General features: G+C 70.2%; 103 protein-coding genes, 1 tRNA gene, 1 other RNA gene and 1 pseudogene (1 of these 106 cut by a window edge). 41 read left to right on the top strand and 65 right to left on the bottom strand.

All coding sequences use genetic code 11. The features are described 5' to 3' along the window. Nucleotides 1–1,042 carry the 3' portion of a glycosyltransferase family 4 protein gene (locus AC4BGB_RS19075; protein WP_490548569.1) on the top strand. The gene continues 131 nt to the left of window position 1, outside the view, so the window shows 1,042 of its 1,173 coding nt (coding positions 132–1,173); the start codon falls outside the window, past its left edge; its stop codon occupies nt 1,040–1,042. Nucleotides 1,043–1,152: 110 nt separating this feature from the next. Here AC4BGB_RS19075 and AC4BGB_RS19070 read toward each other — a convergent pair whose 3' ends face one another. Both AC4BGB_RS19070 and AC4BGB_RS19065 read right to left on the bottom strand, forming a co-directional pair. After that, nucleotides 1,153–1,317 carry a hypothetical protein gene (locus tag AC4BGB_RS19070; RefSeq protein ID WP_490548568.1) on the bottom strand — a complete coding sequence of 55 codons (165 nt, stop codon included), beginning with the start codon at nt 1,315–1,317 and terminating at the stop codon, nt 1,153–1,155. 48 nt (nt 1,318–1,365) lie between these two features. Beyond that, nucleotides 1,366–3,072, bottom strand: coding sequence for an MmpA family trehalose lipid delivery protein (locus AC4BGB_RS19065; RefSeq protein WP_490548567.1), 1,707 nt, complete (start codon nt 3,070–3,072; stop codon nt 1,366–1,368). Between the two features lie 147 nt (nt 3,073–3,219). Here AC4BGB_RS19065 and AC4BGB_RS19060 point away from each other — a divergent pair, with 147 nt between their 5' ends. Then, entirely contained in the window at nt 3,220–4,533 is a 1,314-nt protein-coding gene (locus AC4BGB_RS19060; RefSeq protein WP_490548566.1) for a lipopolysaccharide biosynthesis protein, read from the top strand. Here AC4BGB_RS19060 and polA read toward each other — a convergent pair. Beyond that, nucleotides 4,459–7,152 (bottom strand): DNA polymerase I, encoded by a 2,694-nt coding sequence (gene polA / locus AC4BGB_RS19055; RefSeq protein WP_490548565.1) that lies wholly within the window; start codon nt 7,150–7,152, stop codon nt 4,459–4,461. The two genes, AC4BGB_RS19060 and polA, sit on opposite strands and share 75 nt — an antisense overlap. Before the next feature lie 60 nt (nt 7,153–7,212). Continuing rightward, a complete protein-coding gene (locus AC4BGB_RS19050) occupies nt 7,213–7,773 on the bottom strand; it encodes a GNAT family N-acetyltransferase (RefSeq protein ID WP_490548564.1) in 561 nt (186 codons plus the stop codon). Nucleotides 7,774–7,891: 118 nt separating this feature from the next. Between AC4BGB_RS19050 and AC4BGB_RS19045 the strand changes: the two genes are divergently transcribed. Then, nucleotides 7,892–8,626: a DUF554 domain-containing protein gene (locus AC4BGB_RS19045; RefSeq protein WP_490548563.1), complete on the top strand. Its 735-nt coding sequence runs from the start codon at nt 7,892–7,894 to the stop codon at nt 8,624–8,626. Nucleotides 8,627–8,645: 19 nt separating this feature from the next. Here AC4BGB_RS19045 and AC4BGB_RS19040 read toward each other — a convergent pair whose 3' ends face one another. Further along, nucleotides 8,646–9,356, bottom strand: a complete 711-nt coding sequence (locus AC4BGB_RS19040) for an ANTAR domain-containing response regulator (protein WP_490548562.1) — start codon at nt 9,354–9,356, stop codon at nt 8,646–8,648. Nucleotides 9,357–9,406: 50 nt separating this feature from the next. On the opposite strand from AC4BGB_RS19040, the gene AC4BGB_RS19035 reads away from it, so the two are divergent. The 8 genes from AC4BGB_RS19035 (at nt 9,407) to AC4BGB_RS19000 (ending at nt 17,473) form a co-directional block, all read left to right on the top strand. After that, nucleotides 9,407–9,493 (top strand) — tRNA-Leu (locus AC4BGB_RS19035). Between the two features lie 347 nt (nt 9,494–9,840). Next, nucleotides 9,841–10,935 carry a branched-chain amino acid ABC transporter substrate-binding protein gene (locus tag AC4BGB_RS19030; protein ID WP_490548561.1) on the top strand — a complete coding sequence of 365 codons (1,095 nt, stop codon included), beginning with the start codon at nt 9,841–9,843 and terminating at the stop codon, nt 10,933–10,935. A 99-nt stretch (nt 10,936–11,034) separates the two neighbouring features. Beyond that, nucleotides 11,035–12,009 carry a branched-chain amino acid ABC transporter permease gene (locus tag AC4BGB_RS19025; RefSeq protein WP_490548560.1) on the top strand — a complete coding sequence of 325 codons (975 nt, stop codon included), beginning with the start codon at nt 11,035–11,037 and terminating at the stop codon, nt 12,007–12,009. Next, nucleotides 12,006–14,240: a branched-chain amino acid ABC transporter permease gene (locus AC4BGB_RS19020; RefSeq protein WP_490548559.1), complete on the top strand. Its 2,235-nt coding sequence runs from the start codon at nt 12,006–12,008 to the stop codon at nt 14,238–14,240. Before AC4BGB_RS19025 ends, AC4BGB_RS19020 begins: the two co-directional genes overlap by 4 nt. Nucleotide 14,241: 1 nt before the next feature. Then, nucleotides 14,242–15,183 carry an ABC transporter ATP-binding protein gene (locus AC4BGB_RS19015; RefSeq protein ID WP_490548558.1) on the top strand — a complete coding sequence of 314 codons (942 nt, stop codon included), beginning with the start codon at nt 14,242–14,244 and terminating at the stop codon, nt 15,181–15,183. Next, on the top strand, nt 15,180–15,896 hold the full coding sequence (locus AC4BGB_RS19010; RefSeq protein ID WP_490548557.1) for an ABC transporter ATP-binding protein: 717 nt from the start codon (nt 15,180–15,182) through the stop codon (nt 15,894–15,896). The genes AC4BGB_RS19015 and AC4BGB_RS19010 overlap by 4 nt, the downstream gene beginning before the upstream one ends. A gap of 312 nt (nt 15,897–16,208) precedes the next feature. After that, nucleotides 16,209–16,439 (top strand): hypothetical protein, encoded by a 231-nt coding sequence (locus tag AC4BGB_RS19005; protein WP_139071059.1) that lies wholly within the window; start codon nt 16,209–16,211, stop codon nt 16,437–16,439. A gap of 2 nt (nt 16,440–16,441) precedes the next feature. Further along, the gene (locus AC4BGB_RS19000) at nt 16,442–17,473 is read left to right on the top strand and encodes a serine hydrolase domain-containing protein (RefSeq protein ID WP_171896708.1); all 1,032 of its coding nucleotides are present in this window, start codon (nt 16,442–16,444) and stop codon (nt 17,471–17,473) included. Nucleotides 17,474–17,709: 236 nt separating this feature from the next. On the opposite strand, the gene pyk is transcribed toward AC4BGB_RS19000, so the two are convergent. The 9 genes from pyk to trpC form a co-directional block, all read right to left on the bottom strand. Further along, nucleotides 17,710–19,158, bottom strand: a complete 1,449-nt coding sequence (gene pyk, locus AC4BGB_RS18995) for a pyruvate kinase (RefSeq protein ID WP_490548556.1) — start codon at nt 19,156–19,158, stop codon at nt 17,710–17,712. Between the two features lie 104 nt (nt 19,159–19,262). Continuing rightward, the gene (locus AC4BGB_RS18990; protein WP_490548555.1) at nt 19,263–20,729 is read right to left on the bottom strand and encodes a glutamate synthase subunit beta; all 1,467 of its coding nucleotides are present in this window, start codon (nt 20,727–20,729) and stop codon (nt 19,263–19,265) included. A 47-nt stretch (nt 20,730–20,776) separates the two neighbouring features. Further along, nucleotides 20,777–25,309 (bottom strand): glutamate synthase large subunit, encoded by a 4,533-nt coding sequence (gene gltB, locus AC4BGB_RS18985; protein WP_490548554.1) that lies wholly within the window; start codon nt 25,307–25,309, stop codon nt 20,777–20,779. A 176-nt stretch (nt 25,310–25,485) separates the two neighbouring features. Beyond that, nucleotides 25,486–25,863, bottom strand: a complete 378-nt coding sequence (locus AC4BGB_RS18980) for a hypothetical protein (RefSeq protein WP_490548553.1) — start codon at nt 25,861–25,863, stop codon at nt 25,486–25,488. After that, nucleotides 25,860–26,810, bottom strand: coding sequence for a prolipoprotein diacylglyceryl transferase (gene lgt / locus AC4BGB_RS18975; RefSeq protein WP_490548552.1), 951 nt, complete (start codon nt 26,808–26,810; stop codon nt 25,860–25,862). The genes AC4BGB_RS18980 and lgt overlap by 4 nt, the downstream gene beginning before the upstream one ends. Beyond that, nucleotides 26,807–27,439, bottom strand: coding sequence for an SCO family protein (locus AC4BGB_RS18970; protein WP_490548551.1), 633 nt, complete (start codon nt 27,437–27,439; stop codon nt 26,807–26,809). The genes lgt and AC4BGB_RS18970 overlap by 4 nt, the downstream gene beginning before the upstream one ends. Beyond that, nucleotides 27,432–28,265, bottom strand: coding sequence for a tryptophan synthase subunit alpha (gene trpA, locus AC4BGB_RS18965; RefSeq protein ID WP_490548550.1), 834 nt, complete (start codon nt 28,263–28,265; stop codon nt 27,432–27,434). Before trpA ends, AC4BGB_RS18970 begins: the two co-directional genes overlap by 8 nt. Further along, entirely contained in the window at nt 28,262–29,524 is a 1,263-nt protein-coding gene (gene trpB, locus AC4BGB_RS18960) for a tryptophan synthase subunit beta (protein ID WP_490548549.1), read from the bottom strand. Before trpB ends, trpA begins: the two co-directional genes overlap by 4 nt. Next, entirely contained in the window at nt 29,521–30,324 is an 804-nt protein-coding gene (gene trpC / locus AC4BGB_RS18955; protein WP_490548548.1) for an indole-3-glycerol phosphate synthase TrpC, read from the bottom strand. Before trpC ends, trpB begins: the two co-directional genes overlap by 4 nt. Nucleotides 30,325–30,473: 149 nt before the next feature. On the opposite strand from trpC, the gene AC4BGB_RS18950 reads away from it, so the two are divergent. Further along, on the top strand, nt 30,474–31,058 hold the full coding sequence (locus AC4BGB_RS18950) for a DUF4190 domain-containing protein (protein ID WP_490548547.1): 585 nt from the start codon (nt 30,474–30,476) through the stop codon (nt 31,056–31,058). Nucleotides 31,059–31,074: 16 nt separating this feature from the next. Here the strand turns inward: AC4BGB_RS18950 and AC4BGB_RS18945 are convergent, their stop codons facing one another. The 7 genes from AC4BGB_RS18945 to AC4BGB_RS18915 form a co-directional block, all read right to left on the bottom strand. Further along, the gene (locus AC4BGB_RS18945) at nt 31,075–31,548 is read right to left on the bottom strand and encodes a DUF2752 domain-containing protein (protein WP_490548546.1); all 474 of its coding nucleotides are present in this window, start codon (nt 31,546–31,548) and stop codon (nt 31,075–31,077) included. Nucleotides 31,549–31,565: 17 nt separating this feature from the next. Next, complete coding sequence (locus tag AC4BGB_RS18940) at nt 31,566–31,760, bottom strand: HGxxPAAW family protein (protein WP_490548545.1); 195 nt, start codon at nt 31,758–31,760, stop codon at nt 31,566–31,568. 85 nt (nt 31,761–31,845) lie between these two features. Continuing rightward, complete coding sequence (locus AC4BGB_RS18935) at nt 31,846–32,445, bottom strand: Trp biosynthesis-associated membrane protein (protein WP_490548544.1); 600 nt, start codon at nt 32,443–32,445, stop codon at nt 31,846–31,848. Beyond that, nucleotides 32,438–32,839, bottom strand: a complete 402-nt coding sequence (hisI, locus tag AC4BGB_RS18930) for a phosphoribosyl-AMP cyclohydrolase (protein WP_490548543.1) — start codon at nt 32,837–32,839, stop codon at nt 32,438–32,440. Before hisI ends, AC4BGB_RS18935 begins: the two co-directional genes overlap by 8 nt. A gap of 170 nt (nt 32,840–33,009) precedes the next feature. Beyond that, complete coding sequence (locus tag AC4BGB_RS18925; RefSeq protein WP_490548542.1) at nt 33,010–33,675, bottom strand: fasciclin domain-containing protein; 666 nt, start codon at nt 33,673–33,675, stop codon at nt 33,010–33,012. 128 nt (nt 33,676–33,803) lie between these two features. Further along, a complete protein-coding gene (locus AC4BGB_RS18920; protein ID WP_490548541.1) occupies nt 33,804–35,663 on the bottom strand; it encodes an ABC transporter ATP-binding protein in 1,860 nt (619 codons plus the stop codon). After that, entirely contained in the window at nt 35,660–37,435 is a 1,776-nt protein-coding gene (locus AC4BGB_RS18915) for an ABC transporter ATP-binding protein (RefSeq protein ID WP_490548540.1), read from the bottom strand. The genes AC4BGB_RS18920 and AC4BGB_RS18915 overlap by 4 nt, the downstream gene beginning before the upstream one ends. Nucleotides 37,436–37,569: 134 nt before the next feature. On the opposite strand from AC4BGB_RS18915, the gene AC4BGB_RS18910 reads away from it, so the two are divergent. Further along, nucleotides 37,570–38,223 carry a TIGR03085 family metal-binding protein gene (locus tag AC4BGB_RS18910; RefSeq protein ID WP_490548539.1) on the top strand — a complete coding sequence of 218 codons (654 nt, stop codon included), beginning with the start codon at nt 37,570–37,572 and terminating at the stop codon, nt 38,221–38,223. Here the strand turns inward: AC4BGB_RS18910 and AC4BGB_RS18905 are convergent. The 7 genes from AC4BGB_RS18905 to AC4BGB_RS18875 form a co-directional block, all read right to left on the bottom strand. Continuing rightward, nucleotides 38,168–38,614, bottom strand: coding sequence for a PadR family transcriptional regulator (locus tag AC4BGB_RS18905; RefSeq protein WP_490548538.1), 447 nt, complete (start codon nt 38,612–38,614; stop codon nt 38,168–38,170). The genes AC4BGB_RS18910 and AC4BGB_RS18905 overlap by 56 nt on opposite strands. 2 nt (nt 38,615–38,616) lie before the next feature. Further along, nucleotides 38,617–39,063, bottom strand: coding sequence for a hypothetical protein (locus AC4BGB_RS18900; protein WP_490548537.1), 447 nt, complete (start codon nt 39,061–39,063; stop codon nt 38,617–38,619). A 53-nt stretch (nt 39,064–39,116) separates the two neighbouring features. Further along, complete coding sequence (locus tag AC4BGB_RS18895) at nt 39,117–40,010, bottom strand: VldE C-terminal domain-containing protein (RefSeq protein ID WP_490548536.1); 894 nt, start codon at nt 40,008–40,010, stop codon at nt 39,117–39,119. Between the two features lie 143 nt (nt 40,011–40,153). Then, nucleotides 40,154–41,266 (bottom strand): tRNA dihydrouridine synthase DusB, encoded by a 1,113-nt coding sequence (gene dusB / locus AC4BGB_RS18890; protein ID WP_490548535.1) that lies wholly within the window; start codon nt 41,264–41,266, stop codon nt 40,154–40,156. A gap of 59 nt (nt 41,267–41,325) precedes the next feature. Continuing rightward, on the bottom strand, nt 41,326–42,051 hold the full coding sequence (locus tag AC4BGB_RS18885) for a hypothetical protein (protein ID WP_490548534.1): 726 nt from the start codon (nt 42,049–42,051) through the stop codon (nt 41,326–41,328). 71 nt (nt 42,052–42,122) lie between these two features. After that, on the bottom strand, nt 42,123–43,520 hold the full coding sequence (locus AC4BGB_RS18880; protein WP_490548533.1) for a glycine--tRNA ligase: 1,398 nt from the start codon (nt 43,518–43,520) through the stop codon (nt 42,123–42,125). 61 nt (nt 43,521–43,581) lie between these two features. After that, a complete protein-coding gene (locus tag AC4BGB_RS18875; protein WP_490548532.1) occupies nt 43,582–43,896 on the bottom strand; it encodes an antibiotic biosynthesis monooxygenase family protein in 315 nt (104 codons plus the stop codon). A gap of 110 nt (nt 43,897–44,006) precedes the next feature. Here AC4BGB_RS18875 and AC4BGB_RS18870 point away from each other — a divergent pair, with 110 nt between their 5' ends. The 4 genes from AC4BGB_RS18870 to AC4BGB_RS18855 are packed head-to-tail and all read left to right on the top strand — an operon-like array spanning nt 44,007 to nt 47,142. Then, nucleotides 44,007–44,939 (top strand): metal ABC transporter substrate-binding protein, encoded by a 933-nt coding sequence (locus AC4BGB_RS18870; RefSeq protein WP_490548531.1) that lies wholly within the window; start codon nt 44,007–44,009, stop codon nt 44,937–44,939. Beyond that, nucleotides 44,936–45,742: a metal ABC transporter ATP-binding protein gene (locus AC4BGB_RS18865; protein WP_490548530.1), complete on the top strand. Its 807-nt coding sequence runs from the start codon at nt 44,936–44,938 to the stop codon at nt 45,740–45,742. Before AC4BGB_RS18870 ends, AC4BGB_RS18865 begins: the two co-directional genes overlap by 4 nt. Before the next feature lies 1 nt (nt 45,743). Then, on the top strand, nt 45,744–46,742 hold the full coding sequence (locus tag AC4BGB_RS18860; protein ID WP_490548529.1) for a metal ABC transporter permease: 999 nt from the start codon (nt 45,744–45,746) through the stop codon (nt 46,740–46,742). After that, complete coding sequence (locus AC4BGB_RS18855) at nt 46,729–47,142, top strand: Fur family transcriptional regulator (RefSeq protein WP_490548528.1); 414 nt, start codon at nt 46,729–46,731, stop codon at nt 47,140–47,142. Before AC4BGB_RS18860 ends, AC4BGB_RS18855 begins: the two co-directional genes overlap by 14 nt. A gap of 150 nt (nt 47,143–47,292) precedes the next feature. Here AC4BGB_RS18855 and AC4BGB_RS18850 read toward each other — a convergent pair whose 3' ends face one another. Further along, on the bottom strand, nt 47,293–48,069 hold the full coding sequence (locus AC4BGB_RS18850; protein ID WP_490548527.1) for a crotonase/enoyl-CoA hydratase family protein: 777 nt from the start codon (nt 48,067–48,069) through the stop codon (nt 47,293–47,295). Nucleotides 48,070–48,094: 25 nt separating this feature from the next. After that, nucleotides 48,095–49,951, bottom strand: a complete 1,857-nt coding sequence (locus AC4BGB_RS18845; RefSeq protein WP_490548526.1) for an AMP-binding protein — start codon at nt 49,949–49,951, stop codon at nt 48,095–48,097. Nucleotides 49,952–50,050: 99 nt separating this feature from the next. On the opposite strand from AC4BGB_RS18845, the gene AC4BGB_RS18840 reads away from it, so the two are divergent. The 4 genes and pseudogenes from AC4BGB_RS18840 (at nt 50,051) to AC4BGB_RS18825 (ending at nt 54,700) form a co-directional block, all read left to right on the top strand. Beyond that, nucleotides 50,051–51,226, top strand: coding sequence for a thiolase domain-containing protein (locus tag AC4BGB_RS18840; protein ID WP_490548525.1), 1,176 nt, complete (start codon nt 50,051–50,053; stop codon nt 51,224–51,226). Then, nucleotides 51,192–51,386 (top strand): annotated as a pseudogene (locus tag AC4BGB_RS18835) (zinc ribbon domain-containing protein); the annotation flags it as partial. The gene AC4BGB_RS18840 and the pseudogene AC4BGB_RS18835, both read left to right, overlap by 35 nt. 15 nt (nt 51,387–51,401) lie before the next feature. Beyond that, nucleotides 51,402–52,916, top strand: a complete 1,515-nt coding sequence (locus AC4BGB_RS18830; RefSeq protein WP_490548895.1) for a 3-hydroxyacyl-CoA dehydrogenase NAD-binding domain-containing protein — start codon at nt 51,402–51,404, stop codon at nt 52,914–52,916. Continuing rightward, entirely contained in the window at nt 52,913–54,700 is a 1,788-nt protein-coding gene (locus AC4BGB_RS18825) for an acyl-CoA dehydrogenase family protein (protein WP_490548524.1), read from the top strand. The genes AC4BGB_RS18830 and AC4BGB_RS18825 overlap by 4 nt, the downstream gene beginning before the upstream one ends. 36 nt (nt 54,701–54,736) lie before the next feature. Here AC4BGB_RS18825 and AC4BGB_RS18820 read toward each other — a convergent pair whose 3' ends face one another. Together AC4BGB_RS18820 and AC4BGB_RS18815 are read right to left on the bottom strand one after the other, a co-directional pair. Further along, entirely contained in the window at nt 54,737–55,888 is a 1,152-nt protein-coding gene (locus AC4BGB_RS18820) for an acyl-CoA dehydrogenase family protein (RefSeq protein ID WP_490548523.1), read from the bottom strand. A gap of 50 nt (nt 55,889–55,938) precedes the next feature. Then, complete coding sequence (locus AC4BGB_RS18815; RefSeq protein WP_490548522.1) at nt 55,939–58,899, bottom strand: crotonase/enoyl-CoA hydratase family protein; 2,961 nt, start codon at nt 58,897–58,899, stop codon at nt 55,939–55,941. A 103-nt stretch (nt 58,900–59,002) separates the two neighbouring features. Between AC4BGB_RS18815 and AC4BGB_RS18810 the strand changes: the two genes are divergently transcribed. After that, complete coding sequence (locus AC4BGB_RS18810; protein WP_490548521.1) at nt 59,003–59,623, top strand: TetR/AcrR family transcriptional regulator; 621 nt, start codon at nt 59,003–59,005, stop codon at nt 59,621–59,623. 10 nt (nt 59,624–59,633) lie between these two features. Here AC4BGB_RS18810 and AC4BGB_RS18805 read toward each other — a convergent pair whose 3' ends face one another. From AC4BGB_RS18805 to AC4BGB_RS18775, 7 genes are read right to left on the bottom strand one after another with little or no spacing between them, the layout of a single operon-like run. Then, the gene (locus AC4BGB_RS18805; RefSeq protein ID WP_490548520.1) at nt 59,634–60,920 is read right to left on the bottom strand and encodes a glutaminase; all 1,287 of its coding nucleotides are present in this window, start codon (nt 60,918–60,920) and stop codon (nt 59,634–59,636) included. Next, a complete protein-coding gene (locus tag AC4BGB_RS18800; RefSeq protein ID WP_490548519.1) occupies nt 60,901–61,314 on the bottom strand; it encodes a GNAT family N-acetyltransferase in 414 nt (137 codons plus the stop codon). Before AC4BGB_RS18800 ends, AC4BGB_RS18805 begins: the two co-directional genes overlap by 20 nt. 34 nt (nt 61,315–61,348) lie before the next feature. Beyond that, nucleotides 61,349–62,404 carry an extracellular catalytic domain type 1 short-chain-length polyhydroxyalkanoate depolymerase gene (locus tag AC4BGB_RS18795; RefSeq protein WP_490548518.1) on the bottom strand — a complete coding sequence of 352 codons (1,056 nt, stop codon included), beginning with the start codon at nt 62,402–62,404 and terminating at the stop codon, nt 61,349–61,351. 25 nt (nt 62,405–62,429) lie between these two features. Beyond that, nucleotides 62,430–63,269 (bottom strand): alpha/beta fold hydrolase, encoded by an 840-nt coding sequence (locus tag AC4BGB_RS18790; protein WP_490548517.1) that lies wholly within the window; start codon nt 63,267–63,269, stop codon nt 62,430–62,432. Between the two features lie 38 nt (nt 63,270–63,307). Beyond that, complete coding sequence (locus AC4BGB_RS18785) at nt 63,308–64,249, bottom strand: protein kinase domain-containing protein (RefSeq protein WP_490548516.1); 942 nt, start codon at nt 64,247–64,249, stop codon at nt 63,308–63,310. Next, nucleotides 64,246–64,965: an ABC transporter permease gene (locus AC4BGB_RS18780; protein WP_490548515.1), complete on the bottom strand. Its 720-nt coding sequence runs from the start codon at nt 64,963–64,965 to the stop codon at nt 64,246–64,248. Before AC4BGB_RS18780 ends, AC4BGB_RS18785 begins: the two co-directional genes overlap by 4 nt. 47 nt (nt 64,966–65,012) lie before the next feature. Continuing rightward, on the bottom strand, nt 65,013–65,891 hold the full coding sequence (locus AC4BGB_RS18775) for an ABC transporter ATP-binding protein (protein WP_490548514.1): 879 nt from the start codon (nt 65,889–65,891) through the stop codon (nt 65,013–65,015). 188 nt (nt 65,892–66,079) lie between these two features. Here AC4BGB_RS18775 and AC4BGB_RS18770 point away from each other — a divergent pair, with 188 nt between their 5' ends. The 3 genes from AC4BGB_RS18770 (at nt 66,080) to AC4BGB_RS18760 (ending at nt 69,526) form a co-directional block, all read left to right on the top strand. Next, complete coding sequence (locus AC4BGB_RS18770; RefSeq protein WP_490548513.1) at nt 66,080–68,818, top strand: ATP-binding protein; 2,739 nt, start codon at nt 66,080–66,082, stop codon at nt 68,816–68,818. Between the two features lie 160 nt (nt 68,819–68,978). Then, nucleotides 68,979–69,293, top strand: a complete 315-nt coding sequence (locus AC4BGB_RS18765; protein ID WP_490548512.1) for a GNAT family N-acetyltransferase — start codon at nt 68,979–68,981, stop codon at nt 69,291–69,293. A gap of 2 nt (nt 69,294–69,295) precedes the next feature. Then, nucleotides 69,296–69,526: a (4Fe-4S)-binding protein gene (locus AC4BGB_RS18760; RefSeq protein WP_490548511.1), complete on the top strand. Its 231-nt coding sequence runs from the start codon at nt 69,296–69,298 to the stop codon at nt 69,524–69,526. 40 nt (nt 69,527–69,566) lie between these two features. Here AC4BGB_RS18760 and AC4BGB_RS18755 read toward each other — a convergent pair whose 3' ends face one another. Together AC4BGB_RS18755 and AC4BGB_RS18750 are read right to left on the bottom strand one after the other, a co-directional pair. Continuing rightward, entirely contained in the window at nt 69,567–70,673 is a 1,107-nt protein-coding gene (locus AC4BGB_RS18755) for an ABC transporter permease (protein ID WP_490548510.1), read from the bottom strand. A 487-nt stretch (nt 70,674–71,160) separates the two neighbouring features. Further along, nucleotides 71,161–71,823 carry a DUF6629 family protein gene (locus tag AC4BGB_RS18750; RefSeq protein ID WP_490548509.1) on the bottom strand — a complete coding sequence of 221 codons (663 nt, stop codon included), beginning with the start codon at nt 71,821–71,823 and terminating at the stop codon, nt 71,161–71,163. 204 nt (nt 71,824–72,027) lie between these two features. Here AC4BGB_RS18750 and AC4BGB_RS18745 point away from each other — a divergent pair, with 204 nt between their 5' ends. From AC4BGB_RS18745 to AC4BGB_RS18730, 4 genes are read left to right on the top strand one after another with little or no spacing between them, the layout of a single operon-like run. After that, entirely contained in the window at nt 72,028–72,732 is a 705-nt protein-coding gene (locus AC4BGB_RS18745) for a TMEM175 family protein (protein WP_490548508.1), read from the top strand. Next, nucleotides 72,729–73,577 carry a sugar phosphate isomerase/epimerase family protein gene (locus AC4BGB_RS18740; protein WP_490548507.1) on the top strand — a complete coding sequence of 283 codons (849 nt, stop codon included), beginning with the start codon at nt 72,729–72,731 and terminating at the stop codon, nt 73,575–73,577. The genes AC4BGB_RS18745 and AC4BGB_RS18740 overlap by 4 nt, the downstream gene beginning before the upstream one ends. A gap of 30 nt (nt 73,578–73,607) precedes the next feature. Next, complete coding sequence (gene iolE, locus AC4BGB_RS18735; protein ID WP_490548506.1) at nt 73,608–74,513, top strand: myo-inosose-2 dehydratase; 906 nt, start codon at nt 73,608–73,610, stop codon at nt 74,511–74,513. A gap of 2 nt (nt 74,514–74,515) precedes the next feature. Further along, a complete protein-coding gene (locus tag AC4BGB_RS18730) occupies nt 74,516–77,203 on the top strand; it encodes an MGH1-like glycoside hydrolase domain-containing protein (RefSeq protein ID WP_490548505.1) in 2,688 nt (895 codons plus the stop codon). 32 nt (nt 77,204–77,235) lie between these two features. Here the strand turns inward: AC4BGB_RS18730 and AC4BGB_RS18725 are convergent, their stop codons facing one another. Continuing rightward, nucleotides 77,236–78,726 (bottom strand): alpha-amylase family glycosyl hydrolase, encoded by a 1,491-nt coding sequence (locus AC4BGB_RS18725; protein WP_490548504.1) that lies wholly within the window; start codon nt 78,724–78,726, stop codon nt 77,236–77,238. A 125-nt stretch (nt 78,727–78,851) separates the two neighbouring features. Between AC4BGB_RS18725 and AC4BGB_RS18720 the strand changes: the two genes are divergently transcribed. The 3 genes from AC4BGB_RS18720 to AC4BGB_RS18710 are packed head-to-tail and all read left to right on the top strand — an operon-like array spanning nt 78,852 to nt 82,255. Further along, nucleotides 78,852–80,708 (top strand): GMC family oxidoreductase, encoded by a 1,857-nt coding sequence (locus AC4BGB_RS18720; RefSeq protein ID WP_490548503.1) that lies wholly within the window; start codon nt 78,852–78,854, stop codon nt 80,706–80,708. Between the two features lie 4 nt (nt 80,709–80,712). Further along, complete coding sequence (locus tag AC4BGB_RS18715; RefSeq protein WP_490548502.1) at nt 80,713–81,777, top strand: ferritin-like domain-containing protein; 1,065 nt, start codon at nt 80,713–80,715, stop codon at nt 81,775–81,777. Nucleotide 81,778: 1 nt separating this feature from the next. Continuing rightward, nucleotides 81,779–82,255 carry a hypothetical protein gene (locus AC4BGB_RS18710; protein ID WP_490548501.1) on the top strand — a complete coding sequence of 159 codons (477 nt, stop codon included), beginning with the start codon at nt 81,779–81,781 and terminating at the stop codon, nt 82,253–82,255. Nucleotides 82,256–82,352: 97 nt separating this feature from the next. Here AC4BGB_RS18710 and AC4BGB_RS18705 read toward each other — a convergent pair whose 3' ends face one another. From AC4BGB_RS18705 to AC4BGB_RS18685, 5 genes are all read right to left on the bottom strand, one after another. After that, entirely contained in the window at nt 82,353–83,204 is an 852-nt protein-coding gene (locus AC4BGB_RS18705; protein WP_490548500.1) for an MIP/aquaporin family protein, read from the bottom strand. After that, nucleotides 83,201–83,707, bottom strand: a complete 507-nt coding sequence (locus AC4BGB_RS18700; RefSeq protein ID WP_490548499.1) for a quercetin 2,3-dioxygenase — start codon at nt 83,705–83,707, stop codon at nt 83,201–83,203. Before AC4BGB_RS18700 ends, AC4BGB_RS18705 begins: the two co-directional genes overlap by 4 nt. A gap of 63 nt (nt 83,708–83,770) precedes the next feature. Beyond that, on the bottom strand, nt 83,771–84,181 hold the full coding sequence (locus AC4BGB_RS18695) for a PPC domain-containing DNA-binding protein (protein WP_490548498.1): 411 nt from the start codon (nt 84,179–84,181) through the stop codon (nt 83,771–83,773). A gap of 535 nt (nt 84,182–84,716) precedes the next feature. Then, nucleotides 84,717–86,030, bottom strand: coding sequence for a PP2C family protein-serine/threonine phosphatase (locus tag AC4BGB_RS18690; RefSeq protein ID WP_490548497.1), 1,314 nt, complete (start codon nt 86,028–86,030; stop codon nt 84,717–84,719). 850 nt (nt 86,031–86,880) lie between these two features. Next, nucleotides 86,881–87,096, bottom strand: coding sequence for a hypothetical protein (locus AC4BGB_RS18685; protein WP_490548496.1), 216 nt, complete (start codon nt 87,094–87,096; stop codon nt 86,881–86,883). Nucleotides 87,097–87,580: 484 nt separating this feature from the next. Between AC4BGB_RS18685 and AC4BGB_RS18680 the strand changes: the two genes are divergently transcribed. The 4 genes from AC4BGB_RS18680 to AC4BGB_RS18665 all read left to right on the top strand — a co-directional run bounded on the left by AC4BGB_RS18680 (nt 87,581) and on the right by AC4BGB_RS18665 (nt 90,333). Continuing rightward, entirely contained in the window at nt 87,581–88,183 is a 603-nt protein-coding gene (locus AC4BGB_RS18680; protein ID WP_490548495.1) for a hypothetical protein, read from the top strand. 107 nt (nt 88,184–88,290) lie between these two features. After that, a complete protein-coding gene (locus AC4BGB_RS18675) occupies nt 88,291–88,839 on the top strand; it encodes a hypothetical protein (protein WP_490548494.1) in 549 nt (182 codons plus the stop codon). Between the two features lie 179 nt (nt 88,840–89,018). Further along, nucleotides 89,019–89,558, top strand: coding sequence for a hypothetical protein (locus tag AC4BGB_RS18670; RefSeq protein WP_490548493.1), 540 nt, complete (start codon nt 89,019–89,021; stop codon nt 89,556–89,558). Between the two features lies 1 nt (nt 89,559). Beyond that, nucleotides 89,560–90,333, top strand: a complete 774-nt coding sequence (locus AC4BGB_RS18665) for a hypothetical protein (RefSeq protein WP_490548492.1) — start codon at nt 89,560–89,562, stop codon at nt 90,331–90,333. Between the two features lie 191 nt (nt 90,334–90,524). Here the strand turns inward: AC4BGB_RS18665 and AC4BGB_RS18660 are convergent, their stop codons facing one another. From AC4BGB_RS18660 to ssrA, 3 genes are all read right to left on the bottom strand, one after another. Next, nucleotides 90,525–91,280 (bottom strand): type I restriction-modification system subunit M N-terminal domain-containing protein, encoded by a 756-nt coding sequence (locus tag AC4BGB_RS18660; RefSeq protein WP_490548491.1) that lies wholly within the window; start codon nt 91,278–91,280, stop codon nt 90,525–90,527. A gap of 22 nt (nt 91,281–91,302) precedes the next feature. Next, nucleotides 91,303–91,995 carry a hypothetical protein gene (locus AC4BGB_RS18655; protein WP_490548490.1) on the bottom strand — a complete coding sequence of 231 codons (693 nt, stop codon included), beginning with the start codon at nt 91,993–91,995 and terminating at the stop codon, nt 91,303–91,305. A gap of 204 nt (nt 91,996–92,199) precedes the next feature. Further along, nucleotides 92,200–92,569: a transfer-messenger RNA gene (ssrA, locus tag AC4BGB_RS18650) on the bottom strand. A gap of 70 nt (nt 92,570–92,639) precedes the next feature. Here ssrA and AC4BGB_RS18645 point away from each other — a divergent pair. Both AC4BGB_RS18645 and AC4BGB_RS18640 read left to right on the top strand, forming a co-directional pair. Continuing rightward, complete coding sequence (locus AC4BGB_RS18645) at nt 92,640–93,401, top strand: endo alpha-1,4 polygalactosaminidase (protein ID WP_490548489.1); 762 nt, start codon at nt 92,640–92,642, stop codon at nt 93,399–93,401. Next, nucleotides 93,395–94,279 (top strand): hypothetical protein, encoded by an 885-nt coding sequence (locus AC4BGB_RS18640; protein ID WP_490548488.1) that lies wholly within the window; start codon nt 93,395–93,397, stop codon nt 94,277–94,279. Before AC4BGB_RS18645 ends, AC4BGB_RS18640 begins: the two co-directional genes overlap by 7 nt. Here AC4BGB_RS18640 and AC4BGB_RS18635 read toward each other — a convergent pair whose 3' ends face one another. The 6 genes from AC4BGB_RS18635 to ftsE form a co-directional block, all read right to left on the bottom strand. Next, a complete protein-coding gene (locus tag AC4BGB_RS18635; protein ID WP_490548487.1) occupies nt 94,280–97,144 on the bottom strand; it encodes an Ig-like domain-containing protein in 2,865 nt (954 codons plus the stop codon). A gap of 137 nt (nt 97,145–97,281) precedes the next feature. After that, nucleotides 97,282–98,214, bottom strand: coding sequence for an amidohydrolase family protein (locus AC4BGB_RS18630; RefSeq protein ID WP_490548486.1), 933 nt, complete (start codon nt 98,212–98,214; stop codon nt 97,282–97,284). After that, complete coding sequence (gene smpB, locus AC4BGB_RS18625; RefSeq protein WP_490548485.1) at nt 98,211–98,687, bottom strand: SsrA-binding protein SmpB; 477 nt, start codon at nt 98,685–98,687, stop codon at nt 98,211–98,213. Before smpB ends, AC4BGB_RS18630 begins: the two co-directional genes overlap by 4 nt. 34 nt (nt 98,688–98,721) lie before the next feature. Then, nucleotides 98,722–99,969 carry a M23 family metallopeptidase gene (locus tag AC4BGB_RS18620; protein WP_490548484.1) on the bottom strand — a complete coding sequence of 416 codons (1,248 nt, stop codon included), beginning with the start codon at nt 99,967–99,969 and terminating at the stop codon, nt 98,722–98,724. A gap of 56 nt (nt 99,970–100,025) precedes the next feature. Then, complete coding sequence (gene ftsX, locus AC4BGB_RS18615) at nt 100,026–100,943, bottom strand: permease-like cell division protein FtsX (protein ID WP_490548483.1); 918 nt, start codon at nt 100,941–100,943, stop codon at nt 100,026–100,028. Nucleotides 100,944–100,958: 15 nt separating this feature from the next. Beyond that, nucleotides 100,959–101,648 (bottom strand): cell division ATP-binding protein FtsE, encoded by a 690-nt coding sequence (ftsE, locus tag AC4BGB_RS18610; RefSeq protein WP_490548482.1) that lies wholly within the window; start codon nt 101,646–101,648, stop codon nt 100,959–100,961. A gap of 247 nt (nt 101,649–101,895) precedes the next feature. Here ftsE and AC4BGB_RS18605 point away from each other — a divergent pair, with 247 nt between their 5' ends. Beyond that, a complete protein-coding gene (locus tag AC4BGB_RS18605; RefSeq protein WP_490548481.1) occupies nt 101,896–104,715 on the top strand; it encodes a S8 family serine peptidase in 2,820 nt (939 codons plus the stop codon). Nucleotides 104,716–104,777: 62 nt separating this feature from the next. Further along, on the top strand, nt 104,778–105,803 hold the full coding sequence (locus AC4BGB_RS18600) for an NADP-dependent oxidoreductase (protein ID WP_490548480.1): 1,026 nt from the start codon (nt 104,778–104,780) through the stop codon (nt 105,801–105,803). On the opposite strand, the gene AC4BGB_RS18595 is transcribed toward AC4BGB_RS18600, so the two are convergent. The 5 genes from AC4BGB_RS18595 to AC4BGB_RS18575 form a co-directional block, all read right to left on the bottom strand. After that, a complete protein-coding gene (locus AC4BGB_RS18595) occupies nt 105,789–107,015 on the bottom strand; it encodes a sensor histidine kinase (protein WP_490548479.1) in 1,227 nt (408 codons plus the stop codon). The genes AC4BGB_RS18600 and AC4BGB_RS18595 overlap by 15 nt on opposite strands. After that, a complete protein-coding gene (locus AC4BGB_RS18590; protein ID WP_490548478.1) occupies nt 107,008–107,724 on the bottom strand; it encodes a response regulator transcription factor in 717 nt (238 codons plus the stop codon). The genes AC4BGB_RS18595 and AC4BGB_RS18590 overlap by 8 nt, the downstream gene beginning before the upstream one ends. Nucleotides 107,725–107,748: 24 nt before the next feature. Beyond that, a complete protein-coding gene (locus AC4BGB_RS18585) occupies nt 107,749–109,548 on the bottom strand; it encodes an Ig-like domain-containing protein (RefSeq protein WP_490548477.1) in 1,800 nt (599 codons plus the stop codon). A 5-nt stretch (nt 109,549–109,553) separates the two neighbouring features. Continuing rightward, nucleotides 109,554–110,228 carry a signal peptidase I gene (locus AC4BGB_RS18580; protein ID WP_490548476.1) on the bottom strand — a complete coding sequence of 225 codons (675 nt, stop codon included), beginning with the start codon at nt 110,226–110,228 and terminating at the stop codon, nt 109,554–109,556. Nucleotides 110,229–110,372: 144 nt separating this feature from the next. Next, on the bottom strand, nt 110,373–110,930 hold the full coding sequence (locus AC4BGB_RS18575; RefSeq protein ID WP_490548475.1) for a TasA family protein: 558 nt from the start codon (nt 110,928–110,930) through the stop codon (nt 110,373–110,375). 208 nt (nt 110,931–111,138) lie between these two features. Here AC4BGB_RS18575 and AC4BGB_RS18570 point away from each other — a divergent pair, with 208 nt between their 5' ends. Then, nucleotides 111,139–111,462, top strand: coding sequence for a plasmid stabilization protein (locus tag AC4BGB_RS18570; RefSeq protein ID WP_490548474.1), 324 nt, complete (start codon nt 111,139–111,141; stop codon nt 111,460–111,462). 25 nt (nt 111,463–111,487) lie between these two features. Here AC4BGB_RS18570 and prfB read toward each other — a convergent pair whose 3' ends face one another. From prfB to AC4BGB_RS18550, 4 genes are read right to left on the bottom strand one after another with little or no spacing between them, the layout of a single operon-like run. Beyond that, a complete protein-coding gene (gene prfB, locus AC4BGB_RS18565; protein ID WP_490548473.1) occupies nt 111,488–112,600 on the bottom strand; it encodes a peptide chain release factor 2 in 1,113 nt (370 codons plus the stop codon). A gap of 52 nt (nt 112,601–112,652) precedes the next feature. Continuing rightward, entirely contained in the window at nt 112,653–112,901 is a 249-nt protein-coding gene (locus AC4BGB_RS18560; protein ID WP_490548472.1) for a hypothetical protein, read from the bottom strand. Between the two features lie 9 nt (nt 112,902–112,910). Next, nucleotides 112,911–113,915 (bottom strand): HAD-IIA family hydrolase, encoded by a 1,005-nt coding sequence (locus AC4BGB_RS18555; protein ID WP_490548471.1) that lies wholly within the window; start codon nt 113,913–113,915, stop codon nt 112,911–112,913. Beyond that, a complete protein-coding gene (locus tag AC4BGB_RS18550) occupies nt 113,912–114,805 on the bottom strand; it encodes a tetratricopeptide repeat protein (protein ID WP_490548470.1) in 894 nt (297 codons plus the stop codon). Before AC4BGB_RS18550 ends, AC4BGB_RS18555 begins: the two co-directional genes overlap by 4 nt. Nucleotides 114,806–114,928 lie beyond the last annotated feature (123 nt).

Here is a 114,928-nt window from a genome sequence, read left to right as displayed (position 1 = left end):
GGGCGCACGCGTCACGATCTTCTGTGCAGCCCACGACCAGGCTCCCGCGGACGAGGTCGTCGACGGAGTCCGCTACGTACGTCGCGGCAACCACCTCGACGTCTACGTCAAGGGCGTCTGGAACCTGCTCCTGCGCCGCTTCGGGAAGGTCGACGTCATCGTGGACGTCCAGAACGGCCTTCCCTTCTTCACCCGCATCGCGACGCGCAAGCCGGTGGTCGTCCTGGTCCACCACGTGCACCGGGAGCAGTGGCCGGTCGTCTTCCCCGGCCTCATGGGCAAGATCGGCTGGTGGATCGAGCGCACGCTGGCGCCCAGGCTCTACCGAAGGTCCCAGTACATCGCGGTGTCCCGCGCCACCAGGTCCGAGCTCGTGACCCTTGGAGTGGACAAGAAGCGGATCGCGATCGTGCACAACGGGACGGCCGCGGCGCCACCCGTCGACGAGGTGCGCAGCCCCACCCCTGCCCTCGTCGTCGTCGGCAGGCTGGTGCCGCACAAGCAGGTGGAGCACGCGATCGACGCCGTCGTAGCACTGCGGGCGAACCACCCCGACGTCCGGCTCTCCGTCGTGGGGAGCGGGTGGTGGGAGGACGACCTGCGCAAGTACGCCGCGGAGGTGGGGGCCGGGGACCTCGTCACCTTCGAGGGCCAGGTCTCCGAGAGGCGCAAGCACGAGATCCTCGCGAGGTCGTGGCTGATGCTGCTGCCGTCCATCAAGGAGGGCTGGGGCCTGGTCATCGGGGAGGCCGGCTCCCACCGCGTGCCGACCGTTGCCTATGCGTCAGCGGGCGGAACCACCGAGTCGGTGGCGCACGGCCACTCGGGACTCCTCGTCGCCGACCAGGCCGAGCTCACCCGCGCGGCCAGTGAGCTGGTCGAGGACGCGGACCGCCGGGAACGGCTCGGCGACGGGGCCTACGAGATGTCGCGATCGTTCGCCTGGGAGCACTCGCAGGCCTCGTTCGCGCAGGTCCTCGCCGAGGTCCTGGCCGGACGTCGCGTCTGTGTGGAGGACCCCGAGGTCCCGGCTGCCACCTGAGCCGATGACCGGCCCAGGAGAACATCCCGGACATGCGAATGACCCGGCCCAGGGGGCCGGGTCATCGGTGAGAAGTCTGGTCGTCCCCGCACGCCGGGACCGCCGTCAGCTCAGTTGGTGTTCCCGTAGTCGATGTTCACCGGCTGCGTCACGTCGGTCGGCGACTGGTCACCGGGACTGGTCTGCGCGGTGATCAGGCTCACGATGGTCACGGCTGCGACGGCGCCACCCGCGCACAGGCTGCCGATGGTGGCGATGATTGATGTTGTTCCCACGATTCAAGACCCTCCCTGGACTCGGGCTGAACTGTAACAGCGGGATTGTCATTTGTACCTAGCCACGCGAGACCGATTCCACACGCGTCGAATCGCCATGGCCAGCCCCGCGAGCAGCGGGACGCAGAACGCCAGCCACGCCGCACCCATCAGCCACGGCCAGGTCCGTGGCGTCGCCACCTCGGGAGCGCCGCGAAGCTCCTGGACCTCCAGCTCCGCGCCGCTGAACAGGCTGCGGCCGGCGACCTCCGGCGAGGCGCCCGCGGACCTGTCGGTGACCACGAACCCGATCCCCAGCGTGCGTAGTCGCGCGGCGCGCTGCTCCGGGGTCGGTCGGGCCAGTGCTCGGGCGGCCGCGCGAGCCCGGGGGTCCTCCCCCGCGATCCTGCGGCCCGAGACGTAGAGGTCGTCACCGGCGAGGAAGTCGGGTGTGAGGTAGCGGCCCAGCGGGTCGAGCACCTTGTGGCCGTCGTTCCAGGCCGGCTGCCGATAGCTGCTCAGCGGCAGCAGCAGCACGTCACCGCTCTCTCCCTTGGCCCGGGCCTCCTCGGCCGCCGAGGCGATCGTCGCCCGGGCACGGGCGTGGTCCTGCGGGTAGTCCACCGCGGAGAGCCGGCCGGAGAGACCGAAGGCGGCGTCGGGCATGGTCGCCAGCGGCACCAGCACCAGCGCCAGCACGATGGAAGGGCGGGCCGCCGGCACCAGCCGCGAGCACAGTCGGGCGGCGCCGTACCCCGCGGCGACCGCGAGCAGCGGTGCGCACAGGGCGAGGAGCCGGCCGCCGTCGCGCACCAGTCCCGCTCCGGGCACGTTGGCGACCAGCCAGGCGGTCTGGTCCGGGAGCGCCCAGGTGAGTACGCCGATCCCCCACCCGATCCCCCAGCAGCACGCAAACGCGACGACGTCGCGACGGCCCGTACGACGCGCCCATTCGCCGATGCCGAGGGCGACGAGCGCGACCACGAACACCAGCGCCACCCAGGCGAGCGTGCCCGTGCGGGAGTCCGGGACCACGTCCGCGTTCCAGATGCCCCCGAGCCCCAACGCGGCCAGCGGGGCGGGCAGCGATCCCTCACCGCGCAGCGCGAAGAACCGGGCGCCGTCGGGGTCCGTGAGCGCGCTGGAGGCGTGCAGCAGGCCCGAGACGATCCAGGGCGCGTTGGCAGCGGCCAGCAGGGCGACGATCGCACCGACCCGCCGGCCCGCACGCGTCAGCGCGAACGCCACCAGCGCCACCGCCGCCACCAGGCCGGCGCTCGCACTCAGGCTCGCCAGTGGGAGCAGGAACCACAGCCTCGTCGGCAGCCTGCCTGACTCGCGCCAGGTCCGTGCCCCCTCGATCAGCCAGGGCAGCGCCGCGTAGGTGATCAGCACCGGCCAGTGCCCGATCAGCAGCCGCTCGGCCACGAACGGGTTCCACTGGTAGATCGTGATTGCCACCAACTGGGCGGGCAGCGACCGGGGTGCGGTGATCCGGGCCGCGCCGATCCCGCCGAGCACGAGCACCCCCAGCAGCATCAGCTTCTGCAGCAGCATGCCGGGGACCACCTCGTCGAGGACCGCGACGACCGCGTCGGAGGGCACCGCACGCGGCAGTCCCGACCCCACCCCCAGGAAGTCGGGGCGCAGCGCCAGGTCCGGCACCCAGACCATGTCGTAGCTGAGCACGTAGCCCGGCGCGAGGGCCGGGCCGAGCATCAGCAGGGCCAGGACGAGTGCCCAGGACCAGAGCAGCAGGCGGCGCCAGTGGGCCACACCTGCCTCCTCGTCCTGCACTACCGGGTCGTCTCCGCGGCCGTCTCGAGGCGCGCTCTACCGGGGTACCTCGCTCGCGGTCGACACGATCCAACCACTCTCCCGCCGTCGGCCTGCGGCACCGGGGTCCCCGTAGGATTCATCGCTGTGAAGAAGCAGCCCACGATCCTGCGCGGCGGCATGGTCATCGCGGTCGCGATGGGCGTGATGAACGTGGCGACGTACGGCTTCACGATCATCGCCGCACGCCTGCTCGGCCCACGCGACTACGGCGCCCTCGCCGCGGTGATGGGGCTGCTCCTGGTCGTCAACGTCGTAGCGCTCGCCCTCCAGGCCACCGCCGCGCGGCGGATCGCCTCCACGCCGGGCAACGTCCAGCAGATCGAGAGCGTCATCCTGCGGGTCGGGACCCGGGCTGCGGCCGGTGTGCTCGTGGCCTGCCTGGTGATGTCGCCGGCGATCAACGCGCTCGTGCACCTGGACAGCCTCGGGACCGCTGCACTCCTCGCGTTCGCCGCCGCTCCGCTCACCCTGATGGGCGCCCAGGCGGGCATCCTCCAGGGCGAGCGCCGGTGGGCGGCGCTCGCGCTCATCTATATCGGTGCCGGTGTTCCCCGGCTCCTGATCGGCACGGCGCTGATCCTGTGGCGGCCCACCGAGCTCGTGGCGCTCGCCGGGGTGGCCCTGGCCGCCTACGTGCCCGTGCTCGTGGGCTGGTTCGCCCTGCGCCACCCGCGCGAGACCGGTGACCTCTCACCGGACCACTCCGCGGGCGCCATGTGGCGCGAGACGTTCCACAACTCGATCGCGCTGCTTGCCTTCTTCGCGCTCTCCAACGTCGACATCCTGGTGGCACGCAACGTGCTCGACGCCCACGACGCCGGTCTGTACGCCGGCGGGCTGATCCTGGTCAAGGCGGTGCTCTTCCTCCCCCAGTTCGTGGTGGTGCTGGCGTTCCCCTCCATGGCCGACGCCTCCGCTGCCAAGGCCACGCTGTTCAAGAGCCTTGCCGTCGTCGTGCTGCTCGGCGCTGCGGCCTCGCTGGGCGTTCTGGTGCTCTCCGGGCTGGCGGTGGCCTTCATCGGTGGTGAGCAGTACTCAGCGATCCGCGACCAGCTGTGGGTGTTCGCCCTGCTCGGCACCGTGCTCTCGATGCTGCAGCTGCTGATCTACAGCGTGCTGGCCCGCCAGGCCCGGCGCGCGGTGCTCCTGGTCTGGGTCGCCCTGCTGTCCGTCGTCGCCCTGGGGCAGCTGGCCCACTCGGTCGCTGAGCTGGTCGTGCTGGTGCTCGCCGTCGACGTAGCGCTCCTGCTCACCCTGCTCGCGGTGGCCGCGCTGCGGGCGCTGCCCCCGGCCGGTGTGGATGTGGACGGCTCGGGGCCCGCCTCAGTGGGCGGCGGCGTGCCAGCTGGGACCGGTGCCGACAGAGACGTCGAGGGGCACGGTCAGGTCGGCAGCTGAGGCCATCTGCTCGCGCACCAGCGCCTCGAGGGCCGCGCGCTCCCCCTCGGCGACCTCGAAGACGAGCTCGTCGTGCACCTGCAGCAGCATCCGCGACCCCAGCTGCTGCTCGCGCAGCGCACCGTCGACGTTGAGCATGGCGACCTTGATCAGGTCGGCCGCGGAACCCTGGATCGGGGCGTTCAGCGCCATCCGCTCGGCCATCTCCCGGCGCTGGCGGTTGTCGCTGGTCAGGTCCGGCAGGTAGCGCCGGCGCCCGAGGATCGTCTCGGTGAAGCCGGTACGCCGCGCCTCGTCCACGATGCTCGCGAGGTAGTCGCGCACGCCGCCGAAGGTCTCGAAGTACTCCTCCATCAGACCGCGCGCCTCGCTGGTGTCGATGCGCAGCTGCTGGGAGAGACCGAACGCGGACAGCCCGTAGGCGAGGCCGTAGTTCATCGCCTTGATCTTGGCGCGCATCTCACCGGTGACCTCGCCAGGATCGACGCCGAAGACCCGGGCAGCGGTCACGGAGTGGAAGTCGTGACCGGAGCGGAACGCCTCGATCAGGGCGGCGTCCCCGGACAGGTGCGCCATGATCCGCATCTCGATCTGCGAGTAGTCGGCCGTGAGCAGCTCGGAGAAGCCGGGACCCACGACGAACCCCTCGCGGATGCGCCGTCCGGCCTCGGTGCGCACCGGGATGTTCTGCAGGTTGGGGTCGGTGCTCGAGAGCCGTCCGGTGGCCGCGATCAGCTGGTTGAACGTGGTGTGGATCCGGCCGTCCTCCGCAACAGTCTTGAGCAGGCCCTGGACGGTCTGGCGCAGCCGGATCGCGTCGCGGTGCTCGAGCAGGTGCTCGAGGAACGCGTGCCCGGTCTTCTCGTAGAGGCTCTGCAGCGCGTCGGCGTCGGTGGTGTAGCCGGTCTTCGTGCGCTTGGTCTTGGGCATCTCGAGCTCGTCGAAGAGGATCACCTGGAGCTGCTTGGGCGAGCCGAGGTTGACCTCCTTGCCGATCACGGCGTACGCCGCATCAGCGGCCTCGCGCACGCGCACCGCGAAGCCCTCCTCGAGCTCGCTGAGGAGATCATGGTCGACGGCGATGCCGGTCTGCTCCATCCGGGCGAGCACGTCGATCAGGGGCAGCTCGACCTTGGTCAGCAGCCCGGTGCCGCCGCGCTCGTCCAGCTCGAGGTCGAGGGCGGTGGCCAGGTCGAGCACCGCGCTCGCGTGCAGCATCGCGGTGTCGGCGGTGGTGTCCTCCTCGATCCCGTCCAGGCTGAGCTGCCCGTCGTCGGTGGTCCCCTGCCGCAGCTCGCGCTTGAGGTAGCGCACGGTGAGGTCGGCGAGGTCGTAGGAACGCTGGTCGGGACGGGCGAGGTAGGCCGAGAGCGCCGTGTCGCGCTCGAGCCCCAGCAGCGGCCACCCGCGGGCGGCCAGGGCCAGCATCGGGCCCTTCGCGTCGTGGAGCACCTTCGGCTGCCCGGGGTCGCCGAGCCAGGAGACCAGCGCGGCGTCGTCCTCGGGGGTGATGCCCTCGGTCGCGACGTGGGCGGCGGCGCCCTCGGTGGTGGCGAGGGCGAGTCCCAGCACGTCGCCGGTGCCCGAGCCCCACGTGCCCTCGAGGTGGACGCCGACCCGCTCGCCGGTGCGGGCGTGCTCAGCAAGCCAGTCGGCCACCTGGCCGGGCGCAAGGCGGGTCATGTCCAGGGCGAAGCCGGAGTCGTCGATCTCCTCCTCGGACTGCAGCGTCTCGAAGAGCCGGTCGCGCAGCACCCGGAACTCGAGGCCGTCGAAGAGGGTGTGCACCTCCTGGCGGTCCCACGGCTGGATCGCCAGGTCACCGGGGGCGAGCGGGAGGTCGAGGTCGCACACCAGCGCGTTGAGCTGGCGGTTCCTGATCACGTCGTCAAGGTGCTCGCGCAGGCTCTCGCCGGCCTTCCCCTTGATCTCCTCCGCGCGGTTCACGACGTTCTCCAGGCCGTCGTAGAGCGTGATCCACTTCGCGGCGGTCTTGGGACCGACCCCGGGCACGCCGGGCAGGTTGTCGGAGGTCTCGCCGACCAGGGCGGCCAGCTCGGGGTAGCGGGCGGGCGGCAGGCCGTAGCGCTCCTCCACGGCGGCAGGCGTCATCCGCTTCATCTCCGAGACGCCGCGCATCGGGTAGATGACCGTGGTGGTGTCGTTGACCAGCTGGAAGGAGTCGCGGTCTCCGGAGCAGATCAGGACCTCGAAGCCCTCGGCAGTCGCCTGCGTCGCGAGCGTGCCGATGATGTCGTCGGCCTCGAAGCCGACCTTCTCGATGAAGGGGACGCGCAGGGCGTTGAGCACCTCCTTGATCAGCGACACCTGGCCCTGGAACTCGTCGGGGGACTTCGCCCGGTTGGCCTTGTAGTCGGCGTACGCGTCGGCGCGGAAGGTCGCCCGCGAGACGTCGAAGGCGACCGCGAGGTGGGTCGGCTGCTCGTCGCGGAGCACGTTGATCAGCATCGCGGTGAAGCCGTAGACCGCGTTCGTGTGCTGCCCGGTCGTGGTGGAGAAGTTCTCCACCGGCAGCGCGTAGAAGGCTCGGTAGGCCAGCGAGTGACCGTCGAGCAGGAGGAGGCGGGGACGGACGGGGGTGGAAGGCGACGCTGGCACGGATTCGACCCTAACGGTTGACGCCGACAGGTGGCTCGGCGGAGGGCAGTCCGGCCAGGCTCAGGCGGTGTCCTGGCGACGACGCATGGAGCGACGCTGGGCCAGCACCTCGACGAGGTGCCGGTTGCCGCGCTGCCCGCGCTCGGGGGTGAGCTTCTTGCGCAGCCCGGCGACGCTTGAGTGGCGCACCGTCCCGAGCGTGACCAGCCCGAGCCGGGCGAAGAAGCGGTTGGTCTCCCGGTTGCCGTCGGTGATCGCGGTGATCTCGTGGATGTCCTTCTCCTCGGCCCAGGTCACGGCGGCCTCCAGCAGGGCGTGGGCGTAGCCGTGCCGCCGGAAGGGCTGCGAGACGACGAGGTAGGAGGTGTGCACGGCCGACTCCATCGACAACGGGGAGACCGGGCCACGGGAGAGCTTGACCGCCGCCACGATGCGGCCCTCGTGCTCTGCGACGAGCAGACGCTGGTCCGGGTCGGCAGCCACGGTGGCCAGGGCGCGCTCGGCGTCCTCCAGCGTCCTTCCGGGGTGCCCTCCCGGACGCGGCGTCACGCACCAGATCTTGATGAGGGCGTCGGCGTCGTCAGGGCACGCGTCACGGATCTGCGGGGGTTGGCGCGCCATGGATGCCCCTTCCCTGCTGTCGCTGTGACCGGACATGATCTGCGGCGACGGTGAGAGACTGACGCCGCTTTGGATGAACACTAAAGGAGATTGGGTGCTCCCCGGAATCGGTACGGCCGTGAACGTTGTCACGGTGCTCATCGGCAGCACGGTCGGCGTACTCGTGGGACACCGTCTGCCCGAGCGCACGCGCAAGGTGGTCACCGACGGTCTGGGCCTGGTCACCCTGCTCATCGCCGGCACCTCGGCCATGGCCGTGGGCGACGAGGTGCTCAGCGACGCGGTCGGCTCCTCGGCACCCATGCTGATCGTCCTCGGGGCCGTGCTCATCGGGGGGATCACCGGGTCGCTGCTCCGGATCGAGGACCGGCTGGAGGGTTTCGGCGGGCTGCTGCAGCGTGCCGCCGTACGCCGCTTCGGGGCCGGCGGCGGGAGCGAGGCGCGGGAGCGGTTCATCCAGGGTTTCGTGATCAGCTCGCTGGTCTTCTGCGTCGGTCCGCTGACGATCTTGGGCTCGATCAACGAGGGGCTCGGCAACGGTGCGGACCAGCTGCTGCTCAAGTCGGCCCTCGACGGCTTCGCCTCGATCGCGTTCGCGGCCTCCTTCGGCTGGGGCGTCGCGGCCAGCGTCCTGGCGCTGATCGCGATCCAGGGCAGCCTCACCGCCCTGGGAGCCGGGCTCGGCAGCTTCGTGCCCGACGCCCACCTCAGCGCGCTCACGGCCACCGGCGGCCTGCTCCTCGTCGGGGTCGCCCTGCGCCTGCTCGACCTCAAGCAGGTCAAGGTCGCCGACCTGCTCCCGGCACTACTGGTCGCCCCGCTGCTCACCGAGCTGGTGATCGCGCTCCGCTGAGGGGCGGCCAGCTCCGGCATCACTCGCCAGGAGCGGAGGCGTTCCCCATGTCCGGGCCGTGGGAGACGACGCCGTCGGCGACCTGGCGCATCGAGAGCCGCAGGTCCATCGCGGTCTTCTGGATCCAGCGGAACGCCTCCGGCTCGCTGAGCCCGAGGCTCTGCTGGAGCACGCCCTTCGCGCGGTCGACGGCCTTGCGCGTCTCGAGGCGCTCGGTCAGGTCGGCGACCTCGGACTCGACCTGGCGCAGCTCCTGGAACCGGCTGACCGCCATCTCGATGGCCGGCACCAGGTCGGTGTGGTCGAAGGGCTTGACCAGGTAGGCCATCGCCCCGGCGTCGCGCGCCCGGTCCACCAGGTCGCGCTGGCTGAACGCAGTCAGGATCACCACCGGGGCGATCCTCTTCGCCGCGATCAGCTCCGCGGCTGCGATCCCGTCGAGCCGGGGCATCTTCACGTCGAGGATCACCAGGTCGGGCAGGTGCTGCTCGACGAGCTCGACCGCCTTCTCCCCGTCCTCGGCCTGGCCGACGACGTCGTACCCCTCCTCGGCCAGCATCTCGGCGAGGTCGAGCCGGATCAGCGCCTCGTCCTCGGCGATCACCACCCGGCGGCGTACCCCCGGGCCACCGGTCCCCGCAGTCTCCCGGCTCGCTGTGCTTGGGCCCGTCGACGCACCCGGACGGCGTGAGGGAGGCGGGCCGGGGACGGCGGGCGGAGTGACGGTCACATGCGGGAGGTTAGCGCCACCCGGGCTCCGGTACCGTTGGCGCTCGTCACGCCGGGTTGGCGAAATCGGTAAACGCAATGGTCTCAAACACCATCGTCTGAAAAGACTTGTGGGTTCAAGTCCCACACCCGGCACCACGCACCACCTCCCCGTCCCCTGTTCCAGCAGGGCCGGACGGTCCAGGAGGTCGCGCAGGGCGCCCCGATTCCTCCCGATCGAGGTCGAAGTGGGTTAGTCCAGTTGACCATTCATGTTTCGACTCGGCTACGAACGGCCGTGATCCTTGACACTCCCTCCCCCTGCGAGAAACCTTCTCGCAGCGGTCTCGTCCGAGGCCCGACACACGTGGCCCGCAAGGGCCCCGGTCAACGGAGGAAATTGCATGCGGACTCGCCCCCTGGCGAAGCTTGCCGCCATCGGTCTCGTAGGCGCACTCGCGCTCACCGGTTGCGGAAGCTCGGAGAAGAAGGACGAAGACTCGGGCTTGAGCGGCGGTAGCGGTGCCAGCAGCGGCGACACCTACACCATCGCGTTCCAGGGCCCGTTGTCCGGTGACAACCAGCAGCTGGGCATCAACGAGGTGCAGGGCGCCGAGCTGGCCATCAACCAGGCCAACGAGAGCGGCGACCTCGACTTCAAGCTGAAGCTGCTCAAGGCCGACGACATCGGCGACCAGTCCAAGGCCCCCTCGGCCGCTCAGCAGGTCCTCCAGGACTCCACCGTGGTCGGCGTCGTCGGCCCCGCGTTTTCCGGGCCCACCAAGGCGGTCGCCAAGACCTACGGCGACGCGAACGTCGGGCTGATCAGCCCCTCGGCCACCAACCCCGACCTGACCGCGCAGGGCTTCACCACCTTCCACCGGATCGTCCCCGCCGACAACGTCGAGGGCGTCCAGGCTGCCGACTGGCTCTCCAAGAAGGCCAAGAAGGTCTTCGTGATCGACGACCTGAGCGAGTACGGCAAGGGCGCGGGCGACCAGGTCCGGGCGCAGCTGAAGAAGAACGGCACCGAGGTCATCTCCGAGGGCGTCGACGCCAAGACCGACGACTACGGTCCGATCGCGACCCAGGTCGCCCGGTCCGGCGCGCAGGCGATGTTCTACGGCGGCTACGACGCCCAGGCCGTCAAGCTGGCCAAGGCACTCAAGGCGGCCAACTTCAGCGGGATCCCGGTGGGCGGCAACGGCGTGAAGTCGTCGGTGTTCTCCGACGGTGCCGGTGCTGCCGGTGACGGCTGGTTCTTCTCCTGTGGCTGCCTCGACGCCGTCACGGCCCCCGGTGCCGAGGACTTCACCGCGGCCTACAAGGAGGCCTACCAGGACGACCCGTCCACGTACTCCCCCGAGGCCTACGACGCTGCCAACGCCATGATCGAGGCCATCAAGGCCGCCAAGGCCGACGGCGAGGTCACCCGTGAGTCGGTGGCCAAGGCGATCAAGGAGCTCGACTACAAGGGCATCACCACCACCATCAAGTTCCAGGAGAACGGTGAGCTGGAGGAGTCCTCGCAGGTGATCAACCTGTTCGAGCAGAAGGACGGCGCGATCTCGGTCGTCGGAGACATCCGGGAGCAGAGCTGACCTCACGGGGTCAGAACTGCACTTGACATGACACGAAGCGGTGCGCGCGCCTTCCGGCGGGCGCACCGCTTTGTGTGAGCAAGAGATCCATTCCGCTCCATGTGTGCCTGGGAGGGCGACCGGCGAATGCAAGACTTCCTCAACTTCCTCGTTCTCGGACTGACCCGAGGTTCGATGTATGCGCTGATCGCGCTGGGCTACACGCTCGTGTACGGCGTGCTGCAGCTGATCAACTTCGCGCACAGCGAGGTGTTCATGGCCGGTGCGTTCGGCAGCTACCTGGTGGTCAACCAGGTGGCCGGCGACACCTTCCTGCCCTGGTACGGCGTCATCGGGGTCCTCCTGCTGGGCCTCGTCTCCGGCGGGGCCGTGGGCGCCGTGGTCGCACTCGGTCTCGAACGCGTGGCCTACCGGCCGTTGCGCCGCCGCGGAGCACCCCGGCTGGCCTTCCTGATCAGTGCGATCGGGATGTCGTTCTTCCTCTCCCAGCTCGCCGGCAAGCTGTTCAACCGGCAGAAGAACAACTTCTTCCCCTCCTACTTCGACGCCAACAAGCGTCTCCTCGACATCGGGGGCGTCCACATCACGCTCCTGCAGGTGATCATCGTGGTCTCCGCGGTCGTGATGATGGTCTTCCTGGACCAGCTGGTCTCCCAGACCAAGCTGGGCCGCAGCATCCGCGGCGTGGCCGAGGACGCACCCACCGCAGCCCTGATGGGCATCGACATCGACCGCACCATCGCGCGCACGTTCATCATCGGCGGCGCCCTCGGTGGCGCGGCCGGATTCCTGTTCGGCACCGCCTTCGGGTTCTTCAACACGATGGGCTTCATCCCCGGCGTCAAGGCGTTCGCCGCCGCCGTCCTCGGTGGCATCGGCAACATCCGCGGCGCCATGCTGGGAGGCCTGCTCCTCGGGGTGGTCGAGGCCCTCGTGCCCACCGCCCCCTGGTCGGGCGGACAGTCCTGGATCGGGCTGGAGTGGACCGACGTGGTGGCCTTCGTGGTCCTGGTCCTGATCCTGGTCTTCCGACCATCCGGCATTCTCGGCGAGCGTCTCGGGAGGGCCGCATGAAGCGCGAATCGGAGCTCAGCATCCACCTCAAGCGCCTGGGCAGCTGCCTGCTGCTCGGCTTCGTCCTCGCGCTCATGATCGGCAAGCACGAGGGCAGCCAGAGCGACTACGGGTACGCCTTCCGCGAGGCGGTACTCAAGCCACGCATCTTCGTCTTCCTCGGCATCGGCGTACTGGTCTACCTGCTGGTGACGTTCTGGCCGCGCGTCCAGCCCTACCTCAAGCGCCCGGGCGTGCGTCCGCTGGCCGCGGGCGCCATCACGGTGCTCGCCGCCAACGCGCTGCTGCGCTGGACCGACAGCGGGCAGATCGACGGTGGCAAGCTGGGCGCCCTCGCCAGGGCCTCGGCCGACACCGGGGCCCTGGACTTCCTGACCCGGGCGTTCTTCGGCACCATCGTGCCCGGCACCCCCTGGATCCTGCTGGTGGTCGTGGTCGTCCTCTCCGCCGCCGCGATCGTCCTGGGCAACAGCACGATCGCCTGGACCACCGCCGGCCTCTCGGTGCTGGTCGGCTTCTGGGGGCTGTACGCGCAGATCCAGGTCCGGGACTTCCTCGGCGCCCCCGACCACTCCACGGGCGCCCTGGTGGCCCTGCTCGGCTACCTGACCATCACCACGTCCACGGCGGTGATGGCGCGGTCCTCGGCCAAGGTCGCCGACACCCGCGGCTTCATCGACGAGGTCTTCTCCTGGCGTCCGGGCCTGCCGCTGGTGGTCCTCGGGCTCGTGGTCGGCCTGATGTCGATGCTGTGGGCGTCCTGGTTCTCCCCCACCAACACCAACGACTCCCTGCTCGACCTCAGCTCGCGCTTCTCCGGCTCCGGCATCAACGGCCTCACCTCGGCGTACCTCAGCTGGCTGGTGTGGGTGCTGTTCCTGGCCACGGTGGGCATCGCCGGCGCTGCGACGTACCTGCGTCGCCGCGACCTCGGCTGGGTGACGCTGGTGCTGGGCGTCGCCTCGGTGCTGATCACCCTGATGGTGCTGCACGACTTCACCGCCGTCGCCGCCGAGGCCGGCTTCGACGGGGTCACCAAGGCGTGGAAGAACACCGGCGTCGGTGGCTGGCTGCTGTGCGCGGTCTTCACCATGCTCGCCGGTGCGGGCTGGATCGTGGCCACCCATGAGAAGACCGACGACGTCGTGGTCACGGCCGCGCTCGACGGCGACTCCGACCACCTGGCCACGACCTCGGCCAACTTCGGCAAGGTCGCCCTGTTCGTGGTCATCGCCGCAGCGCTCTTCTACCCGCCGATGGCGACCCCGTTCTGGCAGTCCGTGCTGGTCTCCCAGATCGGCATCTACGTCCTGCTCGCGATCGGGCTCAACGTCGTCGTGGGCTGGGCCGGGCTGCTCGACCTCGGGTTCATCGCCTTCTACGCGATCGGCTCCTACACCACGGCGTACCTCGTCGGGGCACTGCCGGTGAAGCCCCCGGAGTGGCTGATCCTGCCGCCGCTCGCGGCGATCCCGTTCGCGATCGTGATCTGCCTGATGGCGGGCGTGACCCTGGGTGCGCCCACACTGCGGTTGCGCGGCGACTACCTCGCGATCGTCACGCTGGGCTTCGGCGAGATCATCCGGATCGCGGCGGTCAACAACCCCGGCGGCTTCACCAACGGTCCCCGGGGCGCGATCAACATCCCGCACCCCGAGATCGACCTCGGCTTCTTCTCGTTCAAGTGGGGCCTGGACTCCCTGCCCTACTGGTACCTGCTGCTGGTGCTGGTCTGCCTGATCGTGCTGCTGTTCACGCGCCTGGAGAACTCCCGGCTCGGGCGCGCCTGGGCCGCGATCCGCGAGGACGAGGTGGCGGCGCAGGCCACCGGCATCAACACGATGCGGGTCAAGCTGCTGGCGTTCGCGATCGGTGCCTCCACCTCGGGTGTGGCCGGCGTGTTCTTCGCCAGCCAGGTCGGCGTGATCAGCCCGGACAACTTCCTGCTGAACAACTCGATCCTGGTCGTGGCCTACGTCGTCTTCGGCGGCATGGGCTCGCTCCCGGGCGCGATGGCCGGTGCCGCCGTACTCACCTGGCTGCCGGAGTTCCTCAAGGACCAGGTCCCCGCCGAGGACCGGCAGATGTGGATCGGTGCGGTTATCTTGCTGATGATGATCTTCCGTCCCGCCGGCCTCATCCCGGCCAAGCGCCGCAAGGCCGAGCTCTCCGGGCTCGACCGTCCCAGGAGTGCCGAACCCGCGGTCGTCCCGGCCGCCGAGGGGAGCTGAGATGACCACGACCGCACCCGAGCACGCCGAAGGCGCGACGACCCACGACATCGTCTACGACGTCAAGGGCGTCACGCTCCGCTTCGGCGGTGTCACCTCGCTGAGCAACATCTCCCTGGAGATGCGCCGGGGCGAGATCCTGGCGGTGATCGGGCCCAACGGCGCTGGCAAGACCTCGCTGTTCAACTCGCTCACCGGGGTCTACACCCCCCAGGAGGGCACCATCACCCTGGCTGCCCGGGTCGGCGACTCGATGCAGAGCGTGCTCGGCAAGAAGACGCACGTGATCAACCGGATGGGCGTGGCCCGCACCTTCCAGAACATCCGGCTGTTCCCGGCGCTCACCGCGCTGGAGAACGTCAAGGTGGGGGTCGAGACCCGGCAGAAGGCCGGCCCGATCGCGGCGATGCTGGGGATGCCCTGGCAGCGGCGCGAGGAGCGCGAGTCGACGGAGAAGGCCTACGAGCTGCTGCGGTTCGTGGGGCTCACCCGTCGCGCCAACGAGCTCGCCGGCTCGCTGGCGTACGGCGAGCAGCGGCGCCTCGAGATCGCCCGCGCCCTCGGGACCGACCCCGGCGTGATCCTCCTCGACGAGCCGGCCGCGGGCACCAACCCCGTGGAGAAGCAGGAGCTGGCCGCGCTGATCCAGAAGATCAACGTGGAGGACAACATCTCGGTGCTGCTGATCGAGCACGACATGAAGCTCGTGATGTCGGTCGCGCACCGCCTGATCGTGCTGAACTTCGGCGAGAAGATCGCCGAGGGGACCCCCGAGCAGATCCAGCGCGACCCCGCGGTGGTCGCCGCCTACCTCGGCACCTCCGAGGACGAGGCGCAGGCGATGACCGAGGGCCTCGAGGTCCACGCGATCGAGGTGGACGAGTCCGTCCTCGACGAGCCCGGCGCCCCCACCGGCACCGACCCCCAAGGAGAGAAGCGATGAGCCTGCTCGAGGTCGATGACATCGAGGTGCGCTACGGCGCCATCCGCGCGCTCAAGGGCGTCTCCTTCCATGTGGAGGAGGGCGAGGTCGTCGCGCTGCTCGGCGCCAACGGCGCGGGGAAGACGACCACCCAGAAGACCGTCTCGGGGATGATGCGGCCCTCCCTCGGCGAGATCCGGTTCGACGGCCTCCGGATCGACGGGCTGCCCGCGCACGACCTGATCAGCCTGGGCATCTGCCACGTCCCCGAGGGCCGGCGGGTGTTCCCCCGGATGACGGTGGCCGAGAACCTCGAGATGGGCGCCTTCCGGTTCAAGCGGCCCGACCAGCAGGTGCTCGCGCGCTGCTACGAGTACTTCCCGCGGCTGTTGGAGCGCAAGGCACAGCTGGCCGGGACGCTGTCGGGTGGTGAGCAGCAGATGCTCGCGATCGCGCGCGCCCTGATGGGCAAGCCCCGGCTGCTGCTGCTCGACGAGCCCTCGATGGGGCTCGCCCCGCTGATCGTGCGCCAGATCTTCGACATCGTCCGCGAGATCAACTCCACCGGGGTCACGGTGCTGATCGTGGAGCAGAACGCCGCGCAGGCGCTCTCCCTGGCCGACCGTGGCTACGTGCTGGAGACCGGCGAGCTGGTGCTCTCGGGCACCGGCCAGGAGCTGCTGGCCGACGACCGCATCCGCGCCGCCTACCTCGGCGAGGAGATCACCGCCTGAGCGGTGGCCCCCCTCAGCGATTGAGGTGTGATAGCGGCAGCCCTCCGGGCCGACTGGTGCGTCCCATCCGCGCGGATCGCGGCATGGTCGGGCGGATGCCCGCTGAGCGGAATGGTCGGGCAGAGCCCGTATGGCGGCCGTGGAGTGCGTTCAGGAACCATCCGACCAGTTGGGAGCCCAGGCAACGAGTCGGTCAGCGAACCCGTCGGTGTCGTGGGGCGAGCGAATCGGGCGACCGCGGTAGAAGGATGTGCCGCTGCGGGCAGTCAACGTAAGTTGACGACCATAGAGAAGTCAACTAGGGTTGACCGCATGGCCGATGTTGATCTTGCATGGATCACCGAGCACACCGATCCCCTCCAAGCGTTGCGCGAAGCGACCGCGCTGCGCCGCCGACTGGAAGGACACGAAGAGGTCCTGGTCCACCGTGCCCGCGTGTCAGGGACCACGTGGGCGCAGATTGCCGAGGCGCTCGGCGTCTCGAAGCAAGCCGTCCACAAGAAGTACGGGGGCCGGCACCTGTTCGGCCGCACGGAGGCATGACGATGATCAACTCGCTCCTTGACGATCTGTCAGGACGAACAGCGCAACGACTCGGCGCTGGACAGCGTGGTGTCGTGGTGGTGGGTGCGCTGCACGGCAGGCAGTCCGCAGTGCACGGCGCAGATCCCGGCACGCAGTTCGAGATCGGTTCCATCACCAAGACGTTCACCGCGCTCGCCTTGGCCCAGCTCGCCGTGCGCGGCGTCGTGGGGCTGGACCAACCCCTGAGCGACCTCCTACCTCGTGACATCACGGCCCCCCAGCGCGGCGGCGAGGTCATCAGGCTGAGGCACCTGGCCTCCCACACTTCTGGGTTACCAAGGCTTCCCAAGGGGACCCTGCCACGGGGCCTGTTGCGAGCAGACCCCTACGCCGGATGCACCGGCGAGCTCCTGATGGACGGGTTGCGGCGCACCCGTTTGCGATCGGTGCCCGGCACCCGCTTCTGCTACTCCAACCTCGGCGCCGGCTTGCTCGGATTCGTCCTGGCACGCCACACCGAGACCGACTACGACTCGCTCGTCCAGGCCGAGATCTGCCGGCATCTGGGCATGACAGACACCCGCGTGGTCCTCGATCTCGAAGGCGCAGCCCGGTTGGCCCCCGGTCACTCCCGCACGGGACGACCACGCCCACCGTGGCACCTGGCCGCCCTCGCCGGTGCCGGCGGCCTTCACTCGACGGTTCCCGACCTGCTCAGGCTCGCGCGGGCCCACCTCGGCCCCGCCCCCGAAGAACTCGCCGAAGCGATCGCTCTCAACCGCACGACCGCGCACCGCATCAACGCACGAGCTGCGATCCATCCCGGCTGGATCGCAGCCAACCTGCCCCGCACCCAGCATCGAGTCATGTTCCACAGTGGCGGCACGGGTGGATATCGCAGCCTGCTGGCTATAGCCCCCGAACACGGCGCCGCAGTCGTGATCCTCAACGCCAACAACCGACCCGTGGATCGTCCCGGCCTCAAGCTGCTCGGGCAGATCATCGACTCCGGACCCGGATTCGGGTCCGATCCCGTCCCGGCCGCCGCCTGACCGACCTGACGTGGGTAGAGAGCTCGGCGAAGTAGCGACCGGTCGCAGTCGGCGGAGTCAGCCAACGGATCCCGCGCATTCACGTGCTCCCGCCCTGCGGCGCACGACTCCGGATGCAACGGATGATCGCCTCAACTAACCGATGCGTCCGACGTCAGAGGCACAACATGCTCGGCACTATCACACCTCAATCGCATAGGGGGGCGGTGGCGGCGCGGCCGCGATCAGAGTCGGCGTCAGGGCTGGCGGCGGTACGCCGGCGCGACGCCCTTGATCGCGTCGCCCATCCGGTGGATCCGCAGGGCGTTGGTCGATCCCGGGATGCCCGGAGGCGCTCCGGCGATGATCACCACGAGGTCGCCCTCCTTGACCCGCCCGATCTTGAGCAGCTGCTCGTCGACCTGGCGGACCATCTCGTCGGTGTGCTCGACCCTCGCCGTCAGGAAGGTCTCCACGCCCCAGCTCAGCGAGAGCTGGGAGCGGACCACGGACTCGGGGGTGAACGCCAGGACCTGGATCCGGCCCCGGTAGCGAGCCAGCCGTCGCGCGGAGTCGCCGCTCTGGGTGAACGCGACGAGGTACTTCGCACCGACCCGCTCGGCCACCTCGGCTGCGGCCTTGGCGATCACGCCACCACGGGTCTTCGGCTGCCAGTCGATCGCGGCCATGTGGTGCAGCTCGTGGTCCTCGGTCGAGCTGATGATCCGTGCCATCGTCCGCACGGTCTCGATGGGGTACTCCCCCACGCTGGTCTCCCCGGAGAGCATCACCGCGTCAGCGCCGTCGAGGACCGCGTTGGCGACGTCGGAGGCCTCGGCACGCGTCGGTGCCGGGTTGGTGATCATCGACTCGAGCATCTGGGTCGCCACGATCACCGGCTTGGCATTGCGCCGCGCCTTCTCGACCACCCGCTTCTGCAGGAACGGGACGTCCTCGAGCGGGCACTCCACGCCCAGGTCGCCGCGCGCCACCATGAAGCCGTCGAAGGCCTTGATGATCTCGTCGAGGTTCTCGATGGCCTGCGGCTTCTCGATCTTGGCGATGACCGGCAGCAACACACCCTCCTCGCGCATGATCTTGCGGACGTCGTCGGCGTCCGCGGCCGAGCGCACGAAGGACAGGGCGATGAAGTCGACCGTCAGGTGCAGGCCCCAGCGCAGGTCCTCGATGTCCTTCTCCGACATCGCCGGCACGCTCACCGGGACACCGGGGAGGTTGATGCCCTTGTGGTCGCTGACGCGCCCTCCCGTGACCACGACCGTGTGCACGTCGGTCCCGCTGACCTCGACCACCCGCAGGCGCACCTTGCCGTCGTCGATCAGGATCTGGTCGCCCGCGCCGACGTCCCCAGGAAGCCCGGGGTAGGTCGTGGGGGCGACCTCGTTGTCGCCCTCGATGTCCCGGGTCGTGATGGTGAAGGACTGACCGGTGGTGATCCGGGTCGACCCCTCCCGGAAGCGACCGAGCCGGATCTTGGGGCCCTGGAGGTCCACGAAGATCCCGACCCCGTGGCCGCTCTCGTCCGAGGCCTGCCGCACCCGGCGGTAGATCTGCTCGTGGTCGGCGTAGGTGCCGTGACTGAGGTTGAGCCGGGCCACGTCCATGCCGGCGTCGACGAGCTCACGGATCCGTTCCGCGGATGAAGTAGCCGGACCAAGGGTGCACACGATCTTTGCTCTTCGCACCCGCCGACCCTATCCGGCCGGACTTGAACGATCCAAGGCGACCGCCCACCAGATGCGCCCGGGTTCCCTGCCGGGGACCCGGACGCATCGGTGCGGTCAGTCGATCAGGCGGTCAGCGGCCGCTCGGCCGGCGAGACCGGCGCGTGCAGCGTCGTGGTGCCGGTGAGCCAGGTGTCGACCGCGGCTGCGGCCGCGCGGCCCTCGGCGATGGCCCAGACGATCAGCGACTGGCCACGGCCCACGTCACCGGCGACGAAGACGCCCTCGACCGAGGAGGAGTACCCGTTGTCGCGGGCCACGTTGCCGCGCTCGTCGAGCTCCACGCCCAGCTGCTCGATGAGTCCTTCGCGCTCCGGACCGGTGAAGCCCATGGCGAACAGCACCAGCTCGGCAGGGATCTCGCGTTCGGTCCCCTCGACGTCCTGGAACTTGCCGTCCTTGAACTCCGCGTCACAGACCCGCAGCGCCCGGACGTTGCCGTCCTCGTCGCCGAGGAACTCCTGGGTGGAGATCGAGTAGACGCGCTCGCCGCCCTCCTCGTGTGCCGAGGAGACGCGGAAGAGCATCGGGTACGTCGGCCAGGGCTGGTTGCCCGGACGGGTCTCCCCCGGCCGGTCCATGATCTCCAGCTGCGTGATCGACTTCGCGCCCTGACGGATCGAGGTGCCCAGGCAGTCGGCGCCGGTGTCGCCGCCGCCGATGATCACGACGTTCTTGCCGGCAGCGCTGATCTGTCCCTCGACCGTCTCGCCGAGCGAGGCCCGGTTGGACTGCGGCAGGAACTCCATCGCCTGGTGGATGCCGCCGAGGTCACGCCCCGGTGCGGGCAGGTCGCGGGCAGCGGTCGCGCCCATCGCCAGCACGACGGCGTCGTAGCGCTCCAGGAGCGCCGGTCCGGTCATCGCGGCCCCGACGTCGACGCCGGCGCGGAACACGGTGCCTTCGCGCCGCATCTGGTCCAGCCGCCGGTCGAGGACCTTCTTCTCCATCTTGAACTCGGGGATGCCGTAGCGCAGCAGGCCGCCGATCTTGTCCGCGCGCTCGTAGACCGCGACGGTGTGCCCGGCGCGGGTGAGCTGCTGCGCGGTGGCCAGCCCGGCAGGGCCGGAGCCGATCACCGCGACGGTCTTGCCCGAGAGCCACTCAGGTGGCTGGGGGCGTACGGCGCCGGAATCCCATGCGCGGTCCGCGATCGTGACCTCGACGTTCTTGATCGTCACGGGGTCCTGGTTGATGCCGAGCACGCAAGCTGTCTCGCACGGAGCGGGGCAGAGCCGGCCGGTGAACTCGGGGAAGTTGTTCGTGGCGTGCAGCCGCTCGATCGCCGCGTCCCAGTCGTCGCGCCAGACGAGGTCGTTCCACTCCGGGATGATGTTGCCCAGCGGGCAACCCTGGTGGCAGAACGGGATGCCGCAGTCCATGCAGCGTCCGGCCTGGGTCTTGATGATCGGCAGCAGGGCCCGGCCCGGCCCACCGGGGTAGACCTCGTTCCAGTCCTGCTTGCGCTCCTCGACCGGGCGCCGCTCGGCGACCTCGCGGCCGTTCTTGAGGAAGCCCTTGGGGTCAGCCATGAGCAGGCACCTTCCTTGATGCAGTGACTTCGGGCACGGACCGGCTCTCACCCATGTAGCGAATCCATCATCGCGGTGGCGACCTCGTTCTCCTCGAGCCCGTCGGCCTCGGCCTTCGCCTTGGCCTCCATCACGACGCGGTAGTCCCGCGGGATCACCTCGGTGAACCTGGTCAGCGCGGTCTCCCAGTCGGCGAGCAGCTCCTCGGCGATCTCGGAGCCGGTCTCCTCCAGGTGCGTGCGCACCAGGTCCTCGAGCTCGCCGGCCGCGTCGCCGCTGACCGGGCCGAGCTCGACGAGCTCCTTGTTGACCCGGAAGTCCTTGAGGTCCAGGACCCAGGCGACACCGCCGGACATGCCGGCGGCGAAGTTGCGCCCGGTTTTGCCGAGGACGGCGACCCTGCCACCGGTCATGTACTCGCAGCCGTGGTCGCCCACGCCCTCGGTGACCACGGAGGCCCCGGAGTTGCGGACGGCGAAGCGCTCCCCCACACCTCCGCGGATGAAGATCTGCCCCGAGGTCGCGCCGTAGGCGATCGTGTTCCCCGCGATGATCTGCTTGGACGCCTCGAAGGTGGCGGCGCGGTCGGGACGTACGACGATCCGGCCTCCCGAGAGCCCCTTGCCGACGTAGTCGTTGGCGTCGCCCTCGAGCCGCAGGGTGATCCCCTTGGGCACGAACGCCCCGAAGGACTGCCCCGCCGAACCGACCAGGGTGATGTCGATGGTGCCCTCCGGCAGCCCTTCGCCCCGGTAGCGCTTGGTCACCTCGTGACCCAGCATCGTGCCGACGGTGCGGTTGACGTTGCGGATCGACACCTGGGCCCGGACCGGCTCACCGTTCTCCAGCGCGTCCGCGCTGAGCCGGATCAGCTCGACGTCGAGCGCCCGGTCGAGACCGTGGTCCTGCGGCTTGACGTTGCGCCGGGCCGTGTCCTCGTGCAGCTCGGGCACGTGGAAGATCGGCGAGATGTCCAGCCCGGCGGCCTTCCAGTGGTTGACCGCCTCGGCGGCGTCGAGCACGTCGGCGTGGCCGATCGCCTCGTCGAGACTGCGGAAGCCGAGCTCGGCGAGCAGCTCACGAACCTCCTCGGCGACGTACTCGAAGAAGTTGACGACGTGCTCGGCCTTGCCCGCGTACCGCTCACGCAGCACGGGGTTCTGCGTGGCCACTCCCACCGGGCAGGTGTCGAGGTGGCACACCCGCATCAGGATGCAGCCGGAGACGACGAGCGGAGCCGTGGCGAAGCCGTACTCCTCGGCGCCGAGCAGGGCCGCGACGATGACGTCCCGGCCGGTCTTGAGCTGGCCGTCGGTCTGCACCACGATCCGGTCGCGCAGGCCGTTGAGGAGCAGCGTCTGCTGGGTCTCGGCCAGGCCGAGCTCCCAGGGTCCGCCGGCGTGCTTGAGCGAGGTCAGCGGCGCGGCACCCGTGCCACCGTCGTGACCCGAGATCAGCACCACGTCCGCGTGCGCCTTCGAGACACCCGCGGCGACCGTGCCCACCCCGACCTCGGCGACGAGCTTGACGTGCACGCGCGCCGACGGGTTGGCGTTCTTGAGGTCGTGGATCAGCTGGGCCAGGTCCTCGATGGAGTAGATGTCGTGGTGCGGCGGCGGGGAGATCAGGCCGACGCCCGGCGTGCTGTGCCGGGTCTTGGCCACCCACGGGTAGACCTTGTTGCCCGGCAACTGCCCGCCCTCGCCCGGCTTGGCGCCCTGGGCCATCTTGATCTGGATGTCGTCGGAGTTGGTCAGGTAGTCGGAGGTGACACCGAAGCGTCCCGAGGCGACCTGCTTGATCGACGAGCGCCGCTCGGGGTCGTAGAGACGCTCCGCGTCCTCGCCGCCCTCACCGGTGTTCGACTTGCCGCCGAGCCGGTTCATCGCCACGGCCAGCGTGGTGTGCGCCTCCTCGGAGATCGAGCCGTAGGACATCGCGCCGGTGGAGAACCGCTTCACGATCTCGGAGACAGGCTCGACCTCGTCGATGTCGATCGGCTCGCGGCCGGTGGCCTCGGAGTCCTTGAACCGGAACAGCCCGCGCAGCGTCATCAGCCGCTCGGCCTGTCCGTTGACCCGGGCGGTGTACTGCTTGAACACGTCGTACTTGCCGGCCCGGGTGGAGTGCTGGAGCCGGAAGACGGTCTCGGGGTCGAACAGGTGCAGCTCGCCCTCGCGGCGCCACTGGTACTCCCCGCCGACCTCGAGCTCGCGGTGGGCCGGGGCGATGCCGCCGACGGGGTACGCCGTGCGGTGCCGCAGCGCGACCTCCTCGGCGATCACGTCGAGGCCGATGCCACCGAGCTTGGAGGTGGTGCCGGTGAAGTACTGGTCGACGAGCTCCTGGGAGAGGCCGAGGGCCTCGAAGATCTGCGCGCCGGTGTAGGAGGCGACGGTGGAGACGCCCATCTTCGACATCACCTTCAGGACGCCCTTGCCCAGCGACTTCACCAGGTTGGCGACGGCCTTCTCGGGCTCGACCTTGACGTAGTAGCCGTCGCGAGCGAGGTCCTCGACGGTCTCCATCGCCAGGTAGGGGTTGACCGCCGCGGCGCCGTACCCGATCAGGGTGGCGACGTGGTGCACCTCGCGGACGTCACCGGCCTCGACGATGACGCCGACCTGGGTGCGGGTCTTCTCGCGCACCAGGTGGTGGTGCACGGCTGCGGTCATCAGCAGCGAGGGGATCGGCGCCTTGGTGGCGTCGCTGTGCCGGTCGGAGAGCACGATCACGCGGGCTCCGGCCGCGATCGCCTCGCTGACCTCGGTGCAGATCTCGGCGAGCCGGTCGGCCAGGGCGGCCCCGCCGCCCTTGACGTCGTAGAGACCGCGGGAGACGTGGGTGATGAACCCCGGCATGTCGCCGTCGTGGTTGATGTGCCGGATCTTGACCAGCTCGTCGTTGGTGATCACCGGGAACGGCAGCACCACCTGCCGGCACGAGGCCGGCGTCGGGTCGAGCAGGTTGGCCTCGGGGCCGATGGTGCCGTTGAGGCTGGTCACCAGCTCCTCACGGATGGCGTCCAGCGGCGGGTTCGTCACCTGCGCGAACAGCTGCGCGAAGTAGTCGAACATCAGCTTGGGCCGGTCGCTGAGCACGGCGATCGGGGTGTCGGTGCCCATCGAGCCGATCGGCTCGGCCGAGGTGTTGGCCATCGGCGTCAGCAGGACGCGCAGCTCCTCCTCGGTGTAGCCGAAGATCTGCTGGCGCCGGGTCACCGAGGCGTGCGAGTGGATCACGTGCTCACGGTCGGCGATGTCGGCGAGCTTGATCAGCCCGGCGTGCAGCCACTCGTCGTAGGGGTGCTCCTCGGCGAGCTCGGTCTTGATCTCCTCGTCCTCGATGATCCGGTGCTCCTCGGTGTCCACGAGGAACATCCGGCCCGGCTGCAGCCGGCCCTTGCGGACCACCTTGGCGGGATCGATGTCGAGTACGCCGACCTCGCTGGCCAGCACGACGAGGCCGTCGTCGGTGACCCAGTAGCGCGAGGGACGCAGGCCGTTGCGGTCCAGGACGGCTCCGACCTGGGTGCCGTCGGTGAACACCACGCACGCGGGCCCGTCCCAGGGCTCCATCAGCGCGGAGTGGAACTCGTAGAACGCACGGCGCTTGGCGTCCATCTCGGTGTGGTTCTCCCACGCCTCCGGGATCATCATCAGCACCGCGTGGGGCAGGCTGCGACCGCCGAGGTGCAGCAGCTCCAGCACCTCGTCGAAGGAAGCGGAGTCCGAGGCGCCGGGGGTGACGATCGGGAACAGCCGCTCGAGGTCGCCCGGGATCAGGTCGGAGTCGAGCAGCGCCTCGCGGGCGCGCATCCAGTTGCGGTTGCCCATCACGGTGTTGATCTCGCCGTTGTGGGCGATGAACCGGAACGGGTGCGACAGCGGCCAGCTCGGGAAGGTGTTGGTCGAGAAGCGGGAGTGCACGACGGCGATGGAGCTCTCGACGCGCTCGTCGACCAGGTCGGGGAAGACGTGGTCGAGCTGGTCGGTGGTGAGCATGCCCTTGTAGGCGATCGTGCGGCTCGACAGCGACGGGAAGTAGGCGTCGGTCTCGCGCTCGGCGCGCTTGCGCAGGCAGAAGGCCAGCCGCTCCAGGCCCATGCCGAGGATCCGGCTGCCGGTGGCCGCCACGAACAGCTGGACGAAGGTGGGCATGCAGTCCAGGGCCGTCTGTCCCAGGGAGGACGGGTCGGTCGGGACCTCGCGCCAACCGAGGACGGTGAGCCCCTCCTCCGCGGCGATCTCCTCGATGCGGTCGCGGATCTTCGCGACCTGCTCGGCGTCACCGGGGATGAACGCGGTGCCGGCCGCGTAGGAGTTCTTCGCCGGCAGGTCGAAGTCGACGACCTCGCGGAAGAACTTGTCAGGGACCTGCATCAGGATCCCGGCGCCGTCACCGGAGTTCGGCTCGGCGCCAGCGGCACCGCGGTGCTCGAGGTTGCGCAGGGCTGTCAGCGCCATGCTGACGATGTCGTGGCTGGGAACGCCCGTGAGTGTGCCCACGAAGGCCACGCCACAGGCGTCGTGCTCGTGCGCCCCGTCGTAGAGCCCCTGGGGCGGCGGGAATGCCTGCATGTGCATTCTCCCGTCGTCGATCGGCGCACTCCGGGTGACCCACGGGAGGTGCGAGGTGAGTGAGCATGCGTGTGCTGCTGGGACGACATTGGCCCATGCGGATTTTCAGCCTACAGGAGGTCTTCGGGGTGCTCCCAGCCCGATTCGCGAGACGAACTTCTCACTCTGCGGGCGGTTCAGGCGGCGTCGTCGACCGCGGCCGGGCTCCGGCGGCGGCGTACGAGATCGACACCGGTCATCACCAGCGCCAGCGCGGAGAACGCGAGCAGCACGGCGGCCCGCTCCGGGTGCACCAGCGAGGTCGCGAGGACCACCACGAGGAAGACCACGCACCACTCCTCGCGGGCGCCGTACTTCAGGCCCACCAGGACCGCCAGGCCGACGGCGAGACGGACCAGGGTGAGCACCAGGAACCACAACGGCAGGTCGTCCTTGAACAGGTCGAGCACCCCGAAGAGCATCAGGGCGGGCACAGCGCGCACGGCCCAGACCAGCGTCCAGGCCCGCGGCTGCTCCTCGGGCTTCTCCCGCGACGGGCTGTCGGCCTGGCTCACGGCGCGTCGCCCGTGGAGCGGGGTGCCACGGACGGCGTGCCGGTCTCGGACGGCTCGCCGCCGGTGGGGCCGTCCACCGGCTCCCGGCCCTCGCGGTACGGCGAGGGCTCCCGGCCCGGGCCGCCGCGGTGCCGCAGCGTCGTCACCACGAAGTACGCCGCCGCCAGCGTGAACAGCACGATGGAGGTCCACACGTTGAACCGCAGGCCGCCGACGTCCTGGAGCTCGACCGGGTCGATCCGCAGGTCCTCGATCCAGCCGCGGCCCAGGGTGTAGAGCATCACGTAGAGCGCGAACACCCGCCCGTATCCGAGCCGGAAGCGCCGGTCGGCCCAGAGCAGCAACGCGATCGCAGCCAGGTTCCACAGAGCCTCGTAGAGGAACGTGGGGTGGAAGGTGGCGAACTGCTCGTAGCCGCTGGGGCGGTGGTCCGCGTCGATCTCCAGGCCCCACGGCAGGGTCGTCGGCTTCCCGAACAGCTCCTGGTTGAAGTAGTTGCCGAACCGGCCGATCGCCTGGGCGAGCAGCAGGCTGGGGGCCAGGGCGTCGGCGGCCGGGCGGACCAGGATGCCGTTGCGCCAGCAGTAGAACCAGGCGCCGAGCAGCCCACCCGCGATCGCGCCCCAGATCCCCAGGCCGCCGTTCCAGATCTGCAGCGCGCCCCAGGGGTCCTTGCCCTCGCCGAAGTAGAGCGCGTGGTCGGTCGCGACGTGCCACGCCCGGGCACCGATCAGTCCCGTGGGCACCGCCCACAGGGCGAGGTCGCCGATCTGGCCGGGCTGGCCACCGCGAGCGACCCAGCGCCGCTCACCGGTCCACACGGCGGCCACGACGCCGAGGATGATCGCGAGGGCGTAGGCCCGGATCGGCAGGGGCCCGAGGTGCCAGACACCCTCGGACGGGCTCGGGATGGACAGCACGGTCATCTGTGCGACTAGCTCGTTCATCGGTCCGCCTTCAGGATCGTGCGCAGGTCCTCGGCCATGTCCGCGGGCGAGGTCGCCCCCGTCCAGACCAGGTCACCGGCAGCCTCGCGCACCGAGACCACGACCGTCGAGTGGTCGACCTCGTAGCCGCCGCTCGGCAGCTTGCGGCCCTTCTTGACGTGCACGGACATCGGCTCGGCAAGGGCGTTGATCTGGTCCAGCGAGCCGGTCACGCCGATGAAGGTGGGGTCGAACCGGTCCAGGTAGGTGCGCATGGCGGAGCGGGTGTCACGGGCGGGGTCGGTGGTCACGAACGCGACCTGCAGCTGCTCGCGCTCGGACTCGCTGAGCCTGGTCATCGCCGAGGCGATGGTGCTCATCACGACCTGGCAGATGTCGGGGCAGTTGGTGTAGCCGAAGAACACCAGGGTCCGTCGCGGCTGCTTCGACAGGTCGAACGGCTTTCCTTCGGTGTCGGTGAGCTCGATCGCCGGGACGGCGTACGGCTTCGGCAGCGCGATGCCCTTGTAGCCGTCGTCGTTCGAGCTGGTGACCGTGGCCGCGGGACCGGTGTCCTCGGTCGCGCCGCAGCCCACGAGCAGCAGCGCCGTCACCGCGGCCACGAGCCCTCGAGCGGCCCGGCTAGCCACGGCGCACCCCGGCGGCGAGGTCCTCGGTGAGCGTGGCCAGCGCCTTGAGGCCGGCCGCGTGGTCGGGCCCGTCCAGCAGGGTCCTGACGAAGGCCGAGCCCACGATCACCGCGTCCGCGTAGGCGGCCACCTCCGCCGCCTGGTCACCGTTGGAGACCCCGAGCCCCACCCCGATCGGGAGGTCGCTCACCGCGCGGGTGCGGGCGACCAGCGGGCCGGCGAGGTCCGAGGTGGTCGCCCGGGCACCGGTCACCCCCATCACCGCGGTCGCGTAGATGAAGCCCCGGCAGGCCTGCGCGGTGTAGCGCAGGCGCTCCGGCGTCGACGACGGAGCCACCAGGAAGATCTTGTCCAGGTCCCGGGCGTCGGCCGCGGCGATCCACTCCCCCGCGGAATCGGGAGTGAGGTCGGGGGTGATCAGGCCCGCGCCGCCGGCGCTGGCGAGGTCGGCGGCGAACCGGTCCACGCCGCTGCCCTGCTCACCGCTCCTGCGGCCGTAGTGCTCCACCGGGTTCCAGTAGGTCATCACCACGGTCGGGGTGTCGGTCGCGGCGACCGCCTCCACCGTCCGCAGCACGTCGCTGGTGCGGACGCCGCCCTCGAGGGCCTGCAGCGCCGCGGCCTGGATGGTGGGGCCGTCCATCACGGGGTCGCTGTAGGGCAGGCCGACCTCGATGATGTCGCAGCCGGAGTCGACCATCACCTTCATCGCCTCGATCGAGCCCGCGACGGTCGGGAAGCCGGCGGGCAGGTAGCCGACCAGCGCGGCGCGGCCCTCGTCCCGGGTCCTCGCCAACGCGCTCGCCGTGCCCACTGGGTTGCTCACTTCGCACCCTCCGCGATCTGTCGTTCAGTTGCGGGCTGCGGGGTGCCGTCGGTGCTCGCCTGGCCCAGCCCGAACCACTCGATGGCCGTGCCCATGTCCTTGTCGCCGCGCCCGGAGAGGTTCACCAGGATCGTCGACCCGGGGCGCTCCCGGGCGAGCTCGACCGCTCCGGCGACCGCGTGCGCGGACTCGATCGCGGGGATGATCCCCTCGGTGCGCGCCAGCAGGGCCATCGCGTCCATGGCCGCAGCGTCGGTCACCGGCCGGTACGTCGCCCGGCCCGTGTGGGCCAGGTGGGCGTGCTCGGGGCCGACCCCGGGGTAGTCGAGACCGGCCGAGATCGAGTGGGACTCCACTGTCTGCCCGTCCTCGTCCTGGAGCACGTAGGTGCGCGCGCCGTGGAGCACACCGACGTCACCGGCCCAGATGGTCGCGGCGTGCCGATCGGTGTCGACGCCGTCGCCGGCGGCCTCGAACCCGAAGACGTCGACGGACTCGTCCTTGAGGAAGGCGGTGAACAGGCCGATCGCGTTGGACCCGCCACCGATGCACGCCACCACCGAGTCGGGCAGCGCGCCGGTGAGCTCGAGGCACTGCTCACGCGCCTCGTCGCCGATCCCGCGGCAGAAGTCGCGGACCATCGCCGGGAACGGGTGCGGGCCTGCCGCGGTGCCGAAGCAGTAGGCGGTGTGGTCCACGCTGGAGACCCAGTCACGGATCGCCTCGTTGATCGCGTCCTTGAGGGTGCGCGACCCCGAGGTCACCGGAATGACCTCCGCGCCCAGGAGCTGCATCCGGGCCACGTTGAGCGCCTGCCGGTCGGTGTCGACCTCGCCCATGTAGACGGTGCACTCCAGCCCGAGGTACGCCGCAGCGGTCGCCGTCGCGACCCCGTGCTGCCCGGCACCGGTCTCGGCGATCATCCGGGTCTTGCCCATCCGCTGGGTGAGCAGCGCCTGCCCGAGCACGTTGCGGATCTTGTGCGCTCCGGTGTGGTTGAGGTCCTCGCGCTTGAGCAGGATCCGGGCACCCGCGTGCTCGCTGAGCCGGGTGGCCTCGAACAGCGGGCTGGGCACCCCGGCGTACTCCCGCAGCAGCCGGTGGAACTCGTCGGTGAACGTCGCGTCGGCCATCGCGTCCTGCCAGGCCACCGTCAGCTCGTCGAGGGCGGCCATCAGCGCCTCGGGCATGAAGCGACCACCGAAATCGCCGAAGCGGCCCTCGGCGTCGGGGCCGTCCAGGTGCGGCTCTGGGCTCATCGGACCTCTCCTCCTGCAACTGCGCCTGCGGCCCTGATCGCGGCCACCGCGGCGCGGGGGTCACCATCCTTGACCAGCGCCTCGCCGACGAGCACCACGTCGGCTCCTTCGGCGGCGTAGCGCGCCGCGTCCTCGGGTCCTGCGACCCCTGACTCGGCCACCTTCACGACGTCGCCGGGAAGCTGTGTCGCCAGGCGCCCGAACACGTCGCGGTGGACCTCGAGGGTCTTCAGGTTGCGGGCGTTGACCCCGACGAGGTCGGCGCCCACCTCGAGGGCGCGCACCAGCTCGTCCTCGTCGTGCACCTCGGTCAGCACGGTCAGTCCCAGCTCCCGGGCCTGCTGGTGCAGCTCCCCCAGCAGCGACCCCTCGAGCGCCGCGACGATCAGCAGCACCAGGTCGGCACCGGCGGCGCGTGCCTCGTGGAGCTGGTAGCCGGTGACCACGAAGTCCTTGCGCAGCACCGGCGTGGGCACGGCTGCGCGCACGGCACGCAGGTCCTCCAGGCTGCCGCCGAAGCGGCGCTGCTCGGTGAGCACCGAGATCGCGGCGGCACCCCCCTCGGCGTACGCCGTGGCGAGGGCAGCCGGGTCGGCGATGTCGGCCAAGGCCCCCTTGCTCGGGGAGCGGCGCTTGACCTCCGCGATCACCGAGAGACCCGGCGCGCGGAAGGCCGGCATCGGGTCCCGCGGCGCGGGCAGCTCCCGGGAAGCGGCGACGAGCTCGGCCTCGGTGGTGCGCGCCTGGCGCACGGCGAGGTCCTCGCGCACGCCGGCGACGATGTCGTCGAGCACGGACATGCAGGGACCCCCGAAGCGAGCTGAAGACGGACGTGGATGAGGGACTGCGCCGAGGCAGCCGTCAACCCCAAGGTTCTCACACACGGGGGAATGGATAGATTCGTGTGGTCTAGGGCGACACGCTTGGGCGTACTGCGAAGGGACACCAGATGAGCAACGACTACCCACCTCCCGGTTCCGGCCAGGACCCCGACGACGAGTCCCGCCAGCCGCCACCGCCGCCCGGGCCGCAGTGGAACCCGCAGTCCGCCGGCACCCCGCCGCCGAGCTACGGCGAGTCCGAGCCCCCCGGGTACGGCCAGCCCGGCTACGGGCAACCCGACTACGGGCAGCCTGACTACGGGCAGGGCCAGCCCCCGGCGTACCCGCCGCCGCCCCCCGGCGCACCCGGCAACTACAGCCAGGGCGGCTACGGGCAAGGGGGTTACGGCCAGGGCGGCTACGGCCAGGGCGGCTACGGGCAGCCCCAGCAGACCTCCCCGCTGGCGATCGTCTCGCTGGTCCTCGGCATCGTCGGCATCTGCTGCGGCCAGCTGTTCGTGCTGAGCATCGGTGCCATCGTCACGGGGTTCATCGCCCGCACCCAGATCAAGCAGTCGCCCCAGCTCAAGGGTGACGGGCTCGCCCTCGCCGGCCTCATCGTCGGCGTCATCGGCATCCTGGTGGGCATCGGCTACTGGGTGCTGTTCGCCGTGGGTGCGCTCGACGGCGCGGTCACCCTGGACACCCCCTGACCGGAAGCCGGTCCGGCTAAGGGGCCAGCCAGCTCCCCCAGGCGAGGTTGCGGAGCACGCTGAACGCGACCACCGCCACCACGGCGAGCCCGATCCACACCGCCGTGAGCCGGCGTGCCCGGGCGGGCACCCGGGCACGGGCGGTTGTGCCGCCCGACCACGCGCGCGCGGCCCACCGCGACCACCAGAGCAGCAGCACCGGCACGGCGAGCACGAACAGCAGGTTGCTGCTCAGCGCACCGAGGAGATCTGCGTTCGTCAGGTCGTTCACGGCTCGCAGGCCACCGCAACCGGGGCAGTACTGACCGGTCAGCGCCAGCCAGGGACAGCCTCCCCAGCTGCCCGAGACGTGCGGGTCCCGGAAGTGCAGCGCGAGTGTGGACCCGCCGATGATCGCCGCGGTGACCACGGGTCCGCGCATCCGCTCCCGGCGCGTCCGCGCCGCCGGCGAGGTGCCGGGTTCAGGGAGCCAGGTGGCGGGGTGCTCCATGCGTCACGAGCAGGCGGTCAGTGCCTGCTGCTGCCGTAGCCGATCTTGGTGAGGATGCCGAAGACGACCAGGCCGATCGGGACCAGCACCACGCCGACCCAGAAGGTCAGCCAGCTGCCGGCCATCAGGCCGATGCCGCCCACCACGAACCCAGCGAGGGCCACGACGACCGCTGTCCACGCTGCTGGGGTGTTGCCGTGGTTGTCGGACATGGAGCTCCTCGGGTCGTCGGTTGCGTAGGGGGGTGGCTACGTCTGCTGCATTCTAGTGGGGCCGCAGCCGGGAGCGCGCCAGCGGTCACCCACGGCCGGTGTCGGTGGGATCGCGTCCCTCGTCCTGGGCGCGCCACAGGTCGCGCTCCGGCTCCAGACCGCCCTCACCGACCGTGGACGCCGGGGCCCCGGGGGCGTCGTACCGGCTGCCCATCTCGGGCCACCGGCCGACCAGGCGTACGGCGAGGGCCGCCGGGACCAGCGCCACGACCGCGCACACGGCCGTGGTCACGAACCAACCGTTGAACCCGGTGTCGGGGGCTCCGCGGCCCATCAGCTCGTCGAAGGAGTCCCGGGCGGCGTCGGGAAGGGTGAGGTAGCCGGCGATGACCGAGCCCACCAGGGCGAGAGCCGCGACCAGGGTCAGCCATGCGAAGACCCGGCGCACCAGTCCGCGCGTGACCAGCAGCACTCCCCAGGTGGCCAGCAGGACCAGGCTGACGGCAGCGGCCAGCGGATACCGGGTGCCGGCGTCCATGGCGGCCACCGCGCCGTCGCCGGAGGAACCGTGCCCGCCTCCACCTATCCAGGGCTTGGCGCTGCCGACCGCGGCCAGGACCGAGGAGGCGAGGCCGAGCAGGACCACGGGACCGAACGTGCCGCGTCCCGGTGCCGGTTCAGTCACCGGGAGGCCCACCGAGCAGGAGGTCGCGGTCGAAGCAGGTGTCAGCGCCGGTGTGGCAGGCGGCCCCGGTCTGGTCGACCTTGACCAGCAGGGTGTCCCCGTCGCAGTCCAGCCGGACCTCGACCACGCGCTGGGTGTGCCCGGAGGTCTCGCCCTTGACCCAGTACTCCCCGCGCGAACGGCTCCAGTAGGTGCCGCGACCGGTGGTCAACGTGCGGTGCAGCGCCTCGTCGTCCATCCAGCCGAGCATCAGCACGGTGCCGGTGTCGTGCTGCTGGACCACGGCGGGGACGAGCCCGTCGGGGGTGCGCTTGAGTCGCGCGGCGATGGCGGGGTCCAGCCCGGGCGCGGCCGCGGGACCTGGCTGGGACGACTGGCGGTCAGTGGTGCTCACTCCCCCAGTATCCGTGACCGGTGTCCGAGACCCGCCCCGGGCGCGCTACGGCCCGCCCGGGTGCCCGTCCCGGCTGCCTTCTGGACATTCTTCCGGGCATTCTTCCGGGCAGCCGAACGGGCAGCCACCCGGGGTGAGTGGCTGCCCGTCCGGAGGGGGTCAGATGTTGATCAGAGGTTGATGGGACGCAGCACGCGGTCGATGCCGTGGGCGATCTGGCGGCTGTTCTTGTTGATGTTGCGCGCGTTCTTCTTGATCACGGCGTTGCGGGCGTCGGGGTCGCGGTCGACCAGCGCGATCCGGCCGTGCTTGCGCACGTTGACGCCCAGGGTGGCGCCCTGAGCCGTCTTCAGGGTGGCGCCGTCGGCCTTGCGGGCCTGGGCGTAGGTGATCCGGGCCCCCGGGACCACGTGGTAGAGCAGCACCTGCTCGATCGTGTCGACGCCCGCGGCGGCGACGAGCCTGTTGAAGGTGCCGGACTCCCGCGCGGGCAGCTTCCCGGTGAGGCTGTGCACGAGGCGGCGGAAGGCACGGTCGGTCGGCAGGAAGGCCGTCAGGGTCACCGAGCCGTCCGCGAGCACGGCCACCGCGCTGTCCGGCTTGGCCTTCAGCACCGCACCGACGGCCTTGTCGAGCACGTCGTAGTCACCCCAGTTGCGGTCGAAGCGCTGCCCGTCGGCGGCGAGCACCGTGGCGAGGCTGCGCTGCTTGAGGGCCTTGCCCGTTTGGGCGGGCGCCGGGGCCGCGCTCGCGGCGTTGGCTGGAGTAGCGGGAAGCACCGTGAACATCGTTCCGACCACGGCAGCAGCGAGGGACGAGCTGAGCAGTTTCTTCATGGGATGTGCCTTCCTCGGGTGGATGGGCGGCCGGGTTCGGTGGTTTCCGACCCGCTCCATACGAGGTCTTCGGTGCCCGTGTCCCCGCGGTTTGGCGCGAGGTTGAAGTTTCTTCGACTTTTTTTCGGCTACCGGGACTGCTGGGCCACCCAGGAGGTGTGCAGCCGGGCGTACACGCCGGGCACGCCGTCGTCGTCGTGCTGGTGGACCAGCTCGGCGTGCGGGCCGCGCTGGACCACGCGCCCCTGGTCGAAGACGATCACCTCGTCCGCGCTCTCCGCGGTGGAGAGCCGGTGCGCGATCGTCACGCTGGTGCGGCCGGACATCAGCCGCTCGAGGGCACGTCCGATGCGCATCTCCAGGGCGGGGTCGACCGCACTGGTCGCCTCGTCGAGCACGAGCAGGTCGGGATCGGCGAGATGGGCACGGAGCAGGGCCACCAGCTGCCGCTCCCCCGCGGAGAGGGACTCACCGCGCTGCCCGACGCGGGTGTCGAGTCCCCACGGCAGCCCGTCGAGCCAGTCCCCGATGCCGAGCTCCTCCGCCGCGGCCACGATCTCCTCGCGGGTGGCGTCGGTGTCGCCGTACCGGACGTTCTCGAGCAGGGTGGAGTCGAACAGGAAGCCCTCCTGCGGCACCAGGACGACCCGCCTGCGCAGGGAGGCGAACTCGACCTCGCGGATGTCGACGCCGTCGAGGCGCACCACCCCCGAGGTGGGGTCCATCAACCGGGTGAGCAGCTTGGCGAAGGTGGTCTTGCCGGAACCGGTCTCCCCCACCACGGCCACCCGGCTCCCGGACTCGAGGTGCTCGGTGACCTCGCGCAGCACGAGCGGGCCCCCGGGGTAGCCGAAGGAGACGTCCTCGAACTCCACGTCCATCGCACCGCGCGGCAGCGACTGCCCCGCGGGTCCGGGATCGTCGAGGTCGGCGGGGGTCTCCAGGATGCCGATCACCCGGCGCCAGCCCGCGATCGCGTTCTGGGCGTCGGTGAGCACCTGGGTGCCCATCTGCACCGGGCCCACGAACAGCGTGACCAGGAACGCGAACCCGATCACCTCACCGGAGGTGATCTTGTCGTCGAGGCCGAGCATGATCCCGAGGATCAGCACCCCCGCGTTGGCCAGGCCGGCCGAGACGCCGCCGAGGCTGAACGAGAACGCGGTCAGGCCCTGTGCCTTGGTGGCGGCGACCCGGTTGACCGTGATCGCCTCGTCGATGCGCTCCTGGGTGCGCTCCTCGATCCCGTAGGTGCGCACCGTCACCGCGCCCACCACCGGCTCGGAGATCGCGGACAGCATCGCGCCCACCGAGCGCCGGACCACCCCGTAGGCGGCGGAGAGCCGCTTCTGGAAGTAGCCCAGCGAGAGGAACAGCGGCAGGAAGCAGATCCACACCAGGATCGTGAGCTGCCAGGAGTAGAACAGCATCACCACGGTCGCGAGCAGCACCTGACCGACGCTGATGATGCCGAAGACGCCGCCGAAGACCAGGAACTGCGAGACCTGGTCGACGTCGCTGGTCACCCGGGAGACCAAGGCCCCGCGGTGCTCGGTGTTCTGGGTCAGCAGGGGCAGGTCGTGCACGTGCCGGAAAGCCTTGATCCGCAGCGTGGCCAGTCCCCGCTCGGAGGCGGTGAACAGCCGCGCAGTCATGAAGTACGACGAGACTCCCGTCGCCACGATCGCGAGCGCCGCGAGCACCGCCATCGTGCTCACGAAGGACACGTCGACGCCGTTCGGGCCGTTGAGCCCCCGGTCCAGGGTCTGCTGTACCGAGATCGGCACCACCACCCGGCCGGCGGTGCCGATCACCGCGAGCAGCAGCGTCCAGCCGTAGCCGGCCGAGAGCTCGGGCGAGAACGCCAGCCCTCGCCGGATCGTCTCGATGGCGCCGATCTCCTCGCCGCTGTCCACGCTCGTGCCGAGGGCGGTGAGGTCGTCCGGCTCGAGGTCGGCTCCGTCGGAGCTCGTCGTCGCGGTGCTCACGGGGCCACCTCCTCGGTCTCGTAGGCGTTGACCAGCGTCGCGTAGTCGGGGTTGCGTCGCAGCAGCTCCTCGTGGGTGCCGCGATCGGCGATCCGGCCGTCGTGGAGGAAGAGCACCTCGTCGGCCAGCGCGATGGTCGCCTTGCGGTAGGCGATCAGCAGCAGCGTGGAGTCGCCTCCGCGACGGCGCATAGCCTCCAGGATCCGGGCCTCGACCTCGGGGTCGACGGCCGAGGTGGCGTCGTCGAGCACGAGCAGTCGCGGGCGGCGTACGAGCGCGCGGGCGAGGGAGAGCCGCTGCCGCTGCCCACCGGACAGCGTCGCGCCACGTTCGCCGAGCCGGCTGTCGAGGCCGAGCGGCAGCGCCGCGACGAACCCGTCCGCCTGGGCCGTGCGCAGCGCCTCCCAGACCTCTTCGTCGGGCAGGTCCGCGCCGAGGGTGACGTTGCCGCGCACGGTGTCGTCGAAGAGGAACGCACTCTGCGGCACCAGCGACACGTGGCCCGCGAGCTCACCGGGCGCGAGGTCGCGCAGGTCCTGCCCGTCCACCCGGATCGATCCGCGGTCGGGGTCGACGAGCCGGGTGACCAGGGAGGTCAGCGTGCTCTTCCCCGACGCCGTGGCGCCGACGACCGCCACCGTGCGACCGGGCGGCACCGAGAAGTCGACCTCCTCGAGCAGGCGCTGGCCCTCCACGTAGGTGTAGCCGAGCCCGTCGACCTCGAGCGCGATGCCCTCGGGCCGCGACGACATCCGGGCGTCGCCGTACGTCGTGTCGCTGACCGTGTCCAGCACCCGGTGCACCCGCTGGTAGCCGACCACCGAGCGCGGGAACTCCCCCAGCAGCCACCCGATCGACCTGATCGGGAAGGCCACGATCGTGAGCAGGTACGCCACCGTGACCACGTCACCGGGGTCGGCGGCGCCGGAGCGCACCCGCAGCACGCCCACACCCAGCACCGCGAGCACCCCGAGGTTGGGCAGGCTCTCCAGGAAGGGGTCGAACGCAGCGCGGATGCGACCGGCCCGGATGCCCTCGTCGCGCAGCACCCGCGCCTTGGCCGCGAAGCGGTCGGTCTCCTCACTCTCCCGGCCCAGCGTCTTGACCACCATGGCGCCGTCGAAGGACTCGTGGGCGATCTCGCTGAGCTCTGCGCGCAGCGCCTGGATCCTGGTGAAGATCGGCGAGGACATCCGCTGGAACCAGACGTTGACCAGCATCACCAGGGGGAAGACCAGCAGTCCGACCACGGCCATCGCGATGTCGGTGAACAGCATCTGGGCGATTGCGATCACCATCATCGCCAGGGTGCCCACCGCCATCGGCAGCGGCGCGATCGGCGCCCAGGCCGCCTCGACGTCGGAGTTCGCGTTGGAGAGCAGCTCACCGGTCGGGTGCTTGTGGTGCCACGACATCGGCAGGTCGAGGTACTGGCGGGTGACCTCGCGGCGGTAGGCGGCCTGCATCCGGTACTGCATGATCCCCGCGCCCAGCCGTCGCGCCACGATGCCCACGGCGCGCAGGATCGCGACGCCGAGGAACAGCGCGAGGATGGCGATCAGCCCGCCGGTGGTGGTCGCCCCGGTCTCGAAGGCGGGCAGAACGACGTGGTCGGTCGACCAACCCAGGACCCAGGCGTCGGCCACGGTGAGCGCGCCGAACAGCACGCTGCCGAGCGTGGACAGGGTGAACACCCAGGGTTCACGCCGGATGGCGACCCCGAGCACGCGGAAGCCGCCCAGCAGCGTGGAGGCGGTCTTGGCGCTGCTCAAGGACGCAGCGGTTCAGGTGAGGTCGACACAACGAGTGCAACCCTAGAAGGGGGTCCATGCATTCCACACATCACCTTCCGTGTGCTGCGACTGCCGGGTCGTCCAACAGGGTCGAGCGCCCCTAGGATCACTACATGGAGCCGATGTCGCGCACTGAGCGCGCAGCCCTCTGCAACACCGCGCTCGAGTCCGGGGAGCATGCCCCGACCCTGTGTGGCGGCTGGACCGTCAAGGACCTGGTGATCCACCTGCTGGTCCGCGAGCGCGATCCGATCGGCGCATCGGGGATCCTGGTGCCGAAGCTGGCAGGGGTGACCGAGCGTGCCTCGCGCCGCCTGCACCGGCAGGACTTCACCGCGCTGGTCGAGCGGGTGCGGAGCGGACCGCCGAAGTGGTCCCCGATGGCGGTCCCGCCGCTGGACCGCGCGGTGAACACGTTGGAGTACTTCGTCCACCACGAGGACATCCGCCGGGCGGCCCCGGGCTGGGCGCCGCGCGAGCTGACCGACCGGGAGCAGAAGGCGATCTGGAAGTCCGTCGCCGTGGCCGGCCGGGGCCTGGTGCGTGGGGTCGAGGCTCCCGTCGAGATCCGCTGGTCCGCCCCGAACGGGCCGCGCACGGCGGTCCTGCGCAAGGCGCCCGGCAAGGACACCGGCCCCGCCGTGGTCAGCGGTCCCCCTGCGGAGCTGGCGCTGTTCCTGTTCGGGCGGGACCAGTACGCCGGCCTGGAGCTCACCGGTCCCGAGGACTCGGTGGCCGCACTGCGCGGGGCGACGCTCGGCCTCTGAGCCGGTCTGGGTCCCTGAGGACCGCCGGGAGAACCGCCGGGTCCGGCAGGGCCACGAGGTGCTCACGCACGCCCGCGAGGAACTCGGTGCCGAGGGCGGTGACCGAGAGCTCCTTGCGCTTGGCGCCGGTGCGGGGAGCGTCGACGTCGCTGCTGCTCAACAGACCGGAGTCCTCGAGCCGCTTGAGTGTCCGGTAGAGACCTCGCTCGGTGACCTGCCACCCGGTGGCGTCCGTGACCGCCTGCGCCACGGCACCGACCCCCACCGGCTGCTGCCCGGCGACCACGGCCAGGATGACCGGGGTGAGCATCGACTTCTTGTAGGTCTCGACCCACGAGTCGACTCGGTGGGAGACCCACTCCTCGCTCTCGCCGGGACGCCGCCCGGACACGCTCAGTCCTCCCAGCCGCGGCCCAGGACCGACCCCACGAGGTGGATCAGGAGTCCGGTCCCCCAGGCCGCGCTCATCACCAGGGTGGCGCCGAACCACGGGGTCGCCAGCAGCTCGTGTGCAGCGGCGTCGAAGCCGCCGTCACCCGAGCCGTGCGCCAGGGTGCGCAGCACCGCGTGCGCGTTGAACGAGGTCGTCACCGTGACGAAGGCGATGGCGTGGACCAGGACGGCGCCGAAACGCACGTGCGCCAGCCGGTGGCGGTTCCCCCGGGCCCAGACTGCGGCAGCGACCGCGACCAAGGCGGTCAGGATGCTGGCGAGGACGGTGATCTCGCCGCCGGTCGTCGCGATCACGGCCTGGACCAGGACCATGGCCGCGACCAGGGCGAGCGTGTACGGCAGCAGCAGTGACCGCGCGTCGGTGCGCGCTTCGGCGTAGGTTGTCATGAAGGTACTGTACCAACGGTTCAGTACCTATGGAACGGAACAGTGAGGTCCGCTCAGTTCACCATGATGTGCACATGGTCGAAGTGGTTGGCGGTCGCCGAACCACGGTCCGACATCGGCCGGAAGCCCTCTCCGGAACGCTGGCTGGTCCAGATCCGCTGCGCCCAGATGATGTCGAACAGGTCGAGCTCGGCGCGGTGGGCGTAGAGGAAGTCCGCGAGCCGCTGGCCGAGGGATGAGCTGGACACCATGAAGTCGATGGCCTGCCCGTTCACGTGCTCACCGTGGCCGTCCTGGCCGCCGTACGACGAGAGCTCGGGGAACGCGGCGCACGCCGCCCGGTAGACCTTCACCGCGGAGGCCTGCAGCCCGGACTCGATCGAGGAGCCGTCCGGGCACGGCTGGTTGCTCAGGCCGATCGCCTCGGGAGCCTTCTTGCGGCTGAGGTAGTCGGCGGTCACCCAGCGCGGCACCTGGTTCACGATGACCTCCGCGAACCCGCCGGTGCGACGTCCGGTGATCGCCACCTGCTTGCCCTCCTGGAGCAGCCCGGCCACTCGTGCCTTCGCCCGCGGCTCGATGCGCAGGTTGAGGTCACCGGTGGTCCACAGCTTGCCCTTGGGCTTCGGCAGCCGGTTGTTGACGAGGGGGACGCGGGCGGTGGAGCGCGAGGTGCCCAGCGTCCGGTCCATCACGCCGCGGGTGGCGTCCTGGGCGAGGCGGTCGGTGGCCGGCGTCGCCGAGGCCGCGCTCACGGCCGGAGCGGGCCGGGCGGCGCTCGGACTGGTCGGCTCGGACCGGCCCAGGTCCGTGGTCACGACCCCGGTGCCGACGGCGAGGACGGTGACCAGGGGCGCGGACGCCAGGCTCAGCACGCGCCGGCGGTTCGTCTCCGACTCGACGGCGTGCCTGCCACGGGAGCTGGCTCGCAGCCTTCGTTGGAGCACGGGTGTTCCTCATCGTTCGGGGGCAAATGACCCGAACGATGCAACCACGACAAGCGATCAACTAACTACACCTGTCTACCGAACTGTGCAGTGAGTTATCCCACGCCACCGGGCTCAGGGAGCGTCGGCATCCGTCGTGGTGGTCAGCCCCCGGAGGTCTCCGAGGCGTCCTCGCGCAGCACCAGGCGGGTGCCGTCGGTGTCCTCGAGCCAGCCCTCGGGAAGGGCCACGCGCTTGCGCGGACTCCCCTGGCGGCCCCGCGGTGCCCCCAGCGCGGAGACGGGGAACTCGGCGCCCGGGTCCAGCTGGGCCCGCAGCTCGTCGATCTCGGCCAGCGTGGTCGCCAGCGCCAGCTCGCGTCGCAGGTCACCGCCCACGGGGAATCCCTTGAGGTACCACGCCACGTGCTTGCGGAACTCCTTGCAGCCGCGCTCCTCACCCATGTGCTGACACAAGAGCTCGGCGTGGCGACGCATCATCGCGCTGACCTCCCCCAGCCGCGGGAGGCTCGTGGGCTCGGCTCCCCCGTCGTCCGGGCCCGCGAACGCGGCGGCGAGGTCGCGGAACAGCCAGGGCCGCCCCAGGCACCCCCGACCGACCACGACACCGGCTGCCCCGGTCTGCTCGACCATGCGGATCGCGTCGGCCGCCTCCCAGATGTCCCCGTTGCCGAGCACCGGGATGTCCACGTGCTCGACCAGGCGGGTGATCGCGTCCCAGTCGGCGACGCCGGAGTACCCCTGGATCGCCGTACGCCCGTGCAGGGCGATCGCCGCGGCCCCGGCCTCCTGGGCGATCCGGCCGGCGTCGAGGTAGGTGAGGTGGTCCTCGTCGATGCCCTTGCGCGTCTTCATGGTCACGGGGACGTCGTAGCGCGCCGCGGCCCGGACGGCGGCCTGGAGGATCTCGCCGAGCAGCGTGCGCTTCCACGGGAGTGCTGCGCCGCCGCCCTTGCGGGTCACCTTGGGCACCGGGCACCCGAAGTTCAGGTCCACGTGCGCCACGCCGTACTCCGCGCACAGGATCTCGGTGGCCCTGCCGACGTACGCCGGGTCGGTGCCGTAGAGCTGTACCGAGCGCACTGTCTCGGCCTCGTCGAAGACCAGCATCTTGCGGGTGGTCTCGTCGCCCTCCACCAGCCCGCGGCTGGTGATCATCTCGCAGACGTATAGGCCGGCCCCCTGCTCGCTGCACAGGCGGCGGTAGGCGGCGTTGGTGATGCCGGCCATCGGGGCCAGCACCACCGGCGTGGCCACCTCCAGCGGCCCGAGTCGCAGGGTGCGGGGGCGGTCCTCGGTGAGGGGGGTCGACGTGCTCAGGGCTGCGCCTTCTTCTGGGCCTGCTTCTGGGCCTGCTTCTTGGCCTTCTGCTGCGCCCGCTGCTGGGCCTTCTTCTGGGCCTGCTTCTGGGCCTTCGTCAGCACCGGGGGCTGCACGGTGCCCTTCCAGGTGATCGGCTCGAAGGCCTGCAGCGGCCGGTAGCTCATCTCCTCCAGCGTGCCGGCGTCCGGCACGAAGTAGACCATGCAGCCCTGGTAGGTCTTCCCCGCGCCGAAACCCTCGGGCAGCGGCGTGGAGGGGCACCGTGGGAAGGGGGTGCTGAACGAGGAGGGGCGGATCAGCGAGTTGGCCTGGTCCACGGCGTACAGCGGGACGCCCATGCGGCTGAGGTCGCCGGTGCCGACGTTCTCGACCCGCACCCGCACGTAGTAGGGACGCGACTTCTTGGTGGCGTCGTCGAGCTGGAAGGCCGCGAAGTCGGCGAGCTGCCCGGTCTGGACCGAGTCGACGGTCAGCGACAGGACCGAGCTCCGCTCGGTGTTCGGCTCGTAGGCGACCACCGCCGACTGGGCGAACCCGAGCTTGGTGCCCGCGGCGGTGAGGGTGACCCCGTCGGGGACCTCCACGTTGCCCGTCGGCAGGACCGCCTTCGGCTTCGCATCGGAGCCCTTGCCGTCACCACCGCCGCACCCCGCGAGGACCAGAGCGGGCGCGAGCAGGACGGCGGCGAGGCGCACGCGGGAACGACGAAGTGAACTCACGCGCACATTGTGCCTCCCGCGGGACGGGAACGCCGAACTTCAGCGCACCCGGCCCCGACGCGTCGGGAAGCTCAGCAGCCGACCAGGCGCTCGGCGAACCAGCTGCGCACACCCTCCAGGGAGATGCGCTCCTGAGCCATCGAGTCACGCTCGCGGACGGTCACCGCTCCGTCCTCGAGGGTGTCGAAGTCCACGGTGACGCAGTAGGGGGTGCCGATCTCGTCCTGGCGGCGATAGCGGCGCCCGATCGCACCGGAGTCGTCGAACTCGACGTTCCACAGCGCGCGCAGCTCGGCAGCGAGGTCCTTGGCCTTGGGAGTCAGTGCCTCGTTGCGGCTCAGCGGCAGCACCGCGACCTTCACCGGCGCCAGCCGCGGGTCGAGCTTGAGCACGGTGCGCTTGTCGACCCCGCCCTTGGTGTTGGGCGCCTCGTCCTCGGTGTAGGCGTCGACCAGGAACGTCATCAGGCTGCGGCTCAGCCCGGCGGCCGGCTCGATCACGTAGGGGTAGTAGCGCTCGTCTGCGGCCTGGTCGAAGTAGGACAGGTCCTGGCCGGAGTGCTCGGCGTGGGTCTTGAGGTCGAAGTCGGTCCGGTTCGCGATGCCCTCGAGCTCGCCCCACTCGGACCCGGCGAAGTTGAAGCGGTACTCGATGTCGACGGTCCGCTTGGAGTAGTGGCTCAGCTTCTCCTTCGCGTGCTCGTAGTGGCGCAGGTTGTCGGGGTTGATGCCGAGGTCGGTGTACCAGCGGGTGCGCTCGTCGATCCAGTACTGGTGCCACTCCTCGTCCTCGCCCGGCTTGACGAAGAACTCCATCTCCATCTGCTCGAACTCACGGGTGCGGAAGATGAAGTTGCCCGGGGTGATCTCGTTGCGGAAGCTCTTGCCGATCTGGCCGATGCCGAACGGCGGCTTCCGACGCGAGCTGGTCACCACGTTCTGGAAGTTCAAGAAGATGCCCTGCGCGGTCTCGGGGCGCAGGTAGTGCAGCCCGGACTCGTCCTCGAGCACGCCGAGGTAGGTCTTGAGCAGGCCGGAGAACTGGCGCGGCTCGGTCCACGCCCCGCGGGTGCCGCAGTTGGGGCAGGCCAGCGTGGAGAGATCGACCGAGTCGGGGTCCTCGATGCCCTTCTTCTCGGCGTACGCCTCCTGGAGGTGGTCGGCGCGGAACCGCTTGTGGCACGACTGGCACTCGGTCAGCGGGTCGCTGAAGGTGGCGACGTGGCCCGAGGCCTCCCAGGTCTGGCGGGGCAGGATCACGCTGGAGTCGAGACCCACCACGTCCTCACGGGCCTGCACCATCGAGCGCCACCACTGGCGCTTGATGTTGTCCTTGAGCTCCACGCCCAGGGGACCGTAGTCCCAGGCCGACCGGGTCCCGCCGTAGATCTCGCCGCAGGGATAGACAAAGCCCCGGCGCTTGGCGAGGGAGACGACGTTGTCGACTGCGGACGGGGGCGGCTTGGCCAAGGTGGTGCTCCTGTAGATCTCGGGGGGAAGCCCGCAGTCTAACGAGGTGCCGGCGCCGCGCTCACCCGAGTTCGCGCGGCCACGACTCGTTGAGCTCGCCGTCGAGGGACTCGTAGGCCGACGGCTCGTCGATCGCCCTGCTCAGCAGCTGGACGGCCCCCATCTTCACCTCGTACGTCGACAGCGCCCGCCGGTAGCTGCCCACGTTGCGCCAGCGCGTGACCATCGTCCACAGGGTGGGGTCGTCGACGTTGCGGCCGAGCTGGCCCTCGACGTACCCCTTCTGCTGCGCGAGCACTGCGTACGCCGCCTCGAGATCGGCGCGGAACGAGCCCGCGTCCTCCTCGGGCACCCGGAACCTGTTCACGACCAGCACGCGGTCGACCCTACGCAGGGGCCTCGGTCAGCGACGAACCGGTTTGGGCGCCGCGGGCGACAGCCCCCTTGTTTTGACAATGATTTTCATTAGGGATGACAATGGTTCTCATGAAGAAGCTCGTGATCAGCGCCGTCACCGCGGCAGCGCTCTCCCTGAGCGGCTGCGCCGCGTTCTCCGACGCGGGGCCCTCCTCGGACGAGGACCTGCAGGTGGTCACGGCGTTCTACCCGCTGCAGTACGTCGCGGCACGAGTCGCCGGCGACCGGGCCGAGGTGTCCAACCTGACCAAGCCCGGCGGCGAGGCCCACGACGTGGAGATCCCCGTGCGGGAGAGCGCGTCGATCGTGGACGCCGATCTCGTGGTGTACCAGCGCGGCTTCCAGCCGGCGGTCGACGACGCCGTGGACCAGAACGCGACCGGGCGCACCGTCGACGCCGCCGAGGTCGCCGACCTCGAGGAGGTCGAGCACCACGCGGACCACGACGAGGGCGACGAGGGCCACGAGGGTCACGACCACGGCAACCTCGACCCGCACTTCTGGCAGGACCCGCTCCGGATGGCCGAGGTCGGGGACGCGGTGGCCGAGCAGCTCGCGAAGGCAGACCCGGACGGCGCGGCGGCGTACACCGCGAACGCGAAGGCGCTGCGCGCCGACCTCACCAAGCTGGACGAGGACTACCGCGCCGGGCTCGAGAACTGCCAGCGCTCCACGGTGGTGGTCCCGCACGACGCGTTCGGCTACCTGACGAAGTACGGTCTTGAGATGGAGCCCATCGCCGGCCTCTCCCCCGGCGCCGAGCCCACTCCGGCGGACCTGGCCCGGCTGCAGCGGCTGATCCGCAGCGAGGGGCTGACCACCGTGTTCACCGAGCGGCTGACCAGCCCGCGGCTGAGCAAGTCGCTGGCCGAGGACATGGGGGTCAGGACGGCGGTGCTCGACCCGCTCGAGGGCCTCAGCGACGAGACCGCGGACGAGGACTATCTCTCGCTGATGCGAGCCAACCTCGCCGCGCTGGAGGAGGCGAACTCGTGCCGGTGAGCGGACCTCCGGTTGACCTCGAGGGTGGCGCGGTCGCGATCGGTGGCCGGCCGATCCTGCGCGACGTCGGCATCCGGGTCGAGGACGGCGAGTTCGTCGCCCTGATGGGAGCCAACGGCTCGGGCAAGTCCACGTTGGTGCGCGCGCTCACCGGGCTGCTGCCGCTCTCCGCAGGGTCGCTGCGGCTGTTCGGAACGCCTTTCGACTCCTTCCACGACTGGTCGCGGATCGGCTTCGTCCCCCAGCGCTCCGGAGCCACCTCGGGCGTCCCCGCGTCCGTGTGGGAGCTGGTCGCGTCCGGCAGGCTGAGCCGGCGAAAGCTGCTGCGCCCGCTCTCCCGGGCCGACCGCGCCGCGATCACCGAGGCGATCGAGGTCGTGGGGCTGACCGAGAAGACCAAGGACGGCATCTCCCAGCTCTCCGGCGGGCAGCAGCAGCGGGCCCTGATCGCGCGCGCCCTCGCCGGGCAGCCGGACCTGTTCTTCCTCGACGAGCCGACGGCCGGTGTCGACCTGGCCAACCAGGTCGCGCTGGCCGATGCGCTCCGCGTGCTCAAGGAGCGCGGCGCGACCATCGTGCTGGTGGCCCACGAGCTCGGCCCGCTCGCTCCCCTGATCGACCGCGCCGTGGTGATGCGCGACGGCCGGGTGGCCTACGACGGCGCCCCGCTCGGCGACCACGAGGTGCACGACACCGTGTTCGCGGAACCGCACACCCATCACCACCACCCGCTGCAGGACCACGACCACCTGCCGCGCCACGACCACGCCCCCCACGTCGCCTCTCCCCTGGAGAGTGACTGAGATGGACCTGTTCAGCTACGGCTTCATGCAGCGGGCCCTGCTCGCCGCCCTGTTCACCGGGCTCGCGGCGCCGGCCGTCGGCACCTACCTCGTCCAGCGGCGGATGGCGCTGATGGGCGACGGCATCGGGCACGTCGCGGTGACCGGGGTGGCCCTCGGCCTGCTCACCGGCGCCTCCCCGACCTGGACCGCGGTGGTGGTGGCGATCCTCGGCGCGGTGCTGATCGAGGTGATCCGCGAGCGTGGACACACCAACGGCGACGTCGCGCTGGCGCTGCTGTTCTACGGCGGCCTGGCCGGAGGTGTGCTGATCACCGGTCTCGGCGGGCAGAGTGCCGCGCGGCTCCAGGAGTACCTCTTCGGCTCGATCACGACGATCTCCCCCGGCGACGTGCTCGTCACGATGGCACTGGCCGTGGCCGTGGTCGTGCTCTGCGTAGGGCTCGCTCCCCAGCTGTTCTCGGTCGCGCACGACCAGGAGTTCGCCCGCGTCTCGGGCCTCAAGGTCCGCGCGTACAACCTCCTGGTGGCCGTGCTCGCCGCGGTGAGCGTGACGGTCGCCATGCGCACCGTGGGGCTGCTGCTGGTATCGGCCCTGATGGTGGTGCCGGTGGCGACCTCGCAGCAGCTGACCCGCTCGTTCCGCACCACGCTCGGGGCCGCGATGGTGCTGGGCACGCTCGCCTCGGTCGGTGGGCTGGTGGTCTCGGCGTTCCTCAGCGATCACGCCACGGTGGCTCCCGGTCCCACGATCGTGCTGCTGTCCCTCGCGGGGTTCGTCGCAACCTGGCCGATCGGGGCCTGGCTGCGTCACCGCGCGCGGCTGCACGCGCCCTTCGCCGCGGAGGCAGGCGAGGACCACTGCACGGCCGACGAGCAGCACGAGCACGACCACGGCCCGGCCTGCGGCCACCCGGCGGTCGAGCACGGCGATCATGTGGACTACATCCACGACGGACACCGGCACGCTCCGCACGGAGGGCACTATGACGAACACTGACCCCACCCTGATCCGGGGCGCCTCCGCCGGTCGACCGACCCGACAGCGCCGCGCCATCGCCGCTGTGATGGCGACCTTCGACGACTTCCGCAGCGCCCAGGAGATCCACGGGCTGCTCTCCCAGCAGGGCGAGCAGGTCGGACTGTCCACCGTCTACCGGGCGCTGCAGGCGCTGGCCGAGGCCGGCGAGATCGACTCGCTGCGCACCGAGTCCGGCGAGAGCATCTACCGTCGGTGCAGCGGCACCCACCACCACCACCTGGTCTGCCGCTCCTGTGGCGCCACCGTCGAGGTCGAGGGCCCCGCGGTCGAGAAGTGGACCCGCTCCGTGGCCGCCGAGCACGGCTTCTCCGACGTCAGCCACACCCTGGAGATCTTCGGCACCTGCGCCACCTGCTGACCCACCCGCCGACACGTCGCATCTGAAAACCCAGACCCCGCCGACACGTCCCATCTGAAACCCCAAGTCGCGCCGAGACGTCACAACTGGAAGAGCCGGGCGGGGCGAAGCGCCCTGGGCCCGCGGTGTCGAGCCCGACCGACGTCCGGGCTACTGCGACCGCTTGCGCCCGTCGAAGAACTCCGTGATCCGGCCGGCAGCCTCGGCGCCTCCACGGGTGCCGCGGGCCACCATGCTCTCGGCGAAGAGCCCCTCGGCGATCCCCATCTCCTGGATCCGGGGGATGCCGTTGATGATCGCGTAGTTCGCCATCGGCGGATTCTCCGCGATCTTGCGGGCGAGCTGCACGGCCCGCTCCAGCCCGGCTCCGGCCTCCTCCGCGTAGTGGACGAGCCCGACAGCCAGGCCTTCGGCCCGGTCGACCACACGGCCGGTCAGCATCATGTCCACCACCCGCGATGCGCCCATGATGCGCGGGATGCGGACCGACCCGCTGCCGCCGAGGAAGAGGCCGCGCTGGGGCTCCGGGAGCTCGAAGAACGTGGAGGGCTCAGCGACCCGGAGGTGGGTGGCGCTCGCGAGCTCGAGTCCCCCGCCGATCACTCCGCCCTTCAGCACCGAGATCACCGGCACCTCGCCGAACTGGATCAGGTCGAAGGCGCGGTGCCACCGGCGGGACCGCCGCAGACCGTCCTGCGGATCAGGCGAGCGAGCCGACATCAGCTCCTTGAGGTCGAGGCCGGCGCTGAAGTGGTCGCCCACGGCATGCAGTACGACGGCTCGGCATCCCTCGGGGGGACGCTCGAAGAACTGCTCCAGCCCGCGCACCATCTCGTCGTTGATCGCGTTGCGTGCACGGGGCCGGTTGAGCGCGACGGTGACGATGTCGTCGGTGCGCTCGATGGCCAGGAGATCGGTCGTGGTCATGTCGTGTCCTTGATGTCGTGGTCGGTCAGGAGTCGATCTCGATGACGGACGCGGACACGTGGTCGCCGAAGAGCTCCGCGACCTCCGCCCGTCGCCGTTCCAGGACGGCGCGCTGACTGACGTTGCCCTTCTCGCTCATCTCGCCCGCTGCCCGGTCGGGAGGCTCGCTCAGGAGGAGCAGTCGGCGTACCCGAGTGCTGGATCCCGGGTGTGCCTGGTTGTAGGCGGCCAGGCTCCGCACCAGCTCGGCACGCACCTGGTCCGAACTGCTCGGGTCGATGCCCTCTCCGAACTGATCGCGGCAGGCGTCAGCGTTCAGCCAGCCGAGCAGGGCGACGTAGGGCTGGTCGGCACCGGCGACGACCACGTCGCGCAGGAGCGGCGCAGCAGCCTCGAGTACGGCGAGCCGCAGCTCGTCGACCCGCACGAACGTGCCGGACTGGAGCTTGAACTCCTCGCTCACCCGGCCGGCGTAGGCGATTCCCTGGTTGGGGTCCTCCGGGTCGACCCACGTCGCCGCGTCGCCCATGAGGAACCACCCCTCCTCGTCGCGCATGTGCTCGGTGAGCTCCGGCTGCCCCAGGTAGCCCGGGGTCACGGTCTCGCTGCGCACCCGGACCTCGTAGCGGTCGGCGCCGAGCGGGACGAGCTTGAGCTCGATCCCGGGCTGCGGCAGGCCGATCAGGCCCGCACGCTCACTCGGCCAGTGCACGAAGGCGCAGGCAGCCGTCGTCTCGGTGGACCCGTAGCCGGACCCGAACGGGATCCGCAGGCCGGTGTGCGCCACCGCGTGCTCCTGGAAGCGCGTGTAGATCTCGTCGGGCAGGCGAGCTCCGGAGTACGTCGCGCGGGTCAGGCGCGCGAAGAAGTGCCGGGCGAGCTCGGGGTCGGCGTCCATCGCGTCGACCAGCATCCCGAACCCCAGCGGCATGCTGCTGAAGCTGGTGGGAGAGATCTCGCGCAGGTTGCGCAGGGTCTCGCCGAACTCCGCCTCGGTGGGCCGTCCGTCGTCGATGTAGAGCGTGCCGCCTGCCTCGAGCACGCGGTTGAAGATGGCCGTCCCGCCGGCCACGTGGCTCCACGGCAGCCAGTCGATGCTCACGGGAGGGTCGTCACCGGGGCGCCGGGCGATCAGCATGGAGTTCGAGGCAATCGCCGTGACCAGCATCCGCTGGGTGACGATGACCGCCTTCGGCACCCCGGTCGACCCGGAGGTGAACTGGTACTTCGCCACCGTGTCCAGGTCGATGGCGGCGATCGAGCTCTCCACCTCGGAGGTCGGAGCCGTCTCCGCGAGTCGAGCGAACGGCACGGGCTGCGGGTCCGCCGCCCCGTCGACTGCCACGACGATGCGGCCTTCGCCGACGAGCGCGAGCGCGTCCGCGACAGCGGCGGCGTCCTGCACGAACAGCACCGCCGGATCGACGAGATCGACCATCGCCTGCAGCTTTGCGTGGTCACCTCCCTGGGCGGCGTACGCCGGGGTGACGGGCGCGTACGGCATCCGGGCCTGCATCGCGGCGAGCTGGACCACCGCGTGCTCGCGCGAGTTGCCGCTGAGCACCATCACCGGTCGGCCTGCGACCGCGAGGTCGAGGAATGCCTGCGTCAGCGAGTCGACCTGGCGGAGCGCGTCGCCCCAGGTGAGCGTGTGCCAGGCCCGATCCGCTCCGCGCCGTTGGGCGATCCAGACCCCGTCCGGTCGGGTGCGGCCGTTGCGGCGAAGCAGGGACGGCACGTGGTCGACGCGGTCCACGAGGGGCACCCGGCTGCGCACCAGCAGGCAGCCGTCGGCCCGCTGCTCGACCTCGATGTCGCGCTTGAGGAAGGGCAGCTCTCGGAAGGGTGCCGGCGACGGCGTGACGGTGCGTGCGACTGACATGATCGAGACGCTAGTGAACGGCCACAGGAGGCACCGACCTTCTATCACCCAACGGGATACGTGCTGCGCGAGCGATGAGGCGCCCCTAGCGTCCCTGACATGCCCCAAGCAACGACGCCCTCGACGTACGTCGCAGGCATCTTCGAGCACCCGATCCGGCGGGCCGTCCACGAGACGGTCGCCGATCTCCACACCGATGTCGCGCACGGCGCGCTCGCGGACGCGGGGCTGACCCTTGCCGACGTCGACGGGTACTTCTGCGGTGCCGACGCACCGGGCCTCGGTGGCGCGACCATGGCCGACCACCTCGGCCTGGACCGGCTGCGGCACATGGACACCACGGAGTCCGGCGGCTCGTCGTACCTGCTCCACGTGCGTCATGCCGCACAGGCGATCGCCGACGGGAAGTGCGATGTCGCACTGATCACGATGGCCGACACTCCCCTGGCTCGAGGCGGCGGCCTCGGGCTCAGTGGCGTCGACGCCTCTGCGGTGCCCAGCGGGCCCTACACCGCCGGCCTCCCCAAGGGACCCATGTACGCCTACGGGATGGTGGCCCGCCGTCACATGCACGAGTTCGGGACCACCCCCGAGCAGCTCGCGTGGGTCAAGGTCGCGGCCTCCCACCACGCCCAGCACAACCCGAACGCGAAGCTGCGCGACGTCGTCACCGTCGAGGACGTGCTCGCCTCCCCCATGGTCGCCGACCCGCTGCACCGGCTCGACTGCTGCGTGGTCACCGACGGGGGCGGCGCACTGGTGCTCGTCCGCGACGAGATCGCACGTGATCTCGCCCGGCCCAAGGTGCGCCTCGCCGGCTCCGGCGAGGCCGTCAAGCACCCGCACGGCGGCACCGGCGACCTGGTCACCTCGGCGGGAGCTCGCTCGGGTCCGGTGGCCTTCGCGCAGGCCGGGATCTCACCCGCCGACATCGGCTACGCCTCGCTCTACGACAGCTTCACGATCACGGTGATCGTCCAGCTCGAGGATCTGGGCTTCTGCGCGAAGGGCGAGGGCGGCGCCTTCGTCGCCGACGGCAACCTGATCTCGGGCCAGGGCACGCTCCCGTTCAACACCGACGGCGGCGGACTGTGCAACAACCACCCCGGCAACAAGGGGGGAATGCCCAAGCTCCTCGAGGCGGTACGACAGTGCCGCGGCGAGGCGCATCCCGCCGTACAGGTCGAGGACCGCGAGTTCGTCCTGGCCCACGCGACCGGCGGCATGATCGCCAGCAGCCATGTCTCGGCAACCACCATCTTCCAGGCGGAGTAGACCCATGCGCAGGAAATCCCGATCCACCCACCCTGCGCCCGTTCGTACGGCGCACGACGAGCCGTACTGGGAGGGGACCGCGCAAGGCGTGCTCTCCTTCAAGCGCTGCCAGGACTGCGATCGACCCCACTGGTACCCGCGCCGCCGGTGCCCCCTGTGCGGTTCGGACCGAACCGTGTGGGAGGCCGCGAGCGGCACCGCCACGCTGTACTCCTACTCGATCGTGGCCCGCTCGCGACGACCGCGTGCGGCCGCGATCGTCGAACTGGCCGAGGGCCCCCGGATGAGCACGGTCCTCGCGGACTGCGACGTGCACGCGATCTCCATCGGCGAGGAGCTGCGGGTCGGGTTCGAGGAGGCCGAGGACGGCTCGGCGCTGCCGTACTTCACCACCGTGGCGGCGGATCGAGCGCGCGAGTACGCCGCCGAGTCCCTCGAGATGTCCCGGACCGTTCCGGACGTCGCCCTGGCACTGGCGCGCGAGGTGGCCGAGGTCGGCGTGGTGGGCGCCGGCACGATGGGCACCGGGATCGCGAAGGCCCTGCTAGCCGGTGGTGCGCAGGTCACGCTCGTCGATCCCGACGGCCCGGCCCGGGAACGCGCGCAGGGCGACATCGAGGCCTACCTCGACCGGCTCGAGCTGCCCCGCACAGGCTTGCGCATCGAGGACGCGATCTCCAGCCTCGGCGAGGCCGACCTGGTGATCGAGGCGGTCTGGGAGCAGCTCGCCCTCAAGCGGTCGGTGCTGGCTGAGCTGGCGGCCGCGACCAAACCCGACTGCATCCTGGCGACCAACACCTCCAGCCTCGACCTGGACGACCTGGCCGAGGCGTCGGGACGCCCCGATCACGTCGTGGGGCTGCACTTCTTCAGCCCTGCCCACGTGATGAAGCTGGTCGAGGTCGTGCGCGGCCGATCCACCGACGCGGCCGTCCTGGCCACCGCGATGGAGCTGGTACGCCGGGTCGGCAAGACGCCGGTCGTCGTCGGGGTCTCCCCCGGGTTCGTGGGCAACAGGATGATGTTCGCCCGCAACCGCCAGGCCGAGGCCCTGCTCCTCGAGGGCGCCTTCCCCGAACAGGTGGACCGGGTCGTGCGCGAGTTCGGGCTCCCGATGGGTCCCTACGAGATGCTCGACCTCGGCGGCGGGATCGAGCTGAGCTACCGCCGCCGGCAGGAGACCGGCGAGGAGAAGTGGCTGGTCGACGAGCTCTACCGTCGCGGCCACCGCGGTCAGCGCACCGGTCGCGGCTACTACCGCTACAAGGAGGGTGACCGCACCCCCCGCCCCGACCCCGAGGTGTCCGCCGTGGTCATCGAGGCCTCGGCGCGCGCCGGAGTCGAGCGGCGCCGCATCGCCGACGCCGAGATCGCCGATCGCCTCATCCTGCCGATGATCAACGAGGCGGCCCTGCTGATCGACGCAGGAGTGGTCAACCGGCCGAGCGACGTCGACGTCGTCTGGCGTCACGGCTACGGCTGGCCGGACTGGAAGGGCGGCCCGCTCCACTACGCCGACCAGATCGGGATCGGGGCCGTCGTCGACCGCCTCACGCAGCTCGCGGCACAGCACGGTGAGGGCTTCACACCCGCTCCGCTGCTCGTGCGCCTGGCCGAGGCCGGCGCCGGCATCCTGGACAGCACCCCCGGCCCACACGAAACGACCACAGAGGGGTCACCCGCACAGTGACGACGTACCGATTCCCGCTCGCAGACTGGCTCTTCGTCCTCAAGGACCTCCTCCACATCGACGAGCGCCCCGACCTCCGTGGGCTGGAGGACGTGACCGCCGACGACGTGCGGGACCTCCTCGGCGAGGGTGCCCGCTTCCACGAGGAGGTCCTCGCCCCGCTGAACCTCGCCGGCGACCACGAGGGCGCACATCTCGTCGACGGCAGGGTGCGCACGCCCGAGGGCTTCCCCAAGGCCTGGGACCTGTACCGGCAGGCCGGGTGGCACGTCCTCAACGTGCCGGCAGACATCGGCGGCGGTGGTCTCCCGAGCGTGGTCACGCTGGCGCTCGGCGAGCTGCGCAGCGCGACCGCCCAGTCGTTCGCGATGTACGGCGCCTTCTGCGGCGTGGCCGGGACCATGATCGCTGCCCTGGGCGAGGACTGGATGCGCGCTCACGTGGTGCCGCGTCTGGTGGGCGGCGACTGGACCGCGACGATGTGCATGACCGAGAGCCAGGCCGGGTCCGACCTCAAGGAGCTGCGCACCCGTGCCCAGCAGGAGCCTGACGGCACCTGGCGGATCCGGGGCGAGAAGATCTTCATCTCCGGCGGTGACCACGACTTGACGGAGAACATCGTCCACATCGTGCTGGCCAAGGTCGTCGAGCCCGATGGCACGGTGGCCGAGGGACTGGCCGGCGTCGGCGTCTTCCTGGTCCCGGCGCGCGAGCTCGACCCCGCCACCGGGGCACTGGGTGGACCGAACGGTGTCCACGTCGACGCCATCGAGCACAAGATGGGCATCGAGGGCAGCGCCACCTGCGCGCTGCGCTTCGAGGGCGCGGTCGGCTGGCGGATCGTTGATCCCGCCAAGACCGGCGTAGCGGGATCGATGGGCCCGATGTTCTTCCTGATGAACAAGGCGCGGCTGGGCACAGCGCTGTCCGGCATCGCCTACTCCGAGCTGGCCTACCAGTACGCGAGCGCCTACGCGCACGAGCGGCTCTCCGGACGTGCACCCGGCGGCGCACGCCGACCGGACCTCCGCGCAGACCCGCTCGTCGTCCATCCCGACGTACGCCGGCTGCTGCTGTCCACGCGCGCCTTCGCCGAGGGCGGCCGTGCCCTGGCTGCGCGGGTTGCGCTCTGGCAGCTGGAGGCCGACTCGATCGGCTCACCGGTCGCCGCCGACCTGGTCAAGCTGTTGTCGCCGGTGCTCAAGGCGTACTTCACCGACAAGGGGCTGCAGTCGACGGTGGACTGCCAGCAGGTGCTCGGCGGACACGGGTACATGCGCGACCACCCGGTCGAGCAGTGGGTGCGGAACTCGCGGATCGGCCAGATCTACGAAGGCGCCAACGGCATCCAGGCACGTGACCTGGTCCGCAACCGGCTGGTCTCGCGCAACGGGAGCACCACGGACGCGTTCTTCGGTGTGATCGACTCGTTCCTCGCCGCCGCACCCCCCGACCTGGTCGAGCTCGCCCCGCTGCTCGGACCGATCAGCGAGGCCACGGTGGAGCTGCGCAAGGCGGTGGCGATGATCGCCGAGGTCGACGAGACGGAGGCGACCGCGGTCTCCTACGACCTCCTCACCGCGCTGGGCACCCTGGCCGTCGCCTGGACCTGGGCGGAGTGCGTCGTCGCCGCAGCTGCCACCGGCGACGACCAGCTGCTCGCCAGCAAGTCCGCGCTCGCCCGGATCTGGATCGAGCGCGAGCTCCCACTGGTGGAGGCCCTGTGCAAGCGCATCCAGTACGGCGGCCGCGCGCTCACCGACCCGCTCGACGAATGGATCTGAGCGGGCCGGACGAGCGCTGCCGCCGTACCGTCTGGGTCAGTAGCCGAGGAGCTTGGCCGCGAGGTCGTTGAGCACCTCAGTGGCTCCGCCGCCGATGCCGAGGATGCGGGCGTCGCGGTAGTGACGGTCGATCTCCGACTCGCGCATGTACCCGGCGCCACCGTGGATCTGGACGGCCTCGCTGACCACCCACTCCACGGTCTCGACGGCGGTGTTCTTCGCCATCAGGGCATCGAGGATCACGTCGGGGTCGGTGACCGAGCGCTCGACCGACTTCTCGATGGCCGCGCGGGTGAGCGTGCGGGCCGCGGACGTACGACGGTGCATCTCCACCAGCTTGTGCCTGATCACCTGGCGGCTGACCAGGGGCTTGCCGAAGGTCTCGCGCTCCTTGGCGTAGCGCACGGCGAGGTCGAGCGCGCGCTGCGCGGTGGCGTAGCCCTGGAGGGCGAGGCCGAGGCGCTCGTTGACGAACTGCTGCATCAGCAGGATGAACCCGCCGTTCTCCTCCCCCACCAGGTTGGCCACGGGGACGCGGACGTCGGTGAAGCTGAGCTCGGCGGTGTCGGAGCAGTGCCAGCCCATCTTGCGCAGGGGGCGGGCGACCTCGAACCCGGGAGTGCCCTTCTCGATGACCAGCAGGCTGACCCCGCCGAAGCCGGACTCGCCGGTGCGCACCGCGGTGGTGACGAAGTCGCCGCGCACCGCGGAGGTGATGAAGGTCTTCGCACCGTTGACGACGTAGTGGTCGCCGTCGCGGACCGCGCGCGTGGTGATGTTGGCGACGTCGCTGCCGCCGCCGGGCTCGGTGACGCCGAGCGAGCCGATCAGGTCGCCGGCCAGGGTCGGCCGGACGAACCTGTCGATCAGGTCGGGGTTGCCGCTGTCGATGATGTGCGGGACCGCGATGCCGTGGGTGAACAGCGACGCGATCACGCCGGCGCTGCCGCCTGCCTCGATCACGGCCTCGGTGACCACGGCCGTGTCGATGGCATTGCCGCCCTCGCCGCCGACGGCCTCGTCGAACCCGACGCCGAGGATGCCCGCGGCAGCGGCGCTCTTGCTCAGCTCGCGAGGCAGCTGCCCCTCGTCCTCCCACTGCGCGAGGTGCGGGACGATCTCGCGGGTGGTGAAGAGGGTGACGGCGTCGCGAAGTGCCTTGCGTTCGGGGGTGTTCCAGGCGTCCATGGTCTGCTTCCTTGCTGGTTCGGTTCGGGTGGGGTGAAGGTCTGGCTGGGTCAGCGACCGGTCCAGCGTGGCTCGCGCTTCTCGGCGAACGCGGCCACTCCCTCGCGGGCGTCGTCGGAGAGCAGCACGGGGCTGGCCAGCTCGCTCTGGCGGGCGAATCCCTCGTCTGCGGTCCAGGTGGGTGCGGTGTCGACGACGTGCTTGCCGACGCTGACCGACAGCGGTGCGTTGGCGGCGATCCGGCGGGCCAGGTCCAGCGCGGTGGGCAGCGCCTCTCCGTTGGGGACCACCGAGTTGACCAGCCCGAGCGCGGCCAGGCGCTGGGCAGGCAACGGGTCCCCGACGAGCGCGAGCTCCAGGGCGACTGCGCGGGGCAGCCGGGTCGCCGTACGCCACAGGCCGCCGGCGGCGGCGAGCAGGCCGCGCTTGACCTCCGGGAGGCCGAAGGTCGCGTCCTCACCGGCCACGATGAGGTCGGCGCACAGGGCGAGCTCGAAGCCTCCCGCGAGCGCCGGTCCCTCGACGGCGGCGATGGTGGGCTTGGTGGGCGGTTCGGCGGTGAGCCCGAGCGGGCCACAACGATCGGTCACCGGCATCTCGCCCCGGTTGGCCGCAGCGAGGTCCATCCCCGCGCAGAACGTGTCGCCGGCTCCGGTGAGCACGATGACCCGGACGCCTCCGTCGGCCTCGGCGTCGTCGACTGCGCGCTCGAGCAGCTGCGCGGTGAGCCGGTCGATGGCGTTGCGCGCCTTCGGGCGGTCCAGCGTGATCACGAAGACCTCGTCGCTGTCGCGGTGGGTGCGCAGCGGCGCCGCCGGCGGCTCCGGCAGCGACTGACGCTCGTCACCGAGCACCACCCGGTCCTCCTCGATGCGGATGCTGCGCCGCAGCGGGTCGGTGCCGGTGAGCAGCGCCACGTCCTCGCGGCCCTCGCGGCGCAGCAGCACCCGCTCACCACCGGGCGTGATCGCGGAGACGATCGCCGCCTCGGCGTGGCCGCTGCGGTCGTGCGGCACGGTCACCGCCTCGACGACGGCGGCGTCGTCGAGCTCGGTGCGGACCGGACGGGAGGCGGGTCGCTCGAATGCCGGCTTGAGGTGCTCGAACCGGTCCGTGGGCGGCTTGGCCGAGTAGATGCCGATGGCGTGCTTGGTCGCGTACCAGCCCAGTGAGCTGGACAGGCCGTACTGCTCCGGGCTCTCCCGCAGCATCGGCACCATCGTGGAGACGGCGTGCAGGCCGTAGTTGTTGCCCGGTCCACCGGCGGAGGTGAGCCCACCGGTGACGCTGAGCGGGCGGTCGGGGTCCTGCCAGGGCAGGCCGAGGGCCTGCGCCCCGAGCTGCACCGCTGCCGGGAAGCAGGAGTACAGGTCGACCGGGCCGAGGTCGTCGACCCCGATCCCGGCGTGCCCGAGCGCCGCGGCACCTGCGGCGGCGATCGCGGGCGAGCTCGCGAGGTCCGCTCGCTCGGAGACGAACCACTCGTCGGTGGCCGAGGCGCCGGCGTGCAGGAAGACCCAGCGGTCCTGCGGCACCCCGAGCGCGTGCGCGGCGGCGACGCTGGTGACGATGGCGCCGGCAGCGAGGTCGACCTGCAGGTTGGCGCACATCAGCTTGGTGTACGGGTCCGAGACGGCACGGTTGTCGGGCGTCGCCGTGGCGATCTCCTCGGCGCTCCGCTCGGTGGGGTCCCACGCGAACGGGTTGCCGGCCGCGACAGCGCTGTTGCGGGCCCAGAGGTCGGCGATCCGGGCCCGGTGCTCCTCGGTCGAGGTGCCCGCAACGCCACGCAGCGCCGACTCGATCAGGGCGTAGACGTAGATGGGGGCACCCAGCCCGACGCTGGTCTCCCGCTCGTTGTTCGCGGGCCGGTCCACGCCGATGACGCGGTCAGGAGCGGTGTCGTCCGGCTGGCGGGTCCAGTCGGGCTCGCGGCCGTCGCGCTGGAGGGCCGCCACGGTCGCGCCCGCTTCGGCGCCGCTGACCAGGACGACGTGCGCCTTCCCGTCGGCGACCTGCTGGGCGGCGTCGTTCAGGGAGAGCTGGCCGCCGTCCCCGCCGTACGGCGAGGTCTGCACCGTGCCCGCCTCCTCCGCACCCACCAGCCCGGCGACCAGGCCCGCCTGGTCGGGGTAGGTCCACGAGGCACTGGGCACCGCGTAGACGAGGTCGGCCCGGGCCAGGACGTCGGCCTGCGCGCCGGAGTCCGCTGCGGCGGCGCGAAGGGCCTCGACGGCCATCGCGACCGGCTCCACCGGGTTCGTCAGGTCAGGGGTACGCCGGACGACCTGCCCGACGCCGATCACGACCGGGGTCGAGGGCTCCAGCAGCTGCCCGGTGCGTTCGTGGAGGACCGGCTCGTCGGCGATCCGCGCCCGGCCTCCCCCGCCGTCCACAAGACCGGAGAGGACCTCGAGCGACTCGGTGAGCGCGGTCTCCACGCTGCGTACGGCGGTCAGGCCGACCGGTCCGCGCACGGGCGGTCCGTCCAGCGCTCCGTCGAGGCGCACGGCCGTCCCGGTGGGGGTCGCGAGCACCGTGCACCAGAGCCCGACGGTGATCCCCATCGGTCCGGTGCCGCGCAGGTCGAAGCCGCTCTCACCGGCCTCCTGCACCCGCCAGCGCACCTGCGCCGGGATGTCCATCAGCTTGATCTGCTGGACGAACTCCTCACCCGGCGCCATCCGGGAGGCACGCTCCCCGCGCCAGGACAGGTGCAGCGTGAGCCACTCGTGGGCCCGGTCCAGGTCGGTCACCAGGTCCACGACCGTCTCCGGGGTCGCTGCGACGAGTCGTTGCGCGTGCACCTGTCGGGCGTACTCCGCAGCGCCGGCGGGCGCCGGGACGGACACCTGCTCGGCTCCGGTCGGGTCGCCCGCAGCGCCGACGCCGACAGCGGTCCGCACCCTCTGGGTGAGGTCCCCGGCAGCGATCCGGGCGGTCTGCGTGAGCACGGGCAGCAGGGTGCGGGCGGAGGCGATCACGGTCTTGCCGCGTCGAGGACCAGGCATGTTCGTCAACTTTCCGTCCGATCAGACTGTTTCGCACATCATGCTCGGCCGCTCCCAGTTCGCGCAACCCGGGGTCGGCCTCGACCGGGGATAGGGTCGGCGCATGGCGGCCCCCCGACGTACCCAGCAGGAGCGGTCTGCCGCGACCCGTGCACTGCTGCTCGAGGCTGCCTACGAGTGCCTGCTGGAGGGCGGGTACGGCGCCACCACCGTCGGCGCGGTCCAGCAGCGAGCCGGCGTCGCGCGTGGCACCCTGCTCCACCACTTCCCCACTCGCGGCTCGTTGATGGCCGGTGTCGTCGAGGACATCATCGAGCGCCGATTCGCGGTGCTCACCACGCCGGTGGACGACGTCCCCCCGGCGAGCTGGGACGAGCTGGTCGACCTGGTCTGGGACGAGCTCCAGGAGCCTGCGTTCACGGCCGCACTCGAGCTCTGGGTCGCGGCCCGGACCGACGCGGATCTGCGTGAGGCCCTGCTCCCGCTCCAGGAACGGATCTTCGGGACCGTCCACCGCAACGTCACCCGCCTCGTCGGTGCCGAACGCCCGCAGACGACGATGCTCGTGCAGTTCACCATCGACCTGCTCACCGGCTCCCACCTCTCCGGCATCCTGGCCCCGCGGGCCGGGACCTCCGAGGTGATTCAGGCCTGGAAGCAGGCCCTGCGGATCCTGGGAGACGCGGACGTCGCCGAGGTCAGCGCGACAAGGCGAGGACGCTGAGGAGAGCCCGTCAGCCCTGCTCCCGCCCGGCCAGCTCGGCGAGGTCCCCCACCACGGCGACCTGGCCACCGTCGCCTGGATCGGGGTCGGGGAGGATCGACTCCGGGTCAATCAGGTAGACACGGTGGCCGTCAAGCGTGAGCCGCCGCACCACCTCCAGCAGCATCCTGCGGGCCACGTCGTCGATCGAGTGGACCATCGTGAGGTCCAGGACGACCCTTGCTTCCGCGAGCGCGGTGTTCACGATCTCCCGCACCACTCTCTCGGCTCCGGCGAAGCGGATCCCGCCCTGCAGCGCGAAGACGTGGATCGCGTCCGGTCCGGCGCCGACGACGTGGCTGGAGCGCACGACCGCGCGCGCCATCGGCGGCACCTCCATCACGTGCAGCCCCATGTCGGCGGAGAACCGCTCGAACAGGGACACGCCCCGGACGCTGGTCCCGTGGGGGTCGAGGAGAGGCGAGAACGTCGCGATGCCGATCTGGCCGGGAAGGGCCCCGATCAGTCCCCCGGCGACACCGCTCTTCGCCGGGATGCCCACCTGGGTGGCCCAGTCGCCGGCAGCGTCGTACATGCCGCAGGTGGACATCACGCTCAGCACCTGGCGCACCACCGGCTCCGGCACCACGCGCTCGCCCGAGCGCGGGTTGACCCCGCGGTTGGCCAAGGTCGCCGCCATCAGTGCGAGGTCGCGTGCCGTGACGAGCAGGGAGCACTGCCGGGTGTAGCCCGCGACGACCGTGGCCGGGTCCTCGGTGAGTACGCCGTGGCTGCGCAGCATGTGCCCGATGGCGAGGTTGCGGTGTGCGTTCTCCAGCTCCGAGGCGCACACCGCCTCGTCGACCTCCAGCCGGCGTCCGGCGAACGCCGAGAGCCCGCTGACCACCCGCTCCAGCCGCTCCCCCGGCTCCAGCTCCGGAACCCCTGTCAGGGAGTGCGTGGTGATGGCACCCGCGTTGATCATCGGATTGCGCGGACGCCCGGTGCCGTCCTCGAGGGAGATCTCGTTGAACGCCTCCCCGGACGGTTCGACACCCACCTTGGCCAGCACCGCGTCGAAGCCTCTGTCGGCGAGGGCGAGCGCGTAGGTGAACGGCTTGGAGATCGACTGGATGGTGAACTCGACATCGGTGTCTCCCGCGCCGTAGACGACACCGTCGACGGTGGCGAAGACCGCGGCGAGGCGGTCGGGATCGGCCGCCGCGAGCTCCGGGATGTATCCCGCCCGCACACCGGACGTGTCCGGCGCGACGTCCTCGAGCGCCTCGATCAGGTAGTCAGGAATCGGTGATCGCATGGCCCTCCGCTGCCCGAACGGCGTCGGTGACGAGCTGGAGGTCGGCAGGTCTCGGCCGACGGAACTTGCCGCCCATCGCGACGAACTCATCGCCATGTTCTTTCAGGTGGGCCGCGAACAGCGGGCACACGGGGACGACGGTGATGTTCGTCCGAATGCTGTCTTCGAGCACTCCGCGGACGAGCAGTCGCGCCAGGCCCCGCCCGCCGAACTTCCGGTCCACCTCGGTGTGGAAGAAGATCCGCTCACCGTCCACCGCGGGAGGACGCACGAAGTCCGCCCGACCGACGACGGATCCGTCGGCTAGGTTCACCGTGTAGGTGCCGACGGGGCGAACGTCCTCGAGCCTGATCGTCACAGCTGCACCGGTGTCGTCCTTGATCTGCTGAGTCATCTGATCGCCTTCTTCTCCATGGTCGTGATGGCACTCATCGTGGTGCTGAGCCTTGCGGGTGGCGCCGGGCGAACTCCCAGAGGAGGACGCTGGCGTCCGGGCCCGAGCGATCGGTGAAGAGACCCTCGCCCGCGGCGCCCGGCCAGGCGTGCCCCATGCCGTCGACGAGGTACAGCTCGACGACGGACCTGCCGTCGGGCGTCGAGACCGCGGTGTGCCTGTACGTGCGCCTCCCGGGCCCCGGATCCACGCGGGTCGTCTCCTCGACCAGGTCCAGGCTGGTGTTGAGCAGGCCGTCGTCGGCGAGATCGTGCACGGCCGTCCAGTGCTCGACGAGACGGGTGGCGACGAGCGGCGGCACGACGTCGTCCTCCTCGCCCTGGATCACGAGCATCGGCACCCCGCGTGCCCGGTCGCCCATCTGGGACCACGCCTGGCGCGCGGTGTACGCCGGCGGCGTGGAGCCGGGATCGTCGGGGTCCACCTGGTTCAGCCCGTACTCCCCTCCCGCCACCGACGTCACCGTCGCGAACACGTCGGGATGGGTCACCGCGAGGATGACCGCGGTCCCTGCGCCGGACGACGCACCGGCGACGTGCACCCGATCCGGGTCCGCGTCGTACTCCTCGATCACCTGCCGGGCCACGCCCGCCAGCAGCGCAGGCTCTCCGGCGTGACGGTGTTGTTCTCGCGGGTCATCGGAGTTCCAGCAGTTGACTGCACTGCGGAACATCCGCTGCGTCGGGTAGACGACGATGAAGCCCTCACGGTCGGCCAGGTCGTTGAGCTGCGTGGTGGCCTTCATCGAGTTCCACCCGTAACCGGTCATCGCGCAACCGTGGATGGCCATCACCACCGGGAGCCGTGTCCTCCCGTCGTGCTGCGGGGGAAGGTGGACCTGGTAGCGCTGGGAGCCGGCGTCGCTCTCGTAGACGTGGTTGCGATCTCCCTCCTCCATCGACCAGGGCGGGCCGAACTGGAAGACGACAGCAGCCAGGGCGAGCAACGACACGACCACCAGCCCGGCGGCCGGGACGATCAGGCGCCATCGCCGCCGGGCGGACTCGGGGTCGTGGTCCGAGGCGGTCACGTGTGCCTCCTGTCCCTGGGACTGCTCAGCCGAGGAAGGTGCGCAGGGCGAGGTTGACCTCGTCGGCGTGGGTCCAGAGCAGGCCGTGAGGGGCCCCCTCGACCTCGACGTAGTCGGCGTCCGGGACGAGGTCCCGGAAGCGCCGGGCGGTGGCGTCGATCGGCAGGATGTTGTCCGCGGTGCCGTGGAGGATCAGCGTCGGCAGGCCGGCTGCGCGGACGGCCTCGACGTCGTCGCGGAAGTCCTCGATCCAGCTCGGGACGACCGCGTAGGCGGCGACAGGGGCGCTGAGGGTGGCGGTGTTCCAGTTCGCCCTGACGACCTCCTCGCTGATCCGCGACCCGAGGGTGTCGTCGAGGTTGTAGAAGTCCCGGTAGAACTGGGTGAACCAGCTGTAGCGATCCCCCTTGGCCGCGGCCACGATGTCGTCGAAGACCTGCTGCGGCACGCCGTCGGGGTTGTCGTCGCGCTGCACGAGGAACGGCTCGAGTGAGGCGAGGAACGCGAGCTTGGCGACGCGCTCCGTGCCGTACGCCGAGACGTAGCGGGCGAGCTCACCGGTGCCCATCGAGAAGCCGACCAGGACGACGTCGCGGAGGTCGAGCGCCTCCAGCACGGCGGACAGGTCGGCGGCGAACGTGTCGTAGTCGTAGCCGGTGCCGACCTTCGAAGACTGGCCGAAGCCGCGGCGGTCGTAGGTGATCACGCGGTATCCGGCGGCGAGCAGCTCGCGCGTCTGGCGCTCCCAACTGTGCCCATCAAGCGGATACCCGTGGATGAGGACGACGGGCTGCCCCGCGCCCTGGTCCTCGTAGTAGAGCTCGACGGGGGCGCTGTTCTCGTTGCCGACGTTGATGAATCCCATGGTGTGGTTCCTTCTCTCGTTGTGTGTCCGGTGTGCGGTCAGCAGGCGACCTGGGCCAGGCCGGCGTGGTTGCCCACGGCGAGTGCGACGCGCGCGTCGTTGCCGAGGGTGCTTGCAAGTGCCCCGTCGGGGGCAGGCTGTGTGTCCTTCACTGCGAACAGGAGGGCCTGGATGAACGAGGTCGCGTCCTGGAACCGGTCGTCCCGCTCCTTGGCGAGAGCCTTCGCGAGCACGGCATTGACTCCCGGAAGATCGGTTCGGACCAGCACGGGCTGCTCGTGGATGTGCTGGTACACCACGCAGACGGGGTCGTCTCCGATGAACGGTGGCTTTCCGGTCAGGAGCTCGTAGAGCACGCAGCCTGCGGAGTAGAGGTCCGTGCGGGCGTCCACGGTCTCTCCGCGGGCCTGCTCCGGGGAGACGTACGACGGGGTCCCGAAGAGCCCGGAGGCCTGGCTCAAGGTGGCAGCCGGATGCCCACTGGCATGCGACAGGCCGAAGTCCACGACCTTGACGGCACCCTCGGGCGTGACCATGACGTTGGCGGGCTTGATGTCGCGATGGACGACGCCGGCCCGATGGCTGAACTCGAGCGCCGAGAGTATCCCCAGCTGGTACTGGATGGTCTCGTTGACCGTTGGCAGGCGCGTCCTGACGAGGTCCCGCAGGGAGTGCCCCGGGACGTACTCCATGACGATGACCGGGACCCGGACCATGCCTGCGGAGCCTGTGGCGAGCTCCTCGTGCCCGGTGTCGTAGACGGCGACGATGGCAGGATGGCTGAGCCCGGCCATCGTCAGCCCTTCGCGCCGGAAGCGGGACCGGGACACGGGGTCGCGCGCGAGGTCGGCACGCAGCACCTTGATGGCAACCGCACGGCCCGAGACGACGTCGTGACCGCGGTGGACCTCGGCCGTGGCGCCCCACCCGATGACGTCACCCACTTCGTACCGGCCGTCGATGACAAAGTCGAGGTTCATCGTCGGGGCTCCCAGCGGAAGAGCCGCTTGGCCAGTGCGACAGCGACGAAGACCCAGGCCACGGTGGGGGCCAGCAAGGGAAGGGAGTCGGCGAGGGGGACCCCGCCGTTCCAGGCGTTGATCACCAGCTCGGTGGCCGAGCCGCCGGGGAGGAGGCGCTTGAGGTAGGCGAGCTCCTCGGTGCCGGAGATTCCTACCCAGCTGGCCGCGGCGATCACCGCCAGGCTCACCGGCAGGGTGGTCACCTGGGCGTGCTCGGGGGAGTTCGTGAGGCCCGCAGTGGCGAGAGCCAGTGCCAGCATCATGGCCATCGTCGCCACGATCGCCACCGCCAGCAGCGGGATCTCGGCCGGGCTGGTGGTGACCACACCCAGCACGACCAGGATCGCGACCACCTGGACGAGGGCGATGAACGTGATCGGCAGGACCAGCCCGACGAGGATGCTCTGGTCGCTCGCGGCGGTGGAGCGCAACCGCTTGAGGAAGAGGTTCTGCCGGCGTGCGGCCAGCGTGGTCACCGCGGTGGTGTAGAGCCCGAAGGCCAGCACGGTGAACATCACGATGGCAGCGACGTAGCCGAGGCTGGCGAGATCGGCGAAGGTCTCGTGCTGGTAGACGAGGTAGGCGCCGACCGCGACCGGGATGACCAGTCCGCTGACCATGACCAGCCGGTTCCGGAAGATCTGGATGAGCTCACTGCGAGCGATCTCGAGCATGGGGTGGTTCCTTTCAGGATGGAGCGACGTGGTGTTCGGTGTCGGACTCAGGCGGCGTCGATGGAGCGGAAGACGTCATCGAGACGGGTCGGGCCGGCCGTAAGGTCCTGCAGCTCCACGTCCGTGTCGTGCGCCCAGCCCAGGAGGCGGTAGAGGTCTGCCTGCAGGTTGAAGGTCTCGACGTGGAAGGCGCCGTTGAGTGCGCCCACGATCGGCGGCTCGGGCGCGCCGGGCGGCAGCGCGAAGCTGATCACCGCCGGCATCGCCTGCGTCAGCTCGTGCACCGTGCCCTCCCGACGCAGCGTGCCCTCGTGCATCAGCCCGATCCTGTCGGCGCGCTGCTGCGCCTCCTCCAGGTAGTGGGTGGTCAGCACGATCGTGGATCCTTCTTCGCGCAACCTGTCCACGGCGGCCCAGAGCGCGTCCCGGGACTGGATGTCCAGCCCGGTCGTGGGCTCGTCAAGGATGACCAGCTCTGGCCCGCCGTACACCGCCGTGGCGAAGTCGAGGCGACGCTTCTCGCCACCGGAGAGCTGGGAGACCCTGGTGTCCTTCTTCCGGGTGAGGCCGGCGACATCGAGCACCCGGTCCACGTCGTCCCTGCGCCCGCTCAGCGCGCCGATGAGGCCCACCGACTCCCGCACCGTCAGATCCGGGGAGAAGCCGCTCTCCTGCAGCATGATCCCCAGTCGGGGCCGGACCGCGTCCCGGTCCTGCGGGCTTTCACCGAAGATCCGCACCGTGCCGGACGCGGCCGTGCGGTGTCCTTCGATGACCTCCAGGGTCGAGGTCTTGCCGGCCCCGTTGGTGCCGAGGAGGGCGTAGAGCTCGCCGCGCTCGACCTGGAACGAGAGGTCCTTGACGGCGGGAAAGTCGGCGTACGTGACGTTCAGGTGGGAGACGTCGATGACAGTGCTGGCGGACATCGGGATCCTTCGGGGTCGAGGTTTCGGTGTCATCAGGCTCGCGCTGATGACGGCACCTTCGCGTCGGTGAAAGTCCCGTAGGTGATCGCCGCATCGTTGATCGTCAGGGACGGGATGGGAGTTGCGGACCCACGTCGGGTCGGTGATACTCACCCACTCCCAACCGAGGGCCGGCGGTGGACTCAAACGTGACGAACCTTCTGGGCCGGCGCGAGGAGCGCGAGACGCTCAAGCACGTGCTCGCCGGGGCGCACTCTGGTCGTGCCGCAGTACTCGTCGTGCACGGGGAAGCGGGCATCGGCAAGACGGCGCTGGTCGAGCATGCCTGCGACACGGCATCCCGCTCGGGGTTCACGGTCGCCCGTGCTGTCGGGGTGGAGGCCGAGGCACAGTTCGCGTTCGCGGGTCTCCACCAGCTGTGCGCGCCCATGCTGGACCGCGCCAACGCATTGCCCGACCCGCAGCAGGCCGCCCTCGGCGTGGCGTTCGGCCAACGAGCCGGCGCCGCACCGGATCCGTTCCTGGTGGGGCTGGCGATCCTCCACCTGCTGGCCGAGGTGGCCGAGGAGGCACCGCTGCTGTGTCTGATCGACGATGCGCAGTGGCTGGACGAGGCGTCGGCGCAGGTCCTGGCGTTCGTGGCGCGCCGGGTGGCAGCCGAACGGCTGGCGTTGGTGTACGCGGTCCGCGACTCTGACACAGGCGGCTCTCACCCGTTCTCGAGCCTGCCTGCGCTGCGCCTCGAGGCGCTGGGCGAGAAGGAGGCCCGCGCCTTGTTGGCCTCTGCGTTCCACACCACCCTGGACGCCGCAGTGTGCGAACGGATCGTCGCGGAAGCGCGCGGCAACCCCCTGGCCCTGCTGGAGCTGCCGCGCAGCACGCAGCTGGCCGGCGGGTTCGAGCTGCCGGACGCGGCGAGCATCCCGCGCCGCATCGAGGACAGCTTCCAACGCCGTTCGGCGAGCCTCCCGGCGGAGACGCAGCTGCTGCTGCTGGTCGCCGCCACCGAGCCGACCGGGGACGTCGCGTTGCTACAGCGTGCGGCCGCACACCTGGGGATCGGAGCCGCGGCGGCCGCACCGGCCGAGTCAGCCAGGTTGCTGGAGATCGACACCCGGGTGAAGTTTGCTCATCCACTCGTCCGCTCGGCGGTCTACCGCGCCGCCAAGCCCCCGGACAGGCGCCGCGCGCACCGCGCGCTGGCCGCCGCCACCGACCCGGACGTCGACCCCGACCGCCGCGCCTGGCACCGTGCGCAGGCCGTGCTGGGCACCGACGAGGGTGCCGCCGCGGAGCTGGAGCGCTCGGCAGGCCGTGCCCGGGCTCGCGGGGGGTTGGCCGCGGCGGCGGCGTTCCTGCGACAGGCAACCCACCTGACTCCTGAGCCCGCCGACCGCGCCAGACGGGCGCTCGAGGCTGCGCACACCAACCATGGCGCCGGTGCACCCGAGGTGGCTCTGGAGCTGCTGGCCGTCGCCGCGGCTGGGCCACTGGATACCCTCCAACACGCCCGGCTCGGGCTGCTACGCGCCCAGATCGCGTTCCACACCACGCGAGGGAGCAACGAGCCCAAGATGCTTCTCGAGGCTGCCAAGACGCTGGGTCCGCTGGACGCCGCGCGCGCACGCGAGGCCTACGTGCAGGCGTTCGTGGCTTCCTTCCACGCTGGTCGGTTCGCCGCGCGAGGCAGCGGGTTGCGAGAGGTGGCCAAGGCTGCCCGGGACGCGCCACCGCCGCCGTCCCCGCCCCGGCCAGTAGATCTGCTGTTGGACGGACTGACCACGAGGTTCACGCAAGGCTACGAGGCCAGCGTTCCATCCCTGCAGCGGGCGCTCGAAGCCGTCCGACATGACGATTCGGGGCCAGACCTCGACAACGGTCGCTGGCTGTGGCTTGCCTGCCATGTGTCGGTGATGCTGTGGGACGACGAGTCGTTCCATGCCCTGGCCAACAGCGCCGTCCGGCTCGCCCGCGAGACAGGCGCGATATCCACGCTTCCCGCTGCACTCAATGCCATGGCTGTCTATCTGGTGCTGACCGGCGAGCTCTCCCGTGCCGGTGAGCTCCTCTCGGAGGACGAGGCGATCTCACGGGCGACCGGTGCCCCGCCGCTTCCGAACGCCCGGTTCATACTGGCTGCCTGGCGCGGCCGCCAGCCTGAAGCCTCGGACCTCAGCGCCGCGGTTGTAGCTGACGCGACCACGCGGGGTGAGGGCACGACGCTCGGCTCGAGCCAGGTCTCGCTGGCCTACCTGTACAACGGCCTGGGAAACTACGACGAGGCACTCGCCGCCGCGACACCGCCTTGGGAGTACGACGAGTTCCCACACAGCAGCAGCGCGTTGCCCGAGTTCATCGAAGCGGCGTCCCGCTCCGGTGAACAGGAGCGCGCGGTCGCAGCGCTGGCGCAGTTCAGCTCCCGGGCCCACGCAAGTGGAACTCAGTTCGCGCTCGGGCTGGCCGCGCGCTCACGTGCCCTGACCATCGCCGGCCCTGCCGCCGAGGAGCACTACCGCGAGGCGATCGAACGACTCGGCAACTGTCGGATGGCCGCCCACCTCGCCCGCGCCCACCTCGTCTACGGCGAGTGGTTGCGCCGCGAGGGGCGCCGTCAGGACGCCCGAGAACAGCTCCGCACCGCCCACCAGATGCTCTCGAACATGGGTGTGGACGCGTTCGCCGAACGCGCCGCGCGCGAGCTGAAGGCCACCGGGGAGCGCCCCCGCAAACGGACCGCCCAACCGGCTGACGCCCTCACCGCGCAAGAAGTCCAGATCGCGCGACTGGTGGCCACCGGAGCGACCTCCCGGGAGGTCGCTGCGCAGCTGTTCCTCAGCCCGCGCACGATCGAGGCTCATCTCCGCAACATCTTCCCCAAGCTGGGCATCACCTCCCGCCGACAGCTCAGGGAGATCCCGCTCCCCTGACCGGTCAGGCGCTGTTCAGGCTCGGTCCCGACTCCGCCGGACTAGGTAGGACTCCCGGACGCGAGCAGGCCGTCTGCTGCGCAACTCTGAGACACCGCAGAGATGCGCACCATCGAGGCACACGACCTCGTCCACCCCTTCGGCCAGGAGGCCCACGACCATGTCCCTCGGCGTCAGCGTGATCAGGAATCCGGACCGGCGGCGTTACGAAGCCGCCGTCGACGAGACGACGGTCGCCGGGTTCGTCGACTTCCAGGAGGCCAGCGCGCTCGTCGTCCTGACCCACACCGAGGTCGACCCGGCCTTCGAGGGTCGAGGAGTCGGCAGCGCCCTGGCCCGCGCTGCGCTCGACGACATCCGCGAACGACAGCTGAAGGCACTGGTGATCTGCCCCTACATCCTCAGTTGGATGCGCAAGCACCCCGAGTACCGGGAGCTGCTCTTCAACGCGCCACCGTCCAAGGTCAGGGACTGACCGTGGTGCGCAAGACCTACACCGGCCCCCTGGTGGACGTCTCCTTCGACGCAGCGTTGTGCCGGCACGCGGCGGAGTGCGTGCACGGCATGCCCGAGGTGTTCATGCCCAGCAGGCGACCGTGGATCGACCCCGCACGGGCCGACATCGATGTCGCCGCCCAGACCCTGCGGGACGTGATCGCGCGTTGCCCCAGCGGCGCACTGCGCGTGGTCGAGCACGAGGCCGGCTAGCGCCTCAGGTCTGCTCTCCGTGCTGAAGCGCCCTACCGGCTCAGGCGCTCATCAACAGCTCGGGACGCCGCCCTCGCCCGGCGATGAGCAACGTGAGCAGGATGCCGCCCACGGCGTACGCCGCCAGCACCAGCAGCGGGCGTGTCATCGCCTCGGAGTCGAAGTAGACGATCTGGCGCACCCCGTCCACGCCGGCACCGGTCGGGATCCAGTCACCGACCACCCGCCAGAACGTGGGCATCACCCCGGCCTGGAACGCCCCGCCCGCACTCGGGTTGCCGATGATCACGATCACCAGCAGCGTCACCGCGATCCCGATCACCCCCAGGAGCGCCTCGAGCCCGATCGCCACGGCAGCGATCGAGAACGACACCGCGGCCCCGAGGAGGCCGAGCTGCCAGAAGTGCCCGGTCTGGGCGTCCAGCATCGGACCGACGACGAACGCGCCTCCGAACCCGGAGGCCAGCGCGTACGGCACCAGCACCCCCAGTCGGATCGCCGCGGCGCGCACCGACCGCGGGCGGTCCCCGCGCGCCAGCGCCAGCACGGTCGGGAACAGGTAGGCACCGACCGCCCAGCCGACCACGAGGTAGAAACCGGTGAGACCGCGGGCGTCGCCGCTCTGCAGCGGGACCAGGTCGTCCTTCTCCACGGTTCGCCGCTGTTCGGCCACCACCTTGGTGAGCACCTTCTCGGCTGCCTCCTCAACAGAGACGCCGCCGCCGGAGGCGACCAGCAGCAGGTCGCTGGTCCGTTCGGGGCGCAGCACCAGGGCCGCGACGTCGTTCCCCTTGCGGACGTCGCGACGAGCCTCTGCCTCCGAGTCGGCCAGCTCGGCGTCCAGTGGGTCGTTGCGGAGCCGGTTGAGCTGGTCGACCAGCTGCTCGCCCTGGGCGCTCGCCCCCGGCGGTGCCACCACCTGCACGTCGAGCGCGTGCGGAGTCGGGTCGTGGAAGGCGCCGACGTAGCTGTAGATGAACGCGAGCTGGAGGAACAGCACGCCGAGCACCCAGACCACGGCCCGGATCGTCGACTTCCTCGGGTCGATCGCCAGCTCCGGCGCGGCCACGGCGCCGCCCGGGTGGGCCCCGCCCTGCGGGCTGGTGGAGTGTCGCGGGCGATCCTGCGGGCTCTGATCGGCTGGCATGGCATCTCCTCTGCCGTCGCGCCGTGACGCGCGAACATGGCGCGGACGCCGTACGGCGAGTGCAGCTGCCCCGGGCCCGAGCGCCCTTGTTCTCCACTGTAGGACGGCGCGCCTACCCGGGAGTCCGTCCACTTCCTCGGGTGAGCCCGGGGGTGGCCACCACCCCCGCCTCGCGGTCAGCTGCTACATCTTTCCGTCCTCGGTGGCGGCAAGCCGGCACTGCCGAGCGGCTCTCGCCTCGATCTGGAGCTCCTCTACGAGCGGCGATTCGGCAACGGCGTCGTACAGCTGCGGTATCGCGTCGAGGTCTGGGACTCGGGGCGGGGTCGCGCCGTTTCGTGCACGAACTCCGGGCCGTCGCATACGCGCGGACACAAGTGCGCCACTGTCCCGCCGGCGCAGCCTGAAACCGTGCTCGATCCCAGACTTGTGTCCGCGCGTATGCGAGCTTCGCGCCCCCTCCACCGCACGAGAACGGCCGCACCCCTCAGGCGGGCACCAGCGCCTGCCCCTCGAGGCGGTGGAGGTCGGGCAACCGGCGGCGGCGCACCATGTGCACGGCGACCAGCGCGGAGGTGAGCGCCGCATAGACGCACCACAGCGACGCGAAAGCCTGGACGTAGACGATGGCGACCACGGTGAGCCCGACGAGGTTGAGCAGCCCGAAGGCGACGATCGAGGGGTAGCCCGACAGCACCGACGGCCCGATCACCGCCACGATGTACAGCACCGCCCACATCGTCCCGTACGTCAGGTCGACGTCGTAGACCAGTGCGTGCGGCTCTTCCCTGACCAGGAGCGGGCCGTCGAGCACCCCCCAGAGCAGGTACGCCGCGACCACGGCGCCGAGCGCGACGAACGGCGCCACCCGCCGGCGCCTTCCCTTTGGCTCGAGCAGCAGCACCGCGAGCGGCACCAGGAGCGGGAGGACCGGGAAGGCGTAGAGGACGTAGATAACTGCGGCGGCGTGCTGGACACCGGCCGAGACGTAGTCGGACGCGCCGTGCCAGACGAGGGCCTCGGTGAGCTGGTGGAGCGCGAAGAGCAACGGTAGCGACGCGAACGGCAGTTCCCTGGCCGTGCGCACCTCACGCAGGCAGAACGCACCGACGGGGAGGAGGGCCACGCCGGCGGTCAGATCGGCGCCCATCGAGAAGCACACACTCGCCCAGTACCCCGTCCCGGCGGGAAAGACCTCGCGGCCCGGCAAGCCGCGGCCCAGTTGCGTGGCTCTGCTAGACCGCTTCCGCCCCACGAAACAGGTGACCGATTTGCCCAAATGCTGACGAAAAGGCAGGGCCTTCTCCTAGGGTCGACGCAACATGACAGTCAACGGTGGGGCTCGTGGGACGACGTGACGACGCCCGGACATGAGATCCACAGCGAGCAGGACCGCACCGCAGCGCGGCGCGACGACGGGCAGTACAGCCCCGAGCGAATGAGCGCCCTGACCGACGGGGTGTTCGCGATCGTGCTCACCCTGCTGGTCCTGGAGCTCAAGCTTCCAGAGCGGAACGATTCAGTCCTCGCACTCATGCATGACGACTGGCGGGTCTTCGTCTCGTGGCTGATCAGCTTCATCCTGCTGGCCCGCTTCTGGCTGGTGCAGCACGCAGTCACCGCCGGGCTGCGCCAGTGCAACACCATGATCCTGGCCCTCAACTTCGCAGTGCTCGGCGCGGCGTCCCTCGTGCCCTTCTCCGCCGACATAGTCGGGACGGAGCGGATCGCCGAGCCCTGGTCCACCGTCGTCTTCGCCGGCAACGTCGCACTGCTCTCGCTCGCCGTCGGCCTGCTGGCGCGATATGTCGCTCACCAGACCCACTTGCTCGACCCCGACCGGTCTCTCCCTGCCCTCGGCCGTTACCGGCTCCACCACCTCTACGTACTGCCGGCAGTCGCGCTGGCCTCGACCGCACTCGCTTTCGCCCATCCCGTGCTTGCCCTCGGGTTCCTCGTGGCGGAGTTCGTCTTCTTCGTGAGCACCGGCGTGCGGCGCCGGCCGCGTCAGCATCCACTTCCACCAGGGGCGATCGCCCAACCGAAAGGCGCACTGTGAAGTTCGGGATCGGCATGTACATCTGGACCACCGACGTCCAGCCCACCCACTATCCGATCTTCTCGACCCTGGCCGGTCTCGGGTACGACGGCGCCGAGATCCCGGTCGGCTCGGCGCTCACCGCCGACAATGCAGAGATCCGCACAGCGCTCGACGACGCGGGCCTGGGGTGCACCACCATCCTCAACCTCGCCGCCGAGGCCAACCCGGTCAGCCCGGACGCCGCCGTGCGCCAGCGCGGGCTGGACGAGATCAAGTGGGGCGTCGACGCGGCCCACCAGCTCGGCAGCTCCGTGCTCAGCGGCCCCTTCCAGACCGCCTACGCCGTCTTCAGCGGAGCCGGTCCCACCGAGCAGGAGCTGGTCTGGTCGGCGGACGTCCTGCGGGCCGCCGCCGAGCACGCCTCCCAGGCGGGGATCGACCTCGCGGTCGAGTTCCTCAACCGTCACGAGGGCTACCTGATCAACACCCTGGAGCAGTCGGCGGCGCTGACCGCGCGTGTCGACCATCCGTCGTTCGGCGTCCTCTACGACACGCACCACGCCCACGCAGAGGAGGACGACGTGGTCGCCGCGATCACCGCCCACGGGCCGGCGATCAAGCACGTCCAGGCCAGCGAGAACAACCGCGGCGGGCTCGGCGCCGGGCAGGTCCAGTGGTCGCGCACCGCCGAGGCACTGCACCAGATCGGCTACGACGGCTGGGTCGCGGCGGAGGCTTTCGCGGCCGACGTACCCGGTCTGTCGACCAAGGCCCATGTCTGGCGCGACACCTTCGGCTCCAAGGACCGGTTCGCTGCCGAGGCCATCGGCTTCATGCGCGACACGTTCTCGCCCACCGCCTGACATCGCACGACCCACCCCTGAGAGGCATCCATGTTCACCGCCGGAACCGTCCGTATCGCCGCTGTGCCCAACGCGTGGGTCAACGACGACCTCCCCGAGCTGGGCGCGGGAACCTCTTTCGAGCAGATCGTCAGCGAGATGGCGCTCGCCGGCTACGAGGGCACCGAGCTGGGCAGCACCTATCCCACGGACGCGGCGACGCTGAAGGCCGCGCTCGACGTCCGTGGCCTGGTCCCCTCCGGCGGTTGGGTCTCGACCTGGTTTGCCTCGCAGGGCGGCGCGTACGAGCAGACCCTCCAGTCCTTCCGCGACCAGATCCCCTTCTTCAACGCCATCGGCCTGGAGGACGTGTACGTCGCCGAGGTCACCCACGCGGTGCACCAGCAGCCCGTGCCTGCGCTGGCGAACCGACCGGTCTTCACCGACGAGCAGTGGGACGCCATGGTGCGCGGGCTCGGCGAGATGGGCCGGATCGCCACCGACCACGGGCTCCGGATCAACTACCACCACCACACCGGCACCGGCGTGCAGTCCACCGAGGACATCGACCGGCTGGTGGCCGACACCGTGGCCGGCGAGACCTACCTGCTGCTCGACACCGCTCACCTGCTCGTCGGCGGCGGCGACCCGATGGACATCCTCACCCGCCACGAGGGCCGGATCGGTCACGTCCACCTCAAGAACCTCCGCCGGCCCGTCCTCGACCGGATGCACGACGAGGCACTGAGCTTCTGGGACGCCCTGCGCCAGGGCATCTTCACCGTCCCAGGTGACACCGAGGGCTGCATCGACTTCGCCCCGCTGCTGCGCAAGCTCGCCGACGACGGCTGGGCCGGTTGGCTGGTCGTCGAGGCCGAGCAGGACCCGGCCCTTGCGCATCCCCTGGAGGCGTTCCGCGTCGCCCGGCAGCACATCGCCGACCTGACGGGCCTGTAGGGATGGCCACCGCGGAGGACCAACGGCTCCAGGAAGCCGACGTCGACGGCGTCGCCTGGCGCAAGTGGGGCCCCTACCTCTCCGACCGGCAGTGGGGCACGGTCCGCGAGGACACCTCCGCCGGCGGCGACGCGTGGAACTCCTTCCCCCACGACCACGCCCGCTCCCGGGCCTACAGCTGGGGCGAGGACGGCCTGCTCGGCATCAGCGACGACCGCCAGCAGGTCTGCTTCGCGCTGGCGGTGTGGAACGAGGCCGACCCGATCGTCAAGGAACGGCTGTTCGGGCTGACGAACAGCGAGGGCAACCACGGCGAGGACGTCAAGGAGTACTACTTCTACCAGGACTCCACGCCCACCCACTCCTGGATGAAGGCGCTTTACAAGTACCCCCAGGCGGCCTTCCCGTACGCCGACCTGCTGAGCACCAACGCGGGCCGCGGCAAGGACGTCGGCGAGTACGAGCTCGTCGACACCGGGATCTTCGACGAGCACCGCTACTTCGACGTCGAGGTCGTCTACGCCAAGTCCGGTCCTGAGGACCTGCTGATCCAGATCACGGCCACCAACCGAGGGCCCGACCCCGCGGTGCTGCACCTGCTGCCCACGCTGTGGTTGCGCAACACGTGGGCCGACGACCCCGAGGCGCCGCGGCCGCGACTGAGCGCCGACGCCACGGCGCGCCGGATCACGTTGGACAGCGCCGACCTGGATCCCTGCACCCTGGCCTGGGAGGACGATCTCGACGTCCTGGTGACCGAGAACGAGACCAACTGGGCCCGCATCAGCGGCGGCGAGAACGCCATGCCCTACGTCAAGGACGGCATCAACGACGCCGTCGCGTCCGGTCGGCGGGAGGCGGTCAACCCGGACCTGACCGGCACCAAGGTGGCCCTGCGACGTCGTGACGTCATCGGCGCCGGCGAGTCGGTGACGATGCGGCTACGGCTGGCGGCGTCGATGCCCCGCTCCCCCTTCGGCTCCAACGCCGACAAGGTCCTGGTCAAGCGTCGCGCGGAGGCCGACGACTTCTACGCCTCCATCACGCCACCGTCGGTCTCGGCCGACGGGCGGATGGTGATGCGCCAGGCACTGGCCGGGATGTTGTGGTCGAAGCAGTTCTACGCCTATGACCTCGACCGCTGGCTCAAGGAACGCGACGTGCACCCGCTGCGTGACTCCGCAGGGTTCGACCACCGCAACGCCCGGTGGTTCCACATGGTCGCCGGCGACATCATCTCGATGCCCGACTGCTGGGAGTACCCCTGGTTCGCAGCCTGGGACCTGGCCTTCCACACGATGACGCTGGCGATGGTCGACACCACCTTCGCCCGCGACCAGCTCCGGCTGCTGCTGGGCGAGCGCTACCTCCACCCGTCCGGCCAGATCCCGGCGTACGAGTGGAACTTCTCCGACGTCAACCCGCCAGTGCACGCCCTGGCCACGCTGTTCAGCCACGTCCCGGCCGTCGAAAACGGTGCGGAGGACGAGCACGCCTTCCTCTCCGACATGTTCGGCAAGCTGACGCTCAACTTCACCTGGTGGGTCAACCGCAAGGACGCCACGGGTGCCAACGCCTTCGAGGGCGGGTTCCTGGGGCTCGACAACATCGCCGTCTTCGACCGGAGCGCCGCCCAGCTCCCCGCGGGTGGACGGCTCGAGCAGGCTGACGGCACCGCGTGGATGGCGCTCTACTGCCAGAGCATGCTCGAGCTGTCGATCGAGCTGATGGCCAAGGAGCCCGAGTACGAGGGCATGGCCCTCAAGTTCCTCGAGCACTTCCTGTTCATCTCCGCCGCCATGGAGCGCGGCGACGGGATGTGGGACGAGGAGGACGGCTTCTTCTACGACCAGCTGCGGCTGCCCGACGGCTCGTCCCAGCGGCTCCGGGTCCGCTCGATGGTCGGGCTGATCCCGCTCTGCGCGGTCACGGTCGTTCCGGCCGCGTCGTACGGCGTGCTCGGCGACCGCCTCACCGAGTTCATGGCCCGCCACCCGGACCTGCTCGGCCAGATGGCCGACCCCACGGTCCCGGGTGTCCTGGACCGCCGCATGCTCTCCCTGCTCGACGAGACCCGGTTGCGCAGCGTGCTGGGCTACCTCCTCGACGAGGAGGAGTTCCTCAGCCCACACGGCATCCGGGCGCTCTCCCGCTTCCACCGCGACCACCCGTATTCGCTGGACCTCGACGGCCAGACGTTCGGCGTGGGCTACCTGCCCGCCGAGTCCGACAGCGGGATGTTCGGGGGCAACTCCAACTGGCGCGGGCCGGTGTGGATGCCGGTGAACTTCATGATCATCCGGGCGCTGCTGCAGTACTACCTCTACTACGGCGACGAGCTCACGGTGGAGATGCCCACGGGCTCCGGCAACCAGCACACCCTCTTCGAGGTGGCTCACGAGCTGTCCGACCGGCTGGTCTCGATCTTCCTGCCCGACGACGAGGGCAAGCGCCCGGTGTTCGGCGGCGTGGAGCTGTTCCAGACCGACGAGCACTGGCGCGACAACCTGTTGTTCTACGAGTACTTCCACGGAGACAACGGCGCCGGCATCGGTGCTTCGCACCAGACCGGGTGGACCGGGCTGGTCGCCAAGCTGGTCCAGCTGTTCGGCACCCTCGACGCGGCCACCGTCCTGGCCGACGAGCGGGCGCACCCTTCGACCACACTGTTCCGCCGCGACGCCACGTGATCCCGGTCGACTGGGATCCCGGGCGACTGGCGTCAGCTGATCTCGAAGACGTTGTACCCGTAGGGCTCGAGATCGAGGAACAGGCCGTTGACCGCAAGATCGGCGACGTCGCGGACGTACTCGACGTTCTCGTGCATCCGGTCGACCAGCGTCACCGTCTCGGCCGCCGCGACCACGGTGCCGAGCTCGACCCGGCACTGGGCCTGCTCACCGGACAGGTTGGCCACGACCAGCCAGCGCAGCGGCGCGTCCGCACCGGCTGACCAGCCCGCCACCACGTAGGCGCCGTCAGTGGGGTTGCCCTCCCACGCCGGCCGGGTGGGGAGCAGCTGCCAGCTGCCGTCACGCAGCACCTGGTCGGCCAGGACCTCGAGGAGACGGTCGTAGAAGGCCACCAGGACCGGGTCGGCCGGCTCATCGGGTCGTCGACGCAGGTGGAGGGGCGCCTTGAACCGACGCCCGGGCAGCTGGCCCTCGTGGAAGAAGCGCAACCCGGTCGAGAGGAACGTGACGACCGCGGCCGCCTGGTGCGCGGCGGAGTACGCGAACGTGTGGGCGGCGCGAGGCTCGTCGTGGTTCTCGAGGAACCGGGCCGAGCGGCCCTGGAACTCCGGGTCGGCACCCAGGTGGCCGCGCACCGCTGCGGGGTCGTCGCCGCGGAGCCGGTCGTAGAGGCGCTTGTCGTAGGTGTAGTCGAACCCGTGCTGCTGCAGCTGCCACTCGAGGTCCCAGTAGACCTCGGCCATCAGCACGAACCCCGGGTGCTGCGCGCGTACGGCGGCGATCGCGGCGGGCCAGAACGCGCCGTCCGCCGGGCCGGTCGCGTCGTCGGGCAGCGGCCGGTCACCCCAGGTCCTGAGGAAGACCTCCGGCTCGAGCAGCATCGCCATGTCGCACCGGACGCCGTCGCAGCGGGCTGCGACCCGGGCGAGCTCGGTGCTCATCGCGCGCCGAAGCTCGGGATGGCGGTAGTCGAGCTGTGCGGTGTCCGGCCAGCCGTCGAAGTAGGGGTCCCGCCCGTGGGCGACGACGCGCTCGCCGGCGCGGAAGTAGTTCTGGGGCTGGGCCTCGAGGTCGGCATCCGAGCCACCGATGAAGCGGTGCGGGGCATCGGCCAGCCAGGGGTGGTCCAGCGCCATGTGGTTCGGCACGAAGTCGAGCAGCAGCTTGAGCCCACGCTCGGCCAGGCGAACCCGCAGGCGGGCCAGCTCCTCGTCGCCGCCGAAGTCGCGGTGGACGGTGTAGTCGACGATCGCGAACGGAGAGCCGGTCACGTCGTCGGGCGTGAAGTCAGGAAGCGCCTCCCGGTACTCCGCGAGCCACTCGGGGTTGGCCGAGGACACCGCGCGCGCCGCCTCACCGGTCTGCCAGACACCGAGCATCCAGACCCAGTCGAAGCCGCGCGCCGCGACGTCGTCGAGGAAGGCGTCCGGGAGGTCGTCGAGCGTCGCCGGACGGCCGAGCTCGCAACCTCTCTCATGGAGGGTCACACGGGTGTTCACCTGATACAGCAGGGGATTCATGCACTCTCCAGACGCGGGGGCCTTCCGGGTGAAAGCATGCTCACCGTAAGCGTTTCCGGTGCGCCGGGGGCGACGATTCCCCGTATCTGCCGTCACCTCATGCAGTGCATCCGGAAAGGTCCACCGTGCCTGATCAGATCGACCACGCGGCAGCATCGCGCACCCACTACGACGCGCTCGTCGTCGGTTCCGGCGTCAGTGGAGCCATCATGGCCCGGTCGCTCTCCGAGCAGGGGCTGCGCGTGCTCGTCATCGAGGCCGGCCCGGGAGAGGAGCTCTCGAGCGCCGAGTACGAGACGCACCTGACCCGCTTCTACGGCGCGACCGCGAAGGACAACAACTCCGCCTACGAGGTCAACCCGAACGCACCGATGCCGCGCTCCCCCGACGTACGCCGTCTCCAGGCCGGGCACCCCGACTCGACGAGCTACCTCATCCAGAACGGCCCCTACGAGATGGACAGCACCTACACCCGGGTGCTGGGCGGGACCTCGATGCACTGGGAGGGCAAGACGATGCGCATGCTCCCCGAGGACTTCGAGACCCGCACCCGTTTCGGCCAGGGTCGCGACTGGCCGATCAACTACGACGAGCTCTCGCCGTTCTACGAGCGGGCTGAGCGCGAGCTTGGCGTCTCCGGCGAGGTGGAGGAGCAGTCGTTCTACGGCATCACGTTCCCGCCGGACTACGTGTTCCCCATGCACGGCCTCCCGGCGTCCTACCTCGACCAGGTGGTCGCCCGCGACATCGACGGCACCGAGATCAAGCTCGAGGACACCACCTGCACGGTCAAGGTGAGGACGACGCCCCAGGCCCGCAACGGGATCCCCAACGCCGCCTATGACGGCGGCAAGGGCTTCGAGCCGGTCGGCGCCGTCAGCACCCACCAGATCGACCAGGGCGGTCGGTGCCAGGGCAACATCAACTGCGTCCCGCTGTGCCCGGTCCAGGCGAAGTACAACTCGCGCAAGACCCTGTCGATCGGGCTGCAGACCGGCCGCATCGACATCCTGACCCAGACCGTCGCCACCCGGGTGAACGTCGGCGAGGACGGTCTGATCAGCCACGTCGACTACCAGGCCTACGGCTCGACGACCTCGCCCGAGCACGTCACCGGCTCGTTGCGGGCCACGACCTACGTGCTCGCGACCAACGCGGTCGAGAATGCCCGGCTGCTGCTGGCCTCGGGGCTGCCGAGCAGCAGTGGGCTGGTCGGTCGCAACCTGATGGACCACGCGTACCTGCTCACGTGGGGGATCCTTCCCGAGGTCGCCGGGACGATGCGCGGGTCCCAGTGCACCTCGGGGATCGAGGACTTCCGCGCCGGCGACTTCCGCAGCCGGCACGCATCGATCCGGGTGAGCATCCACAACGACGGCTGGGCCTGGCCCACGGGCGCGCCGTACACCGACCTGATCGACCTGGTCGACAACGCCAACGCCTACGGCACGGCCCTGCGTCACGGGGTCGTGGACCGGATCTCACGTCAGCTGATGCTGTCGTTCATGATCGACCTGATGCCCGAGCCCAGCAACCGGATCACGGTCGACGGTCGCTTCACCGACGCGCTGGGCAACCTTCGCCCGGTGATCTCCTACTCGCTGCCCGAGTACACGATGGACGCCGTCGCCGCGAGTCGCCGCATCTCGCGCCGGCTGTTCCAGCGGCTCGGCGCCGAGGACAAGACCAGGTACGACCCGCTCGACCCGGGCTTCGTCTCCCACCAGGGCGAGGGATACGTCATCCGCGGTGGCAACCACTGGTCGGGCACCCACATCATGGGCACCTCGAGCCACGACTCCGTCGTGGACGACCACCAGCGTTCGTGGGACCACCGCAACCTCTTCCTCGTGGGGTCGGGAAGCATGCCGAACATCGGCAGCTCCAACACCACCCTCACGCTGGCTGCGCTGGCGTTCCGCACCGCCGACCACATCGTGGCCGAGCAGACCACCCGCCAGTCGATCACCATCGGGGGATGACCGCATGAGCCTGCGCCGTATCAGCACCGTCGAGGACCTGCACGCCTACCTGCATGTCGCGATGCAGCTCGAGCACGCGACGATCCCGCCCTACCTCACCGCGCTCTACTCGATACACCCATCGAGCAACGCCGACGCCTACCAGGTGATCCGGGTCGTCGCGGTCGAGGAGATGCTCCACCTGACCCTCGCGGCCAACCTGCTCAACGCGGTCGGCGGGACTCCGGACCTGCTGGCGGAGGGCTTCGTGCCGGTCTACCCGGCCCACCTGCCCGACGGCGAGGAGGACTTCGAGGTCGGCACCCGCGCGTTCTCGCGGGAGACCATCGAGGGATTCCTGAAGATCGAGCGGCCCGCCCTGGCCGAGGACCAGCGCTTCGTGTCGCGAGACCGCTCGGACCGGGCACTCGTCCCCACCGTCGACGCGCACGAGGACGACCTGCACTTCTTCAGCATCGGCGAGTTCTACGCCGAGATCGGCGAGGGCCTGGCCCGGCTGCACGACGAGCTGGGCGATGACCTCTTCTGCGGCGACCCGACCCGCCAGGTCGGCCCCGAGTACTACTACTCCGGCGGCGGCGCGATCGTGAAGGTCACCGACGCCGCGTCCGCGGCCGCAGCGATGCGGCTGATCAGCGAGCAGGGGGAAGGTCTCGGCGGCGGCATCTTCGACGACGAGGGCGAGCTCGCCCACTTCTACCGGTTCCAGCAGCTGCTACTCGGGCGCTACTACCAACCCGGTGACGACGCCGGCAGCCCCACCGGCCCGCCGCTCGAGGTCGACTGGGACGCCGTCTACCCGGTACTGGCCGACGCGGACCTCGACCACTACGCCGGCACCGGCGAGCTGGAGGAGGCGGTCACGGCGTTCAGCGCCGCGTACGGCGACTTCCTCGCCCGGCTCACCGAGGCCTTCGGCGGACGTCCGGACCTGCTGCTCCCGGCGGTGGCCGACATGTTCCGGATCAAGGAGCTGGCCGCCCGGATCATCCGCAACCCGATGCCGGGTCGCGCCGGCGTCAACGCCGCCCCGGTCTTCCGTGCGCTCAGCCCCGTGAAGGTGTCCTGAGATGACCGACGACGACCTGCTCGAGAGCTTCCTCGGCCTTTCCGCGACCCTGACCGGCTACTCACGGTTCCGGCTGCTCGGCACCGGCCAGGCCGAGGCCTATCTGTCGATGACCATGGATGCGGTGGGCGACGTCGTGGTCGACGAGCTGCTGAGCACCTTCACCTCTGTCGTCGACGGCGCCGCGGGGGACGAGCACCAGCTCGACCGAGGCCTGCGAACCCGCGTCCTCAGCGACGACAAGCTCGGGCCGATCGCCCGCAACGTGATCAAGATGTGGTTCGTCGGCACGTGGTACCAGCTCCCCCAGGAGTGGCGCGACCTCTATGCCGGACGCCGACCGGACGGCACCCACGTGGTCTCGCCGGTGTCCTACACCGAGGGGCTGCTGTGGCCCACGATCGGCGCGAACCCGCCCGGAGCCAAGGGCCAGGGCTACGGCAGCTGGACCGGCCCGCCGGCCATCGACGTCTGCTGACCCGGGCGCGCCACACCCCGGCACCCAACACCCGGTACGACGACCGGCCCGGTCCTCCACAGGGAGGACCGGGCCGGTCGTCGTACTGCTGGGGTCACTACTGCTGGACGGGCACCTCGGCGGGCGCAGACGACGGCAGGGCGGTCGCGGCGGCGGGGCGGGCCGGTAGGTGCGTGCGCAGCACCGAGCGGTACGCCGGGTCGTGGACGAGCTTGGCGGTGAGGATCAACCGGGGGCCGGCTCGCCACAGCAGCGCGACGAGGAGCGCTCCCATGACCGGACCCGCGAGGTAGACCCACCAGTCGAGCCAGGTGCCGGAGACGAGGTTGGGCCCGAGCGTGCGAGCCGGGTTGAGCCCGGTGTTGGTGTACTCGGACCCGAGCCAGGTGTTGAGCGCCACCATCGTGCCGGCGGCCACCGGGGTCCACCAGGCCAGCCTGGCCGCGGAGAGGAAGACGAACATCGCGGTGACGAGCAAGCCGACCATCAGGCCTTCGATCAGCACGGCGACAAGGGGATCCACTGATGGGCTGATCGCGCCGTAGTCGATCGTTCTCGCGGTGTCGCCCCAGACCAGCCGCAGCGCAGTCGCGCCGAGCACACCGCCCACGAGCTGAGCGGTCCAGTAGCCGAGGAGGTCATGACGGTGGACGTGGCCGGTCATCCAGAACGCCAAGGTGACCGCGGGGTTGAGGTGCGCGCCGCTTAGCCGTCCGAGCGGACTGTGCGCGATGGTGAAGATGTAGATGCCGAACGTGATGCCCAGGAGGAGCAGCCGGACCTTCGTCGAGGGCACCCACTCCTCGAAGACCGTTCCCTGGTGGAACATCACCGTGACGGTCGACAGCGCGGCGAACACCAGGATCGCGGTGCCGGCGAGCTCGGCGGCCCACTCGGCCAGGTGGAGACCCCCGACCGCGGGCTGCGGCGCAGCAGCGGCGTCGCTCACAGCGCGTTGCCGTGGTCGTCGAAGAAGGGGACGATGCCGTGCGCGGGTGCGACGCGGTCGAGGAGCTCGCGGTCCATCACGCGGCCCGGGGACGGCTCACCCTGGATGTACGGCGTGCCGAGGCCCTCGAAGTAGCCCTCGATGCCGGGAGGCGTGAAGAAGAGCAGGATCTTGCTGGGCTCCTCGAGCGTGTTCTCGAACTTGTGCAGGCTGCCCTTGGGCATGTAGCAGAACCCGCCGGGCTCGAGCGTGAAGTCGAGGCCGTTGGCGACCACGCGGACCTCCCCCTCGAGCACGTAGATGGACTCGCTCTCGTTCTTGTGGATGTGCATCGGCGGGCCGGAGCGCGGGGGCACCACGGTCTCGACCAGGGTGAACTCACCACCGGTCTGCTCGCCGTCGACCTTGATCATGTCCAGGTCACCGAAGACCCAGAGGCCGTGGCCGCCACCGGCCGGCAGCTTGATGATCTTCGCGGGATCCTGTGCGGGGTCCATGCTCATGAGGGGTCTCCTGGGTCTGGGGTGCTGTGGTGGCCGCCGTGGAGGCGGGCCGGGCGGTGCAGGTCAGTGGTGGTGCTGGACCTCGTGGTCCTCGAGCTCGACCAAGGTGACGATGAGGATCGGGTCGATGGCCCCCTCCAGGAGGTGCCCGCCTGCCGTCGTGCCGTCACGTCGTCCGACGACGACGTGGCCGTGCACGAAGAGGACGTCGTCGGTGGTGAGGATGTCTCCCGACAGGCTCAACACCTCGACCTGCTCATCGTGGAAAGCCACCGGGTCGAAGCCTCGGGTCTCGAGGTTGAAGAACCCGAGCTTGGTGTGCTCGAAGCCGCCGATCGCGGTGAAGGACGCCGTGGCGATGCCCCGGCTCGTGACGTAGTCGGTCAGGCCCTGGACGGCCTCCTCACCCGGTTCGAAGGTGATGATGTGCGTGCGCTGTGGCCCGGCGTGCTGGTCGATGACCTTGCTGTGCATGGCGAACTGCCTCTCTGTCAGAGCGGTTTGAGCCGCGCTCGACTGACAAGGAAGAGCCAGCTGAGGGGAGGGTGCGAGCGTAACGACGGCCTGCGGCCCGCGTGCGGAAATGCGCAAATCGGTCGTTACTTCGCACTACGGGAGAAGTGCGGCACGCCTGGCGACGAGCGCCCGGGGCCTGACGGCCCTCCGTCCACCGGGGAGGCGGCTCTGGCCAACAGGGCTGTTCTGGATGGTGGTGGTGGGGTGTTCGAGGAAATCAGAATGTGCTGGTCAGGCGCACGGTTTCTGCGAACACCACTTGGACGTTGCACCCCGGGTCGTTGGAATCAGCACCCATGCCGCGGGCGATCGCTGCCGAGCGCGCTCAGCACCTGTGGTCCAGCAGACGGCGCTCAAGAAGCGGCGCGATTCAGAGACGGGTGTCGAGTAGTGGCACGTCGAAGACCGGGGTCCACGGACCAGCAGCGCGTGCGGCGAGCGGCCGCCTGCGGTCGCGACACTGGGAAGACCTGCACCCGGTCAGGTTGCGTCCTCACCTGGCGAGCTGGTGGGGAAGGCGGTTGCTGGCCCGGTCGCGGTCGGCGCCGCCACCAGTGGGCCGGTCCTGGGTATGAGTCCCGTGCCAGTCCAGGCACATGACGGTCGCATCATCGCTGAGCTCGTGCCCGGCGGCCTCCAGGGCGCCGTCGGCCAACGCACGCACCAGCTCGCGCGGATGCAGCTCCGGGTGCTGTTCGATCACCGTGGTCAGGTCGAGAGCTTCGAGGTTGTGCTCGAGCATGCCGTCGGTGACCAGGACGATGCGGTCACCCGGCTGCAGGGTGGCCTCGATGCTGTCGTAGCGGGTGTCGGGGAACATGCCGAAGGGCAGGTTCGCGGGCAGCTCCAGCGCGGCCACCTCCCCGTCCCTGATCAGGTACGGGGCGACATGCCCAGCATTGACGATCTCGCACGTACCGGTGCGCAGGTTGATGCGCACCAGGAGGCCGGTGGCGTAGTCGATGGCGTCGCGAGAAGCGGCATGCTCGGCCAGTGCCGTGTTCGTGGCCTGCGCCTGCTCTAGGAGACTGCCTCCGCTGCGGCGGGCGCCGCGCAGGCTTCCCAGGCACAGCGACGCGGTTAGGGCCGCGTTCACGCCGTGTCCCATGGCGTCAGTCAGCGACAGGTGTAGGACGTCGCGGTCCAGGCTGTAGTCGAAGGTGTCTCCGCCGACACTCGCAGCCGGTTCCAGCCAGCCCGAGAGCGTGAACGCGTCGGCCTCACAGGTGCGCGGACCGGGCAGGAGTCGCTGCTGTATCTCCGCGGACAGGCTGAAGGAACGGGTCCTCTGCCCCCACTCGAACAGGTCGGTGTGGCGCTGGTTCGCGATCACGATCAGAGCGAGTAGGTGCGCAACCAGCGCGAGCTCCTCGACCGTCTCCGAGGAGGGTTCGGTGCGGAGGTGAACTTCTAGCAGACCTACGGTCTCGCCTCGCTCGGTGACCGGTGCCAGCACCCGCCACCACTTCTTGTGCCGTTGCCCGGGCCCGATGACCTGGACATCCTGGGTGCGTACGGCCTGCTCCTCGGGGCCGCCGTCGAAGGGCAGCACGGTCGCGGACTCCTCGGAATCGCGCCTCTCATCCTCCCCCAGCAGATCCCGGCCGCCTTCGGTGCCCTTCTTCAGTGGGACGTGTGCCAGGCGAACCAACGCTCGGCCGGAGAGGTCGGCGATGAGCAATGAGACGTTCTCGGCGTCGAAGACCTCACCGAGCTCGCGGGCAACGGCTTCCACTGCCTTGACCGGAGACTGCGACGCGGCCGCCTCAAGGACGCGCCCTACCTCAACACTGCGAAGCGAGACCATGCCCGGAGCCTAAGCGCCATGCGGTGACTTTGCTGGTTCGGGAGACGGTGGCCTTCACCTCTCGGAGACTCGCGGACAGCCGTGAGCCGCGGCGGGAGATGCCACGCCGGGTCGATGAAGAGGGCCGAGCTACGGATGAGAACGGGCGCGTGCGACTCGGGGAGTGCCCGGTACGCGTCCCTGGTCTCGTCGATCAGGCGCTGGCGGCGCTCAAGCTCCTTCGTGCGGTCCTCCCGGACCTTCTGCGCCTTGGCCTCGGAACCGTGTCGGCGGCGAGGGTTGCGCAGCTGAGGGTGCCGTCGGCGCGTCGACTCAAGCCACACATGCTGCAGCTGTGGCAGGTGCGCAACGCTGGCCGCCCGGGACCAGCTCCCCCGGAACTCCACTGGCCGAAGCGTTGTGGGGGACGACCAAAGCCGCCCCCCGGGTGTTGAGGGGGCGGCTCTGGTCAAGAGGGCTGTTCTTGGGCGGGGATTTCGCGAAGCGTTTCCGTTTTATTCGCGAACACCCCTTGGTGGGGTGATCGTAGATTCGGGAACGTGCAGGTCAGGGATCGGATTCTGCTAACCGCCGATGGCGGTTGCACCCATGGCCTCCAGAATCAGCACCCATGCGCTGCTCCGACCTGGCTAGGTCGAGTACTGACTGTCCCCTTCCGTCTCGATCCGCACGACGCTTCACCACCTCGCTGGCGGCATCACGGCGGACCTGCTCGTCTCCGAGGGCATCGTGGACGAGCGGGAGCGGGCGGAGAGGGGCGGCCGGAACGTTGTAGGCGCGCGGGGACCTCGGGCGTGCCAGAGGCACGGCCGGTCCCGCGGCCGCTGGCGACCACGGGACCGGCACGCTCCTAGAACTTGATACTGATCGTCCGGCTCAGCCCCTTCAGGCTCTTGTCGAGGTCGCGCAGCGACTTGCTGGCCTTGGCCGCGCCGCGTCCCTCGTCAACGAGTTCGACGGAGTGACCGCGAGAGCACCGGACGGTGCGCTGCTTGGCCACGTCGTCGATGCTGAACCGAACCTTGCCGCCGCATTCGGGGCAGTCGGTGTCCAGGTCGTTGAACATGTTGTGTACCTCCTGCGAGGCAGCAGCCCGACCCTCACGGGTAAGGTCTCCAACGCGATGGACTTCCCCGTTCAGTCGCGTGGAGGCCCCCAGCCCGGGAGGGAAACCCCCCGTGCGGGGGCCTTCGTCTGCCTCACAAGCAAGACGCTACGGCGCCACCGGCGGCAGGGAACGACGACACGCCCGAACGCGAGGCAAACGCATCGGGATCGGGTCGAGCCGTGGGTTGGTCGTGACCCGCACTTTAGGCAAACCTGCGCGCGCAGCGCACGCGACGCGCCGGGCACGGCACCCTTGTACACAAGGGTCTGATGCGTGAGCTCACGCAATACCTCCCCATTGCACCCGCCTCGGACGCTGGTGGCGTAGGTCGGGCCGGGGGGCACGCGCCGTCACGCTGCTCGGTTTGGGCGGCATCGCGCTCGTGGCCAGCTCGCTGCTGCCGGGCCCGGGTCCGGACTCAGGGTGGCTCCGCGACTTCCCTATGACGGTCGGCTCGTCGCTCGTGCTCTTCGCGCCCTTCTACCTCATCACCCGGTCCCTGGACCGACACCTGGACCAGGTGGCCGCCGACGCGGCCCAGCAGGTCAAGGAAGTCCGGACCGACACAGCCCAGCAGGTCGAGCAGGTCCGTACCGCGGCGGCTGACTCGACCATCGCGCTAACGGGGCAGGTCGCGGCACTGCACGCCGACGTCGACCGCCGCCTCAGCGACGTGGCGGAGCGCGTTACCGCTCGACTAGCGGCCGAGGCGGCGGCCGACCGGGCGGCCTTCGACTCGCTGAGGACCGACGCGACGACGCGGGAGGGCGTCTGGGACGCGCTCGAACGCGCCCAACACCTCGGCCTCGTGAGCCCGCAGAGGCCGCCGCGGGTGGACATCGGCCGGGCGTCTCGCCTGTACGCCAGCGTCGAAATCGACACCATCGCCTGGGCCGACGAGCCGCTCCAGTTCCGGATCGAATCCCTGCGCGGCTTCGTGGAGGAGTGGATCCCGTGGCAGGCCGGCAGGAGCGGAGGAGGTCGTGCGGCTCCCTGCGGTGGCAGACGACTCGGCGTGGCCCGAATCCCCTTCCGCCCGACGTAGGCTGCTCAGTCGGACCGAGAGGGGGACCCGCGGATGGTGCGATTGCCTGGACACGTGCGCTCACCCGGACGATGACGCCGTGGTCCGCAGTGGGGGCTGCCGCGGGCGTGAGCCAGACGCCCTGGTGGGCTGTGCCGCTGGTCGGCGGCGTCTTTGCCCTGCTCGGCGTCGCCGTCGCGCAGTCGATCGCCCTCCGGCTGGAGCGCCGTCGACACCGGCGTGAGGACCACCACCGTCTGGACGCGGCCCTTCGCGAGTCCGCGCTGAAGTACCTGGCCGCTGTCCAGGACTACGCCACCTTCATCACCGCGCTCAACGTGGGCGACGTGCTCATCACAGGAAAGCCCACGATCCGCGATGACGTCTGGTTCCTGGACTACGGCGAGAAGACGCGTGCCGTGGACGACGCGCTCGCGGACTTGACGCTGACCGCGTCCCCCTCGCTCCTGGAGTTGGCGGGCAAGTTCCACGAGCCGTGGTCACGCTTCAACCTCGCGGCGCAGGGCACACCCATGACGGAGCGGCTGAAGTACGGCCACGCCGACGAGGCGTACAACCTGATCTCGCCGTTCCGCAACGCCGTGCGTCAGCACCTCGGCCTCGAGCCCTTGTCAGAGCGCGAGCCGTCCGACTTGGCGCGCTTCGCGGAGGACTAGACCACCAGGCGAGTAAGGCCGGTACGCGATCCCGGGGCGGTGACGGCGGGGAGACGACTCGGCGTGCCGCGGTTCCGTCCCTGCGACATGCGGTCAGCCACCGCTAGGCTCTTGGAGCCTCATGCGGTTACAACATTGGTGTAATCTTGAGGTACATCGAACCAATGTTGGAGGCTCACATGAGCGACCCAGAGATCGACGCCATGTCGGCGGTGGCCACCGCGCTCGCCGACCTGGAGGAGGACCAGCAGGGGCGTGTGCTCCGCTGGGCCGCCGAGCGCTACGGCGTAGCGCTGCCGAAGGGCGGCGGGGGCCGCGGCTCCGCTGGCGGAACCGCCGCCGATGACGACCCGGACGACGAGGGCGTGACCGACGAGGAGATTAAGGACGAGGCACCCGTCTACGAGCACTTCGCCGAACTGTTCGCAGCGGCGCAGCCCACGAAGAACGAGGACAAGGCGCTGGTCGCGGCCTATTGGGTGCAGGTCATCCAGGGGCAGGACCAGTGGGCCTCGCGCACGCTGAACAACGAACTCAAGAACCTCGGCCACCCCATCGCCAACATCACGGACGCGCTGTCGAGCAACATGCGCAAAAAGCCTCAGAGGATCATGCAGTTGCGCAAGTCGGGTAGCAGCAGGCAGGCCACCAAGACCTACAAGGTCACGCACGAGGGTTTGGTCTACGTGCAGGGCATGCTGAGCCGGGGCGACGGCTGAAGTGGGGCTCGCCCCGGAGGACGCGCTCACCGTCCTGCCCTCCACGCTGCGGGACGACCTGCTCGACGCCTTCAACGAGATCGTGAAGAACTACCGCGAGCACAAGTGGGAGCCGTCGGAGTTGAACGGCGGCAAGTTGTGCGAGGCGGTGTACACGGTGATCGTCGGATGGCTGGAAGGCGGGAAGTACCCGGCCCGGGCGAAGAAGCCCAGCCGCTTTCCGCAGACGTGCCTCGCGCTGGAGCAGAAGTACGCACAGGTGCCTGACAGTCGCTCGTCGCGGATCCTGATCCCGCGCATGATGGTCGGCCTGTACGACATCCGGAACAACCGTGGGGTCGGCCACGCCGGGGCCGAGGTGCACCCGAACCACATGGACGCGACTGTGGTGCTCTACACGGCGAAGTGGCTCATGGCCGAGTTGGTGCGGCTGCTCCACACGCTGCACATCGACGAGGCCACCGCCATCGTGGACGCCCTCATCGAGCGCGAGGTCGCCTGGGTGTGGACGCGCGGCGACAAGAAGCGGGTGCTGCGCACCGGCATGACCTGGAAGCAGCAGACGCTGGTGCTGCTGCTCACCGAGGCCGGGGACGTCGCCGAGGCGGACCTGTTCCGGTGGCTCGAGCACCCGGGCCTCCCGAGTTTCCGCAAGGACGTCCTCAAGGCCCTGCACAAGACCCGCCACATCGACTACGACGTCGAGAAGCGCACGGTCACGTTGCTGCCGCCGGGGGTCACTGCCGCCGAAGCCCTGGTCCAGCAGGCGACCTGACCGAGCGAGCGCGCGCCAGGGGTCGACCTGCGCCGCGGCTGCAAGTTCCCGGATCTGCCCGGGGATCTGGCGCAGCCGGTGCTCGCCCTCCCACTCCGCGGGCGCGGGGGCGTCGCCGGACAGGTCCAGCTGGGCCAGCCTGGCCTCGACCATCCGCGACACGAGGTCGTCGGTCTGCACGCCCGCCACCGTCACCGTGTGGTCGGACGCCTCGTCGCTGCACGCGTAGTAATGCGTGGCCTCGCCTCGCCGGTCGGCCGCCGCACACGCCGCACCGGATCAGTTTGGCGGAAGTGACGCTCGCTCTTCGGCAGATTCGGTAAGCCCCGCTGGGGCGCACCACTCGAACGGGACACCCCAGTTAGAGCACTCGGTGCAAGGTGCGCTTCGAGTTTTGCCTGAGGGCTTGGTCGCCCACCCCAGCCTTGGAGCAGGGCTTTCATGTGCCGCGGCGTCCGGAACTGTCCGTTCTGTCCGGCCGACGCGATCTTGCTGAGCATGTGCTCGTACAGGTCACCGCTGGTGTCGCGGTCGTTCATCGGGATGTCGTCGAGCAGGTCAACAACCTTCGACAACAGCGCCGGTGTCGGAATGGTGTAGCGGGCGTCCTTCATGTGGCCGGAGTAGGTCGAGCCGTCTCCGCCAAGTGCACGTAGGAACGGGAAGACGCCTTCGCCCACGATCTGGTGCATGACCCCGGGCTCGAAGTTCTTGAACTTCGACCACCGCAGGTCGGCCTGACCGGGCTGGAAGAGAGGGTTCTCGTTCTCGATGGGCTGTCCGATTCGGTTGGCCTTCTTCTCGGCCAGCGTCTGGAGGTCGTCGAGGCGGCGGATGAAGAGAAGGTAGGTGATCTGCTCGATCACCTCGAGCGGGTTCGCGATGCCGCCGGACCAGAACGCGTTCCAGATGTTGTCGATCTTGCTCTTGAGCTCTCCGGTGATCACCCGGGCACCCCAGCCGGGGTAATCATTGGAGCTGGTGCGGATCCGCCCGAAGAGGCTCCACGGTGATGCCGGTGGGTGGGAGGGGCCCGAACGCTGACCTGGTCGTACGAACGATCACGCGTGACATAGCAGCGTTCCCTGTCATACCGATCGCGGCGCCGAGTCCGAAAGGGACGACCTTGCCTAGAACGAGGATGCCTTGCTTCGTGCCGTACTTGGTCACGAAGTTCTTACCCAGCACTCCGTTGACTCTGTGGATGACTTCCATAGGCACCGACTGCGTCAACCGGCGTCCCCAGTGCGCCCCGGTTCTTCCAGCTGCCCTCTCTACGACGCTGACGCCGCCGGGCCCGGCAAGCACGGTGAGCAGCAGGGCTTTGCGCCGGTCGATGTCCTCGACCTCGATGCCGTGCACAGAGGCCACTGCCAGGACGTAGACGGCGGTAGCTGCCGTGAATGCGCTGGCGTCGGCCAGGCCAGCCACCAGACCACCGGGAAGGCCCACACCCGGCGCCGCGGCCACTCCACCGGCTGCGGCTCCTGTGGTCGCGACCAGACCTGTGTAGGACCGCTCAAGGGCCGTGATGAGCTCGGCGCCGGTCACGTTCTCGCGACGCCGGAGAGCGCCGCGGACGAACCGTTCCACCTCCGCGCCGGAGATGTTGACGGCAGTGTCGACCCCCGTCATGACCATGTCGCGTGCCTTGTTTGCCACGGGTCCCCTTCGACAACGTGCGCTCCTGCGGACAACCCGGGAAGTGTCGCAGGTTCGCGTGACTTCTTGCCCGACCTGTCTCGTCTCCAGGACCTTCCTCGCACGCACCGGAGCCGCCCCGACGGTGTCGGAGCGGCTCTGGTCAAGAGGGCTGTTCTGGTGGTGATTCTGCGAAGACTTCGCCTTGATTCTGCGAAGACCCCATGGTGGAGCTGGCGGGAATCGAACCCGCGTCCTGTGGCGCCGTACCAGGTCTTCTCCGGGTGCAGTTCGTGATAGCGATTTTCTCGGCCCCGGCACTCCCACGAACAGTGTGCCGACGGGCCCAGTCAGGATTAAGTCCCGATCAACCCTCCTGACAGGAGGTGATCAGCAAGTCCTCTGAATGAGGCCAGGGTCCGGGACGAGGACGGATGCCCGGTCTGACCCTTCGATCACTGCTCAGGCAGCGAGAGCGAAGTCGTTGCGATTAGATTCGGCAACTATAGGTTCCAACGAACGTTTACGAGATGACGTTGGCTTCTCGACCCGCTTCTCCTGGGACTAACGTCCCCAGTCGAAACCAATCAGCCCCTCTTGAGTTGTTCTACCCACAGTGTACGGGTCAACGCTGTCAGACTCACCTTCATTCCTCCGGAGGCCCCATGCTGCGCTGGTTCGCGATCGTCCTGGCTCCACTGCTGCTGCTCACGGCGGTGCCGGCCCAGGCGGCGGTACGGCCCCTGCCGGTGGGCACCGACGTCGACTACCAGCTCGGCGGAGCGCGGTCGGTGCCGGCGAACGTCGGCATCGTGGTCCGTGACCGTACGTCGCGACCGGTGCCGGACCGCTACAACGTCTGCTACGTCAACGGCTTCCAGACCCAGGCGAGCGAGGCCGGGTTCTGGCGGAAGCGATCGGGCCTGCTGCTGAAGCGCAACGGCCGCCCGGTCGTCGACTCCGCGTGGGGCGAGTGGCTGCTGAACCTCCGCACCGCCAAGAAGCGCAAGAAGCTGGCCCGCATCGTCGGGGCCTGGACCACCGGCTGCGCCCGCAGCGGCTTCCAGGCCGTCGAGTTCGACAACCTGGACTCGTTCACCCGCAGCCGCGGCCAGCTCAAGCGCAAGCACGCCGTCGCCTATGCCCGGCTGCTCGTCGGAGCAGCCCATCGGGCCGGGCTCGCTGTCGGGCAGAAGAACCTTGCCGAGCTCGACGGCCGCCGCGTCGGCTTCGACTTCGCGGTGGCCGAGGAGTGCGGCCGCTACCGGGAGTGCGGCGACTACGTCGCGCACTACGGCCGCCGGGTGCTGGCGATCGAGTACCGCCGCAGCGACTTCCGCTGGACCTGCGCCGCCCACGGCGCCAGGCTGCCGGTCGTGCTTCGCGACCTCTCGCTCTCACCACGTGGGGTGCGTGAGTGGTGCTGACGACCAAACGGCTGCGCGGCTCAGCGCTGGGCACCCTGCTCCTGCTCACCGGCGCGTGCGCCGCCCCCACGGGCGAGCCCGGATCCGTCCGGACCGCCGAGCGGGCCGATCCCCTGGCTGCCATGACCGCACTGGCCGAGGAGGACCCCGCCGAGCTGCTCACCCGCGTACGCCGGGCCTCCGCCGCGACCCCGATGCGGGCGGAGACGACCCGATCGAAGGACGGCGAGGAGCACACCTACACCTTCCTCGCCAGTGAGGACGACTGGCGAGCCGACTCCGCGGCCGCACCGGAGGACGGAGGCGACGGACGCGCGTCGCTGCTCCTCGTCGGCGGACAGGCCTGCTTCGACCGCGAGTTTCGCCCTCGACTCTCGGGGCTGGTCGCGGAGTCCTACGGCGTCGTCGAGTTCGACCCGGAGCCGTGGACGTGCACGCCCTCGGGCTTCGGGCTGAACCGCATGCTCACCTTCGACTACACCCGCCAGGACCCGCGCTGGCGCATCGAGCACCTCCGCATCGATCCCACCGTCGCGCCAACGGAAGAGGTGCTCGACGGGCAGCCGGTGCTCCGGCTTCGCACCACCGGCACGACCGAGGACGGCCCGCTCGACCCGGCCCGCCCGGCGTACGACCTCTGGGTCGGTGCCGACCACCGGGCGGTGCGTCTGTCCACCACCGACACGACCTGGCACCTCACCTACCCGAGCGACGCCGGTGACCAGCTGACGCTGCCGGAGGCCGGCGAACGCGGCTCCTACGGTTACACGGTCGGGCCCGGACAGGGAGTCGCGAAGGCCTGCCTGCAGAGCGGCCAGTGCCCCGAGGACAGCGCGCCGGACAAGGCGCTCACCTGGGGCGACGGGCGCCGCCGGTGATCAGCGGGTGACCCGCAAGGGCACGTTCATCCAGGACTGGTTCCCGGCGGCGTCCCGGGCGACCACCACCAGGCGGTAGCGCCCGGGCGCGACCCGCCGACCGTTGTCCGCGCGTCCGCGCCAGTGCTGCTTGACGACCGTGCCGGCGCTGGTCCGGGTGCTGAACGAACGGACTGCCTTGCCGCGCTTGCGGATCGTGAAGCTGGCAGTCACGGGCTCGCTGACCAGGACGCTCAGCATCCTGGGCCGACGCTTGCTGAGGTCGAAGGTCATCGCGGGGCGTCCCGTCGCCGGGCGCAGCGAGGACGGCTTTGTGTCCAGCACGGTGGAGCTGTCCGGCCGCGCGGGCGCGGACTCGACGTTGCCTGCCCGGTCGGTGGCGACGGTGTGGAACTGGTGCACGCCGTCGGCGGTGCCGGTGTAGGTGAACCTGCCGTCCTGCCGTGCCGCGTCGGTGGCGACCTTGGTGAAGGTCTTCGCGCCGGGGGCTCGGGCGAAGAGGTCGACCGAGGCAATCCCCGATGCGTCGGATGCGCGGTAGGTCACCGTCCAGGTGCGCGCCGAGGTAAGTCGGGGTGACGAGGCCTGCGAGACCGGAGCCACCTTGTCGCTCGGGACGACCACGACGGTGTCCACGGCGTAGTTGTTCGACTCCGAGCTGCCCACGCCGGTGTTGCCGGCCGCGTTCGAGACGCCGGTGAGGTCCAGGGTGATCACGTTGCTCGCGTCGCTGACCCCGGGGGTCGGGGTCAGGGTCGCGGTCCAGGTGACGCCACCGTCCGCGGAGGACAGCCCGGAGAGGACCCCGTTCGGCACACTCAGGTCCGCTGTGGTGAAACCGGTGACCGCCTCGCTGAACGTCACCGTCACCGTCGAGGTGTCCCCCACTGCGAGGGCGGTGTCAGCCACCACGATGCTCGCGGTGGGCCGGGCTGTGTCCACGGCGTAGTTGTTCGACTCCGAACTGCCCACGCCGGCGTTGCCGGCCGCGTCCGAGACCCCGCTGAGGTCCAGGGTGATCACGTTGCTCGCGTCGCTGACCCCGGCAGTCGGGGTCAGGGTCGCCGTCCAGGTGACGCCACCGTCCGCGGAGGACAGCCCGGAGACGACCCCGTTCGGCACACTCAGGTCCGCTGTGGTGAACCCGGCGACCGCCTCACTGAACGTCACCGTCACCGTCGAGGTCTCCCCGGCCCTGAGGGCGGTGTCAGACAGCGTGATGCTCGCGGTGGGCCGGATCGTGTCCACGGCGTAGTTGTTGGAGTCCGTGGTGCCGACGCCGGTGTTGTCGGCCAGGTCCGCGACCCCGGTGAGGCCCAGGGTGATCACGTTGCTCGCGTCGTTGACACCGGCATTCGGGGTCAGGGTCGCCGTCCAGGTGACGCCACCGTCCGTGGAGGACAAGCCGGAGACGGTGGCGTTCTGCACGGCCAGGTCCGCCAGGGTGAACCCGGCGACCGCCTCGCTGAACGTCACCGTCACCGTCGAGGTGTCCCCCACTGCGAGGGCGGTGTCAGACAGCGCGATGCTCGCGGTGGGCCGGATCGTGTCCACGGCGTAGTTGTTGGACACCGTGGTGCCGGTGCCCGCCGACCCGCGGTTGCTGACGATGCCCGTGTTGTCCAGAGTGATCACGTTGGTGGTGTCGGTCACCGAGGCGCCCGGAGTCAGCGTCGCCGTCCAGGTGACGCCACCGTCCGCGGAGGTCAGGTTGGAGACGGTGCCGTTCTGCACGGTCAGGTCCGCTGCGGAGAATCCGCTGACCGCCTCGCTGAAGGTCACCGTGACCGTGGAGGTCTCCCCCACCCGCAGGCTGGTGTCGGCGACCACGACCCTCGCGGTCGGTGCGGGTGGGGCGACCACTGCGGTGACCGTCAGGGTGATCCCGGAGTTGAAGTACCCCACCGAGAAGGTGACCGGGCCCTCGACGAGGGTGCCGAACTGGGAGATGCCGTTGAACCGTCCCGTGACCGGGGAAGCAGCCTCCTGGGAGACGATCTGGAAGCTGGTGTTCACCGCGGGCAGGTAGCCCAGGTCGACGTCCAGGGTGGCTCCGTTCGGGTTGAACACGGCCGAGGGGTTGGTCAGCACCAGTTGGTCGTAGCCCGACCCGGCCGTGCTGCCGTCCAGGTCCACCCGGAACGTGGAGCCGCTTGCGAGCGTGACGTCGGTGGTCGAGCTGGAGGTGAGCACCCCCGGTCCCGTCGTACTGCCCGGGTCGAGCACCGACGGCGCGGTGACCGAGACCCTTCCGACGGTGCCCGTCCCGGTGAGCGTGCCGCCGACGAGGGCGATCGGGTTGGGGTGTGCCCCGTCCACGTGGAGCACGCCGGAGGTGACCGTGGTGGTGTCGCCGCCGCTCGGGTTCGCGGCCGAGGTGAGGCGGAGCGTCCCGCCGCCGGTGAGCTCCAGCCCCGTCGGTCCCTGCACGGGAGCCGTCTGCGTGAGTGTGCCGCCGCTCGCCACGTCGAGGTCCCCTGTCAGGAGCGTCAGGTCGACCGCACTGGTCGTCGTGCCCGAGGTGTGGGTGACGCTGACGGCACTGCTCACGCTCAGCCCGCTCCCGGAGATCTGGTAGCCGGCAGCCGCGAACGTCAGGGACCGGACCGTGATCGCGTCGAGGTCGTTGACCGAGCTGGTGCGCGCGGCACCGGCCGGGAAGACCACGTCGTCCCCGCTCGCGGGTACGGCGGAGCCGGCCCAGTTCCCCGGCTCCGACCACAGCGCGCTGACCGCCCCGGTCCACGTGACCGGCCCGTCTGCCCGGGCAGGGGCCGCGACGGCGACGACGGTGAGACCGGCAACGACCAGCGCGAGGGCCGTGACGGTGGCGCGCAGGCGCGGCAGGGCAGGCGAGACGGGCACGACGAAACCTCGGATTCCGGCGTCTCGGAGTCTGCAGGGGGCACGCACTCGAGAACGCGCGGCGTCAGTATCACACCAGACCGGTCAATTTCGGGCGAGAATCAACCAGTTCGGGAGAAACGCCGCCTCGGCCCCGGTCAGTCTCGGCGCTCGAACAGCTCCACGCCGTTGTGCCAGCACACGCGGCGCAGCCAGTCCTCGCCCAGCGCCGGGTGTCGTTCGCTGACCCGCCGCAGACCCTCGAGCTGCTCGAGGAACGGATAGGGGATCGTCGGGAAGTCGCTGCCCAGCAGCACCCGGTCACCGAGGTCGGCCAGGCGAGGCAGCAGGTCGTCGGGGTACGGCGCATCGGCGTCGAAGAAGTCGGTGAACACCATCGTGGTGTCGAGCCGAGTGTTCTCGTAGGTCTCCGCGAGACCGAGGAACTCGGCGTACTCCGGCGCCCCCATGTGGGCCACCACCGCGGTGAGTCGTGGGTGCCTGCGGAGCAGTCGTTCGAGGAACTGCGGTCCGGTGTACTCGTTGGGCACCGGCCCCGAGCCGACGTGGATGACGGTGGGGACACCGGCGTCCTCGATCAGGCCGAACGCCTGGTCCAGCAGCGGGTCGTCGAGACGGAACTCCCCCACCTGGGTGTGCAGCTTGAACACCTCCACGCCGCCCTCGAGCAGCTCCGAGACGTACGCCGCCGCGTCGGGCTCGGGGTAGAACGTCGCCGACCACAGGCACTCGGGCACGCGCGCGGCGAAGTCGCGGGCCCAGTCGTTGAGGTAGGTCGCGATGCCCGGGCGGTGCGCGTAGGGCAGCGCCGAGAAGCGTCGTACGCCGAACGCGCGGAGCAGCTCGACTCGCTCCTCGTGGCTGTCGCGGTAGCGGATCGGCCACTCGCGCCCGATCTTCGGACCGGCCTGGTCGAACTGCGCGTAGACCTTGGCCTGCACGTTGGGCGGCAGGAAGTGCACGTGCACGTCGAAGAGGCCCGGGAGGCCGAGGTCGCGCCAGAAGGCGCGCGTGGTCTCGACGGGCTCGACAGGGTCGACCGCCGAAGGGGGCGGTGCGACCGAGCTCACTCGATGCCCTTGAGCTGCCTGCCCAGGGCCTGCTGCTTCTCGCGGTCGGCCTGCTTCTCGGCCAGCGCGTGCCGCTTGTCGTAGTTCTTCTTGCCGCGCGCCAGCGCGAGCTCGACCTTGGCCCGGCCGTCCTTGAAGTAGAGCGAGAGCGGGATCAGGGTGAAGCCCTTCTCCTTGACCTTGCCTTCCAGCTTGTCGATCTCGTGGCGGTTCAGCAGCAGCTTGCGCACCCGGCGGGGCTCGTGGTTCGTCCACGTGCCCAGGGTGTACTCCGGGATGTGCACGCCGTGCAGGAAGACCTCGCCGTCGTCGACCTCCGCGAACCCGTCGACCAGGCTGGCGCGGCCGGCGCGCAGCGACTTGACCTCGGTTCCCACCAGCACGAGCCCGGCCTCGAAGGTGTCGTCGATGTGGAAGTCGTAGCGTGCCTTCCGGTTCTGCGCGACGAGCTTCTGCCCCTTCTCCTTGACCATGCGGCCATCCTCTCAGGAACTGCTGCCGCGGCCCTCAGAGGTAGTTCATCGGGTTCACGGGGTTCCCGTCGAGCAGCACCGAGAAGTGCAGGTGGCAGCCGGTCGACCAGCCGGTGCTGCCGGAGGAGCCGATCACCTCGCCGCGCGAGACCCGCTCCCCCGTGGAGGCGCTGTAGGAGCTGAGGTGGTTGTAGACCACGGTCATGTTCTTGCCGTTGACCCGGCCCAGGTCGAGGTAGAGCCGGTTGCCGTAGACGTCGGAGTAGACGCGCGAGATCACCGTGCCCGCGCCCGCGGCCCGGGTCGCCGTACCGCACGGCGCGCTGAAGTCGGTGCCGTCGTGGAGGCTGTAGTAGCCGTAGATCGGGTGCGTGCGATAGCCGTACGGCGAGGTGATCGCCCCAGGCACCGGCCGGTAGAGGAAGCCACCGGTGCTGCCCTGGAACCCGCCTCGCTGCCGCGCGGCACGCTCGATGATCAGCCGGCGGATGCGCTCCTCCTGCGCCTTGGCTGCCCGCAGCTGGGCCTCGTCAGCCCTGCGCGCCCGGGCGGCCTGCGCCTCGGCCGCACGGCCGCGCGCCACCAGGGTCGCCACCTCGGCGCGCGCCGTGGCCGCCGTGCGCTCGAGCCCCTGCTTGTTGACCAGGTTCTCGCGCGCGGCCTTGCGCTGCGCCGCCACCGCGGTCTTGGCCTTCTCGACCTTCGCCTCCTCGGCGACCATCCGCTCCCGCGCCTCCCGGAGCTGGGCGAGGAGCGTGGTCTGCTTGTCCATCAGCGCGTCCACGGTGTTCATCTGGCTGGTGAGCTCCTCGGGATCCTGCGAGTTGAGCATCACCGAGAGACCCATCAGCTGTGGATCGCCGTTGGCGTAGTTGCTGGCCGCCAGCCTCCCGATCGCCGCGCGCTGCTCGACCACCCGCTCGCGGGCCTCCTCCAGCGCGGCGCGGGCGACGGCGAGCTGGCGCTCGGCGGCCTGCAGGCGCTGCTGCATCTGGGCGTCGAGCCGGGCGGCGGCGGCGACGCCGTTCTGGGCGTTGACGAGCCGGCGCTGGGCAGCACTGAGGGCGGCGCGGGCCTGCTGCAGCTGGCGAGCGGCCGCCGCGAGCGCCTTGCTCGACTCGTGCAGGTCACCAGCGGCGTGCTTCACCGCGCCGCGTGCCTCACGTTGCCGGTCGCGCAGGTCGTCGGCCGCGGCTTGCGGGACGACCATGCCGCCTGCCAGGACCATGGCCGCAGACGCGGCCAGGACCCGCAGGCGCGTGTGTCGGGGAAGAGAACGCACCTGGAAACTGTCCAATGAACGGGGAAGGTGGACGGTTTGACGCTAACTGACCGAGCTCACACTTTGAGGTATTTGCGGGTCATCACGAGTGTCGGAACCAGCGTCAGGAGTACGCCGAGCACGGCGATCCCGCCCACGGCCAGGTACGCATCTCCCCAGTCGACCCACTCCACGATGTTCGACGCGGGCCGCAACCGGCCGTAGATCACGAAGTACATGAACGCCAGCAGCGCCCCGGCAGCGAGGGCGATGCCGACCAGGGCAGCCACCAGCGTCTCCATCAGGAACGGCAGCGAGATGTAGAGGGTGGAGGCGCCCACCAGCCGCATGATCGCGATCTCCCTGCGCCGCGCGAACGCGGCCAGCCGGATCGTGTTGGCCACCTGGAGGATCGCGGCGACGAGCAGGAACGCCGCCACGGCGATCGCGCCCCACTTCATCACCTCGATCCAGAAGTAGATCGGCTTGAGCACCTCACGCAGGTCGCGGACCGCGGCCACGCCGGCGGTCTCGGAGAGCTGTTGCTCGATGCTGCGGAACTGGTTGGGGTCCTTGAGCTTGATCCAGTAGGACTGCTGCATGTCGGCAGCGGTCACCGTGGAGTAGATCTCCTGCTCGCTCTTGTCCTTGGAGACGTAGACCTTCTTCCAGGTCTCGAACGCCTGGTCCTTGCTCTGGTAGTAGAAGGAGGCGACCTCGGGGTTCTCCTCGATCACGCCCTTGATGGCGGCGAGCTGCTCCTCGGAGACCTCCCCGGCACAGTTCTCCGCCTTGCTGTTCTGGTTGCACATGAACGCAGTGATCTGGAGCTTGTCGCCCCAGAACCGCTCCGCCTTGTCGGCCTGCGAGTTCAGCAGCAGGCCCATGCCCACCAGCGTGAGCGAGACGAAGATCGTCACGATCAGCGCGATCGACATCGAGAGGTTGCGCTTGAGCCCCGAACGGGTCTCCGAGAAGACGTACCTCAACTGCATGTGGAGATCAGCCCTTCAGTGCTGGTAGCCGTAGACGCCGCGGGACTGGTCGCGTACGACGCGACCGTCCGCCAGCTCGATGACGCGCTTGCGCATCTGGTCGACGAGGCCGGCGTCGTGGGTGGCCATGACAACGGTGGTGCCGGTCCGGTTGATCCGGTCCAGGAGCTTCATGATGCCGACGCTGGTGGTCGGGTCCAGGTTGCCGGTGGGCTCGTCGGCGATCAGGATCTTCGGCTTGTTCACGAAGGCACGCGCGATCGCGACCCGCTGCTGCTCGCCGCCCGAGAGCTCGTCGGGCATCCGGCTCCCCTTGCCCTGGAGGCCGACGAGCTCCAGCGTCTCGGGCACGACCTCCTTGATGTGGGACCGCGGCTTGCCGATGACCTGCAGAGCGAAGGCGACGTTCTCCGAGACGGTCTTGTTCGGCAGCAGCCGGAAGTCCTGGAAGACCGTGCCGATCTGCCGGCGTACGGCTGGCACCCGGAAGTTGCGGAGCCGGTTGAGCTCCTTGTCGATGACGAAGACCTTGCCCTGGGTCGCCCGGGTCTCACGCAGCACGAGCCGCAGGAAGGTGGACTTGCCCGAGCCCGAGGCGCCGACGAGGAAGACGAACTCCCCCGCGTCGATGTCGGCGGTCACGTCGATCAGCGCCGGCTTGGCGTGGCCGGGGTAGGTCGCGGAGACGTTCTCGAATCTGATCACAGGTGTGGGGGGGCCGGTTTCGGGGATGGGAAAGTGCACGCGACACGACGCGTCCGGTCCGGAGATCGAGCATAGGTGAGCCGCCGCACGCGGATGCGGATGCTGGTTTCGTCGGCCCGTCGCCCCTGCGGCCTCCTCAGTCATCTGCCGGGAGTGCGGTATGTCTGCGCCTCGGTCGGGCCTGTTGCACCTACCCTCCGGGGCATGCGGCGCCGGTGGGGTGCCGGCTCGGCGAAGGGTGTTCGTGATGACACGACGACAGTGGGCCACCGGCCTGCTCGCGTTGACGGTGGCTGCCGGGGGTGCCTCCCTGGTCCCGGCAACGGTGAGCAACGCGGCCGCTCCTGTCCCGGCCGTCGCCGGTTCGACCTCCGTGGACGCCACCCTGGGCAACGGCCTCGGGCGACTGCTCGCACAGTCGGAGCGACCCTCGATGAAGCGGCAGGGCGGCTTCCGGATGGACCAGGAGGCGCTGACCGTCCGGGACGACCAGGGCCGGGTGCTCGTCGACGTCACCCCTCGCTCCGGTGTCGACCGCGCCGCTTTCCGCAAGCAGGCGGAGAAGCTCGGCGTCATCGTCAGGTCGGCGGACCAGAGGCGCGGGACCCTCAGCGGGTTCGTAGCGCTCGGTGACGTGCGCGCCCTCGCGGCACTGCCCGACCTCGGCACGATCGCCCAGGCCCTGAAGCCGAAGACCCGGGCGGGGCGCGTCACCGGTGGCGGTGTCGCCCTGCAGCGAGCAGACAAGGTCCACGCCAAGGGCGTCGGGGGCAAGGGCATCACGGTTGCCGCCCTGTCCGACTCCTTCGACAGCGCCGACACCACCCCCACGGGCGAGCCGTTGGAGATCCACGCCGCCCAGGACGTCAAGTCCGGTGACCTGCCCGGCCGCGGCAACAAGCGCAACCCCAACCCCGTGGTCGTGCTCGACGACCTGCCGGAAGGCTGGGGTGGCACCGACGAGGGCCGGGCGATGCTCCAGATCGTCCACGACGTCGCGCCCGACGCCAAGCTGTGCTTCGGCACCGCCGTCCTCGGCCAGTACGACTTCGCCGACAAGATCCGCGCCCTGGCCGACAAGAAGGGCCCCTGCCGCGCCGACGTGATCGTGGACGACATCGGGTACGCCGACACGGCGATGTTCAGCGACAACCCCATCTCGGACGCGATCGACGAGGTCGCCGCCAAGGGCGTCCACTACATCACTGCCGCCGGCAACAACGGCATCCAGCAGTCGTGGAACTCCCCCGTCCGGCTGCTGCCGGCGAAGTCGGCCCTGAAGGGGAGCAACCTGGACTTCAGCGAGGTCGACCCGGCGCTCTACGACGGCGGGCTCCAGGACCTCGACCCCGGGCCCGGCACCGACGTGGCCCAGAACCTCACCATGGGAGAGAACGGCGGCCAGATCGGCCTGCAGTGGGACGACCCGGTCGACGCCGACGGGTCCACCCTGGGAGCACCCTTCTTCGAGAAGACCGGTGCCATCACCGACAGCAGCCCCGAAGCCGTGTTCCGGTTCAAGCCCACTGCCGCCCAGCGCGGCAAGCTGGTGCAGATCCGCACCGACGCGATCCCCTCCGGGTCCACCGACCTGGTGCTGGCCGTCTACGCCCCCGACGGCACCGAGCTCGGCATCGTGGACACCGACACCTCGCCCGAGGTCCTGGCCACCACGCTGACCCAGAAGGGCACCTACACGATCGCGGTCTCGGGCTTCGAGGGCGATACCGGCCGCGTCTCGGTCGACGTCCGGCCGATCACCGCGCTCTCGAAGGTCACCTCGGACTTCAACGTCCTGTTCTTCGACCGTGACGGTGCCTACCTCGGTGCCTCCGCGGACCTGAACACCTACACCGGGCGGCCGTTCGAGATCGCGGCGATCGGCGGCGAGCCCGAGGTGCAGATGGTCGTGGCCCGCCACGGGACCGGCCGGCTGGGCGCCACCCGGCTGCGCAACGTGCTCTCCGGAGAGCTCTACTTCACCGAGTACTCCGACCCGCTGTCGCCGGCGTTCTACGGCCAGACCCTGGCCAAGGGCGCGACCGCCGTGGCGGCGTACGACCACTTCCGGCCGTTCCTGCCCCAGCCCTACACCTCGCCCGGCGGCGACCTGCCGGTCTACTTCGACACCGACGGCAACCGGTTCCGCACCCCGCAGGTGCGCCGGGTGCCCCACGTCGCCGGAGCCGACCGGGGCAACACCACGTTCTTCGCCATCGACGAGGACCGCGACGCCGACGACCTGCCGAACTTCCTCGGGACCAGCGCTGCGGCACCCCACGTCGCGGGGATCGCTGCCCTGGTGCTGCAGAAGGCCGGCGGAGGCAAGTCGCTGACCCCGGCCAAGCTGCGCAGCCGGCTGCAGGGCTCCACCTACGCCCATGACCTCGACCCGATGGTCTCGCGGGGCGCCTCGCAAGGGCTGTCCATCACCGCCAACGGCGCTCAAGGTTCCGAGTCGTGGGAGGTGCCCGGGTCGATGACCGACCCGAGGTTCTTCACCGTGAAGTACGACGGGAAGGTGCCCCTGAAGTCGCTCTCGCTCTACGGCGAGACCGCCAGCCCGACCGCCCTGGGCAAGCGCTACCCCGGTGGCTCGGACGGGATCGTGTTCGACCCGCGTCCCTTCGACGGGGAGTTCCCGTTCCGCGAGGACGGCTTCCCGTTCAAGGTCGGCGAGGTCTCGGGCGGGCTCTCGAGCTCGGCGGTGTCCGCCTCCTACGCGGTGCCGGGCGGCGGGGAGTCCGCCAAGGGCCAGTTCCGCCACATGACGCTCACCTTCAAGTCCGGGCTCAAGAAGGGTGCCGGGCTGAAGTTCGGTGTCGACCGCGACCTGGCCATCTCCGGGTACGGCGGCTCCAACGAGGGCAACGGCGCCGACGAGCTCGGCGGTGCGGTGTTCCTCCCCGGCGGCTACGCGAACACCTCGGGCCTCACCTTCGTCGCCAAGCGCGTCGACGGCACCACCTTCCGCGGGATGATGTCCAACCGCCTCGGCGCGGGCTTCTCCCCCGTCGACGGCTACGGGCTGGTCAATGCGGAGAAGGCCGTTCTCGGCTCCCGCTGAGGCACTTTCTCCCCGGGGAGGGCATGCTGGGCAGGTCCCTGCACGCTCTCCCGAGGAGTCCCATGACCGTCTCCACCCAGGTCCGTCTCGCCCGTCGCCCCCACGGGGAGCCGGGTGACGACACGTTCGACTTCGTGGAGCACGAGCTGCCCCCGCTCGAGGACGGCCAGGTCCTGCTCCGCGTCGTCTACCTCTCGCTCGACCCCTACATGCGCGGTCGACTCAGCGACGCCCCGTCGTACGCCGACCCGGTCGAGATCGGACAGGTCATGGTCGGCGGCACCGTCTGCGTCGTCGAGGAGTCCCGCAACCCCGACTGGAAGGCCGGGGAGTTCGCGCTGACCTACTCCGGCTGGCAGACCCACGTCATCAGCGACGGGCGCGGCATGCGCCGGCTCGACCCGTCGGTGGCGCCGGTCTCCACGGCCCTCGGGGTCCTCGGCATGCCCGGGTTCACGGCGTACGCCGGCCTGCTGGAGATCGGCAAGCCGAAGCCGGGCGAGACCGTCGTGGTCGCGGCCGCGACCGGGCCGGTGGGGTCGGCCGTGGGCCAGATCGCCAAGGTGAAGGGCGCCCGGGCTGTCGGCATCGCGGGCGGTGAGAAGAAGCGGCAGGCGCTGCTCGACGAGTTCGGGTTCGACGTGGCGCTCGACCACCGCTCCCCCACGTTCGCCGACGACCTGTTGGCCGCTGTGCCCGATGGCATCGACGTCTACTTCGAGAACGTCGGAGGGCCGGTCGCACGGGAGGTCTTCAAGCGGATGAACCTCTACGGCCGGGTGCCGGTCTGCGGGCTCGTCGCGAACTACAACGCCACCTCCGTGCCCGAGGGCCCAGACCGGCTGCCGTGGCTGATGAACCTCGTGCTGACCAAGAGCCTGACCATCCGCGGCTTCATCCAGAACGAGTTCACCCACGCCTACGGCAAGGACTTCGTCCGCGAGATGTCGGGCTGGGTCGCCGACGGTTCGGTGCGCTACCTCGAGGACATCGCCGAGGGCCTGGAGTCCGCGCCGAGTGCCTTCCGGGGCATGCTCAGCGGAGCCAACTTCGGCAAGCAGCTGGTGCGGGTCTCACCAGAGCGGTAGCCAGACCCGGAGCCCGCGGCCGGCCGGGTCCCCGGTGCTCCTGCCACCCATCATCTCGACCATCGCCACCACGGACTGGAGCGTGGACCGGTCTCCGTCGGGGCCGGTCCCTGCGCCGGGCACGCCGTTGTGGGTGTCGGGACCGTCGCTGCGCAGGTGCAGCGCGACCTGCTGCCCGGACGCCGTGAACGACAGGCGCACCGTGCCCCGCGCGGACTGGACGAGGTCGGCGAGCGCGAGGTCGAGCACCTGCTCGAACGGCCCGGGAGTCAGCTGGTGGTCCAGGTCGCCCTCGGCCCTCACCTCGACCTCCACCTGCTGGTCCCGCAGGGCTGCGGCCCACTGATTCGCGGTCTGCTGGGCCAGCTCCTCCACGGTGACCTGGACGTGGTCGAATCCGCCGCGGGCGGCGCGCGCGAGGGCGAAGACCCCGGTGGTCAGCTCCTGGAGGTCGTCGAGCCCACGGATGCTGCGGTCCACCGTGGAGCGGACCTCCGGGTCCAGGTCGCGGTCCAGCTGCAGCTCCTCGAGCTCGAGCCGCATCCCGGCCATCGGGGTGCGCAACCGGTGTGAGGCGTCCTGCAGGAACTCCTGGTCGCGCTTCACCTCGAGTCGCAGCCGCGCCGCACTGGTGCCCAGCGCCTCCGCGAGGGCCTTCACCTCGGGGACGCGCGAGGTCGGGAGGTCCAGGTCGGAGCGCCCCCGGCCCAGCGCCGCCGCGGCCACGGCGAGCCGGCGGAACGGTCGCGACAACACCCCGGACAGCAGGTACCCCAGGCCACCGGCCAGCAGGGCGAGGACGGCGGTGAGCGCCACCACCGGTTGCACGCTCGCCCGGAACGCGGTGCGCACCACGTCGGAGTCCTGGCGCAGGGTGAGCATCACCTGGCCGTTCCGGGCACGAGCGAGTACGGCGTCCTCCCCGCCCCCCCGGTAGTCGCTGCCGGCCACGGAGACCGCCTCCTGCCCGGGCAGCTCCACGGTCACCTGCTGCTCCGGGCCGAGGAGCTGGTCCACCTCGGCCTCACCGAGCGGCCTGCCCTCCGCGAGCGCGGCCGCCAGGACCCGGGCCATCACGATGGCGTCGTGGTCCACGTGGGCGGCCTCACGGCCCCGGATCAGGTCGTGCTGCGTGGTCAGCCGCACGGCCGTGAACAGGACCAGGACGAGGAGGGTGAGCAGCAGGAAGGCGGCGGCGAGCCGGTTACGCATCGCCGGAGCCCGGGCCTGGGCTGCTGTCGAGCCGGAACCCGACGCCGCGCACGTTCACGATCCGCTCGGGAGCGTGGACGTCCTCGAGCTTCTGCCGCAGCCGGCCGATGGTCACGTCGAGGGTCTTGGTGGAGCCGAACCAGTTCGCGTCCCACACCTCGGCCATGATCTGCTCGCGCGAGAGCACCGATCCCGGGTTCAGCGTGAGCAGCGCCAGGACGTCGTACTCCTTGGTGGTCAGGGCGATCTCCTCCCCCGAGACCAGCACCCGGCGGGCGTTGCGGTCCACGGTGATGCCGCGAGCTCGTGGGGCCGCGGCGGCCGGGCTGGTCACCGCAGCGCGCGCCGTGCGCCGCAGCAGGGCGCGGACCCTGGCGTGCAGCTCGGCGAGGCCGAACGGCTTGGGCAGGTAGTCGTCGGCCCCGAAGTCCAGGCCCACCACGCGGTCCATCTCGTGCCCCCGGGCGGTGCAGATCAGGATCCCGCCGTCGAACCCGGTGTCCCTGGCCTGCTGGCACACGTCGAGACCGTCCATGTCGGGCAGCCCGAGGTCGAGGATCATCAGCTCGACGGCCTCCGCGGACAGGTGCTCCAGTGCGGCCGCACCGGTCTCCACCTGGGTCACGGCGTACCCCTCACGCTGGAGGGTGCGCACGAGTGGGTAGGCGATGTCCGGGGAGTCCTCCACCACCAGCACGCGGTTCGTCATGACAATTGAGCATAACGGTCATTTCTAGAAATCTCGGTCGTTCGTGCCGGTTTCCGTGACCGCCGCAGTGCTCGCTGCGAGGCCGTCCGGACTGAGCATCCCGGCACCGGGCGCCCAGCTCATCGCGCCGGACCCGTTGTCGGTGACCAAGCCTTTCGTGGTGCTGCCGGTTCCCAGCGTGATCGTCAAGACGGTGACGGTCCGGCCACCCACGGTGGCGGTGGAGGCCGCCATCGTGGAGCCGTTGAAGGTGACCCTGGAGTTGGGGTTCAGATAGTTCTGCGTGAACGACACCGACCCGAGGTTGGTACCGGTGAGCACCAGGTTGTCCCGGCTGGTGTTGGCGGATCCCTGCGCGGCCCGGTCGTGCAGCGTGGGCGCGAACACCAGTGACCGGCCGTCCCAGTCGCGCCGGATCGATCCCGGTGCGACCAGGTCGGTGAAGGTCAGGACCACCCGGTCCCCCTTGTCGGCGCGGCCGACGACGCCTCCGTTGCTGGCCTGCACGTCGTGGGCCCTGGGCGGGGTGTTGTCCACCGTGACCGTCACGACCGGCGAGACGAAGAACGCCTCCGCCCGGTCGGTCAGCACGGCGCGGATCTCGAAGGCGCCCTGCGGGGCGGTGGTGGAGTCCGCGGTGCAGCGGTACGGCGCCGCCGTCGTCGTGCACAGCAGGATCCAGCTCTTGCTGCCGGCCGGCTTCACCTCGAACCGGACCGAGGCGACCCCGCGGACAGCCGTGGCGTCGGCCGAGACCGTCACGGACCTGCCGCGCACGGTGGCGCCCGGCGACGGGCTGGTGATGGTCACGGTGCCGAGGACGTTGGTCACCGTGCGGGTGACCGTCGCGGTGATCGTCTGGTTGCCGGCGCGGTCGGTGGCCACGGCGCGGAACTCGTGGCTGCCGTCGACGAGCTCGGTGGTGTCCAGGGAGCAGGTTACCGGCGCCCGGCCGCTGGTCGCGCAGGTGACCCACGAGGAGCCGGCGGCCCGCGACGCGATGGCCACGCTGCTCAGACCGGACTGCGCGTCGGCCGCGGATGCCTCGAGGCGGATGGTGCCGCTCAGCGTGCCGGAAGGCACTGTGAGGGTCACGGTCGGATCGACGTTGTCCACCAGGACGTCGCGGACGACCGAGACAGCCGAGCCGTTGTCCGTGGCCGAGGCCCGGACCCGCAGGTCGTGGTTGCCCGACAGCGCCGAGGTGTCCCAGGTGCAGATGCCGGGGAGCCGGCCGTAGGAGGAGGTGGTGCACGCGGTGGTCCACGCGTTGGTGCCGGCCGGCGCGTACTCGAAGACGTAGCTGACCGTGGCGAACCACAGGGTGGAGGTGGCCGTCAGGGACACCCTGCCCGCCACGACCTCCCCGGGGTTGCGCAGGCTGACCCAGCCGCGGTCGGTGAGCACCTCGGTGGTCACGATGGCGGAGACGCCGGTGTTGCCGGAGTCGTCGGTGGCGCTCGCACGCAGCTCGTAGCTGCCGTCCGCGAGGTTCGAGGTGTCCCAGGTGCACGACCAGGGGGCGCTGGTGTCGGTGCAGACCGTGGCCCAGGAGGCGGCACCGGTGGCGCGGTACGCGATGTCGACCGAGACCACGCGACCACGGGCGTCGGAGGCGGTCGCGCTCAGCGGGACGCTCCCGGAGACGGAGGCACCGGGGGTGGTCATGGAGACGAGCGGGGGCGTCCAGTCCTCTGCTGCCGACACCCTGGTGTCCGTGCGGGAGTCGTCGACGTAGGTCGCCCCGGACACGCGAACGCCGGCGACCGCGCCGGCTCCCAGGAGCAGCACGAGCGCCAGCGTCAGCAGGCGGCGGGACGTCACGGCGCTCACACCTCCACGGATTCGCTCACGGACGCGGTCTGCGTCGTACGGCGGGCGCGACTCGAGACGCGCTCCTGGCCTGCCGACTCGGGACCGGCCTGGGCCGGGATGAACACGGCGGGCACCGGGGCGGACACGGGGGCGGGCTCGGCGACCTTGCGACGACGCAGGGCGAGCACGAGGTCCTTGAGGGCGAACAGCGCGACCAGGGCGGCGGGGCCGCCGATGACGAGCTTGCGCGTGTCCGGGTCCTGGAGGGCGAGCAGCGCGTAGCCGACGTACGGCACGTGCGCCACGACGCGGGGCTGGGAGGCGCCGGTGAGCCGGAAGGTCCACGGGTCGCTCTTGGGGTTGGCGTCCCCCTTGGTGCGGTAGGCGTCCCCGTCGATGGCGACGATCCGGTGGGTGACGAGGTTCGTGATGCCGGACTCGGCAGGAGGCAGGTAGGTGATCACGTCTCCGACCTCGAGGTCGGAGACGGGGACGACCTCCTCGAAGACGACCGACCCGCGGCTGATGGATCCGGTCATGGAGCCGCCGGCGATGACGTAGCGCTCGAGCCCGAAGGCGGCCGGGAGGATGAACCCGATCGCGACGAGCGAGACGGCCGCACACGCGAGGTTGACGAGGATCCGGCCGAGCCGCCCCGTGGCGGGCTGCTCCTGCGGTGTGAACTCCATCGGGGTCCTCCTCTCGTGGGTGCTGCTGGGTGGTGGTGCTGGGTGGTGGTGCTGGCGAGCTGGTCGTGAAGTGTGCAGGACCGGCCGGCGCCCGTTGCTGGACGCCGGCCGGCCCCCCTCCACAGGGGCCGAACGGCTACCCGGTCAGGGCTTCTTGACCCAGCTCAGGAGGCCACTGTCGCCGCCTTCCGCCTGGGTGGTCACGTAGGTGTAGGACGCCGCGGCGGACTTGCCCTGGTTGGCGTTGTCGGCGTCGACAGGCATGGAGACCTCGAAGTTGACCGTCGTGCTGGCGCCCACGTCGAGGGCACCGAGGTCGACCTTGGTGGCCGCGTCGAGCTCACCGAAGTTGCCGTTGAACAGCGGGGTGGTCTCGCCGGTCTTGGTGATCTTGAGCCGCAGGGCTCCGGCGGTGAACGTGGACGAGGACGTGGTCTCCTGGAGCGAGAGGGTCGCGTCGAGGCTGCCGGTGTTCTCGATGCTCAGGGTGCCGGTCCGGACGTCACCGGGCTTGATGTTCGAGATCTGGAGCGTGCCGCCGTCCTGGTTGTTCTCCTGCGACAGGGTGCCCGAGGTCACCGCCACCGCGGAGGTGGACTGCGAGGTGAAGCTGGCGCCGGAGCCGACGGCGACGGCACCCGCGACGAGCAGGGTGGCCAGCGGGACGAGGACCTTGTTCTTGGTGTTCGAGGTGGTGCTCATGGTTGCTTCTCCTGTGGTGGAAGTTGATGCCTCAACGCTCCCAAGACGCGCTCCACCGGGCAGGAACACCAGATGCACACTAGTTCCACAAAACAGACACAAATGAACTTTGCTCGCTTTTCAGGGCGATCCGGGCCGCAGATCTGACTGACGTACGCCGGATCGGGTAGGGCTCGTGGGGAGAGCAACCGACTCGAAGGAGGCAACGATGCCGAAGGCCTGGAGCGCCAAGCGGGAGCGTCAGTTCGAGCACATCAAGGAGGGTCTCGAGGACCAGGGCCGCAGCGAGGACACCGCCGAGCAGATCGCAGCCCGCACGGTCAACAAGGAGCGCGCCCAGGCCGGCGAGGCCAAGGAGGCGAGCAAGACCTCGACCGACGACATCTCATCGAGCCGCCGCGGTGGTCTGCGCTCCCACAAGGGCTCGGGCGGCCGCACCAAGGCGCAGCTCTACGAGGAGGCGAAGAAGAAGAACATCGAGGGACGCTCCTCGATGAGCAAGGCCGAGCTGGAGAAGGCGGTCGGCCGCTGAACCTGGCTCAGGCCCGTCGTACCCGTCAGGCCTTGGTCTCGGCGCCGATGCGCCAGCGGATGCCGGCCTCGAGGAAGCCGTCGATGTCCCCGTCGAGCACGGCCTGCGGGTTGCCCGACTCGTAGTCGGTGCGCAGGTCCTTGACCATCTGGTAGGGGTTCAGCACGTAGTTGCGCATCTGGTCACCCCAGCTGGCCTGCACGTCGCCGCGTAGCTCGTCGAGGTGCGCCTTCTCCTCGGCCTTCTTCAGCACGAGCAGCTTGGCCTTGAGGATGACCATCGCCGAGGCCTTGTTCTGCAGCTGCGACTTCTCGTTCTGGCAGGACACCACGGTGCCGGTCGGGATGTGGGTCAGCCGCACGGCGGAGTCGGTGGTGTTCACCGACTGGCCGCCGGGGCCGCTGGAGCGGTAGACGTCGACGCGGACGTCCTCGTCGGGGATCTCGATCGCGTCGGTCTGCTCGAGCACCGGCACCACCTCGACTGCCGCGAAGCTGGTCTGGCGGCGGCCCTGGTTGTCGAACGGGCTGATCCGCACCAGCCGGTGGGTCCCCGCCTCGACGCTCAGCGTGCCGTAGGCGTAGGGCGCGTGCACCGCGAACGTCGCCGACTTCAGCCCGGCCTCCTCCGCGTAGGAGGTGTCGTAGACCTCCACCGGGTAGTTGTTGCGCTCGGCCCAGCGGGTGTACATCCGCATCAGCATCTCGGCGAAGTCGGCGGCGTCGACGCCACCGGCGCCGGACCGGATCGAGATGATGGCCTCGCGGGCGTCGTACTCCCCCGAGAGCAGGGTGCGGACCTCGAGCTGCTCGACCTGCTTGATCAGCTTGGAGAGCTCCTTCTCGTTGGCCGCGGCGGCGTCCTCGTCACCCTCCTCGGCGGCGAGCTCCGCCATCATGCCGAGGTCCTCGAGCCGGTCCTGCAGGGACATATAGCGGTCGAGGGTGCCCTGGAGGAACGAGAGCCGAGCGGTGACCCGCTGTGCGTTCTCCTGGTCGTTCCACAGGTCCGGGACCGCGACCTGCTCGCCGAGGTCCGCGATCTCGCGCCGCATCTCCTCGATGTCCATGACCGAACCGATGGTCTTCATCGTCGCCTGGAGCTGCTTGATCTCGGAGTCGTAATCGGTGGCTGCCACAAGAGCCAAGGTTACGTGCCCACAGGCGTGGGAGCGAAGACGGGCGGGCGGGTCAGCCCCGCGCGGCGGCCACCTGGCTGGGCCCGGCGCCGGGCCCGGCGCCGGCGAGCGTACGCCGCAGCGACTCGTGGGCCTGCTCGAAGACCGCGACGTGCTCGCTCACGTCGAGCTCGTCGAGCCCCTCGAGGGAGGCGACCACCGCATCGACCTGCTGGTTGCCGGTCCCCTCGGCCGGGACCTCGTCGTCGTTCACGGCGTGCACCGTGCGGCCGAAGAGGGGGTTCACGAAGGACTCGCTCATGGCGGCAGGCTACCGGGGAGCCTCGACGCCATCGAGGACGACAGGCTGTCCGGCCTCGTCGAGATGGCGCCAGGCGGCAGCGGCCACCACCCGCCACCAGTCGGCAGTGCTGCCCTCGCCCGTGACGTGCAGTGCTCCGTCGCCGACGGCGGCGGTCCAGCCGCCTAGAGTGGCGCCGGCCTCGGTCAGCTCCGGCGCCGGCTGCGCCTCGGCCAGTGCGCCGAGGTCTGGAGAGACGTAGGTCGGCCGCTCCTGCGGACGCGCACGCACCAGCTCCTCGAGCCCGCTGACCCCGGTGAGCACGAGCAGGCTGTCCCAGCCCATCGTCACCGCGCCCTCGATGTCCGTGTCGAGGCGGTCGCCCACCACCAGCGGACGCTCACCACCGACCCGGGTGAGGGTCTCCTCGAACAGTGGGGACATCGGCTTGCCCGCCACCTGCGGTTCCCGGCCGGCGAACTCGGCCACCAGGCGCACCACGGCACCGTTGCCCGGGCTCACGCCCGCGCTGGTGGGGATGGTCATGTCGGTGTTGCTCGCCACCCATGGCAGCCCGGAGCGCACCAGGGTCGCACCCTGCATCACCCGGCGCCAGGGCATGTCGGGGCCGTAGCCCTGAGCAACAGCAGCCACGTCGTCGGAGAGCTCGGTGACCGGCACCAGGCCGCGCTCGCGCAGCGCCTGCTCCAGCCCCTCGGCTCCGATCAGGAAGACCTTGCTCCCCTCCGGCACCTGCCTGGACAGCAGCCGTGCCGCAGCCTGGGCGCTGGTCACCACGTCCTCATCGCGTGCGTCGACCCCGAGCTCACGCAGGTGCTCCCCCACCGTGCCCGGAGGACGCGCGGCGTTGTTGGTCACGAAGGCCAGGTGCATCCCGTTGGACTGCGCCTTGTTCAGCGCCGTCGGTGCACCCTCGACCGCATCCGCCCCGAGGTACACCACCCCGTCGAGGTCGAGCACTGCCACGTCGTACGCCGCGGACAGTGGCTCGGTGGTGCGGCCGAGACCGCTCATGACTCCGCTTCGAGCTTCTTCTCGAGCTCGGCAGCCCGCTCGCCGGCATCGGTGATGCCCTCGGCGTCGACGGCCTCGGTGCGGTGGAACCACGCCAGCGCGTCGGTGGGACGGCCTGCCTCGATCAGGGTGTCGGCGTAGGCGTACCGCAGCCGGGCGACCCAGGGCTCACGGGACTTGGAGTTGATGTGCGAGGTCTCCAGCGTGCGCAGCGCGGCGTCGATCTCGCCGCGGTCGCGCCTGGCGCCGGCCTCGACGATGGTGAGCTCGGCCAGCAACGCGTGCGAGAGCTTCTCCTTGGGTGCGTTGCGCACCAGCGCGAGCGCACGGTCCGGACGGCCCAGGGCTCGTTCGCAGTCGGCCATCATCGCGACGTAGTCCTGGACACCGTTCATCCGCTTGGCGGCACGCAGCTCGGCCAGCGCCTCGGTGTACTCCCCCGCGGCGTAGGCGGCCTCACCGACTGCCTCGCGCACGATCGCCAGCCGGCTCGCGCGGGCGCGAGCAGCCAGGGTGTGCTGGTAGGCGGTCTTCGGGTCGGAGTCGATCAGCTGGCCGGCCGCCACGAGGTGGCGGGCCACCCGCTGGGCGAGCTTGTCGGGAAGCGACTGGAGCTGCGCCTGCAGGGACCGGTCGAGCTCCTTGCCGGTGATCTCCTCGGGCAACGGCGGGCCGTCGTACTTCGCCTGGCTCTCGCTGCGGTCCTCCGCGGAGCGCTCACCGCTGCGTGGACGGCTGAAGTCGCGCTTGGGAGCGTCCCTGCGCTGACCTTCGCGGTCGAAGCCCTTGGTCTTGTCCCGGCCTGAGCCGGTGGAGCGGGAGGACGAGCCCGACGAGGAGCCCGCACGACCACCCGTACGCGGCTTGCGGGGATTGCGGTCCTGGGGCATGGGGTTCTCCTACTAAAACTGTTCGCTTCAATGGTAACTGGTTGGAAAATGACTAAGGGCCGCCCCAGATGGGGCGGCCCTTAGAAAGAATATGTCCGGCGACGTCCTACTCTCCCACAACCT

It is taken from the genome of Nocardioides sp. Z30_9 (genome assembly GCF_058215735.1).
This window is presented reverse-complemented; position numbering and strand designations above follow the sequence as displayed.

Coding starts and splice junctions, on each gene's coding strand:
- AC4BGB_RS19050 (WP_490548564.1), bottom strand. CDS start 7,773: ATGGCGCGCCAACCCCCGCAGATCCGTGACGCGTGCCCTGACGACGCC.
- AC4BGB_RS19025 (WP_490548560.1), top strand. CDS start 11,035: ATGTGTGCCTGGGAGGGCGACCGGCGAATGCAAGACTTCCTCAACTTC.
- AC4BGB_RS19020 (WP_490548559.1), top strand. CDS start 12,006: ATGAAGCGCGAATCGGAGCTCAGCATCCACCTCAAGCGCCTGGGCAGC.
- AC4BGB_RS19015 (WP_490548558.1), top strand. CDS start 14,242: ATGACCACGACCGCACCCGAGCACGCCGAAGGCGCGACGACCCACGAC.
- AC4BGB_RS19010 (WP_490548557.1), top strand. CDS start 15,180: ATGAGCCTGCTCGAGGTCGATGACATCGAGGTGCGCTACGGCGCCATC.
- AC4BGB_RS19005 (WP_139071059.1), top strand. CDS start 16,209: ATGGCCGATGTTGATCTTGCATGGATCACCGAGCACACCGATCCCCTC.
- AC4BGB_RS19000 (WP_171896708.1), top strand. CDS start 16,442: ATGATCAACTCGCTCCTTGACGATCTGTCAGGACGAACAGCGCAACGA.
- AC4BGB_RS18990 (WP_490548555.1), bottom strand. CDS start 20,729: ATGGCTGACCCCAAGGGCTTCCTCAAGAACGGCCGCGAGGTCGCCGAG.
- gltB (WP_490548554.1), bottom strand. CDS start 25,309: ATGCAGGCATTCCCGCCGCCCCAGGGGCTCTACGACGGGGCGCACGAG.
- lgt (WP_490548552.1), bottom strand. CDS start 26,810: ATGAACGAGCTAGTCGCACAGATGACCGTGCTGTCCATCCCGAGCCCG.
- trpB (WP_490548549.1), bottom strand. CDS start 29,524: ATGAGCCCAGAGCCGCACCTGGACGGCCCCGACGCCGAGGGCCGCTTC.
- trpC (WP_490548548.1), bottom strand. CDS start 30,324: ATGTCCGTGCTCGACGACATCGTCGCCGGCGTGCGCGAGGACCTCGCC.
- AC4BGB_RS18950 (WP_490548547.1), top strand. CDS start 30,474: ATGAGCAACGACTACCCACCTCCCGGTTCCGGCCAGGACCCCGACGAC.
- AC4BGB_RS18945 (WP_490548546.1), bottom strand. CDS start 31,548: ATGGAGCACCCCGCCACCTGGCTCCCTGAACCCGGCACCTCGCCGGCG.
- AC4BGB_RS18940 (WP_490548545.1), bottom strand. CDS start 31,760: ATGTCCGACAACCACGGCAACACCCCAGCAGCGTGGACAGCGGTCGTC.
- AC4BGB_RS18925 (WP_490548542.1), bottom strand. CDS start 33,675: ATGAAGAAACTGCTCAGCTCGTCCCTCGCTGCTGCCGTGGTCGGAACG.
- AC4BGB_RS18910 (WP_490548539.1), top strand. CDS start 37,570: ATGGAGCCGATGTCGCGCACTGAGCGCGCAGCCCTCTGCAACACCGCG.
- AC4BGB_RS18900 (WP_490548537.1), bottom strand. CDS start 39,063: ATGACAACCTACGCCGAAGCGCGCACCGACGCGCGGTCACTGCTGCTG.
- AC4BGB_RS18870 (WP_490548531.1), top strand. CDS start 44,007: ATGAAGAAGCTCGTGATCAGCGCCGTCACCGCGGCAGCGCTCTCCCTG.
- AC4BGB_RS18860 (WP_490548529.1), top strand. CDS start 45,744: ATGGACCTGTTCAGCTACGGCTTCATGCAGCGGGCCCTGCTCGCCGCC.
- AC4BGB_RS18855 (WP_490548528.1), top strand. CDS start 46,729: ATGACGAACACTGACCCCACCCTGATCCGGGGCGCCTCCGCCGGTCGA.
- AC4BGB_RS18850 (WP_490548527.1), bottom strand. CDS start 48,069: ATGACCACGACCGATCTCCTGGCCATCGAGCGCACCGACGACATCGTC.
- AC4BGB_RS18845 (WP_490548526.1), bottom strand. CDS start 49,951: ATGTCAGTCGCACGCACCGTCACGCCGTCGCCGGCACCCTTCCGAGAG.
- AC4BGB_RS18840 (WP_490548525.1), top strand. CDS start 50,051: ATGCCCCAAGCAACGACGCCCTCGACGTACGTCGCAGGCATCTTCGAG.
- AC4BGB_RS18820 (WP_490548523.1), bottom strand. CDS start 55,888: ATGGACGCCTGGAACACCCCCGAACGCAAGGCACTTCGCGACGCCGTC.
- AC4BGB_RS18815 (WP_490548522.1), bottom strand. CDS start 58,899: ATGCCTGGTCCTCGACGCGGCAAGACCGTGATCGCCTCCGCCCGCACC.
- AC4BGB_RS18810 (WP_490548521.1), top strand. CDS start 59,003: ATGGCGGCCCCCCGACGTACCCAGCAGGAGCGGTCTGCCGCGACCCGT.
- AC4BGB_RS18805 (WP_490548520.1), bottom strand. CDS start 60,920: ATGCGATCACCGATTCCTGACTACCTGATCGAGGCGCTCGAGGACGTC.
- AC4BGB_RS18800 (WP_490548519.1), bottom strand. CDS start 61,314: ATGACTCAGCAGATCAAGGACGACACCGGTGCAGCTGTGACGATCAGG.
- AC4BGB_RS18790 (WP_490548517.1), bottom strand. CDS start 63,269: ATGGGATTCATCAACGTCGGCAACGAGAACAGCGCCCCCGTCGAGCTC.
- AC4BGB_RS18785 (WP_490548516.1), bottom strand. CDS start 64,249: ATGAACCTCGACTTTGTCATCGACGGCCGGTACGAAGTGGGTGACGTC.
- AC4BGB_RS18780 (WP_490548515.1), bottom strand. CDS start 64,965: ATGCTCGAGATCGCTCGCAGTGAGCTCATCCAGATCTTCCGGAACCGG.
- AC4BGB_RS18775 (WP_490548514.1), bottom strand. CDS start 65,891: ATGTCCGCCAGCACTGTCATCGACGTCTCCCACCTGAACGTCACGTAC.
- AC4BGB_RS18765 (WP_490548512.1), top strand. CDS start 68,979: ATGTCCCTCGGCGTCAGCGTGATCAGGAATCCGGACCGGCGGCGTTAC.
- AC4BGB_RS18755 (WP_490548510.1), bottom strand. CDS start 70,673: ATGCCAGCCGATCAGAGCCCGCAGGATCGCCCGCGACACTCCACCAGC.
- AC4BGB_RS18750 (WP_490548509.1), bottom strand. CDS start 71,823: ATGGGCGCCGATCTGACCGCCGGCGTGGCCCTCCTCCCCGTCGGTGCG.
- iolE (WP_490548506.1), top strand. CDS start 73,608: ATGTTCACCGCCGGAACCGTCCGTATCGCCGCTGTGCCCAACGCGTGG.
- AC4BGB_RS18730 (WP_490548505.1), top strand. CDS start 74,516: ATGGCCACCGCGGAGGACCAACGGCTCCAGGAAGCCGACGTCGACGGC.
- AC4BGB_RS18725 (WP_490548504.1), bottom strand. CDS start 78,726: ATGAATCCCCTGCTGTATCAGGTGAACACCCGTGTGACCCTCCATGAG.
- AC4BGB_RS18715 (WP_490548502.1), top strand. CDS start 80,713: ATGAGCCTGCGCCGTATCAGCACCGTCGAGGACCTGCACGCCTACCTG.
- AC4BGB_RS18710 (WP_490548501.1), top strand. CDS start 81,779: ATGACCGACGACGACCTGCTCGAGAGCTTCCTCGGCCTTTCCGCGACC.
- AC4BGB_RS18700 (WP_490548499.1), bottom strand. CDS start 83,707: ATGAGCATGGACCCCGCACAGGATCCCGCGAAGATCATCAAGCTGCCG.
- AC4BGB_RS18695 (WP_490548498.1), bottom strand. CDS start 84,181: ATGCACAGCAAGGTCATCGACCAGCACGCCGGGCCACAGCGCACGCAC.
- AC4BGB_RS18690 (WP_490548497.1), bottom strand. CDS start 86,030: ATGGTCTCGCTTCGCAGTGTTGAGGTAGGGCGCGTCCTTGAGGCGGCC.
- AC4BGB_RS18685 (WP_490548496.1), bottom strand. CDS start 87,096: ATGTTCAACGACCTGGACACCGACTGCCCCGAATGCGGCGGCAAGGTT.
- AC4BGB_RS18680 (WP_490548495.1), top strand. CDS start 87,581: ATGACGGTCGGCTCGTCGCTCGTGCTCTTCGCGCCCTTCTACCTCATC.
- AC4BGB_RS18670 (WP_490548493.1), top strand. CDS start 89,019: ATGAGCGACCCAGAGATCGACGCCATGTCGGCGGTGGCCACCGCGCTC.
- AC4BGB_RS18645 (WP_490548489.1), top strand. CDS start 92,640: ATGCTGCGCTGGTTCGCGATCGTCCTGGCTCCACTGCTGCTGCTCACG.
- smpB (WP_490548485.1), bottom strand. CDS start 98,687: ATGGTCAAGGAGAAGGGGCAGAAGCTCGTCGCGCAGAACCGGAAGGCA.
- ftsX (WP_490548483.1), bottom strand. CDS start 100,943: ATGCAGTTGAGGTACGTCTTCTCGGAGACCCGTTCGGGGCTCAAGCGC.
- AC4BGB_RS18605 (WP_490548481.1), top strand. CDS start 101,896: ATGACACGACGACAGTGGGCCACCGGCCTGCTCGCGTTGACGGTGGCT.
- AC4BGB_RS18600 (WP_490548480.1), top strand. CDS start 104,778: ATGACCGTCTCCACCCAGGTCCGTCTCGCCCGTCGCCCCCACGGGGAG.
- AC4BGB_RS18595 (WP_490548479.1), bottom strand. CDS start 107,015: ATGCGTAACCGGCTCGCCGCCGCCTTCCTGCTGCTCACCCTCCTCGTC.
- AC4BGB_RS18590 (WP_490548478.1), bottom strand. CDS start 107,724: ATGACGAACCGCGTGCTGGTGGTGGAGGACTCCCCGGACATCGCCTAC.
- AC4BGB_RS18580 (WP_490548476.1), bottom strand. CDS start 110,228: ATGGAGTTCACACCGCAGGAGCAGCCCGCCACGGGGCGGCTCGGCCGG.
- AC4BGB_RS18575 (WP_490548475.1), bottom strand. CDS start 110,930: ATGAGCACCACCTCGAACACCAAGAACAAGGTCCTCGTCCCGCTGGCC.
- AC4BGB_RS18570 (WP_490548474.1), top strand. CDS start 111,139: ATGCCGAAGGCCTGGAGCGCCAAGCGGGAGCGTCAGTTCGAGCACATC.
- AC4BGB_RS18560 (WP_490548472.1), bottom strand. CDS start 112,901: ATGAGCGAGTCCTTCGTGAACCCCCTCTTCGGCCGCACGGTGCACGCC.
- AC4BGB_RS18555 (WP_490548471.1), bottom strand. CDS start 113,915: ATGAGCGGTCTCGGCCGCACCACCGAGCCACTGTCCGCGGCGTACGAC.
- AC4BGB_RS18550 (WP_490548470.1), bottom strand. CDS start 114,805: ATGCCCCAGGACCGCAATCCCCGCAAGCCGCGTACGGGTGGTCGTGCG.